General features: G+C 66.5%; 75 protein-coding genes and 2 pseudogenes (1 of these 77 cut by a window edge). 39 read left to right on the top strand and 38 right to left on the bottom strand.

Features of this window, described 5'->3' with window-relative positions; all coding sequences use genetic code 11:
- Positions 1–281: 281 nt before the first annotated feature.
- The 3 genes from ACW2Q0_RS20115 to hemE all read right to left on the bottom strand — a co-directional run bounded on the left by ACW2Q0_RS20115 (position 282) and on the right by hemE (position 3709).
- Positions 282–1643, bottom strand: a complete 1362-nt coding sequence (locus ACW2Q0_RS20115; RefSeq protein WP_457192360.1) for a protoporphyrinogen oxidase — start codon at positions 1641–1643, stop codon at positions 282–284.
- A gap of 420 nt (positions 1644–2063) precedes the next feature.
- Positions 2064–2582 carry a uridine kinase family protein gene (locus tag ACW2Q0_RS20110; RefSeq protein ID WP_457192328.1) on the bottom strand — a complete coding sequence of 173 codons (519 nt, stop codon included), beginning with the start codon at positions 2580–2582 and terminating at the stop codon, positions 2064–2066.
- Between the two features lie 71 nt (positions 2583–2653).
- A complete protein-coding gene (gene hemE, locus ACW2Q0_RS20105; protein WP_457192326.1) occupies positions 2654–3709 on the bottom strand; it encodes a uroporphyrinogen decarboxylase in 1056 nt (351 codons plus the stop codon).
- Between the two features lie 171 nt (positions 3710–3880).
- Between hemE and ACW2Q0_RS20100 the strand changes: the two genes are divergently transcribed.
- Positions 3881–4432, top strand: a complete 552-nt coding sequence (locus ACW2Q0_RS20100; protein WP_457192324.1) for a DUF3000 domain-containing protein — start codon at positions 3881–3883, stop codon at positions 4430–4432.
- A gap of 22 nt (positions 4433–4454) precedes the next feature.
- Positions 4455–5726: an HRDC domain-containing protein gene (locus ACW2Q0_RS20095; protein ID WP_457192322.1), complete on the top strand. Its 1272-nt coding sequence runs from the start codon at positions 4455–4457 to the stop codon at positions 5724–5726.
- Positions 5727–6131: 405 nt separating this feature from the next.
- Here the strand turns inward: ACW2Q0_RS20095 and dxs are convergent, their stop codons facing one another.
- Positions 6132–8030: a 1-deoxy-D-xylulose-5-phosphate synthase gene (gene dxs, locus ACW2Q0_RS20090; RefSeq protein WP_457192320.1), complete on the bottom strand. Its 1899-nt coding sequence runs from the start codon at positions 8028–8030 to the stop codon at positions 6132–6134.
- Between the two features lie 220 nt (positions 8031–8250).
- Between dxs and glsA the strand changes: the two genes are divergently transcribed.
- Both glsA and ACW2Q0_RS20080 read left to right on the top strand, forming a co-directional pair.
- Positions 8251–10098: a glutaminase A gene (gene glsA, locus ACW2Q0_RS20085; protein ID WP_457192358.1), complete on the top strand. Its 1848-nt coding sequence runs from the start codon at positions 8251–8253 to the stop codon at positions 10096–10098.
- Positions 10099–10176: 78 nt separating this feature from the next.
- A complete protein-coding gene (locus ACW2Q0_RS20080) occupies positions 10177–10875 on the top strand; it encodes an SIMPL domain-containing protein (protein ID WP_457192318.1) in 699 nt (232 codons plus the stop codon).
- 165 nt (positions 10876–11040) lie between these two features.
- On the opposite strand, the gene ACW2Q0_RS20075 is transcribed toward ACW2Q0_RS20080, so the two are convergent.
- Together ACW2Q0_RS20075 and ACW2Q0_RS20070 are read right to left on the bottom strand one after the other, a co-directional pair.
- A complete protein-coding gene (locus ACW2Q0_RS20075) occupies positions 11041–12525 on the bottom strand; it encodes a class I SAM-dependent RNA methyltransferase (RefSeq protein WP_457192316.1) in 1485 nt (494 codons plus the stop codon).
- Positions 12522–14510 carry an APC family permease gene (locus ACW2Q0_RS20070; RefSeq protein ID WP_457192314.1) on the bottom strand — a complete coding sequence of 663 codons (1989 nt, stop codon included), beginning with the start codon at positions 14508–14510 and terminating at the stop codon, positions 12522–12524. The genes ACW2Q0_RS20075 and ACW2Q0_RS20070 overlap by 4 nt, the downstream gene beginning before the upstream one ends.
- Positions 14511–14754: 244 nt before the next feature.
- Between ACW2Q0_RS20070 and ACW2Q0_RS20065 the strand changes: the two genes are divergently transcribed.
- Together ACW2Q0_RS20065 and ACW2Q0_RS20060 are read left to right on the top strand one after the other, a co-directional pair.
- Positions 14755–15420 carry a potassium channel family protein gene (locus ACW2Q0_RS20065; RefSeq protein WP_457192312.1) on the top strand — a complete coding sequence of 222 codons (666 nt, stop codon included), beginning with the start codon at positions 14755–14757 and terminating at the stop codon, positions 15418–15420.
- 1 nt (position 15421) lies between these two features.
- A complete protein-coding gene (locus ACW2Q0_RS20060) occupies positions 15422–16093 on the top strand; it encodes a potassium channel family protein (protein WP_457192310.1) in 672 nt (223 codons plus the stop codon).
- Between the two features lie 39 nt (positions 16094–16132).
- Here ACW2Q0_RS20060 and ACW2Q0_RS20055 read toward each other — a convergent pair whose 3' ends face one another.
- From ACW2Q0_RS20055 to ACW2Q0_RS20045, 3 genes are all read right to left on the bottom strand, one after another.
- The gene (locus ACW2Q0_RS20055) at positions 16133–16765 is read right to left on the bottom strand and encodes a sigma-70 family RNA polymerase sigma factor (protein ID WP_457192308.1); all 633 of its coding nucleotides are present in this window, start codon (positions 16763–16765) and stop codon (positions 16133–16135) included.
- A 150-nt stretch (positions 16766–16915) separates the two neighbouring features.
- Complete coding sequence (locus ACW2Q0_RS20050; RefSeq protein WP_457192306.1) at positions 16916–17644, bottom strand: DUF3159 domain-containing protein; 729 nt, start codon at positions 17642–17644, stop codon at positions 16916–16918.
- Between the two features lie 3 nt (positions 17645–17647).
- Positions 17648–18025 (bottom strand): OB-fold nucleic acid binding domain-containing protein, encoded by a 378-nt coding sequence (locus ACW2Q0_RS20045; RefSeq protein WP_457192304.1) that lies wholly within the window; start codon positions 18023–18025, stop codon positions 17648–17650.
- Between the two features lie 130 nt (positions 18026–18155).
- Here ACW2Q0_RS20045 and ACW2Q0_RS20040 point away from each other — a divergent pair, with 130 nt between their 5' ends.
- Positions 18156–18872, top strand: coding sequence for an alpha/beta fold hydrolase (locus ACW2Q0_RS20040; RefSeq protein WP_457192302.1), 717 nt, complete (start codon positions 18156–18158; stop codon positions 18870–18872).
- 2 nt (positions 18873–18874) lie between these two features.
- Here the strand turns inward: ACW2Q0_RS20040 and ACW2Q0_RS20035 are convergent, their stop codons facing one another.
- Complete coding sequence (locus ACW2Q0_RS20035; RefSeq protein WP_457192356.1) at positions 18875–19678, bottom strand: DUF3710 domain-containing protein; 804 nt, start codon at positions 19676–19678, stop codon at positions 18875–18877.
- Between the two features lie 226 nt (positions 19679–19904).
- The gene (gene dut, locus ACW2Q0_RS20030; RefSeq protein ID WP_457192300.1) at positions 19905–20402 is read right to left on the bottom strand and encodes a dUTP diphosphatase; all 498 of its coding nucleotides are present in this window, start codon (positions 20400–20402) and stop codon (positions 19905–19907) included.
- 159 nt (positions 20403–20561) lie between these two features.
- Here dut and ACW2Q0_RS20025 point away from each other — a divergent pair, with 159 nt between their 5' ends.
- Positions 20562–21041: a DUF3093 domain-containing protein gene (locus ACW2Q0_RS20025; RefSeq protein WP_457192354.1), complete on the top strand. Its 480-nt coding sequence runs from the start codon at positions 20562–20564 to the stop codon at positions 21039–21041.
- Positions 21042–21105: 64 nt separating this feature from the next.
- Here ACW2Q0_RS20025 and ACW2Q0_RS20020 read toward each other — a convergent pair whose 3' ends face one another.
- A complete protein-coding gene (locus ACW2Q0_RS20020; protein ID WP_040692543.1) occupies positions 21106–21408 on the bottom strand; it encodes a DUF4193 domain-containing protein in 303 nt (100 codons plus the stop codon).
- 418 nt (positions 21409–21826) lie between these two features.
- Here ACW2Q0_RS20020 and cei point away from each other — a divergent pair, with 418 nt between their 5' ends.
- Positions 21827–22507 (top strand): envelope integrity protein Cei, encoded by a 681-nt coding sequence (gene cei, locus ACW2Q0_RS20015; protein WP_457192297.1) that lies wholly within the window; start codon positions 21827–21829, stop codon positions 22505–22507.
- Positions 22508–22571: 64 nt separating this feature from the next.
- On the opposite strand, the gene ACW2Q0_RS20010 is transcribed toward cei, so the two are convergent.
- On the bottom strand, positions 22572–23477 hold the full coding sequence (locus ACW2Q0_RS20010) for an inositol monophosphatase family protein (RefSeq protein ID WP_457192295.1): 906 nt from the start codon (positions 23475–23477) through the stop codon (positions 22572–22574).
- A gap of 177 nt (positions 23478–23654) precedes the next feature.
- On the opposite strand from ACW2Q0_RS20010, the gene ppgK reads away from it, so the two are divergent.
- The 4 genes from ppgK to ACW2Q0_RS19990 all read left to right on the top strand — a co-directional run bounded on the left by ppgK (position 23655) and on the right by ACW2Q0_RS19990 (position 28400).
- Positions 23655–24413, top strand: a complete 759-nt coding sequence (ppgK, locus tag ACW2Q0_RS20005; protein ID WP_457192293.1) for a polyphosphate--glucose phosphotransferase — start codon at positions 23655–23657, stop codon at positions 24411–24413.
- Between the two features lie 196 nt (positions 24414–24609).
- Positions 24610–25977, top strand: coding sequence for an RNA polymerase sigma factor (locus tag ACW2Q0_RS20000; RefSeq protein ID WP_457192291.1), 1368 nt, complete (start codon positions 24610–24612; stop codon positions 25975–25977).
- A gap of 407 nt (positions 25978–26384) precedes the next feature.
- Positions 26385–27236 (top strand): MHYT domain-containing protein, encoded by an 852-nt coding sequence (locus tag ACW2Q0_RS19995; RefSeq protein ID WP_457192289.1) that lies wholly within the window; start codon positions 26385–26387, stop codon positions 27234–27236.
- 294 nt (positions 27237–27530) lie between these two features.
- The gene (locus ACW2Q0_RS19990; protein WP_457192287.1) at positions 27531–28400 is read left to right on the top strand and encodes a rhomboid-like protein; all 870 of its coding nucleotides are present in this window, start codon (positions 27531–27533) and stop codon (positions 28398–28400) included.
- Here the strand turns inward: ACW2Q0_RS19990 and ACW2Q0_RS19985 are convergent.
- Both ACW2Q0_RS19985 and ACW2Q0_RS19980 read right to left on the bottom strand, forming a co-directional pair.
- Positions 28302–29486, bottom strand: a complete 1185-nt coding sequence (locus ACW2Q0_RS19985) for a cation:proton antiporter (protein WP_457192285.1) — start codon at positions 29484–29486, stop codon at positions 28302–28304. The genes ACW2Q0_RS19990 and ACW2Q0_RS19985 overlap by 99 nt on opposite strands.
- Before the next feature lie 4 nt (positions 29487–29490).
- Positions 29491–29973: a cation:proton antiporter regulatory subunit gene (locus tag ACW2Q0_RS19980; RefSeq protein WP_457192283.1), complete on the bottom strand. Its 483-nt coding sequence runs from the start codon at positions 29971–29973 to the stop codon at positions 29491–29493.
- Between the two features lie 217 nt (positions 29974–30190).
- Here ACW2Q0_RS19980 and ACW2Q0_RS19975 point away from each other — a divergent pair, with 217 nt between their 5' ends.
- On the top strand, positions 30191–30496 hold the full coding sequence (locus tag ACW2Q0_RS19975; RefSeq protein ID WP_457192281.1) for a hypothetical protein: 306 nt from the start codon (positions 30191–30193) through the stop codon (positions 30494–30496).
- Between the two features lie 12 nt (positions 30497–30508).
- A complete protein-coding gene (locus ACW2Q0_RS19970) occupies positions 30509–30823 on the top strand; it encodes a histidine kinase (RefSeq protein ID WP_457192279.1) in 315 nt (104 codons plus the stop codon).
- A gap of 243 nt (positions 30824–31066) precedes the next feature.
- Here the strand turns inward: ACW2Q0_RS19970 and ACW2Q0_RS19965 are convergent, their stop codons facing one another.
- The gene (locus ACW2Q0_RS19965; RefSeq protein WP_457192277.1) at positions 31067–31441 is read right to left on the bottom strand and encodes a DUF952 domain-containing protein; all 375 of its coding nucleotides are present in this window, start codon (positions 31439–31441) and stop codon (positions 31067–31069) included.
- A gap of 273 nt (positions 31442–31714) precedes the next feature.
- On the opposite strand from ACW2Q0_RS19965, the gene ACW2Q0_RS19960 reads away from it, so the two are divergent.
- Positions 31715–31909 carry a DUF7455 domain-containing protein gene (locus ACW2Q0_RS19960; protein WP_433526366.1) on the top strand — a complete coding sequence of 65 codons (195 nt, stop codon included), beginning with the start codon at positions 31715–31717 and terminating at the stop codon, positions 31907–31909.
- A gap of 97 nt (positions 31910–32006) precedes the next feature.
- Here ACW2Q0_RS19960 and ACW2Q0_RS19955 read toward each other — a convergent pair whose 3' ends face one another.
- Entirely contained in the window at positions 32007–32741 is a 735-nt protein-coding gene (locus tag ACW2Q0_RS19955; protein WP_457192275.1) for a TetR/AcrR family transcriptional regulator C-terminal domain-containing protein, read from the bottom strand.
- A gap of 577 nt (positions 32742–33318) precedes the next feature.
- Between ACW2Q0_RS19955 and ACW2Q0_RS19950 the strand changes: the two genes are divergently transcribed.
- Positions 33319–34878, top strand: coding sequence for a DEAD/DEAH box helicase (locus ACW2Q0_RS19950; protein ID WP_457192352.1), 1560 nt, complete (start codon positions 33319–33321; stop codon positions 34876–34878).
- The gene (locus tag ACW2Q0_RS19945; RefSeq protein WP_457192273.1) at positions 34878–35441 is read left to right on the top strand and encodes a hypothetical protein; all 564 of its coding nucleotides are present in this window, start codon (positions 34878–34880) and stop codon (positions 35439–35441) included. The genes ACW2Q0_RS19950 and ACW2Q0_RS19945 overlap by 1 nt, the downstream gene beginning before the upstream one ends.
- A gap of 154 nt (positions 35442–35595) precedes the next feature.
- On the opposite strand, the pseudogene ACW2Q0_RS19940 reads toward ACW2Q0_RS19945, so the two are convergent.
- A pseudogene (locus ACW2Q0_RS19940) lies at positions 35596–35727 on the bottom strand (SDR family oxidoreductase); the annotation flags it as partial.
- Between the two features lie 77 nt (positions 35728–35804).
- Positions 35805–37463, bottom strand: a complete 1659-nt coding sequence (locus tag ACW2Q0_RS19935; protein ID WP_457192350.1) for a DEAD/DEAH box helicase — start codon at positions 37461–37463, stop codon at positions 35805–35807.
- A gap of 402 nt (positions 37464–37865) precedes the next feature.
- Between ACW2Q0_RS19935 and ACW2Q0_RS19930 the strand changes: the two genes are divergently transcribed.
- Positions 37866–38954, top strand: coding sequence for a YihY/virulence factor BrkB family protein (locus ACW2Q0_RS19930; protein WP_457192349.1), 1089 nt, complete (start codon positions 37866–37868; stop codon positions 38952–38954).
- Here ACW2Q0_RS19930 and ACW2Q0_RS19925 read toward each other — a convergent pair.
- Positions 38930–39163, bottom strand: a complete 234-nt coding sequence (locus ACW2Q0_RS19925; protein ID WP_364378876.1) for a DUF3039 domain-containing protein — start codon at positions 39161–39163, stop codon at positions 38930–38932. The genes ACW2Q0_RS19930 and ACW2Q0_RS19925 overlap by 25 nt on opposite strands.
- 169 nt (positions 39164–39332) lie before the next feature.
- Here ACW2Q0_RS19925 and ACW2Q0_RS19920 point away from each other — a divergent pair, with 169 nt between their 5' ends.
- A complete protein-coding gene (locus ACW2Q0_RS19920; RefSeq protein ID WP_457192346.1) occupies positions 39333–39686 on the top strand; it encodes a DUF3099 domain-containing protein in 354 nt (117 codons plus the stop codon).
- A gap of 168 nt (positions 39687–39854) precedes the next feature.
- On the opposite strand, the gene ACW2Q0_RS19915 is transcribed toward ACW2Q0_RS19920, so the two are convergent.
- Entirely contained in the window at positions 39855–41129 is a 1275-nt protein-coding gene (locus tag ACW2Q0_RS19915) for an MFS transporter (protein ID WP_457192271.1), read from the bottom strand.
- 274 nt (positions 41130–41403) lie between these two features.
- On the opposite strand from ACW2Q0_RS19915, the gene ACW2Q0_RS19910 reads away from it, so the two are divergent.
- From ACW2Q0_RS19910 to ACW2Q0_RS19895, 4 genes are all read left to right on the top strand, one after another.
- On the top strand, positions 41404–42144 hold the full coding sequence (locus tag ACW2Q0_RS19910; protein ID WP_457192269.1) for a VOC family protein: 741 nt from the start codon (positions 41404–41406) through the stop codon (positions 42142–42144).
- A gap of 76 nt (positions 42145–42220) precedes the next feature.
- Complete coding sequence (locus ACW2Q0_RS19905; protein ID WP_457192267.1) at positions 42221–43738, top strand: DUF7782 domain-containing protein; 1518 nt, start codon at positions 42221–42223, stop codon at positions 43736–43738.
- A gap of 194 nt (positions 43739–43932) precedes the next feature.
- Positions 43933–44901 carry a sigma-70 family RNA polymerase sigma factor gene (locus tag ACW2Q0_RS19900; protein ID WP_457192265.1) on the top strand — a complete coding sequence of 323 codons (969 nt, stop codon included), beginning with the start codon at positions 43933–43935 and terminating at the stop codon, positions 44899–44901.
- Between the two features lie 189 nt (positions 44902–45090).
- Positions 45091–45375 carry a hypothetical protein gene (locus ACW2Q0_RS19895; RefSeq protein WP_457192263.1) on the top strand — a complete coding sequence of 95 codons (285 nt, stop codon included), beginning with the start codon at positions 45091–45093 and terminating at the stop codon, positions 45373–45375.
- Positions 45376–45640: 265 nt separating this feature from the next.
- Here the strand turns inward: ACW2Q0_RS19895 and ACW2Q0_RS19890 are convergent, their stop codons facing one another.
- Positions 45641–48406 (bottom strand): bifunctional acetate--CoA ligase family protein/GNAT family N-acetyltransferase, encoded by a 2766-nt coding sequence (locus tag ACW2Q0_RS19890; protein WP_457192261.1) that lies wholly within the window; start codon positions 48404–48406, stop codon positions 45641–45643.
- On the bottom strand, positions 48399–49553 hold the full coding sequence (locus ACW2Q0_RS19885; protein WP_457192344.1) for an acetoin utilization protein AcuC: 1155 nt from the start codon (positions 49551–49553) through the stop codon (positions 48399–48401). The genes ACW2Q0_RS19890 and ACW2Q0_RS19885 overlap by 8 nt, the downstream gene beginning before the upstream one ends.
- A 320-nt stretch (positions 49554–49873) precedes the next feature.
- Between ACW2Q0_RS19885 and ACW2Q0_RS19880 the strand changes: the two genes are divergently transcribed.
- Positions 49874–50560, top strand: coding sequence for an iron dependent repressor, metal binding and dimerization domain protein (locus ACW2Q0_RS19880; RefSeq protein ID WP_457192259.1), 687 nt, complete (start codon positions 49874–49876; stop codon positions 50558–50560).
- A gap of 3 nt (positions 50561–50563) precedes the next feature.
- Positions 50564–51544 carry a UDP-glucose 4-epimerase GalE gene (gene galE, locus ACW2Q0_RS19875; RefSeq protein ID WP_457192257.1) on the top strand — a complete coding sequence of 327 codons (981 nt, stop codon included), beginning with the start codon at positions 50564–50566 and terminating at the stop codon, positions 51542–51544.
- 106 nt (positions 51545–51650) lie between these two features.
- Here the strand turns inward: galE and ACW2Q0_RS19870 are convergent, their stop codons facing one another.
- Positions 51651–53141 carry a DUF4192 domain-containing protein gene (locus ACW2Q0_RS19870; RefSeq protein ID WP_457192255.1) on the bottom strand — a complete coding sequence of 497 codons (1491 nt, stop codon included), beginning with the start codon at positions 53139–53141 and terminating at the stop codon, positions 51651–51653.
- 198 nt (positions 53142–53339) lie between these two features.
- The gene (locus tag ACW2Q0_RS19865; protein ID WP_457192252.1) at positions 53340–54056 is read right to left on the bottom strand and encodes a sensor domain-containing protein; all 717 of its coding nucleotides are present in this window, start codon (positions 54054–54056) and stop codon (positions 53340–53342) included.
- A 269-nt stretch (positions 54057–54325) separates the two neighbouring features.
- Between ACW2Q0_RS19865 and ACW2Q0_RS19860 the strand changes: the two genes are divergently transcribed.
- The 4 genes from ACW2Q0_RS19860 to speD all read left to right on the top strand — a co-directional run bounded on the left by ACW2Q0_RS19860 (position 54326) and on the right by speD (position 60257).
- Positions 54326–55270: a PAC2 family protein gene (locus tag ACW2Q0_RS19860; RefSeq protein WP_457192250.1), complete on the top strand. Its 945-nt coding sequence runs from the start codon at positions 54326–54328 to the stop codon at positions 55268–55270.
- A gap of 73 nt (positions 55271–55343) precedes the next feature.
- A complete protein-coding gene (locus ACW2Q0_RS19855) occupies positions 55344–57818 on the top strand; it encodes a DEAD/DEAH box helicase (RefSeq protein WP_457192342.1) in 2475 nt (824 codons plus the stop codon).
- 127 nt (positions 57819–57945) lie between these two features.
- Positions 57946–59046, top strand: coding sequence for a type III PLP-dependent enzyme (locus ACW2Q0_RS19850; protein WP_457192340.1), 1101 nt, complete (start codon positions 57946–57948; stop codon positions 59044–59046).
- 8 nt (positions 59047–59054) lie between these two features.
- Complete coding sequence (gene speD / locus ACW2Q0_RS19845; protein ID WP_457192248.1) at positions 59055–60257, top strand: adenosylmethionine decarboxylase; 1203 nt, start codon at positions 59055–59057, stop codon at positions 60255–60257.
- 235 nt (positions 60258–60492) lie between these two features.
- Here the strand turns inward: speD and ACW2Q0_RS19840 are convergent, their stop codons facing one another.
- Complete coding sequence (locus ACW2Q0_RS19840; protein WP_457192246.1) at positions 60493–60951, bottom strand: gamma-glutamylcyclotransferase family protein; 459 nt, start codon at positions 60949–60951, stop codon at positions 60493–60495.
- 174 nt (positions 60952–61125) lie between these two features.
- Between ACW2Q0_RS19840 and ACW2Q0_RS19835 the strand changes: the two genes are divergently transcribed.
- Positions 61126–62049, top strand: coding sequence for a hypothetical protein (locus ACW2Q0_RS19835; RefSeq protein ID WP_457192244.1), 924 nt, complete (start codon positions 61126–61128; stop codon positions 62047–62049).
- A gap of 180 nt (positions 62050–62229) precedes the next feature.
- Here ACW2Q0_RS19835 and ACW2Q0_RS19830 read toward each other — a convergent pair whose 3' ends face one another.
- Positions 62230–63138 (bottom strand): hydrogen peroxide-inducible genes activator, encoded by a 909-nt coding sequence (locus tag ACW2Q0_RS19830; protein ID WP_457192242.1) that lies wholly within the window; start codon positions 63136–63138, stop codon positions 62230–62232.
- Between the two features lie 119 nt (positions 63139–63257).
- Here ACW2Q0_RS19830 and ACW2Q0_RS19825 point away from each other — a divergent pair.
- The 3 genes and pseudogenes from ACW2Q0_RS19825 (at position 63258) to ACW2Q0_RS19815 (ending at position 65370) form a co-directional block, all read left to right on the top strand.
- Positions 63258–63837: pseudogene (locus tag ACW2Q0_RS19825) on the top strand (peroxiredoxin).
- A gap of 49 nt (positions 63838–63886) precedes the next feature.
- Complete coding sequence (locus ACW2Q0_RS19820) at positions 63887–64426, top strand: alkyl hydroperoxide reductase (RefSeq protein ID WP_457192240.1); 540 nt, start codon at positions 63887–63889, stop codon at positions 64424–64426.
- Between the two features lie 269 nt (positions 64427–64695).
- A complete protein-coding gene (locus ACW2Q0_RS19815) occupies positions 64696–65370 on the top strand; it encodes a PhzF family phenazine biosynthesis protein (protein WP_457192338.1) in 675 nt (224 codons plus the stop codon).
- Between the two features lie 363 nt (positions 65371–65733).
- Here ACW2Q0_RS19815 and ACW2Q0_RS19810 read toward each other — a convergent pair whose 3' ends face one another.
- From ACW2Q0_RS19810 to ACW2Q0_RS19790, 5 genes are all read right to left on the bottom strand, one after another.
- Positions 65734–66402, bottom strand: coding sequence for a DUF5134 domain-containing protein (locus ACW2Q0_RS19810; protein WP_457192238.1), 669 nt, complete (start codon positions 66400–66402; stop codon positions 65734–65736).
- A gap of 200 nt (positions 66403–66602) precedes the next feature.
- On the bottom strand, positions 66603–68246 hold the full coding sequence (locus ACW2Q0_RS19805) for an acyl-CoA synthetase (protein ID WP_457192236.1): 1644 nt from the start codon (positions 68244–68246) through the stop codon (positions 66603–66605).
- Between the two features lie 515 nt (positions 68247–68761).
- Positions 68762–69748 (bottom strand): hypothetical protein, encoded by a 987-nt coding sequence (locus ACW2Q0_RS19800; RefSeq protein WP_457192234.1) that lies wholly within the window; start codon positions 69746–69748, stop codon positions 68762–68764.
- A complete protein-coding gene (locus tag ACW2Q0_RS19795; protein WP_457192232.1) occupies positions 69735–71027 on the bottom strand; it encodes a hypothetical protein in 1293 nt (430 codons plus the stop codon). The genes ACW2Q0_RS19800 and ACW2Q0_RS19795 overlap by 14 nt, the downstream gene beginning before the upstream one ends.
- Positions 71024–71386: a hypothetical protein gene (locus ACW2Q0_RS19790; protein WP_457192230.1), complete on the bottom strand. Its 363-nt coding sequence runs from the start codon at positions 71384–71386 to the stop codon at positions 71024–71026. Before ACW2Q0_RS19790 ends, ACW2Q0_RS19795 begins: the two co-directional genes overlap by 4 nt.
- Before the next feature lie 248 nt (positions 71387–71634).
- Between ACW2Q0_RS19790 and ACW2Q0_RS19785 the strand changes: the two genes are divergently transcribed.
- On the top strand, positions 71635–72144 hold the full coding sequence (locus ACW2Q0_RS19785) for a L,D-transpeptidase (RefSeq protein WP_457192228.1): 510 nt from the start codon (positions 71635–71637) through the stop codon (positions 72142–72144).
- Between the two features lie 66 nt (positions 72145–72210).
- Here the strand turns inward: ACW2Q0_RS19785 and ACW2Q0_RS19780 are convergent, their stop codons facing one another.
- The gene (locus tag ACW2Q0_RS19780) at positions 72211–73806 is read right to left on the bottom strand and encodes an MDR family MFS transporter (protein WP_457192226.1); all 1596 of its coding nucleotides are present in this window, start codon (positions 73804–73806) and stop codon (positions 72211–72213) included.
- Entirely contained in the window at positions 73803–74435 is a 633-nt protein-coding gene (locus ACW2Q0_RS19775) for a TetR/AcrR family transcriptional regulator (RefSeq protein ID WP_457192224.1), read from the bottom strand. The genes ACW2Q0_RS19780 and ACW2Q0_RS19775 overlap by 4 nt, the downstream gene beginning before the upstream one ends.
- Positions 74436–74575: 140 nt before the next feature.
- On the opposite strand from ACW2Q0_RS19775, the gene ACW2Q0_RS19770 reads away from it, so the two are divergent.
- Both ACW2Q0_RS19770 and ACW2Q0_RS19765 read left to right on the top strand, forming a co-directional pair.
- Complete coding sequence (locus ACW2Q0_RS19770; RefSeq protein ID WP_457192222.1) at positions 74576–74740, top strand: hypothetical protein; 165 nt, start codon at positions 74576–74578, stop codon at positions 74738–74740.
- Positions 74741–74998: 258 nt separating this feature from the next.
- Entirely contained in the window at positions 74999–76432 is a 1434-nt protein-coding gene (locus ACW2Q0_RS19765; protein WP_457192220.1) for an aminobutyraldehyde dehydrogenase, read from the top strand.
- A gap of 3 nt (positions 76433–76435) precedes the next feature.
- Here ACW2Q0_RS19765 and ACW2Q0_RS19760 read toward each other — a convergent pair whose 3' ends face one another.
- On the bottom strand, positions 76436–77659 hold the full coding sequence (locus tag ACW2Q0_RS19760) for an aminotransferase family protein (protein WP_457192218.1): 1224 nt from the start codon (positions 77657–77659) through the stop codon (positions 76436–76438).
- 411 nt (positions 77660–78070) lie between these two features.
- On the opposite strand from ACW2Q0_RS19760, the gene hrpA reads away from it, so the two are divergent.
- Positions 78071–82297 carry an ATP-dependent RNA helicase HrpA gene (gene hrpA, locus ACW2Q0_RS19755; protein ID WP_457192216.1) on the top strand — a complete coding sequence of 1409 codons (4227 nt, stop codon included), beginning with the start codon at positions 78071–78073 and terminating at the stop codon, positions 82295–82297.
- 160 nt (positions 82298–82457) lie between these two features.
- Here hrpA and nrdR read toward each other — a convergent pair whose 3' ends face one another.
- On the bottom strand, positions 82458–82934 hold the full coding sequence (nrdR, locus tag ACW2Q0_RS19750) for a transcriptional regulator NrdR (RefSeq protein WP_457192214.1): 477 nt from the start codon (positions 82932–82934) through the stop codon (positions 82458–82460).
- A 258-nt stretch (positions 82935–83192) separates the two neighbouring features.
- Positions 83193–83633 carry a hypothetical protein gene (locus tag ACW2Q0_RS19745; RefSeq protein ID WP_457192212.1) on the bottom strand — a complete coding sequence of 147 codons (441 nt, stop codon included), beginning with the start codon at positions 83631–83633 and terminating at the stop codon, positions 83193–83195.
- A 227-nt stretch (positions 83634–83860) separates the two neighbouring features.
- On the opposite strand from ACW2Q0_RS19745, the gene lexA reads away from it, so the two are divergent.
- Complete coding sequence (gene lexA, locus ACW2Q0_RS19740) at positions 83861–84571, top strand: transcriptional repressor LexA (protein ID WP_457192210.1); 711 nt, start codon at positions 83861–83863, stop codon at positions 84569–84571.
- A gap of 27 nt (positions 84572–84598) precedes the next feature.
- On the opposite strand, the gene ACW2Q0_RS19735 is transcribed toward lexA, so the two are convergent.
- A protein-coding gene (locus tag ACW2Q0_RS19735) for a carboxylesterase/lipase family protein (protein ID WP_457192208.1) crosses the window boundary here: on the bottom strand, positions 84599–85479 show its 3' portion. Its footprint extends 751 nt past the window's final position; the window shows 881 of its 1632 coding nt (coding positions 752–1632); the start codon falls outside the window, past its right edge; its stop codon occupies positions 84599–84601.

The following is an 85479-nucleotide window of genomic DNA, read 5'->3' as shown; positions in this document are numbered from 1 at the left end:
CTGCATGAGCCCGACGCTACCGGCGAGCAACCAACCCCACATCCCCCGTCGGTGGTGTCCTTAATTACGTCGTACCGTGCGGTTTTTGGTGCAGCGACAATGCCGCGATGCCGGTCCGGTAACCCTTCGATGGGATGCATGTCACATGTCTGGCATCCCGAATGGGCGCGTGTGCCGACCCCAATCGCCACGGGACTCGCGGCCCAGGTCGCTCGATCGACACGCTGGCAGCCGCGTATCGCTTCCCGCGTGGCAGCAGCTCGCGGTCGCGCCGGACTCGATCAGGATGCGGCGGTGCGGGTCAGGGTCGCGGCTATGCGGTGGGCGGCGGCGGTGCCGGAGGCCACGCAGGCGGGGACGCCGACACCGTGGAGGTATGCACCTGCTATTGCGAGGCCGTCGTAATCGGCTGTGGTGGATTCGATTTCGGCTATGCGGTCGAGGTGGCCGGGGGCGTATTGGGCGAGGCCGCCCGGCCAGCGCTGCACCACGGCCGAGACCGGTTCGATGGAGGCGCCGGTGACGGTGGCGAGATCTTCGGTGGCGGCGGTGATCAGGTCCGCGTCGGACCAGGTCTGGGTGGAGTCGTCGCCGAATTTTCCGAATGAGGCTCGGACAGTGGCGGTTTCACGTTCGGCGAGGTGGGTCCACTTGCGGCTCGACAAGGTGAAGGCTTTGGCGCGCAAGGGTTCTCCGGTGGCGACCAGGATGCCGGAGTTCTGCGGCAGTGCGGTGTCACGCGGGAGGGCAAGGGCCACAACGACGGACGAGGACAGTTCGATGCCCGCGGCGGCCGATGCGGCGGCGGGCGCGAAGGGACGCAGCAGGTTCGCGGTCACCGGGGCGGGGGTCGCGAGCACCACCGCGTCCACCGCGCCGACCGGTTCGAGCACCCAACTGTTGGTCGCACGCACCAGGTGGGTGGCCGTGGTCGCGGTGACGAATTCTGCCTCGGATTTCGCGGCCAATGTGTCCAAGAGGACCCGGTAGCCCTCGCGCAGACCGCCGAAGACCGGCGCGCTCGAGGGCGGGGGCATGGCGGCGGCCACCGCCTGGGTGAGGCTCGAAGCACCGCTGTCGAGTGCGGCGGCCAGGGTCGGCAGCGCGGCGCGCACCCCGATCGAGCGTGAACTTCCCGCATAGACGCCACCGAGCAGCGGATCGACGCTGCGCTCGGCGACCTGCGCACCGAACCGGTCGGCGACCAGGCTGTAGACATCGATATCGGCATCTGGATACCAGGCCAGCGGACGACGTGGCTCGGCATTGATCCGCTCGAGCGTCTCGGCATCGACCAACCCGCGCATCGAGTCGGCATCCGACGGAATGCCCATCAATGTGCGTTCGGGCAGCGGATGCGCGCTCCCCTGCGCCCAGACCAGCGGCCGCAACCCCGCCGGCACCACCAACTGCGACTCCAATCCGAGCTCACGCAGCAACGCCGGCACCTCCGGCCGCCGCCCGACGAAGGCTTCCGCTCCGAGATCCAAAGGCTCCCCGGCCAGTTCGCCGGTATACAGAATCCCGCCCAGCCGCGCGCCCCGGTGGATGACCACGATCTCGGCCTTCGCCCCCAACAGCCCCCGTAACCGGTACGCCGCGACCAGCCCGCTGATCCCGCCACCGACCACCGCGATTCTCATGTCGCGACGGTAGCCCGCCGACGGATCCGCGCCGACCACACCCCCGCTATTCGTGACCGAGCCCACGATCGACACCAGATCGGCCGCCGCCGACCGTGCTCGGATCTCTGGTTCGAGCACTGACCGATCGTCGAGCGCGACAGATCGAGCGAGATCTCCTGCCGCGTAGGCCTTTGGTGTGCTCGCGCGGTCCTCCGGCCGCAGTGGGTGGCCGAGCTGCGATTGGCCGATAATGGATCGCTCGGCACATCTGGGCGGGGTCCTCGGCGGCAACGGGTGCGGCTGATGCTGTGCCTGCGATCTTCACTTCGACCACTCGAAGCGTCGCGAGAATCCAGCCGACAAGACCGCCGAATCGGGCGTGGCCTTCCCGGGATCTGCGCCGCGCCGGGCGGCGGCCCCGTCAGTCATCGCCGTCGGTCACGCGTCACCGGGAATGATCAGGTCCACATGGTCGCGGGTGCGGTCGGTGGCGAAGTGCTCATCTTCAGCGGCCATCCATCGCTCCCACAGGGGCCGGGTGTGGGCACCGTCGCGTTCGAGACCGCGCGCCAGACACACCGCGCGCGGGGTGTCGATCCAGACCGCTAGTGATAGACGTTCGCGCACGGCGGCCCGCGCCGAGGAAACACCTTCGAGAATGAGCACACCCCTGGGCGCGACATCGTGCCATTCGGCCAAAGCCCGCTCGTCCCAGTCATATCGCTGATAGCGACCGGTACGGCCCACGGCGATCGGCTCGAGCACCTGTTCCTCGAGCCGTGCCCACCACGGGAGTTCGTTGTTTCCGTGCGCGAAGTCGTCGGTGTGCACCACCTGCGCATCGCACAGCGCCGCCAAAGCCGCTGCGAATGTCGACTTTCCGGCCCCGCCCGGTCCGTCCACCGCCACCAGGCGAGCCGAACCGAGTCGCGGTGTGCTGGTAGCGACCAGTCCCACGATCGCCTCGATCGCCGGACTCCTATCCAGCGACACAGGTCGACCGCGGCGCGGCACCCACGACTACTCGATCACAGTTCGTGGACGAGTTGTACCAGCGCGGTCAGCACGCCCGGATCGGTATCGGGCAGCACACCGTGTCCGAGGTTGAAGATATGACCGGCCGCGCCCATGGTGATCGCCTCATCGGCCTCGTGTGCGATGCGCCGCGCCTCGGCTTCGATGGCGGCGGATCCGGCGAACAGCACGGCGGGATCCAGATTGCCCTGCAATGCTTTTCCGGGGCCGACCCGCCGCACCGCCTCGGTCAGCGGTACCCGCCAATCGACGCCGACGACATCGGCGCCCGCCTCGCCCATCGCGCCGAGCAATTCACCGGTCCCGACCCCGAAGTGGATCCGCGGCACCCCGGCCTCGGCGATCTCGGCGAATACCCGCTCCGAGTGCGGTAGCACGAATTCGCGATAGTCGGCCAGCGAGAGTGCACCGGCCCAGGAATCGAACAACTGCACCGCGTCCACACCGGCGGCCAACTGCGCCTGCAGGAATGCGATAGTGATGTCGCTCAGGACGCCGAGCAGCTCGTGCCAGGTCGTCGGGTCGGCGTGCATCATCGCCTTGGTGCGCTCGTGGTTCTTACTCGGCCCGCCCTCGACCAGGTATGACGCGAGCGTGAACGGAGCACCGGCGAATCCGATCAGCGGGGTGTTGCCGAGCGCGTCGGTCAGCAACTTCACCCCGTCGGTCACCGCGCCGACCTCTTCGGGTCGTAGCCGCGGCAGCGCGCGCACATCCGCGATGGTGCGTACCGGCGACGCGATCACCGGACCGACACCGGCGACGATATCGAGATCGATTCCGGCGGCCTTCAGCGGAACGACGATGTCGGAGAACAAGATCGCCGCATCGACTCCGTGGCGCCGGATCGGTTGCATGGTGATCTCACATACCAGCTCCGGATCGAAGCACGATTCCAACATACCGATGCCCTTGCGCAGCTCGCGATACTCGGGCAGCGACCGCCCTGCCTGCCGCATGAACCACACCGGACGACGGCTCGGTGCGGCGCCGGTGGCGGCGGCCAGAAACGGGGCATCGGTCAACCGGCGACGGGTATGAGTGCTCATCACTGCCTATCGTATGCGGCCCACAATGCCCGCTAGCGGCGCGCCTCCGACTGCGCCGGGCACGCAAGGTCTACCGTCGACTCCGTGACACCGCTCGACTTCCGCGACGGAGCCGCACCGACCGAAGGACCCCACGGCGAGCCAGCTCAATTTCGCGCCGCGGTCGATGCGATGGGTACCGCGACCGTGCACCCTCGAATCGAGCTGGCGCCGATCCGACCCCCACAACGCCTGGCACCCTTTTCGTACGCACTGGGCGCGGAAGTCAAACACCCCGAAACAAACGTGGTACCGGTCGATTCCGAGGGCGACGCCTTCGGCAGGCTGATCCTGCTGCACGATCCCGATGGCGCCGAGGCCTGGCACGGTATCTTCCGGTTGGTCGCCTACATCCAGGCCGATATCGATGCCGCACTGGCCACCGACCCGCTGCTGCCGGAGGTCGCCTGGAGCTGGCTGGTCGACGCGCTCGAATCCCGCGGCGAACCGTTCACCGCACTCGGTGGCACCGTCACCGCCACCAGTTCGGTGCGCTACGGCGATATCGCCGGACCACCGCGCGCCCACCAATTGGAGCTGCGCGCCTCTTGGACCGCGATGTCCACCGAGATGCGCCCGCACGTGGAAGGCTTCTGCGAAGTGCTGGCCTATGCGGCCGGTTTGCCACCCGCCGGAATCTCCCATCTGCGACCGGAGTCGTATACCAGCAACGACCACACCTGATCGCCACGTAAAGTTCAGGTTTATGTCGGTAGCAGACGAGTCCGAGCAAAGCAACACGCCACCAGAAAGCACAGCGGAGCCGCTGCTCGTGCCTGCCGACGGCGTGCCGCCCGTGCTCGTCACCGCCGGTGAGGTCGCCGATGCCGCCGCTCGACTCGCGGCAGGTACCGGTCCGCTGGCTGTCGATGCCGAACGCGCCTCCGGGTTCCGGTATTCGGCACGCGCATATCTGATCCAGTTGCGGCGCGCGGGTTCAGGCACCTTCCTGATCGATCCGATTCCGGTCGCCGGTGCGCTCGAACCGCTGGCCGCCGCGATCAACGACCTGGAGTGGGTGCTGCATTCGGCGGATCAGGATCTGCCCGGACTCGCCGAACTCGGTCTGCGTCCCGCGCGACTGTTCGACACCGAATTGGGTGGCCGACTGGCCGGTTTCGAGCGCGTCGGACTGGCGGCCATGGTGGAGCGACTGCTCGGCCGGGCGCTGCGCAAGGGTCACGGCGCCGCCGACTGGTCGACTCGGCCGCTACCCGACGACTGGCTGAACTACGCGGCGCTCGATGTCGAATTGCTGCTCGAGCTGCGCGACGAAGTGGCCACCTCGCTCGACGCCCAGCACAAGACCGACTGGGCCGCACAGGAATTCGAGCACATCCGGATCACCGAACCCGGTACGCCGAAGGCCGACCGCTGGCGGCGCACCTCCGGCATCCACACTTTGCGCCGTACCCGTCAACTGGCCATCGTGCGCGAATTGTGGAACACCAGGGATACCCTTGCCCGCACCCGCGATGTCGCCCCCGCCCGCATTCTCCCGGATGCCGCGATCGTCGCCGCCGCGAATGCCGAACCGCGCACGATCGCCCAGCTGCGCACACTGCCGGTCTTCGGTGGACCACGCCAACGCCGCTACTCCCGCGACTGGCTCGCCGCTGTCGACCGCGGGCGCACCCTCCCCGACACCGACCTACCGCCCCTGACCCAACCGTTCGAGGGACCGCCGCCGGTGAACCGCTGGGAGCGCCGCGATCCGGCCGCCGCGGCCCGGCTGGTTCGAGCGCGCGCGGCGATGGGCGAACTGTCCACCGAGTACGCGATTCCCGTGGAGAATCTGCTGTCCCCCGACCTGGTGCGCCGCCTGTGCTGGGACGGACTTCCCGATTACGACCGCGTCGGCGAACCGGACGACCTATCCGCCGCGATCGACGGATTCCTCAAGTCGGGCGGTGCCAGGCCTTGGCAGCGCGAACTCGCCGTTCCCCGGCTCACTGCGGCCCTGGCCCCCGACGAGTAGGCCGCGCCTCAGCAATCGGACTCGGTCGAGACGGCATTGCCGAACCCGTCACCAGCCCGCGCCCGGACGGCCTGAACCCGGCGGCCGGCGCCGAACCGGCCGCACTCACCACGGCGTTGTCCTGACTTGGACGTGACCGGCGCCCCGACCCGCTTGGTCCCGCACACCGACGACCCGGTCGACCACGCCCTGACCACCTGTACGCCGATAGCGCCACCACGGTCGCGGCGGCGGGCACTTGGTCACGCTCCGAGACCTGCCGAGAACCGAGCTGCCCGGGCCTTCCACGACCATACCCGCAACTGGGCCTGCACCCGGTACTCCATGGGCGTCTGCGGCGTGAAAGTCCGTGCCGCCCATCGTCGTAACGCCGCACGCTAGTTGGGCAGCGAGCGGCGTGTTCGCTCAGCGTGCGTCGAGCCAACCCGAGATGCGCCGGGCGATATCGGGGGCGGTCAGGCCGAGTTCCTCGTGCAGCTCATTGCGCGACGCGTGGTCCAGGAAGTGCTGCGGCACACCGAGATCGCGGGTCGGCACATCCAAGCCCGCGCCGCGCAACCGAGCCGAGACGGTGGAGCCGATGCCGCCGTGCAGACCGCCATCTTCCAGAGTCACTACGAGCCGGTAGTTTTCGGCGAGTTTGACGACGGTATCGGAAACCGGCAGCACCCAGCGCGGATCGATGACGGTGACCGAAATACCTTCCGGCTCCAGCAGATCCGCGACCGCGATCGCGGTCGACGCGAAAGGCCCCACCGCGACCAGCAAAACATCACCACGCTGGGCTCGAGCGGACCCGCCCTCACGCTCGGGCAGCCGCAGCACATCGACCCCGTCGAGCCGTTCGAGGGCCGAAATATCCTCGGCCACACTGCCCTTCGGGAAGCGAATGGCGGTTGGTCCGTCGCCGACCGCGAGCGCCTCGCCCAACTCCTCACGCAAGGTCGCCGCATCGCGCGGGGCCGCGACGCGTATACCGGGAATGATGCCGAGCACCGACAGATCCCACATGCCATTGTGCGACGCGCCGTCCGGACCGGTGATTCCGGCGCGATCCAGCACCACCGTCACCGGCTGCTTCAGCAGCGCGACATCCATCAGCAACTGGTCGAAGGCACGATTGAGGAACGTCGAGTAGATGGCCACCACCGGATGCATGCCGCCGAGGGCGAGTCCGGCGGCCGAGGCCATCGCATGCTGTTCGGCGATGCCGACATCGAACATCCGCTCAGGGAAGCGTTCCCCGAATGCGGCCAGACCGGTCGGACCGGGCATGGCCGCGGTGATCGCGACGATATCGTCGCGCTTCTCCGCATGCGCGATCAGCTCCTGGGAAAACACCGAGGTCCAGCCGAGCGCCTTCGGCCCGCCGAGCGGGCGGCCGGTGAGCGGGTCGATCGGATCGCAGGCGTGCATCTGGTCCGCGACATGGTTCTCGGCGTGTGAGTAGCCGCGTCCCTTCTGCGTCACCACATGCACGACCACCGGCCCGCCGAAATCCTTCGCCCGACGCAGCGCCGCCTCCAGCGCGACGGTGTCGTGACCGTCCACCGGTCCGACGTACTTCAGCCGGAGATCACTGAACAGCTCCTGCGGGCTCACCGCATCCTTGATCCCGGCCTTCACCGCATGGACCATCGAGTACGCGGATTCCCCGACGCGCGGAATGCTCTTGAGGATCCGCTTACCGGCGTCCAGCGCGTGCTCGTAGGCGGGCTGGGTGCGCAGCGCGGTCAACCGGTCGGCGAGGCCGCCGATGGTCGGCGCGTAGGAGCGGCCGTTGTCGTTGACCACCACGACGACGGGCCGCTCGGGTGCGGCCGCGATATTGTTCAGCGCCTCCCAGCACATGCCACCGGTGAGGGCACCGTCGCCGACGACCGCGACCACATGCCGGTTCTGCCCGGTCAGCGCGAAAGCCTTCGCCAGACCGTCGGCGTAGGACAGCGAAGCCGAGGCGTGCGAAGACTCGACCCAGTCGTGGGCGCTCTCGGACCGGCTCGGGTAGCCGGACAACCCACCCTGCTTGCGCAGCGTGTCGAACTGATCCTTGCGACCGGTGAGGATCTTGTGCACATAGGCCTGATGCCCGGTGTCGAAGATCAACGGATCGGCCGGCGAGTCGAAGATCCGGTGTAGTGCGATGGTCAGCTCGACCACGCCGAGATTCGGGCCGAGGTGCCCGCCGCTGACGGCGACCTTCTGCACGAGGAACTCACGGATCTCCTCCGCCAGTTCACCCAATTCGGCAACGGTCAGCCGTCGCAGGTCTTCGGGCGTATCGACCCGGGAAAGCACTCCCACCTGAACTCGCTCCCTCCGGATAGCAAATCTGATCCGATCAGTCTACGGAGCCGCGCCAGCGGCTCCGCACGACAATGCTCCGCCACCAGCCGACTTCGCGTGGAAGTGTGAGCCTCCACACGAATCGCCCGTCCATCCGAACACATGCTCGGGCGGACGAGTTCGCCGGTCCACCCAACGTTACCCAGCTTAGAGTGGAGCAGTGGCCCTGCCCGAGCAGATGGTTCCGCAAACGGTCGACCCCGGCGTCGTGGCACGCATCGTCACCGATGTCTACGAATTGTGCCGCGCCGACGATTCCGGGGAACTCGCCGACTACATTCCGGAACTGGCTGCCGTACAACCCGATTCGTTCGGACTGTGCCTGGCCACCGTGGACGGGCGCGTCTACGGAACTGGCGACGTCACCACCGAGTTCACCATCCAGTCGATCTCCAAGCCCTTCACCTACGCACTCGCGCTGGCCGATCGGGGCACCGCGAGTGTCGCCGAACACATCGATGTCGAACCCTCCGGCGAAGCGTTCAACGAGATCAGCCTGGACCCGGTGACCGAACGCCCACGCAATCCGATGATCAATGCCGGTGCCATCACCGCGGCCGCACTCATCATCGGCCGCGACCCGACCGACCGCTTCGAACGCATCCGACGGTGTTACTCCCGCTTCGCCGGACGCGAACTCACCATGAACGCGGCGGTCTACGCATCGGAGGCACGCACCGGATTCCGCAATCGCGCCATCGGCTACCTGCTGCGCTCCTGCGGCATCATCGAATCCGATCCGGACGAGGCGGTCGACCGGTATTTCCGGCAGTGCTCGGTCGATGTCACCTGCCGCGACCTCTCGCTGATGGCCGCGACATTGGCCAATAACGGACTCAACCCGCTGACCGGCGAACGTGCCCTGCCCGCAGCCCTTACCGAACGGGTGCTCAGCGTGATGACCACCTGCGGCATGTACAACGCCGCGGGCGACTGGGTGACCACCGTCGGCCTACCCGCCAAGAGCGGTATCGGCGGCGGCATCCTGGCCGTACTACCCGGCCAGATCGGCATCGCGGTCTACTCCCCTCGGCTGGATCCGCACGGCAACAGCGTGCGCGGTGTCGCGGCCTGCCGGGCACTGTCGCAGCGCCTCGAATTGCACTTCCTGCACGTCACCCGGTCCGCGTGCACCGCGATCCGCGCCGCCTACACGGTTGCCGAGGTGCCGTCACGGCTGCGGCGCACCACCGATGAGTTGGACGTACTGGCCGAATACGGGCACCGGGCCCGCGTCTACGAGCTGCACGGCGACCTCCACTTCGCGGGTGCGGAGCGTACGGTTCGCTCGATCGAGGAGCAAGCGCGCGAGTTGGAGGCACTGGTCGTGGACCTGCGACGGGTCGGTGAGATGAGCAAGATCTCGGTGCGGATGCTCGATGCGCTGCAGACCGAACTCGCCGCGACCGGATGCCGCGTCGCCATTGTCGACCCGGACGGCAAACTGGGTCATCTGGTCTCCACCCTTGATCCGGCCGATCCGCGTGGGCGGGTATTCATCGATCGCGATACGGCGACCGAATGGTGCGAGGACATCGTCCTCGAGCACCATCGGCCCGCCGACGAACCGGCGTGCACATCCCTACCGATCGAGGACCACCCCGCGCTGGCAGCACTCGCTGCGCACGATCGCGCCCGGCTGGCCAAGGATTTCGAGGTGCGCACCATTGCGCGCGGCGAGGTCATCGCCGCGCGCGGCGCTACCCGCTCCGGGTTGTATCTGATACTCGAGGGCCGGGTCCGGATCACCTTCGAGGGCGCCGATGCCCGGATCCATAGGCTGGTATCTCTTTCGGCGGGAATGTCGTTCGGCGAGATGCCAATGCTGGTCGGGACGCCGTTCGTCAACGAGGTACATGCGGAAAGCCCGGTGCGTGTCGCGGTTCTGCGTCCGGAGCGGTTCGACATGCTGACCGAGCAAGCACCGGGACTGAAGCTCGCACTGCTCGAGCGACTCGCCGCGGGCGCCTATGCGCAGATGGATGCGGCGGTGCGCGCGATCGCCGTACGCAGCGGCGACTATTGACCGTTTCGCGTCGGCCGCGCGGGACATTTCCGAAACGTCGACCACTGCATCCGAAACCGATGAAGTCAGGAGAGCGCCGTGAACAAGAAGAAGTCCGACGACACCGAGGGTAGGGTGACCACCTTCGGATCCGGCAGCGCCCGCGCCACACCGGATCTGATGCGCGTCACCATTTCCGTCGAAACCCGGGCCGGCAAGGTCGCGCTCGCCTACAGCCAGGCCGGTGAGCGCGTCGCGGCCGTCACCGATTCGCTGCGCTCCGACGGCGTTCTCGGCGCCGATATAACCACCAGCGGATTGTCGGTCCGCACTGAAACCGTCTGGTTGGAAGGCGGTGGCTCCAAGATCACCGGCTATGTCGCGACCACCGACCTCACGGTCGTGCTGCGCGATATCGGCGAAACGGCCGAGCCGGGCCCCGCCACGATCATCGCCAACTGTGTCGACGCCGGTGGTGACGATGTCCGCCTCGACGGCCTCGCGCTCGGATTCGCCGATCAGGAGGGCCTGCTCATCCGCGCCCGCGATGCCGCATGGGACAACGCGCTCGCCAAAGCCGAACAGTATGCGGTCCGTGCGCACCGCACCCTGGGTCCGGTCCTCGAAATCACCGAGAACGCCACTTCCGCCCCGCCTGCCACGCCCCGGCTCATGGCCATGTCGGCCCCGATGAACGGATCGCACGGCGGCGCGCCCGTTCCCGTCGAACTCGGCGAATCCGAAGTCTCGGCGACCATCCGCGCGACGTGGCAACTCGACCGAGTTAATTCGGCCTGACTTTGCTCGAGTAAAGTGACGGCCTCATCGTGTCCGACCAGGAGTCCAAGTGCTGTTCGTGTTCATCGAGAAACCGGAACTGGCGGCGGACACTTCTCGACGAATGCCGGCATGGATCTCACCTGATCGTGATCCAACCTGTGCTGCGCGCCACGGCGTTGCCGGTCAACGCTCGAGCAGCGCGAGGGATTCGACGTGGTGGGTGGCGGGGAAGGCATCGAAGGCGCGCAGGTCCGCGAGGTGGTAGCCCGCCGACTGGTAGAGACCGAGGTCGCGCGCGAAAGAAGCCGGATCGCAACCGATGTGGATGATACGGGACGGGCCGCTGGTGGTCACGGCGGTGACGACGTCCTTGCCCGCGCCCGCGCGGGGTGGGTCCAGGACGACAACATCCGGGGCGGCACTGCTGGCATGTTCGGCCAACCAGTGTTCGACGCGTTGGGCGCGCAGGTCCAGCCAGGGCAGATCGCGCAACGCGGCATTGCCGTCGGCGACCGCGAAGCGCGTCGATTCCACCGCGAGCACCGAACCGGTCGGACCGACCTGTCCGGCCAGTGCGGCCGCGAAAACCCCGACGCCGCTGTACAGATCCCACGCCCGCTGCCCGAGACCGAGCCCGGCCCATCCCGCGACCAAATCCGAATAACATTGCGCCGCAGCGCGATGCGCCTGCCAGAATCCGGTCGCCGCCAGCTCCCACCGCCGTCCGGCCACATATTCGACCGTCCGACCGCTACCACCCATCACCCACTCGTCGCGAGCCGCATGCGTCGCCGCCCGCCGCGCCACAGCCCGCCGCCGAACCCCCTCGCCCCCGACCGATCCGGGCTGATCACCGCGTCGCGAGCCTGCGCGGTCATCGGCACGACGACCTTCCTCGCCGTACCCGTGTGCGCCGGTGTGCGGCCACTCGGCACCACCGGGTCCCCGCTGCGCGCCACGCCGTTTTCCTGAGTGCCGGTCGGTCTCCCGCTTGCCGCGCCGATCCCCACCCCGCGCCGAGGGGCGCTCGCTCCCACGCTCGGCACGACCCGCGATCGCCGACGGGGCCAGCTCGACGATGTGCCGCATCCCATCGCCGTCCACCGCGATCACCAGATCCGCACCGGGCGTCCACAGCCGGTCCGCGATACCGTCCATCGCGCCGGGAACCGGCTGGGGGCAGCGCAGATCGGTGATGACGTCGGTGCTGCGGTACCCGTGCACTCCCGCGCGGCCCTCGGCATCGACGGCCAGCCGTACACGGGTGCGCCAGCCGTCGGTGGCGTCGTCCGGATATCCGGCGATCGGCTCCACGGTGATATCGCGTTCGATTCCGGCGATGCGACGCAACTGCTCCGCGACCACCGCCGCCTTCAGCGCCCGCTGCGCCGCCGGGGTGGCGAAGGAGAAATCACAGCAGCCCGCGCCACCGGGACCGGAGACAGGGCAGGAGGCGGGGACGCGATCCGGGGACGGCTCCAGAATCTCGATCGCATCGGCCCGGCAGAACGACCCCCCGCGATCCTCGGTGACCCGCACCCGGACCAGCTCATCAGGCAGCCCATGTCGCACGAAGACCACCCGGCCCTCGTGCCGCGCGACACAGAATCCGCCGTGCCCGGGCGGCCCGAGCCGCACCTCGAAAGTGTTCGAGCGCCAGTCGGTCACCCTTGGTCCTCGTACCCGCGCCGCACCGCGCCCGGCGCACTCACCACACCCGCCTGCCTGGCCTTCGTCGACGAGGTCAACTGCCACGGCACACTCGTCACCATGACACCCGGCTCGAACAGCAACCTGCCCTTGAGGCGCAGGGCACTCTGGTTGTGCAGAATCTGCTCCCACCAGTGTCCGACAACGTATTCCGGAATGAACACGGTCATCACATCGCGCGGCGAGTCGCGCTGCACCCGCTTCACGTAATCCAGTACCGGCTTGGTGATTTCGCGATAGGGCGATTCGATCACCTTGAGCGGCACGGTGATATCGCTGCGCTCCCACTCCCGCACCAGAGCCCTGGTATCGGCCTCGTCGACGTTCACCGTCACCGCCACCAGGGTATCGGGGCGGGTCGCGCGCGCGTATGCCAGCGCCCGGCGCGTCGGCAGGTGCAGTTTGGATACCAACACGATCGAATGCGACCGACTCGGTAGCACGCCGTCCCATTCGTGCTCATCGAGTTCGCGGGAAACCGAATCATAGTGCCGCCGAATGAGTTTCATCACGACGAAGATCGACACCATGGTGCAGATCGCGATCCAGGCACCGGCGAAGAACTTGGTGATCAGCACGATGATCAGCACCGTCCCGGTGGCACTGAGCCCGATCGCGTTGATCACCCGTGAACGCTTCATCCGCGCCCGCTGCGACGGATCGGTTTCGGTGCGCAACAACCGGGTCCAGTGCCGCAGCATGCCGGTCTGGCTGAGCACGAACGAGACGAACACCCCGACGATGTAGAGCTGGATGAGCTTTGTCACCTCGGCGCCGAACACCACGACGAACGCGACGGCCGCACCCGAGAGGAACAGAATCCCGTTGCTGAACGCCAACCGGTCGCCGCGAGTATGCAGCTGCCGCGGCAGGTAACGGTCCTGCGCCAGAATCGAGCCCAGCACCGGGAAACCGTTGAACGCGGTATTCGCCGCGAGCACCAGGATCAGCGCGGTCACCGTGGTGATGAAGAAGAAGCCGATCGGAAATCCGTGGAATACGGTCTCGGCCAGCTGCGCGATCAGTGTCTTCTGGTGGTAGTCCGCAGGCGCGCCGATCAAATCGGATTCGTTGTGCGCGTACACGATTCCGATCTTCTGAGCCAGGATGATGATGCCCATCAGCAGTGCGATCGCGATACTACCGAGCATCAGCAGCGTGGTGGCGGCATTGCGCGACTTGGGTTTCCGGAATGCGGGCACACCATTGCTGATCGCCTCGACACCGGTCAATGCGGCACAGCCGGAGGAGAACGCCCGCGCGATCAGGAAGGTGAACGCGAGTCCGTATAGGTGCTCCTCCTCGGCATTGAGCTGGAAGCCCGCCGATTCGGCGCGCAGATCGTCGCCGAGTACGAAGATGCGGAACAGTCCCCACCCCAGCATCGCGAACATGCCGAAGATGAAGGCGTAGGTCGGAATCGCGAATGCGACACCGGACTCCCGGATGCCGCGCAGATTGATCGATGTCAGCACGACGATGGCGACCACCGCGAACAACACCTTGTGCGTGGCGACGAACGGTATCGCGGACCCGATATTCGACGCTGCCGAGGAGATCGAGACCGCCACCGTGAGCACATAGTCGACCAGCAGGGCACTACCGACGGTGAGCCCGGCATTCGGCCCGAGATTCGTGGTGGCAACCTCATAGTCACCACCGCCGGAGGGGTAGGCGTGCACATTCTGCCGGTAACTGGCGACCACGACCGCCATCACGAACGCGACGGCCAGACCCACCCAGGGCGCATAGACATAGGCCGAGATGCCGGCCACCGAAAGGACGAGGAAGATTTCCTCCGGGGCGTATGCCACCGAGGACATCGCATCGGAGGCGAACACCGGGAGAGCGATTCGCTTCGGCAGCAGGGTATGGCCCAGCGCATCGCTGCGGAAAGGCCTGCCCAGCAGCACACGTTTGGCTGCCGTCGTCAACTTGGACACTGGAGCGAGCATAGATCCCCGCAGGATGGAGCGCTCCTTCGGCCGGTTCGCATCGTATGTTTGGTCTACCGGCGGAAGGGGAAGTTGGGCCATGGAAACATCTGGCGGGTACGGTTCGGATGCCGGAGATAGCAAACCGTACGCCCCGCGGCGTGAGCTCACGGCCCCGAGGAGGAAGCTTGCGTAACCCCGCAGGGTTCGCGAGCGCCGCCAATTGAACACAGTTTCCAGGAACGAGGTTGCGGTGTACGTAGTGATCATGGGTTGCGGACGGGTCGGCTCGTCGCTAGCACGCGCCCTGGTCCGGGTCGGCCATGAGGTCACCGTGATCGACCGGGATCACAGCGCGTTCCTGCGCCTCGGCGAGGATTTTCCCGGTGAGCGGGTGGTCGGCGTCGGTTTCGACCGGGATGTGCTGACCCGCGCGGGAATCGAGCGGGCCGACGCCTTCGCCGCGGTCTCCTCCGGTGACAACTCCAACATCATCTCCGCGCGGGTGGCCCGGGAGATGTTCGGTGTGCAGCGCGTGGTCGCGCGCATCTACGACGCCAAACGGGCCGCGGTCTACGAGCGCCTCGGCATTCCGACCATCGCCACCGTGCCGTGGACCACCGACCGCTTCCTGACCACGCTGATCGGGGACGGCGGCACCACCACGTGGCGCGATCCGACGGGCACGGTCGCGGTAGCCCAGTTGATATTGCACGAGGAGTGGTACGGGCGCACCGTGCGCGATCTGGAGCGCACTGTGGGCGCCAGGGTCGCATTCATCATCCGGTTCGGTCAGGGCTTGCTCCCCGAGAGCAAGACTGTGGTCCAAGCCGACGACATCGTCTATGTCGCAGCCACCTCCGGCTCCGTCGGCGAGGCCGTCGCCTTGGCCGGTAAGCCCCCAGCAAGCGAGGACTGACATGAAAGTGGCGATCGCCGGAGCCGGCGCCGTCGGCCGATCGATAGCCAGGGAGCTATTGCGTAGCGGCCATCGGGTGATGTTGCTCGAGCGCCAACTCGATCACATCGACCCCGCCGCCATCCCGGATGCCGTCTGGGTCCATGCGGACGCCTGCGAACTGGCGCTGCTGGAGGATGCGGGTCTGCAAACCTATGAGGTCGTCATCGCCGCCACCGGCGACGATAAGGCGAATCTGGTGCACAGCCTGCTCGCCAAGACCGAATTCGGCGTGCGCCGGGTGGTGGCGCGGGTCAACGACCCGCGCAATGAATGGCTCTTCGACGCGTCGTGGGGCGTGGATGTCGCGGTGTCGACGCCGCGGCTACTCGCCTCGCTGGTGGAAGAGGCGGTCTCGGTCGGCGATCTGGTCCGGTTGATGACGCTGCGGCAGGGACAGGCCAATCTGGTCGAGATCACCCTGCCCAGCGATACCGCGTTGGCGGGCAAGGCGGTCCGCACGCTCAGCCTGCCGCGCGACGCCGCCTTGGTGACGATCCTGCGCGGCGGCCGGGTGATCGTGCCACAGCCCGACGATCCCTTCGAGGGCGAGGACGAGCTGTTGTTCGTGACCTCCGTGGAGGCCGAAGAGGACCTGCGGGTGGCGCTGGCCACGCACGGCATCAAGCCCTGACTCCCCGACGGGGCTGATGCGGATCAGCGCCGGTCGACCTCAGGATGCGGCCGCGAGCTCCGCGCGCAGCTTGTTCAGCGCGCGATGCTGCATCACCCGAACGACGCCGGGACTGGTGCCGATGGCCTCGGCGGTCTGCGCCGCGGTCCAGCCGAGCACGATCCGCATCACGAGTACCTCGCGGTGGGCGGGTGCCAGGATCTTCATCAATTCCCGGGTGGCTTCGCGACGTTCCGCCGCGATCGCCCACTCCTCTGGACCGGCGGCGGTCGAGGCCGTATCGGGCACCTCATCGACCGGGTACATCGGGTGCAGCTGCGAACGGCGGAACGCGTCGGCCACCTTATTGGCCGCGATACCGTAGACGAAGGCCAGAAACGACTTGCCCTGATCGCGGTAGCGCGGAATGGCGTTGACGGTGGCCAGCAGGATCTCCTGCACCACATCGTCGGCCGTCACATGCAGATGTGCGGTATTGCCAAGGCGCGCACCGCAATACCGGCGCACGAGCGGGTGGACCAGCCGGATGATCTCGGTGACCGCCGCACGGTCGCCTCCGGCTGCCGGACCGATCAGCGTATCCAGTTCGGCCGATACCCGACGGCTCTCCGACAGGGCCGGGTTGTGGGCTTGTTTCTTCGACAGTGCCGCAATGTTGTGCTCGGTAGCCAACTTCCGAGTCCTTTCTCGCCGATCGTGCTTTTTGCTTGCACTGATCGTCTGACGAACTCGATTGCCCAACCAGGCACCCCAGGGTGGGTACTCACCCACCTCCGGCGGCGATTCGTTAACACCCCGACGAAGAATCGAGGCGCGAAATTCCTAGGCCGTTGGGGCGGGCGTCCCCCGGCGCGCCGGCAGATGTCCAGCCCGGCGCACCGCCCACACGGTGACAGCCAGCGCCACCGCGGTGAGCGGCCAACCCATCGCGATGCGCGCGAAGGCCAGCCACCCGGTGCGATCGGTGTCGTAGAGCTGTGACTGCACCAGATAGCGTGCGCCGAAGACGACCACCCAGGTGGCGGTCGCGAGGTCGTAGAGGCGCACGACGCGGCGGTCGGACCGCCATTCGGTGCCGTGGCCGTTGAGCACGCCCCAAATGACGCCCACCAGTGGCCAGCGCACCAGGATCGATACCAGGAACACCCCGGCGTACACCAGGCTGGTGTAGATGCCGAACAGGAAGAAGCCCTTCGCCTCACCCATCCGGTAGGCGATGAACGCGCAGATGCCCACCCCGAGGAAGCCGGAGATCGCGGGTTGGATGGGGCTGCGCCGCACCAGCCGCCACACCAGAATCGTGGCGGCAACGCCGAGCGCCGACCAGATCGCCGCGGTCAGCCCGGCAAAGGTGTTCACGGGCACGAAGACCAGCACCGGTAGGGTCGAGTAGATCAGGCCGCTGAAGCCGCCCAACTGTTCGAGCAGGGTTTGTTCGGCCTCTTCGGTTTCCGCGTCGACAGCGCGATCTACGACGCCGGACGGGCCCGCGTCGATCGGCTCACGGCGTCCGGTGTGGATCTCGGCGGCGTTCTCGTTGCTCGATGGCATACGTCAGCTGTTCTCACGCAATTCGTAGTAGGGGTTGTAGATCACCTTACGACCATCCCGGTCACCTACTCGACCGCGGACGAGGATCCGGCGTCCCGGCTCGATACCGGGAATGCGTCGGCGGCCGATCCACACCAGACTGATGGCATCGGTGCCGTCGAAGAATTCTGCCTGAACACTGGCACCGACGGACTTCGGACACGCCTCGACACTGCGTAGTCGGCCGAGCATGGTGGCCTCGTCACCGCGCTGACAGTCCGAGGCCCGGCAGGCACCCGACGCATCGACCGATTCGGCGAGCTCCTCGGCGTCCAACTGATCGATATCCTCGGTCAGCCTGCGGCCCAGACGGCGAAAATAACCTGAGGCGGCGGATGACATCTAACGCTCTCCTGCGTCGAGCATGACGACGTGGGTCACACGCCATCGTGGTTGTTCCGGTAACGACCGGCTGTTGGCCGTATACCCGCCACTGTAGATGTGCAACCCTCACCCCGCTACGCTCGGACCGGTGTTCGACTCCCCACATTTCGCGCCCGACCGCGGCGGCCGCGCCCCGATCGCCGTGGCGTTGCCAGGAACCGGATCGGATGCCGACTTCGCCCGTCGTGCCTTCGGACCGGCTTGTGCGGCACGTGGAATCGAATTCATCGCCGTCGAACCCGATCCGCGCGGCGTGGTTGCCAGCTACTGGGCCGCGCTCGACGCCGCCGCCCAGCGCGGGCCGGTCCTGGTCACGGGGATCTCTCTCGGCGCGGCGGTCGCGCTCGAATGGGTGGCTGAACATCCCGAGGCGACAACCGGCGTAGTGGCGGCGCTACCGGCATGGACCGGACCAGATACCGCCGCCTGCCCCGCCGCGCTCAGCGCCGCCGCCACCGCGGCCCAGTTGCGTGCGGACGGGCTCGACGCGGTCGTGGCACGGATGCGCGCGAGCAGCCCGCGCTGGCTCGCCGACGCGCTCACCCAGTCATGGCATTCGCAATGGCCGCGGCTGCCCGAGGCCCTGCAGGAGGCCGCCGACTACAAGTGGCCCGATGCCGAACGACTCGGCGCCGTCGAGGTGCCCGTCGCGATCGTCACCGCCGTCGACGATCCGGTGCATCCGCTCTCGGTCGCCGAGGAATGGGCCGAGCTGATCCCGCGCACCGAGCTGATCCGGATCAGCCTCGATGAACTCGGCGCGGATCCCGCGATTCTCGGAGCCGCGGGCCTCGCGGCGTTCTAGGCCTAGTTGAGCCCGAGTTGCTGCATGGCGGAGCCGTCCGCACCGCGACGCGGTTCATTCGGCATGGGCGGCGGGATCAGCGGCTGCGGTGTGGGCTGGACAGCGGCCTGCTGTGCGGCCATTGCCTGCTGCTGGGCCTGCACCTGCGCCTGATGCGCGGCGGCCAGCTGCTCGGCCAGCTCCGGTGGCAGTACGACGGCCAGCGGCTCGCGCACCGGCATCGGATCGTCGCCGCGCCGAATCACGGTCTCGGTCAGGATCGCCCGCGCGGCCCGCACCAGCGGACTGCCGTCATCGGCGGCACCCTGCGGACCCGCGGCCACCAGCCGCACCATCCAGCGCGGACCGTCCACCCCGATGAAGCGCAGATCCGCGCCCTCGGTGATGGCGAGCAGCTCCCGGCCCCACGGTCCGGTCTCCACCGCGACCCTGGCGCCGTCCTTGCGTAGCGATTCGGCGAGATCCGATGCCACCGAACGCCATTGCCCCGCCGACTTGGGCGCGGCATAGGCCGCGACGGTGATCCGACCGTTTTCGGTCGCCAAGTGCACCGCCTGCGGCGTGCCGTCCGGGGTCATCTCGACCTGCACTTGGCCACCCGGTGGCACCGGCAGGATCACCGAACCCAGATCCAGGCGCTGATCGGAGACATTGTCCAGCAGCTCGGCCACCTCGGCGTAGTCGTACGGGCCGGATTTGGGCATCTGCGCGACATCGTCATCGTCATCGTCATCGTCGTAGTCGTCGTCATCGTCGTACTCGGGTTCGTCGTCGTAGTGCGCGGCGATGTAATCGGCTGCGACGATCGGATTCTCGTCGGTGACCGGGTCGATGATGGGATTCTCGTCGGTGACCGGATCGATGATGGGATTCTCGTCGGTGACCGGATCGATGATGGGATTCTCGTCGGTGATCGGCTCATCGTCGTAATCCGCGTCGCCGTAGGTCCCGTACGCACCGTATTCGTCGTCGTAGTGGTCCTCGGCGTATTCGTCACGTCCGCCGGACTTGCGTCTCTTCCCGAACATTTCGTCATGCCTCCTTGCCGAGAGTGCCCGCCTCGTCGGCCGATGCGGCCAGACTCGCGTGGCCACCGCTCGACCCGTAGCCGCCCGCGCCCCGCGTGGTGTCGTCGAGGACGTCGACCTCCACGAAATCGACCAATTCCACCCGTTGCACCAGCAACTGCGCGATCCGATCGCCGCGGCGCAATTCGATCGGGGTGCGCGGATCGTGATTGATCAGGCACACCTTGATTTCGCCCCGATAGCCCGCATCGACGGTACCCGGCGTATTCACCACGGACAGACCGGTTTTCGCGGCCAGTCCGGACCGGGGGTGGATCAGCCCAACCGTGCCGACCGGCAATGCGACCGCGACGCCGGTGCCGACCAGCACTCGCTCCCCCGGTTCGATGATGACGTCCTCCGTAGTGCACAGGTCCACGCCCGCGTCGCCGTGGTGGGCACGCGTTGGCACGGGGATGCCGGGATCAAGCCGCAGCAGAGGTATGGGTGGAAGGGCGCTCATGACTGCGCCTCGCTGACGCTCGGCTCCATCATGACCGTCCAGGCGGCTGTGTTGAATAATCGCTCGCTCCGCTCCCTCACATTGCCCGAGCCTACGCGTACGCCCTCGACCTCAGTGAATTAGTGTTGAGTCGTGTCGGACCAGCCCAAGCCAGTGACGATGGACGAACAGCAGCGAAGCTTCGAGCCCTACCGAGAGCGCCTGTGGGTGCCACTGTGGTGGTGGCCGATCGCATTCGCCATCGCCGGGTTGCTGGCCGCCGAAATCCATATGGGCGCGCCTGGTCTACGCGCCTGGTTGCCCTACGCGTTGCTGTTTCCGGTGCCCGTGTGGGTGCTGTTGTGGCTCAGCCGCCATCGGGTGGAGGTCGCCCAGGATGGCTCCGGCATCCGCGAACTCCGGGCCGATCGCGCGCATCTGCCGATGAATTTCGTGGCCAGATCGGCCACGGTGGCCCCGACCGCCAAGAGCGCGGCCCTGGGCCGCCAACTCGACCCCGCCGCCTATGTCCAACATCGGCCATGGGTGGGGCCGATGGTGCTGCTTGTACTCGATGATCCGGACGATCCGACGCCGTACTGGTTGATCAGTACGCGACGGCCGGACCGGGTCTTGGCCGCGCTTGGCATACCTGGCTGAAGCCGGGCGTGCCGAGCGCGGGCTGACCGTTGATCCCGGCTGGAGATCAGATCTCCGCCGGAGATCAGGCTGCACAGTCCATGCAGATCAGCTGACCGCCACTCTCACTGGCCAGCCTGCTCCGGTGATGGACCAGGAAACAGCTGGAACAGGTGAACTCGTCGGCCTGCTTCGGGATCACCCGAACTGTCAGGACCTCCTCGGACAAGTCCGCGCCGGGAAGCTCGAACGACTCCGCGGTATCGGATTCGTCGATATCCACGACGGCGGACTGTGCCTCGTTGCGACGAGCCTTCAGCTCCTCCAGCGAATCTTCCGACACTTCGTCGGATTCAGTGCGCCTCGGTGCGTCATAGTCGGTTGCCATGTCGTCTTCCCCTCGTCCTTACTCCGTATATCCCGGACCGGGCCACTCATTCCGATTCGCTCGAAATCGGAATAACCAGCACCGCCCCGCCGGTGGTGCACGTCACACGTACACCGGTCCCCTATCAGGGCGGATCACGCGACCCACCTTCGATAGCGCTCGGTAAACGCAGGACATGCCCTTCTTGTTCCCGCGACCGACCACCGTTTTGGGCTGCGGTGATTCGATCTGGGCCGCCAGACAATAGCGGACGCCACGGCAAAAGTCGCAATCAAAACACAGATGATTCGAAATTGAGGGGTAATCGACACCAAGCGTGAACTCGCCGAGACCTTACGCACTGGTTTTTAACCCACCCCGGTCGGCTTCGCCGCCACGCCACCTCCCAGTCCCGGAAACACTTTCGTAGAGTGTGCACGTGGTTTCACTCATCACCGAAGGCAGTTCAACGGATCGAACGGGTCAACCCTTCGCCCGGCGACGCAACCAGCCATGGTTGATCTTGGTCGGCGTCCTACTCCTGATCTGCACCGTGGTGTGGATCAAGGCCCTGACCACCGAGGACAGCAGCGGAACCGCGATGGCATGCAATTCGCCGAGTCCGGCCACCGATGCGAAATCGCCGCAGCCTGCCCCGATGGGTCAGCGGGTCGGCCAGTCGCGGTTGACCGATGTCGAACCGGCGCCGCTGGCCTCGTCGAAGGTCCGTGTGCTGAACGCGAACAACAAGAGCGGTCAGGCCTCGCACATCGCATCGGCGCTCGGTGATCTGGGCTTCGCGAGCGCGCCTGGGCAGCAGTTCGGTAACGATACGGTCTACGTCAACGGTGACCTGAACTGCACCGGTCAGATCCGCTTCGGGGTGAACGGGCGACCGGCCGCCGCGTCGGTCCAGCTGGTCGCGCCGTGCGCCGAGCTGATCGAGGATCAGCGCAACGACGACACCGTAGACCTGGTGCTCGGTTCGGTATTCGGCGAATCGCTGCGGCCGAGCCCGGATGCCGAGGAAGTGCTGAAATCGCTGAAGAATCCGGCGCCGGGCGGATCCCCGTCCATCGACCCCAAACTGCTGTCCGCGGCGCGCACCGCGCGCTGCTGATCTCCCGAAACCCGACCTTCATCGCCCCGGTGTGCCGCTTCGGCAGATCGGGGCGATCCGTTATTCACGCGTCCGGAATCGCGGCGGTCGCACCGACCCGTTCGAACAGTTCGGTCAATTCGTTCGCAACGCCCGGTGCGGTGGCAAGGACCAATTCACCCGCCGCGCCCGGGCTGATCGCCTCGGGCAATCGCAGCTGCGCACCCGCCTCGGCGGCGATCAGCGCGCCGGCCGCCCAGTCCCACGCGTTGAGTCCGTGTTCGTAGTACGCGTCGATGCGACCCTCGGCGACGAAGCACAGATCCAGAGCCGCCGCGCCGAGACGCCGGATATCGCGGATCTCCGGCAGGATCCGGGCGACCAGCTCCGCCTGCCTGGCCCTGCGCTGCCTGCCGTACGCGAATCCGGTGGCCACCAAGGCCATCGAGGCCGATCGCACCCGTGTGCAGCGCAGATGTTCCACGGTGCCGTCACCGGTCACCTTCGTTGCTCCCATCCGCACCGCGGCGCTGTAGGTCGCCGCCCGCGCGACGTCGACCACGGCACCAGCGACAGGGTGTCCGTCGCGCATCGCGGCCACCGAAATCGCGTAGCCCGGAATGCCGTACAGGAAGTTCACGGTGCCATCGATCGGGTCCACCACCCAGTGCACGGTGTCCCGGTCACCACCAGCCAAGCTGCCGCCGCCCTCCTCACCGAGGATCGGATCGCCGGGGCGCACTTCGCCGAGCAGGCGCCGGATCAGATCCTCGGACTCGGTATCGACGATGGTCACCGGATCGGTGGGGTGACCCTTGGTCTGCACGGCGCCGTCGCGCGCACCCTCCGGACCGAATACCTCGGGTCGGCGCGAGCGCACATGCGCGGCCGCGGTTTCGGCGAGTTGGACCGCGATCCGACGCAATTCGGCGACATCCTCGGATGGCGTCACGGTCGGACGGGCGGTAATTGACGCTGTGGTCTCCGGCATGCACCCATGCCATCACAGATCCTCGGCGAACGGGAACCGATGCCCGCCCATTACTCTTGTCGTGCACGACACAACGCCGTCGTCGGGCACATCACCGCATGCTCCGCGACCAGCTGGTGGTGCTCCTGTGCAGCGGCGCATTCATCACATCGGACAGCACAGGAACGAGGGAAGGTCATGTCCGCTCGGGGGCACGCATTCGGTATCGATATCGGTGGCAGCGGCGTCAAGGGCGCCGCGGTGGATCTGGCCACCGGAGCATTGGTCCATGAGCGGATCAAGATTCCGACACCGCATCCCTCGACACCGCAGGCGGTCGGCGGTGCGGTGGCCGAGCTGCTCGCCCAAGCCGATTGGGACGGCCCGGTCGGCATCACGCTGCCCGCGGTCGTGCTGGAGGGTGTCGCGCGGACGGCCGCCAATATTGATAAGGCGTGGATCGGCACCGACGCGCGGGCGCTGTTCTCCGAGGCGCTCGACGGCCGCACCGTGACCGTGCTCAACGACGCCGACGCGGCCGGCCTGGCCGAAGATCGCTACGGCGCGGCAAAGGATTTCGACGGTCTGGTGCTGCTGCTGACCTTCGGCACCGGCATCGGCTCGGCACTGCTGTTCCACGGAACGCTGGTGCCCAATACCGAACTCGGCCATCTCGAGGTCGGCGGCATGGAGACCGAACACCGCGCTGCCGCCTCGATCAAGGATCGCGACGGCCTGACCTACGAGCAGTGGGCCGCCCAGGTCAGCATCGTGCTCGCCGGCCTGGAGAATTTGTTCTGGCCGAAGGTCTTCGTCGCAGGTGGCGGCATCAGCCGCGATGCCGCGCAATGGATTCCGTTGCTCACCAACCGTACCCCGGTGATTCCCGCCCGCCTGGAGAACACCGCGGGCATCGTCGGGGCGGCCATGGCGATCGATGCGGGCATCGCACCGTAGACGCGCGGAGGGTGCGGCATTAGCCGTTGCCGGGATCGTGCCGTAGGTACCCTGGTTCGATCGTTACAATGGAACGTACTCCGGCCGCGAGCCGGAAACCCCAGACCCGGCGCTCAGCCGGTAAAACCCGACAGACCGCTCCGCCGGAACACTACTCTGGCGTGACGCCGCACGAGACCGTCACGAAAGGGCGTACGTGGTAGCCACGACCCGTCAGACCGCCGAATCGGCCGATGCCGACTCCGCAGATGTAACCGAAGCACGGCCGGTCCGCAAGGCTGCCGCGAAGAAGGCTCCGGCCAAGAAGTCCGCCGCGAAGAAGGCTCCGGCCAAGAAGGCAGCCGCAAAGGCGACCAAGGGCCCGGCCAAGAAGGCCGGACCGAAGAAGGCCGGTCCGGACGGCGAGCCCGGCGACGAGAACCTCGAGACCGAGGATCTGGATCTGGAGGATCTCGGCGATCTCGAGGTTTCCGAGGACGACCTCGCCGACGAGGCCGAGGAACTGGTCGAGGACGTCGCCGAGGAGGTCGAGGAGGGCGAGGCCGACGAACCGTCCGCCGCGGACAAGGCCTCCGGCGACTTCGTCTGGGACGAGGAGGAATCCGAGGCGCTGCGCCAGGCCCGCAAAGATGCCGAGCTCACCGCATCGGCCGACTCGGTCCGTGCCTACCTCAAGCAGATCGGCAAGGTCGCACTGCTCAACGCCGAGGAGGAGGTCGAACTCGCCAAGCGGATCGAGGCCGGCCTCTACGCGGCGGAGAAGGTGCGCGAATTCGCCGAACAGGGTGAGAAGCTGCCGGTCGCGATGCGCCGCGACTACACGTGGATCGTGCGCGACGGCAACCGTGCCAAGAACCATCTGCTGGAAGCCAACCTGCGTCTGGTGGTCTCGCTGGCCAAGCGTTACACCGGTCGCGGTATGGCATTCCTGGACCTGATCCAGGAGGGGAACCTCGGTCTGATCCGCGCGGTGGAGAAGTTCGACTACACCAAGGGCTACAAGTTCTCCACGTACGCCACCTGGTGGATCCGGCAGGCTATCACCCGCGCTATGGCCGATCAGGCCCGCACCATTCGCATCCCGGTGCATATGGTCGAGGTCATCAACAAGCTCGGCCGCATCCAGCGCGAGCTGCTCCAGGATCTGGGCCGCGAGCCCACCCCGGAGGAGCTGGCCAAGGAAATGGATATCACGCCGGAGAAGGTTCTCGAGATCCAGCAATACGCGCGTGAGCCGATCTCACTGGACCAGACCATCGGCGATGAGGGCGACAGCCAGCTCGGCGACTTCATCGAGGACTCCGAGGCCGTTGTCGCGGTGGACGCGGTGAGCTTCACGCTGCTGCAGGATCAGTTGCAGTCGGTGCTGGAGACGCTGTCCGAGCGCGAGGCCGGCGTGGTCCGGCTGCGCTTCGGCCTCACCGACGGCCAGCCGCGCACTCTTGACGAGATCGGCCAGGTGTACGGGGTCACCCGTGAGCGCATTCGGCAGATCGAGTCGAAGACCATGAGCAAGCTGCGCCACCCGAGCCGCTCGCAGGTCCTGCGCGACTATCTCGACTGAGTTCGTTCAGATCGATTTTCGAAGCGCCCGCGCCCACAGCGCGGGCGCTCTTTGCGCGTGACTGCCCTGCTTGTTACCCCATCGGCCGGCAACTCCGTCCGCATTCGATCCGCCTGCGGTCTCGCTATCGTCGAATCCGGCCGCACCCATCGGCGTTTTCCCTTGCCCTGTGCCGAATCGCTTCTGCGACAGACTCTTTCGGGCGCCTACGCACAAGCGATCACGGGGGCGGCAACCGCGACAGCGTCCTAGCCCTTCACCAATTTGTTTCCATCAAACCTAAAAGTGACCTAAATCACTTATACGGGCCCAGATTTCGCCCCCTCACCCAGCCGCGACTGTCGTATCGTGTGACCCGCTGTTGTTTCAATCGCCGAATGCTCCAGCATCGGCAGTGGGGGCGTTGCATGCTCGACATCTACCATTTCAGTTACGGTCTGCTGACCCCGCTGCTGGCCTACACCGTGTCGGTCACCGGATGCCTGCTCGGATTGCAGTGCGCCGCGCGCGCTCGCACCGGCAAGAACCGGGTCGGCTGGCTGCTCGGCGCGGCCGTCGCCATCGGCGGCACCGGCATCTGGGTCATGCATTTCATTGCGATGCTCGGCTTTTCGATCCGCGGCTCGGAGATACGATTCGACATTCCGCTCACGCTGCTCAGCGCGATCACCGCGATCGCTGTGGTCGGTATCGGGCTATTCATCGTCGTCAAACCCGAGCCGTCACTGCTCGGCCTGCTGAGCGGGGGGACGATCACCGGACTCGGCGTCGGGGCGATGCATTACATGGGCATGTACGCGCTGAAGTCGAATGCGATGATCACCTTCGATGGGCTCCGCGTCGGGCTGTCGCTGGTCATCGCGGTGGCCGCGGCCACGGTTGCGCTCTGGTTCACGTTGCGGGTCAAGGGATTTGTGGCAACCGTCGGTGCCGGACTGATCATGGGCATTGCGGTCAGCGGTATGCACTACACCGGAATGTCGGCGATGCACGCGCACACCGGAGATACCCATACCCCCGAAGGGGCCGGTGCCATGGATCTGATCGGACCGCTGATCGTGGTGGTCAGTGTGGTGACCATGCTCCTGCTCATCAGCGTCAGCCTGACCGAGATCGAGCGCAATATCGAACTGCCGCCGCTGCGCATCACGCCGCGCGCCACACTCGATCCGCTACCGCCGCTGCCGCCGGTGGAGTCGGAGACGATGCCGCCCCCGACCGAGTACTGGCCAACGCGCACCGAGGTACCTCGTCCCTGAACCAACGAAATCCGCCTGCGACAGGCTCTGACTGGGCGCGATGCAGACTCGGGCCTGGTCGGCCAGAGTAGTGCGCCAGTCGCGGCCCGCGCGCACCGTCGTAGGCCGATCATTGCCGGATGTGAATCGACGGTACGTCGTAATGACCAGGTCAGGTGAACCAGGACACAGACCTGGCGGGTCTGCGGACAGAAGCGCTGGGAACCGGCAGACTTGTGCATTGTGGTTGCCCCCACTTTGCGCCGAATACGCTCGCCCTGGACGCAGACCGTCGACCTCGGTGACGAGCTCCGCGTGGTCTGGTCGTGGGTGCGTCGACCTCGGTTACTGTGCCGATTACTGCCCGAACTGCGCCAGCACCTGTCCGGTGCACCGGCCAGCACGGCCTATGCGTTCACCTTGTTCGTGACCTGGTGGACGCTGCGCGGGGTCGGCGATTCGGTGGAGCGCAGGCTGATCTTCTCGGCCTCCACCAACCTCTACAACATGCAGCACAATCCGATCCAGGTGCTGGTGGCGTCGGCGTTCTGGACCCAGGGACAATTTCCCTGGGTCACCATCGCGGAGATCCTGGTGATCATGGGCTTCGCCGAACGCTGGCTCGGCACCAGTCGCTGGATTTTACTGTTCGCGACCGGCCACATCGGCGCGACGCTGCTCACCGTCACCACGATCGACCACGGCATCGACCGCCACGTCATCCCGGTGCGCGTGCAGTATGCGGCCGATGTCGGCACCAGCTACGGGTTCACCGCGGTTTTGGCGGCCATGGCCTTCCACTTCCGCGGTGTGGTCCGCGTGTTGTGGGCAGGTGTCATCGTCGCGGTCCTGGCCTCGGCGCTATTGATCGGACCGACCTTCACCGACTACGGGCATATGTGCGCGGCCGTGATCGGTTTGGCGGTCGGATTCGTCGCGTCGACCTTCTGGCGGCGCATCGAACGCCTACGTGCCGAACGCGAGACGGCTTCCGCTGCGCCGACACCGGCGACGAATCCGCTTGCGACGCTTCCGATTCCCGCGGCCGACGCCGACGCTGGGCCGAGTTCTGTTGCACCGCGGCCGCTATCCACTGCTGACGGCGGGTCTGAAGCGACGCTGCACGATGGCGCTGATCGGTTCGACGACGCGGGCCGCGATCGGGCCGAGCACCGCCATCAGTAGCACATAGGCCGAGGCGAGCGCGGCGATTTCGCGGTCTACCGCACCGATGCTCACCGCCAAACCCGCGATGACAACCGAGAATTCTCCGCGCGCGACCAATGCCGCGCCCGCGCGCGCCCGTCCCATCCGGCGGATGCCCTGCCGACTCGCCGCCCACCAGCCGGTCGCGACCTTGGTCAGCGTGGTGACCACGGCGAGCAGGATCGCCCAGCCGAGCACGGGCGGAATGGCACTGGGATCGGTGTTGAACCCGAAGGCCACGAAGAATATGGCCGCGAATAGATCCCGAATCGGTTCCAGCAGTTTCGTCGCCTCATGGGCGGTCGAACCGGAGATCGCGATGCCGAGCAGGAATGCGCCGACGGCAGCCGAAACATTCAGCGCCGACGCCAGCCCGGCGACCAGCAGCGCCGCGCCGAGCAGCTTCAACAGGAATACCTCGCGGTCAGCGCTGTCCACGATCGCCGAGACGTACCGGCCGTACCGCAACGCGACGACCAGCACGATGGTGACGGAGGCCAGGGCCAGACCGACCACGGTCAGCCCGGCCAGGAAGCTGGTACCGGCCAGGATCGCGGTGAGGATCGGCAGATATATCGCCATCGCGAGATCCTCGAAGACCAGAATCGACAAGACCACCGGAGTTTCCCGGTTGCCGAGGCGCCCGAGGTCGTTGAGCACCTTGGCGACAATGCCCGAGGATGAGATGTAGGTGACCCCGGCCAGGGTGATGGCTCCGGTCATCCCCCAGCCCAGCAACAGGCCGACCGCCGCGCCGGGCGTCGCGTTCGCGACGATATCGACCACGCCCGCGGCCCAGGAGCGCCGCAGTCCGGTTACCAATTCGACCGCGGTGTACTCGAGGCCGAGCAATAGCAACAGCAGCACCACACCGATTTCGCCTGCGATATGGCCGAATTCGTTCGCGGCGCCCAGTTCGATGAATCCGCCCTGGCCGAAGGCCAGCCCGCCGAGCAGGTACAGCGGAATCGGGGACATACCAAATCGTGCCGCCACTCTTCCGAGCATGCCTAGGGCGAATAACACCGCCCCGAGCTCGACGAGGGCGAGCGCGGTTTCGTTCACGCTCTCACCCGTGCGTCAGGATCTTCGCGGCCGCGTCCAGACCGTCGGGAGTGCCGACGACGACGAGTATGTCATCGGCGGTGAAGGTGAAATCCGGTCCCGGCGAGGGATGCAACTGCCCGGCGCGCATCACCGCGACGATGGAAGCCTTGGTGCGCGTGCGCATCCCGGTCTCGCCGAGGGTGCGGCCCTCATACGGCGAATCCTCGCCGATGGGTAGCTGGCGGGTGGTGATCCCGGGTAGGTCGCGGTGATCCTCGCGTAACTTCGCCACCAGCTGCGGCGAGCCGAGCAGATTGGCGAGCACCGCGGCCTCGTCGGGAGTCAGCGGCACTTGGGCGGCACAGGAATCCGGGTCATCGGCTTTGGAGACGATCAGATCTATGCCGCCGTCGCGGTGATCGACCACACCGATCCGGCGGCCCGATCGTAGCTGGAAGTCTTTGCGTACCCCGATCCCGGGTAGGGCGGTGACATCGACATTCACACCTATACCCTAACCGGCAAAAAGGGCTAACCACCCATCAGGCCCACGAGACTCATTCCTTCGGCGGACCCGGGACGCCGGGGTATGTGCTGTGATGAGTCGATGCGGCGCAGGACGCGCTGGGCGTCGTCTTCGCGTTCGCACTCGGCGCCGCGCTCTATCTGAGCGGCCTGTCCGAGATGGCCGGTGACCTGAGTCGCCATCCGTCGCTATCGGGGTGCTCGCGCTGATCTGTGTGGCGACCTTCCTGCGGCGTGGTATGCCGGTGTCGGCGCTCGGTATCGGGTTGATCCCGTTTGCCATCGATTTCGCACTCGGTCCGACGGTGCCGGTCTGGCTCATCCACTCGGATCTCATCTATGCAGGCGGGCTCTATGCCGCGCCCGCGCGCGCACGCTTTCTGGTCGGGGTATGCGGGACGGTCTCGGCCGCACTGACCATGCTCGCACTGCTGCTCGGCGACTGGCGGGTCGCGGTGGTCACCATCGCCGCGCTGTTCGCCTTCGTCGCGACACCGCTGTGATGGGCGCTGTCGGTGCGCGGGCACAAGGAGATTGCCGAGGCCGAACGCAAACGCGCACAGGCGATGACGTTGGTCGCCGAATTGGATCGGCGCACCGCCATCGCCGACGGACGCAGGACGATGTCGCGCGATCTGCACGATGTGATCGCGGGACACCTGTCCGCCATCGCCATCCAGTCCGAAGCGGTGCTCGGCGTGCTGGGCCGGCAGGAAACCGATCCCACTGTCGCCGGGATCATTTCGTCGATCCGGTCCAATAGTGTCAGCGCGCTGCAGGAGATACGCACCATGATCGGTCTGCTGCCGCGACGACGACGCCGAGGATGATGTCGCCGCACCGCGCAAACTGGCCCAGCTGCCGATTCTCATCGATGCGGCCCGAGCGGCCGGAATCACCGTGCGCGTACGAGATTCGCGGAACGGGACGGCACTACCGAGCGCGGTCGACCAGGCCGCATATCGCATCGTCCAGCCAGTCGAAATCCACGTCTCGCGGGTGCTCACCAAAGTCGGTGTGGGGTCTCGGGTTCAGGCCGCCATCGCGGCGCGCGAGGCCAGAGACCGATAGGTTCACGACTCCGGAAAGTTCGGGTCGAGCGCGGCGAAAGCGCCGTCCGGACCGGGCTGATACTCGACCACAGCCGTGACCGCGCCGACCGGCAGCGGACCGTACAGATGTGGGAACAGCATCGATTCGGGATCGGTGGGCACGCCCGGTTCCCATTTCACCGGTGCGCCGACACGCGCCGGATCAATGCGCAGCAGCACCATATCGCGCCGTCCGGCGAATAGTCGGTTGGCGGGCAGATGCGCCTGCTGCGGCGTGGAGAGATGGATGAACCCGATCTCCTCGAACGATTCCGGGCGGTACTCGCCGGTTTGCCGCGCGGTCAGCCAATCGGCGAGCCTGCAAATGTGAACGAGAGTGTGAGTGTCATGGATCACGGGTAATCTCCCGGTAGACAACTGGATAGGCCTGTTCGTGATCGTGGTCGAGTGGAGTTCGATACATGACCAGTGATGTTCGCCAGTAGCGAAATCCCAGGTCGTGTTACCGAAAACACACTGAATCACTTCCGGGAACAAAGCCCCCGTCCCGAACGTCTGACAGAGTAGTCATACCCCTGCTGGGAAGTAGCGGTAGCGAGCCCGCGGAGTGACCACGGGCCCCACACCAGGTGAACGGACTGTAGTGCCGGGAGCCAGGACGGAGGAGTCATGCCAGGAACCCTGACAAGCACCCCACTGACCGCGGTCGATCGTTGCGACCGCTGCGGTGCTGCCGCACGAGTTCGTGCCGTATTGCCCGCAGGTGGCGAGTTGCTCTTCTGCCAGCACCACGCGAATGAACATATGGATCGCTTGCGTGAGCTCGAAGCCGTGATAGATACGGAATCGGCTCCCACGCTCTGAACCTTTCTCGCGTCCCGACACAACAGCATCGAACAACAGAACATCGCTGATAACGACAGCGGGCGACTTGCAAGTCGCCCGCTGTCGGCTTTTCCGGTCACGCTGCTCCGGACAGGATGCCGTCGAGCAGTTTCCCGAGACCGAAGGCGAAGTCGCCCAGCGGGTCCGACGGCGCTTGATAGCGTTCGCCTACCGCCGCACCGACCCGCGAGGCGATCGGGAACTCCTCGACCGAGATGACCTCGGTCAGCAGCGGGCCGTGCTGCTCCCACCATTGCGCGTCGGTCAACTCCGCTGTACTGCGGATTCCGGCGATCGCCATTCGCGCATTGCCGGTGGCGAATTCCGATAGCACCGCGATCACCCGATCCATAGCCAGGTCGGATAACCCGATCCCTTCGATCGCGGCCAGCTGCCGCTCATAGCGGCACATCCGTCCCGGACCGAGCACCAGCCGCCATGGTGGCACCTCGAGCAGCCACGGGTGCGCGATCAGTTCCGCACGGACCTGTTCGGCGATCGCGGACATACGGTCACGGACCGGGAGATCAGCTGGGATGGGGACGTCCTCCAGTGCGACCGCATCGACCATCAAAACCGTCAAAGCCTCCTTGCTCGGCACATAGGTATACAGGCTCATCGGGCGCAGCCCCAGTTCGGCGGCGACCGCGCGGATCGATACCTTTTCGTACCCGTCTCGATCGGCGAGGGCGATCGCGGCGGCGATGACCGCATCTACACTCACCGTCTGCTTCGGGCCGCGCCCGCCGGATCGCGGCGGCACTGCATGACGCCAGAGCAGGCTCATCAACTGTTTCGCCTGATCGGTCATAGGGTCCTCTCGGAATTAATCCAGTACGCCGTACGTTGTTGTAATATCCCGTACACCATACGACGATATAGGGGACCGTTCTGCCCAGCACACAGGCCACCTACCTACCCGACCGCCACATGTTCGCTCTGTGGACTTGGACCGGGTCCGCGCCCGGCCACGCGCCCGACGGCGATGCGGAATCGCTTCCTCTAGCCGTGCCGACGGGGCCGGACGGCGCCATCGAGGTCACCGATATCGATTGCGCACTCGTCGATCCGGACGAGCTGTTGAATCTGGATCTCGGTGATGCGTGCGCGTCCGTCCATGCTTGGCGCGCGGTACTGCTCGACGCAGCCGAACGGTGCGATGCGCAGACACTCAGCGAAACGGCATCTCCCGGCGCTCGCCGTGCTGGACACTCGGCCGGCACGCAGTTCGCCGATGACACGGCAGTGACAGCACGGACGCAGCCCTCCGACGCTTGGTTGCCGAGAGGCCATCCGGGCTCGACCACCTGGACACAGCCCTCCTCAGCACACGACCCATCTCGTCAGCGAGCTGACCACGAGACGGCGACTGATCATGCGGTCGACGTATCGCCGCCCCGTACACGGGCGCGGTCCGAGTGGATAATGGTCCGGGCGATGCAGTGCCGCTACCGATCTCGGCGCACGCACTCCCCGACGCCGCCGGGACGTCGATCGTATCCGCCGAACGTGCGGTGCGGGTATTGCGCGAAACACTGTGTATCGGTGCGGATTTGCGGGTAAGACTGAATGCGCGGTTGCGGCCCTACCAGATACGCGGCGTGGGGTGGTTGCACGAGACCGTCGCGGCGCACGGCGGGGCGGTACTGGCCGATGAGATGGGGCTCGGCAAGACGGTGCAGACCATTGGGTTTCTGCTCGGGCGGGCCGGAGATCGAGCGCAGCTCGTGGTTTGTCCGACCTCATTGGTCGGGAACTGGGCGCATGAGATCACGCGGTTCGCGCCGGGCCTGCGGCCGGTGATGTGGCGTGGGGGTGAGATCGCGGAAGAGCCGGGGACCGTAGTGGTGACCGGATACCCGATGCTGCGGTTACACGGTGGCATATTGGCCGATCGACCCTGGGCAACTGTCGTTTTCGATGAGGCGCAGGCGTTGAAGAATCCCCGCACCCAGGTGTCCAAGGCGGCTCGGGCGTTGACGGCGGAGGCGAATGTCGCGCTGACGGGTACGCCGGTCGAGAACCATCTCGAGGAGCTGTGGGCGCTGCTGAATCTGGTGGCGCCGCGTCTGTTCGGGCATCGCACCCAGTTCCGGCGTCGGTTCGTCCGGCCGATTAACGAGGGTTCGGCAGCCGCTGCGGCACGGCTGCGGGATTCACTCGAACCCGTGCTGTTGGCGCGCAAGAAGGCCCAAGTCGCCGCATCGTTGCCCGCGAAGATCCACAGCGATCTGCTCTGCGATCTGACCACCGAACAGCAACTACTCTACGATCAACTGCTCGACAACGCGATCGACGACGGCTTCGGCCATGGCGCGCAACGGCAGAGCCGGGTACTCGCCACCCTGACCGCCCTCGAGCAGGTCTGCAACCATCCTGGACTCATCAGCGGTGAGCTCGGCGAATTGGCGGGCCGGTCCGGAAAGTTGGACCTGTGCACCGATATCGTGGCCAATAACCTCGAAACCGGTGATCCGACACTGATATTCACCCAGTACCGCGCCACCGGCGACCTGCTGGTCCGTCACCTGCACGAGCAGTTCGGCGTGCGGGCCCCCTTCTTCCACGGTGGCCTGAATCAAGCCGAGCGCGCCGAGATCGTTTCGGGCTTCCAAGCCGAGGACGGTTCGCCCGTGTTGATCCTAAGTCTGCGCGCCGCGGGCACCGGGCTGACCCTGACACGTGCCGCCGATGTCATCCATTTCGACCGGTGGTGGAATCCGGCCGTGGAAGCCCAGGCTTCCGACCGGGTACACCGCATCGGCCAGACCCGTACCGTCACCATCACCACCCTGACCTCGGGTACCACCGTCGAGGAGCACATCGCGGGCATGCACGCCCGCAAGGCCGCGCTCGCGGACCTCGACGATTCGGCGGGTATCGCCGCACTAGCCCGCCTCGACGACGACCAGCTCATCGAGATCCTGCGCCGCAAGAGGGACAACTGATGGCGGATAACGAATTCGGCTACACGGCATGGGATATGGACTGGGTCCGGCTCGCCGAGCCCCTGCGCCAGGCCCGTCACGACCCACAGCTCCCCCGAGCCCGCAGTATTGCCCGCAACAATGGCGTCCAGGCAACCATCGAAGGGCGCATCCTGCGGGCCACCATCCACCGCGGTGGGCAGGCCTCGGTGACCCACCTCGAAGTCGCGCCACTGCCCCGCTCGGCCATCACGGCGATCGCCGAAATCATTCCGGATACAACAGTTCTCACCGACGAGATGCACCGAGCGCTGGTCAGCGCTGGCGTCAGTCCGGCGCCGAACCCGGCCGGTACGGACTGCACCTGCTCAGCCCGCACCACCCGCTGCGCGCATGTCCTCGCGGTGTACTACGACATGGCGCGTCGCGTAGACGAGAACCCGCGCCTGGCTCTGGAGATCCAGGGCTATTTCCAAGCGGCACCAGAGGATTCGACAGGTCCGGTCGAGTCGACCCGCTGGACACCGATCAACGCCCTCGATCCCGCGGACTACTTCGAGGTCGCCGCATCAGCGGTGCGCTGAAATGATCGCCCGCATCGCGGGCCGTGTACCGCGCAAGAAGGTGAGCACCACGCGGGAGTTGGCGCGTATGTGCGGCGCTCACTGAGTCTGCGAGGACACTGCACGAAGTCAGCGTCGACAACGGTCACGCGCCGCGGACCGAGCGGCAGCGGGATCAGGCGTTGATACCACCGTCGACGGTGAAGGTCGCACCGGTGCTGCTGCGGCCCGAGGGGCCCGCGAGGAAAGTTACGGTGGCGGCGATGTCGTCGGTGGTGCCGAAGCGGCCAGCGCACGCTGATCGGCGGCAGGCCGCTTCCGGCCCTGCGGCTACTTCCGGCCCTGCGGCTACTTCCGGCCCAGCGGCTACTTCCGGCCCAGCGGCTACTTCCGACGCAGGGCGGCGATGCGCTCACCGAGCTGGTCCGCGGTGGCCAATGCCGTTGGCGGACCACCGCATTCGCGGCGCAACTCACCGTGAATCACACCATGCGGTTTGCCAGTGCGATGGTGGTGCATGGCGACCAGGCTGTTCAGCTCGCGACGCAGTTCACCGAGCTTATCCGCGGTCGCGACCCGCTCGGCGGCCGAGGCGACCTGCGGACCGGGATCGGGCGTCGCGGTGGCACCGCGTTCGGCGAGTTGCCTCGACTGACGCTCCCGCAGCAGCGCCCGCATCTGCTCCGCATCCAAAAGTCCCGGAATCCCCAGGTAATCCGCCTCCTCGGCACTGCCCGCGATAGTAGCCGTGCCGAAGGAGGATCCGTCGTAGATGACCTGGTCGAGTTCGGCGTCGGCGGCGAGTGCGACGAAAGGCTTCTCGTCCTCGCCCGGTTCGTCCTTCTGCTTGTTCGCATCTATCAGCAGCGCGTCCTCGAGGCCGTTCTGCTCCCGATGCGGCTTGCCGATGACGTGATCGCGCTGCAGCTCGAGCTGGGCGGCCAGATCCAGCAGCACCGGCACCGACGGCAGGAATACGCTGGCGGTCTCGCCGGGCTTGCGCGCACGCACGAACCGGCCGATGGCCTGGGCGAAGTACAGCGGCGTCGAGGCGCTGGTCGCGTAGACACCGACCGCGAGGCGCGGTACGTCGACGCCCTCGGACACCATACGCACCGCGACCATCCACGGCTGGGTGTTCTTGCTGAATTCGGCGATTCGGTCCGAGGAGGACGGATCATCCGACAACACCACCGCGGGCCGCTCGCCCGAAATGTGTTCCAGCAGTTCGGCGTAGTCGCGGGCTCGCTCCTGGTCGGTGGCGATCACCAGGCCACCGGCATCGGGCATACCGGTCGCACGCAACTGGCGCAGCCGGGTGTCCGCGGCGACCAGCACCTTGGACATCCAGTCGCCGGCCGGATCGAGGGCGGTCCGCCACGCTCGGGCGGTGTGCTCGGCGCTCAGCGGCTCACCGAGGCGCGCCGAATACTCTTCGCCGGCGCTGTCGCGCCAGTGCGCCTCACCGGAATATGCCAGGAAGACGACGGGGCGGACCACGCCGTCGGCCAATGCCTCCGCGTAGCCGTAGGTGTGGTCGGCGCGCGAGCGCGGGAACCCGGCCTCGTCGGGTTCATAGGTGACGAATGGGATCTGGCTGTCGTCGCTGCGGAACGGGGTTCCGGTCAGCGCGAGCCGACGAGTGGCGTCACCGAATGCCTCGGCGGTCGCCTCACCCCAGGACTTCGCATCGCCCGCATGGTGGATCTCGTCGAGAATCACCAGCGTTCTGCGTCTTTCGGTGCGGACGCGGTGGCGCGCGGGATGCGAGGCGATCTGTGCGTAGGTGACCACGACGCCGTGATAGTCACCAGAGGTCGCGCCGGTCGCGTTGGAGAAGCGCGAATCCAGCTGAATGCCCACGCGGGCCGCGGATTGGGCCCACTGATGCTTGAGGTGTTCGGTCGGGGCGACCACGGTGACCTGGTCGACGGTGCGGTCGGCCAGCAGTTCGGCCGCGACCCGCAGCGCGAAGGTCGTCTTACCCGCACCGGGCGTGGCCACCGCGAGGAAGTCCCTCGGCTTGGTCGACAAGTACTTCATCAGGGCCCGGCGCTGCCAAGCACGTAGCGAACCACCTGTGGAACCCGCGGCGCTCGATATTTGCGAATCGCCCGGTGTTTCCGCTTCTCCCGCCACAGCGGCGCCACCCGACACAGTCACGAAGACGACCCTAGCTGTCCCCCATGGCGTGTCGCCAAACCGACGCGGCGTGGGCGACGGGCATCACACGCCGAACCGTACGCCACACCGTGTTCATCTGGTCCCCATCGACTCGATGCCATGGCAAACCGGAACAATATGCTCGGATACGCGATGCTGTTAGGCATCATGACCGACGAAAGTGCCCCACGGCGCAAGACCCCGGGGACCGGCGACCAGCCGATCCACCGCGGCGGAGGCGGCGCGGAGTACACCGTGGCGACCTTCGCGCGCACCGCCGTGATGCGGGTCGCACACAACACGCGCCACGGCGGCAAACTCGTCGTGCGGGTGACGGTGAAGTCGTGGAACGATTCGATATTCACCAAATCCGCGGCCGCGGCGTTCTGGCAGACGATGTCGCTGGCGCCACTGCTGCTCGGAGTCCTCGGCAGCCTCGGTTATGTCGGGGAATGGTTCGGGCCCGACACCGTGCAGATCGTCGAGCAGAAGATCATCGCGTTCAGCCGGGACCTGTTCAGCCCTAGTGTGGTGAGCGATCTGATCGAACCGACCGTCAAAGATGTACTCGGTCGCGGACGCGCCGCCTTCGTCTCGGTGGGTTTCGTCATGTCGCTGTGGGCCGGATCCTCGGCGATGTCGACCTTCGTGGATTCGATCGTCGAGGCGCACGGGCAACAGGATGCCCGGCATCCGGTGTGGCAACGCATCTTCGCCTTGCTGCTGTATGTGCTGTTCCTGGTGGTCGCGGTATTCCTGCTGCCGGTGATCGCGCTCGGTCCGACCTTGATCGGCCGGGTACTACCGGATTCGTGGCGCGAACCCGGGTTGCGGTTGATCGACTCGTTCTATTACCCCGGTGTCGGCCTGCTGCTGATTATCGGGCTCACCACGCTGTACAAGCTGGCACTGCACAAATCGCTGCCGTGGCACCGCTTGTTCGGTGGGGCGCTCGTCGCCGGCGTGTTCTTCATGGCCGCGAGCGAGGCGCTGCGCCGCTATCTGGCCTGGGTCACCAGGACCGGCGTCAGCTACGGCGCGCTCGCGACGCCGATCGCATTCCTGTTGTTCACGTACTTCCTGGGCTTCGCGGTCATCCTCGGCGCGGAATTCAATGCCGCGGTGCAGGAGTTCTGGCCCGCCCGCAGCACCCGCATCGACCAGGTGAAGGAATGGTTGTCCAATCAGTTGAGCGGGGACGACGCCGACACCGACCAGCATGATCCAGGCACAGCGAAGCCCCCGAACCCACCGGAGGCTCAGGGGCAGGTCGAGCGGACAGACGACATCGACGGCGCCCGGACACGCCCTAGCGGGCCGGGCGGTTCGTCACCGGAGCCGCGGCCTCAGCCCTTACGCAAGCCGTCGTAGACCTTCTTGCACTCCGGGCAGACCGGAGAACCGGGCTTCGGCGAGCGCGTCACCGGGAAGACCTCACCGCAGAGGGCGACCACATGGGTGCCCATGACAGCGCTCTCGGCGATCTTGTCCTTCTTCACGTAGTGGAAGAACTTCGGGGTGTCGTCGCCCGTCGTCTCGTCGGTGGTCGTATCCGGGCGAACCAGAGTGTCGGTACTCACGGAATCCATGATGCCGCATCCGCGCGAGCGCGGCTGATGACGGTCGGTATTCGTCCAGCTGACCAGGCCATGTGCGGCGCGCCCGCGACAGTGGAAGACTCGAGGTATGCAGCAGCACGGCGACACCCCCGACGCCGACGACATCGGCAGCGGTGATCGCCCGGACATGATGCCGACGCCACCCCGCAAGTCCACCGGCTATTTCCCCGGCAATGACGAGAAGCACCCGGTGCTGATCACCGAGGCCGCGCCGTCGCTGGAGGATCAGCACCGCGCCAGGGTTCGCCGGTACACCGTCATCATGGCGTTCCGCATTCCCTGCCTGATCCTCGCCGCGGTCGCCTACAGCGTGTTCAGCAACGCCCTGCTCTCGATCCTGATCATCGCCGCGTCGATCCCATTGCCCTGGATCGCGGTCCTCATCGCCAATGACCGCCCGCCGCGCCGCAAGGACGAACCCAGCCGCTGGGACCACCCGCGCACCGCTATCGAGTCCCGCCCCCACCGCGCTATCGACTCCTGAAGGGCTCCGCCTCCTCATCCTGGGTCCAGGTCCAGCCAGGAAATGACGCCCGCGCCCACCACGCGGGCGCGGCGACACGACGATTCCGAGCTGGCCAAGCGATCACCGTGCAACGGTTGAGGTAACCCTCGCCAGCGCCCCGCCGTCAGCGGATCCTCGGCCCTGAGTTCAGGGGTGGCGGATGGCGGCGGACATCAGTGCCGCGACGGCACAGAGGGCGCCGGCGATGTACCAGGCGAGGTTGTAGGAGCCTTGGACGTCGCGGATGACGCCGGCGCCGGTGGCGGCTATGGCTGATCCGATCTGGTGCGACGCGAAGACCCAGCCGAAGGCGACGGGGCCATCCGCGTCGAAGAGCTCGCGGCAGAGCATGACCGTCGGTGGGACGGTGGCGATCCAGTCCAGGCCGTAGAAGATGATGAAAACCCACATGCTCGGCTGGGTCTCCGGTGCGAACAGCGACGGCAGGATCAGCAGCGAGAGCCCGCGCAGCGTGTAGTAGCCGACCAGGAGATAGCGGGGGTCGGCCCGGTCGGTGAGCCAGCCGGAGAAGACGGTGCCGGCCACATCGAAGACACCGACCAGTGCCAGCAGGCCGGCGGCGTTGGTCGGCGGCATGCCGTGGTCATGCGCGGCGCTGACGAAATGGGTGCCGACCAAGCCGTTCGTCGATACGCCGCAGATCGCGAATCCGCCTGCGAGCAGCCAGAATCCGGGACTGCGCGCAGCCGTTGCCAAGACCTTCATGGCCCGGGTCGCACCGCCGCTCGCCTGCACGCGCAGCCCAACTACGCTGCCCGGTTCCGCACCGTACGCGCAAACGCCTGCGTCACTGGGAAAGTCTCGGATGAACAGCAGGACCAGCGGCACGACCGCCAGCGCGGCACCCGCGACGATCAGTGAGGGCACCCGCCAGCCGTGTGCGTGCGCCACCGCGGACACCAGCGGCAGGAAGATCAGCTGCCCGGTCGCGCCCGCGGCGGTGAGCACGCCGGTCACCAGTCCACGCTGACGGACGAACCAGCGGCCGGTGATCGTCGCCACGAACGGCATGGACATCGATCCGACGCCGATCCCGACCATGAGCCCCCAGGTCGCTACCAAATGCCAAGGCTGGGTCATGAATACGGTGAGCCCGCTGCCCGCCGCGACGAGCACTAGCGCGCACGCCACCACCCGGCGGATACCGAATCGGTCCATCAGCGCCGCGGCGAACGGCGAAATCAGTCCGTACAACAGCAGATTCAGCGAGACCGCGGCCCCGATGGTGCCGTGCGACCAGCCGAACTCCTCGTGCAGCGGATCCAGCAGCACACTCGGGACCGATCGGAATGCCGCCGCGCCCAATAGCGCGACGAATCCCACACCAGCGACGATCCAGGCGGGATGCAGCCGCCTCGGCACGGAGTCAACAGGTACCGGAGGCGTCCGCAGTTCAGTCACCCGCTGAGCGTGCCGGAATTTCGCCCGTCGAACGAGTGGCCGGAATGCCATTAACCGCCAAGATCGTGCCAGTTACGGCCGATTCGAAACCGGCTCGACACCATCGCGGGCGACACCTACTGTGTGGCGGGGGCAAGAGACGGGAACTCCCTCAGCGGCAGTGATGTGCGACACATCTGTGCCAACCGGGCGCGGGCGCCGCCGAATCACCGGAAGATGCGACAACCGCGCACCGGTAGCGGCGCGGGAACTCCCGCGGGAAACAGGAGAAAACATGATTCGGTGGGTCTGGGCCTTCCTCGACCGCCCGACGCAACGTTTCGACGAATGCGCGACTTTCTGGTCGACGATCACCGATACCCAACTCTCGCCGCGACGCGGTGAGAACGACGAATTCCTCACGCTCCTACCGGATCCCGCACTCTTCGCCGATGCGGGGGTCAAGATGCAAGCGGTGACCGGGCTCGGCCGGGTACACCTCGATATCGACGTCGACGACGTCACCGCGGCGGTCCGCGTCGCACTCGACCTCGACGCCGAGCTGGTCGCCAACCACAAGAGCTACGCGGTACTGCGCTCACCTGGCGGTCAGATCTTCTGCTTCACCCCCGGCGGCCGTGCGAAGGGCACGCCCGCCCCGGCCGTGCGCGCTCCGGACGGCACCCTCACCCGCCTCGACCAGGTCTGCCTCGATATCGGCCCGACCGACCACGCCGCCGAAACCCATTTCTGGACGACTCTCACCAACTGGGACCTGACTCAGGGCCGCCTGCCCGAATTCGCCCGCCTGCGCGCGAAGGAACCGATGCCCGTACAACTGTTGCTTCAGCGCCTCGGCGAGGACCGCCTCGCCGCCGCGCACATCGACCTCGCCTCCGCCGATATCGACGCCACCGCCGCCTGGCACCAGTCCCTCGGCGCGACCCTGGTCGAACGCCACGAGCACTGGATCGTCATGTCCGATCCGGCCGATGCGCCCTACTGCATCACCGGCCGCGATCCGAACGGCGTCTGAGATCGGCCGAGCCCTGTCGGTGTGACACGACGAACACGTTTCGGTTGCTGGCGTGTCGCGGTGGCAGAGTACCGGTGTGCCTATCAATCAGACGACCACCGGATCGCTGCTCACGGCGTTGTGCCCCGATCTGCGGGTCGCGCTGACCCGCGTCGGCTATGACGCCGATACGCTGCTGGAAGTGCTCGGCGCCGATGCGCACGCCGCATTGGGCCGGTCCGAACCGGTACCGGTCCGACGGGCTGCCCGCCAGGCGGGCGCACTAGGCACCCTGATCCGCCTGTTGCTGCTCGGTGACGCACTGCCCGCACGCGAGGTCGCGGCCGCACTCGCGCCGGTAGATATCGACCGCGCGGTGGCGGCGGGGCTGCTCAGCCGGGCCGGAGACGAGGTCCGCGCGGCTCTCGACCTGCGCCCGCTCGACGCGGGCGATGGCACCCGCTGGGTTCTGTCCGACCTCGACGATTCCATGTCCCGACGCACTCTGACCGAAGATCATGTGCTCGGTGTCGGCCACGCGTCCCTCTCGCTGCTGCGGGCCACTCCCACACGACGCGTCGGATCGGTCCTGGACCTCGGCACCGGCTGCGGTGTCCAGGCCGTCCACGCCGCCGCCTACGCGGATCGGGTGACCGCGACCGACGTGAACCCACGCGCCCTGTGGCTGGCCGAGGCGACGGCCGCACTCAATGGACTCGATATCGAACTCCTTGCCGGTTCCTGGTTCGAGCCGGTAGCCGGTCGCCGGTTCGACCAGGTAGTCGCCAATCCGCCGTTCGTCGTCGGCCCCGCCCGCATCGAACATACCTACCGCGACTCCGGCCTCGCCCTCGACGGCGCGAGCGAATTGGTGATCTCGCAGGCCCCCGACATGCTCACCCCCGGTGGCACCGCCGCGATGCTGGCCGCGTGGGTGCATGTGGACGGCCAGGATTGGCGCCAACGCGTCTCGTCCTGGCTGCCCGCGCACGGCGTCGATGCATGGGTGGTCCAGCGCGATGTCGCCGATCCGGCCCTGTATGTCGGAACATGGCTGCGTGACGCGGGTTTGGATCCGCGCGATCCGGCCGCGCAGGTCCGCGCCGAACAGTGGCTCGACGCCTTCGTCGCCGCAGATGTCGCGGGCATCGGCTTCGGCTTCGTCTATCTGCGCGCCATCGACGGTCCGACCGAACTGCTCGCCGAGGACCTGGCACACGGCTTCGACGATCCGCTCGGCGCCGAGGCCACCGCGTATTTCGCGCGCTCGGCCTGGTTACGCCGCGCCGCCGCCGACGAAAACCTTCCCTGGTCAACACGTTTCGTGGTCGATTCGGCGACCGCGCTGGAACGGGTCTACCTGCACGGCGAATTCGGTTGGGACCAACAGGTCGCGCGGCTGCACCGCGGCGACGGTCCGCGCTGGCAGCACGAGGTGGACGAGTCCACCATCGCCCTGGTCGCCGGAATGCATCCCAACGGTTTGCCGTTACAAGAGCTGGTAGAACTGCTCGCGCTCGCCGACGGATCGGGCGAAGTCACCGAGGAGTTCGCAGCCGATGCATTATCCGTGGTCGCCGGATTGGTTCGGCACGGTTTGGTGCGGCCCGTGTAACGAAGCGGCAACCGCTCGCCACCCACCGGATGCTTCGCACACAGGCTGTTCCGACAGGGTGGGGTTCTCAGGAACTTCTCAGATGCGAGTGACGGAAACCGCAGTTCAGAGCGGTTTATCGGAGCAGTAGCGGGGAACTTTCTACCTGTCGGGTCCGTTGTTCGGAGTGAGACACCACCGACAGGAGGCAAGTCATGACAAGCCCCGCCACCACTCGTGTGCGCACCAGCGATTCGGACCTCGACGCCCAGAGCCCTGCCGCCGACCTGGTACGTGTGTACCTGAACGGGATCGGCCGTACCGCACTGCTCACGGCGGCCGACGAGGTCGAGCTGGCCAAGCGCATCGAGGCGGGCCTCTATGCGCAGCATCTGCTGGAAACCGGCAAGCGACTGTCGGCCACCCGCAAGCACGATCTGGCCGCGATCGTTCGTGAAGGCCAGGCCGCTCGCTCGCATCTGCTCGAAGCCAACCTCCGGCTCGTGGTCTCCCTCGCCAAGCGCTACACGGGCCGCGGTATGCCGCTACTGGACCTGATCCAGGAAGGCAACCTCGGCTTGATCAGGGCAATGGAGAAGTTCGACTACGCCAAGGGATTCAAGTTCTCCACCTATGCCACCTGGTGGATTCGCCAGGCCATCACGCGCGGTATGGCTGATCAGAGCCGCACCATCCGGCTCCCCGTGCATCTGGTCGAGCAGGTCAACAAGCTGGCCAGGATCAAGCGCGAACTGCATCAGCAGCTCGGTCGCGAGGCCACCGATGCGGAACTCGCCAACGAGTCCGGCATTCCGGTGGACAAGATCTCCGATCTGCTGGATCACAGCCGCGACCCGGTAAGCCTGGATATGCCGGTCGGCAATGACGAAGAGGCTCCGCTGGGCGATTTCATCGAGGATTCCGAGGCTACCTCGGCCGAATCCGCAGTGATCGCTGGACTGTTGCACCACGATGTGCGCAGCGTGCTCGCCACTCTGGACGAGCGGGAGCAACAGGTCATCCGGCTGCGCTTCGGCCTGGACGACGGTCAGCCGCGCACGCTCGATCAGATCGGCAAGCTCTTCGGACTCTCCCGCGAGCGGGTTCGTCAGATAGAGCGTGAGGTCATGTCGAAGCTGCGCAAGGGTGAGCGGGCTGACCGCCTGCGCGCCTACGCCAGCTGATCCCAATGACTCGTGCCGGTGATCCCGGCACGCGCCCATGACGCCGGGCCACCCCGAGGCCGGTCCGGCGTCCGGCTTGGTGACCCATCGACGGTCAGCGCGAAACGCCGTCCGGTGACCGCGCGTCCCGCCCCCTCCGGGCTCGCGCGAGCCGGTCGGCGAACCTCATTCAATTCCGTCGGGTCCGTCGTGGACCATGACGTTCTCCGGTTTCGGTTCGAGTGCGGAGTTCTCGGCCTGCCGATCGAGCAGGATCGCAAAATCCTCCTGCACTCGGCCGCTGCCGACGCTGACCTGCACCAAAACCGGCCGGATCGCGAGCAGGCGCGGATCACCTCGCTGCGCTCGCGTCAGTCCGAAGGTCTGATCATCGCCACCGCCCTACTCGAACACCCGCTACTGCGACAGTTGCATGAGCAGCGCGGACCTATGGTGCTGGCTGGCCAAACCGCGCCGGGGTACGTCCGCGCGTAGATGAGTTCCTTACCCGCCGCTAACGGTCCACGCACAACCCGGTCGCGATTCGAACCACGGCCTGGAACCCACCAGGCCGATCTACATGCGCAATGCCACTGATGCCGCCGGGCACGGCCCGGTCTCTGCGCATCGCTCACCACCGATCGAACCGGTCCAAGCGCTACCTCGCGATGATTCGCGGCAGCCGATGCGGGAGTGCGACTCAGACGAGTGCGGCAGATCGATACGTTGAGCAGCCGCGGCCTGGAGACGGGTGTGGGGGTCAGCCGAGGCGGCGGGGGCCGGTGTCGAAGCGGCTGGGTTGCGGGCCGAAGCGGGCTCGGGCGTAGAGGATCGCGGCGGCGTGGGCGGAGGCGAGGACGGGGTCGAAGGATAGTTCGCGGATTTCGGGGAGGTCGTCGAAGAGGGCCGAGACGCGTTGGACGAGCTCGACCAGGGCAGGTTTGTCGACGCGGGGGCTGGCGGGGGTGCCGGACAGCAATGGGGCGGCGCGAGGGGCGTCGATGAGGGCGGTCGCTTCATCGGCGGTGAGTGGGAGCGCGCGGTAGGCACGGTCGCCGAGGAGTTCGATGATCATGCCGGAGAGGCCGAATCCGATGACCGAGCCGAAGGACGGGTCGTCCTGCACCCGCAGCACACAGCCGACACCGGGCGCAGCCATCTGCTGGATGTGCACGGCGGGATCGCCGCATAGTTCCACCAGATGCGCGTAGGCCTGGCGCACAGCCTCCGGACGCCACAGGTCCAGTCGCACACCGCTGAGATCCGGTCGGCGCCGCCACATTTCGCCGGTCGCCTTGGCCGCCACCGGATAGCCGAGTTCCTCGGCCGCCGCAGCCGCCTCATCAGCGTTGCGCACCTCACGGAATTCGACGACATGAATTCCGTAGCACTCCAGCAGATCCACGGCTTCCAGATCGGTGAGCCAGCGGCCGTCGGATTCGCGCGTCCATCCTGCGACAAGCCGCTTGGCCCGGTCCGCATCGATACCCGCGGGACGAACCACCGTCGACACCGCTCTGGTGCGCCACTGCGCGTACCGGTGCGCCCTGGCCAGCGCCCTTGCGGCACGCTCTGGATCCGGGTAGGACGGTATCGAGCCACGCGCCGCCGTACCGCCCGGACCGCGCACCGCCAGCAGGTTCGGAATCCCTTGCTCGGCAACGAAAGTGGTGAGAATGGGTTTATCCGCATCGGGTACCGCCGCCGCGGCCTCGCGAAGGGATTCCGCGAATCCGGCCATCGGCAGCGGCACCGGTGGCGCGAAAACCACGACCACCGCGTCGATCTCGTCCGAGCGCAACGCGGCGACCACCGCGTCCAGATAGGCACCCGGCGTCGCGTCGGGCCCCAGGTTCACCGGATCGCCGATCGACTCCTCCGCCACCACACGCTCGGTCGGGCGTGGGCGCCGAATACCATCGGAGGGCACCGTGGCGGGCCGCCGGACCTCGAGCCCCTCACCGCGCGCCGCATCGACAGCCAGCCAGTTCAACGCCGCGCTATTGCCGATCACGGCGACCCGCGGACCTGCGGGCAGCGGCTGATAGCCCAGCAGCGCCGCACAGTCGAACAGCTCCGAAATCGAGTCCACCTGTACGATTCCCGATTGTGCGAATAGGTCCCGCACGATGGATCGGTCCATATCGCCGGTCGGCTGGGCGCGCGCGGCCAATCGCCCAGTGCTCACCGCGACGATCGGTTTACTCCGCCCGACCCGCCGTGCGATACGGGAGAATTTGCGCGGGTTGCCGAAGCTCTCCAGATACAGCAGGATCACATCGGTGGCGGAGTCGGTGTCCCAATACTGCAGCAGGTCGTTGCCGGACACATCCGCGCGATTGCCCGCGGAAACGAAGGTCGACAATCCGAGGTTGCGCGCGGCGGCCTCACCGAGGATAGCCGCACCCAATGGCCCGGACTGACAGAAGAATCCGATGTGCCCGCGCCCGGGCAATACCGAGGCAAGGGTCGCGTTCAAGGAAACCGCGCCATCGGTGTTGGCGATGCCGAGCGCACTCGGTCCGACCACTCGCATCCCGTGCCCGCGGGCCGCGGCGACCAACTCGTGTTCGGCGAAACCGCCCGCACCGGTCTCCCCGAAGCCCGCGGTGAGCACGACCAATCCTTTGACGCCTTTGGCCATACAGTCGTCCAGTACCGAGCTGATCGCCTCCGGCGGCACGGCGACCACCGCGAGATCCACCTCATCGGGAATATCGCGCACGGTCGGGTAGGCCCGCACCCCACGCACCGAGCGCCGATTCGGATTAACCGGGAACACCGGCCCCTGGAAAACCCCGGACAGCAGATTGGCCAAGATCACTCCGCCGACCCGGGCCGGGCCGATTGTGGCACCGATCACCGCGACCGAACGCGGTGCGAGCAGATTGCCGACACTACGCGCCTCCGACGCGCGCTCACGCGAATCCCGTACCGAGAGCAGTGCTTCGGTGGGATCGATGGCGAATTCCAGATGCAGCACCGAACCGTCTCTGGCTCGCTCCACCTGATAGCCCGCGTCACGGAATACGGTGACCATCACGGTGTTCTCGGCGAGCACCTCCGCGACGAATGTCTCGATCTTGTTCTCGGCGGCCGCACCCGCCAGATGTTCGAGCAGAATCGAGCCGAGTCCGCGTCCTTGATGTTCGTCGGCCACCACGAACGCGACCTCGGCGGCGCGCGGTCCGGTGCGGTCGGTCAGCAGTTCGTAGCGGCCGACGGCGATGATCGCCTCACCCAGTACCAACAGCAGACCGACCCGATCGTGATGGTCGACATGGGTGGAGCGGTACAGATCCTTGGGCGAAATGCGCGGGTACGGACCGAAGTAGCGCAGATACCGGGAGCGATCCGACAGTGCCGTGTGGAACTCCTGGAGCCGCTCGGCGTCGTCGGGCGTGGTCGGGCGCAGTCGCACCACCCCGCCATCGGAGGCGAGGACATCGGCGAACCAGTGCTGCGGCGGAGGGGGCGGTTCGGCGGGGGTGCTCGGGGAATCCGGGACGGGCGGGGTCTCAGTCACGGGGGTCCTCCGGATCCAGGCCGAGCAGCCCGAAGGTGGCTCGGCGCGTAGCCAATATGGCCGTATCGATAGACCGTTGCGCACGGTCGGTGCGCGCGTCACCAGTCTCCCCGGTGCCGCCGGGACCATCCCACGAGTGGTAGTCGGTGTCACCACCGTCACCCATCGTGCGCGGTGGGTCGACGGTCGGTGCCGCGGAGCGGATCATATCGATCCAGTCCTGCGGCACCGCGGTTTCCGGTGCGATGGTGCGGTCCAGCGCGGTCGCCAACAGATGCGTCCACGCGCGCGGCACCACGCGCACCAAGCCGTAACCGCCGCCACCGACGGCGAGCCAACGACCTTCGGCGTATTCGTCGGCCAAATCGCGCATGGCGAGGAAGGCGGCGCGTTGACCGTCGACGGTCAGTTCCATATCGGCCAGTGGGTCCTCGCGATGGGTGTCGACACCGCACTGGCTGACCACGATCTGCGGCCGGAACGACGCCAGCGCACCGGGCACAATCGCGTGAAAGCCGCGCAGCCACTGCGGATCCCGAGTGCCCGGCAGGACCGCCAGATTGATCGCGGTGCCTTCCGCGCCGCCGTGACCCACTTCCTCCGGCCACCCGGTATTGGGCCACAGAGTGGCCGGATGCTGATGGATCGAAATCGTCAGCACCCGGGGGTCGCCGTAGAAGGCGCGCTGCACACCGTCGCCGTGATGCACGTCGACATCGATGTAGGCGATCCGATCGAAGCCGTTGTCCAGCAGCCAGGAGATGGCCACGGCCGCATCGTTGTAGATGCAGAATCCGGCCGCCGAATCCGGCATCGCGTGGTGCATGCCGCCGCCGATGCTCACCGCGCGCCTGGTCCGCCCCTCGGCGATCTCGCGTGCGGCGGTCAAGGTGCCGCCGACGATCACCGAGGCTGCCTGATGCATCCGCGGGAACACCGGATTATCCGGTGAGCCGAGTCCGTGCGGCGGCGCGAGTGACGCGCTGGCGGGCGGCGTGGCATGTTCGACGGCCTCGATGTAGTCGGCGGTGTGGATGCGCAGCAAATCGGACACTTCGGCCCGCTCGGGTACCAATCGCTCGACACCGTCGAGTAATCCGAGACTTTCCGCCAGGGCCATGGTGAACTTCAGGCGCGCCGGTTTCATGGGGTGCTCCGGCGTCCACGCGTAGTCGAGGAAGCGGTCGGTCCAGACAACGGTCCCGGATCTCGCCTCGAGATCACCTTCGTCAGGCGGCGCGGACTGTTCGCCGCGCGGTGCAGTGGCCATGCTCGCAACGCTACGCGGGAAGGCAACAGCACCGTTGAACGTTCGTATGCAGTAGAAATACAAGCGAGAGCGAACACGGTGACAGGCCGTGCGCCGACAGAATTCCCACCGCACAGCTACGGGTGTAGCGCGAAACCACGCGCTACACGGGGTACCGACGTGCGTGGGTAGAATTCGTGCCGACGAAGGGGTAACAGGTGAAGGATCTGGTCGACACCACGGAGATGTACCTCCGTACCATCTACGACCTCGAGGAAGAGGGCGTGGTGCCCCTGCGTGCGCGTATTGCCGAGCGCCTCGAACAGAGCGGCCCGACGGTCAGCCAGACCGTCGCCCGGATGGAACGCGATGGTCTGCTGCTGGTCGCCGGCGATCGCCATCTCGAACTGACCGACAAGGGCCGCAGCATGGCGGTCGCGGTCATGCGCAAACATCGCCTCGCCGAGCGGCTGCTCGTGGACGTCATCGGGCTCGATTGGCAGAACGTACACGCCGAGGCGTGCCGCTGGGAACACGTCATGAGCGAGGATGTCGAGCGGCGGCTGGTCGAGGTGCTCAATCACCCGACCACGTCTCCCTACGGCAACCCGATTCCGGGCCTGGACGAGCTGGGCATCGCACCGCCGAACGCTGCCGACGAGACGCTGGTTCGGCTGTCGGATCTGCCGCACGGCCAAGTGCACGCGGTCGTGGTGCGTCGCCTCGCCGAGCACATCCAGACCGAGCCCGAGGTCATCGGCCAGTTGCGGGAGGCAGGCGTGGTGCCCGACGCCCGCGTGACGGTCGAGACCAAGCCGGGTTCGGTGGTCATCACGGTGCCCGGCCACGAAGGTTTCGAGCTCCCGGACGAAATGGCCCATGCGGTCCAGGTGAAGTTGGTCTGAGGCATGAAACTTCTGGTCACAGGTGGCGCGGGCTATGTCGGTGGTGTCTGCGCGCAGGTTCTGCTCGAATCGGGGCACGAGGTCGTGGTGGTCGACGATCTGTCGACCGGCAATGCCGAGGGCGTGCCCACCGAGGCGCGGTTCGTCGAGGGTGATGTCGCGGTCGCCGCGCCGGCACTGCTCGAGGCCGAATCCTTCGACGGTGTCCTGCATTTCGCGGCGCAGTCGCTGGTCGGCGAGTCGGTACAGCAGCCGGAGAAGTACTGGCACGGCAATGTGGTGAAAACGCTCGAACTGCTGGAGGCGATGCGCCGCACCGACACGCCGAGGTTGGTCTTCTCCTCGACCGCGGCCGTGTACGGCGAACCCGAACGGGTGCCGATCACCGAGGACGCGCCGACCCGGCCGACCAATCCCTACGGTGCCTCCAAGCTGGCCATCGATCACGCCATTGCCTCCTACTCGATCGCTCACGGCTTGGCCGCGACCAGCCTGCGCTACTTCAACGTCGCGGGCGCCTACGGCGGCCTCGGCGAAAACCGGGTGGTGGAAACCCATGTCATCCCCCTCGTGCTCCAGGTCGCCCTCGGTCATCGCAAGGCGATCTCGGTCTTCGGTACCGACTGGCCCACACCCGACGGCACCGCGGTTCGCGATTACATCCACATCCGCGACCTCGCCGACGCCCACCTGCTGGCGCTCGACTCCGCGAAATCCGGTATTCATCGCATCTTCAATCTCGGCAGCGGCACCGGTTTCTCGGTCCGCGAGGTGATTTCGGCCTGCGAGCGCGTCACCGGACTGCCCATCGCCGCCGAGGACGCGCCGCGCCGCGCCGGCGACCCGGCCACGCTGATCGCCTCCAGCGACCGCGCCATCACCGACCTCGGCTGGCAGCCCAAGCACAACAACCTCGACGAAATCGTCGCCGATGCGTGGGAGTTCCTGCGCGACCTCGGTCCGCTGGCACACAGCGCCAAATAGGTCGGTTTCCCGCCATCGAACCGCGGTCACATGGTGGTGCTGCCCTTGCCGCGACCACCATGTGACTCGCCAACTCACCCTTGACCACCGGAGAACGCGAACAGGCTCACCGGACAACCGGTCCGAGATCGATGCCGAGGTCCGCGGCGATGCCGAGCCCACAGTAGGCAAGGCGGCGCAGCGTATCCGGGCGCATCCCGGTGCGCAGGGAGATCTCGAGCAGACTCGCCATGGAATGGGCGGGATCCGCGGCCAAAGCCGCTTGCAGTGCGATGCCGGCGAGCGGCCCGTCACCGCGGATGTAGGCGCTGTAGCCGAGAAGTGTCGCGGCATCAGCGCGGTCGCTGCCCGACAGTGCGTGTGTCAGTGCCACCCACAGCATTTCCGCGGGGGCGGCGTGGTCTCCGACTGCCAGCCCGAACAGTGCGTCACGCACCGTCCGATCTCGCAGCGCCGCGGCCAGTTCCGCGTATTCCTGGGTGGTGAGGGCCACACCGGAGTCGATATTGGCGATCTGCGACAGCACATGTTCGAGTGCCTGCCGGTGATATCCGTCGGTATCACCGCGCCGGACAGCCGCCGCGTACCGTTCGTGCGCGAGTGCGCGGGCGCTGTCGAGATACACCGCGACCTGTTGTGCCAGTTCCGCATCCGGTGCGACCAGATCGGTCAGCTCCGAACGGGTGCCACGGATCGGGCGCCCCTCGAGCACATGCGCCACCGTCACCATCGATGTCGCCGGATCCGGCAGCGTCCCACGATGATTCGCATCGAGCAGGCTCCACCACCGCTGCTCCGCTTCGATCTTGCACACCGCCCAGGCGCCCTCGAGGTACACCTCGACCCGCGCCAGCCGCCGCTCGAACGCCGCTATGAGCATGCCCCACGGTCCCGTACTGCCCGTGCCGTTTCGGCGTGTGCGCCGCGGTTCGCGCGCACGGTCGTCGACGATCACCGCGAGCACTTCTTTCGCTCCCTCCGCGGCGCAGATCTGCGAAACACATTCCGCATACGCCGCCGCGAGCCCGCGGCGGCTCCCACCCTCCTGGTCCAGATCGAACCGCACCACCGCATCGATGATCGGACTCTGCTCCGCATCGGTCGTGCCGCGCAAAACGGCCACCACCAGCGACCGTTCCGGCACGAATCCGACCATGGCGGGCACCGCCACGATCAATTCACCAGGATCGTCGACATGTAGCGAATCCCCCGGAATCCGATCTCCGAATTCCGGCGGCGGTTCCGCACACCGCCCCGGGCGCGGCACTTTCCCGAAACCCCGTGTGCACTCCCCTGATTCGTCATCGACGTCAGGGGCGAAGAAGGATACGGAATCTATTCGGGCGGCGACCTTGTCGGCGGGCCACGTTCGATACGTATGCGCCCCGACGTTATCGCCTTCGAATCGCACCGCGCCGCCGGTATCCGCGCCATCACATGGGTGCTCGGCCTCGCGCTGGTCCGAGTTGCCGACACGCGCCGGATGGGCGGCGGATTTACGGAGGTGAACAGCGGGGCTCGGGCAGAAACCGGCGCGCGGCGACGCGCCGTCACCTGGATCTCCGAGAGCGGGAGCGGGGTTCGTGGAAGTCGTCATGCATCGAGCATGCGCGGCCCCATCCCTATGTCCGGGACGCTGAACTGGGGATATCTGAAAACCGAATTGCCCTGTGGAAAACATTTCGCCTGTGGACGAACCCGGAACCGAAGACGAAAACGGCGGCGACTATGTCGGTGTCGCCTGCTACCGTCCAGCGGCGAGCTCCCAGCCGCCGATCGGCGGAACCCGTGGCATTCATCCCTTCTGGACCTTCTGCACCGCCATCGTGAACAGCTCGTCCAACGCCACCGTATCCGGCTTCGCATCGCCGAACGTCATGTACGTCACCGTGATTCGCACATCGGCGACCTGGCCTGTCATCGTCTGCATGGATTGCGTCAACCCGGGCGCGCTCACCTGCGGCGCCACCGTGCGCCGCAGTGCGAGTGTGTCGTCGGCATCGATCGGCGGCGGCGCTTGCAGTTCGGTGGTCACCGTCGTCGTCGCACCCCCCCGGCTCACCTGCACCTGCCGACACCGTTGCAACTGCTCACGCAAGGCCGACAGCGGCTGTCCGGTCCTGGTCAGCTCCACGGTTATGGTGGCGCGTGTCCGGTTGTCCGTGCCTACCGCGACGGCCGTCTGATTCGGACCGAATTGCTGAGTGGGCGGGACACATCCGCCGGGCTGTACTGTCGAACCGCGTCCGACCCCGGTCAGATCTCCCGCCGCCTGCTCGGCCGCCTCCGATGGCAGCACCACGGCCTCGTATTCGGCCGGGAACTGTGTGACATCGGGCAGCAGTGTCGAAAGCTGTGCCGCGACGTGCTGGGTTCCGGTATTCGGCCCGGAGCCGACCGGATGGCCGGTAACCGTCGACGCGCAGCCAACGAGCAGCACCGCACTGGCGGCGAGGGGCACCCCACCCGATACCCCGAATCCGCGTGGCCCCTTGCGCGTCGAATTCGGCATAGTCACCGCTCCACTGTGCCAAACTCCCCGTGCCCGCCCGCGATGCCACGCCGTTTCTCGGCGTGAGCCGCACACGGCAACCAGCGGTGACCGGGCCGGGAATGTGCGGGGCACCGCCGATGTTGCCCTGTCTTATGGGTCGGTGTCGCCCATGGCGCCGTATGTCGGAGCCGTGGGGGACAATGGACAGTGGTTGACCGCTGCGAATTGCCCGACAGGCCGATGAACCTGAAAGCTCGCATCGGTGAACCGCGCAGGAAGGAGACGCGATGGACCACGAGTCGCGAATGTACGAGTTGGAGTTCCCGGCACCGCAGTTGTCGAACGACGATGGCTTGGGTCCGGTCCTGGTACACGGACTGGAGGGCTTCACCGATGCCGGGCATGCGGTGCGGCTGGCCACGACGCACCTGCGTGAGAGTCTCGAGAGCGAGCTGGTCGCCTCGTTCGATGTCGACGAGTTGCTCGACTACCGCTCGCGTCGTCCGCTGATGACGTTCAGGACCGACCACTTCTCGGATTACGCCGAACCCGAATTGAACCTCTGGGCGCTGCGCGACACCTCGGGCACCCCGTTCCTGCTGCTGTCCGGCCTGGAACCGGATCTGCGCTGGGAGAAATTCACCACCGCGGTTCGTCTGCTCGCCGAACAACTCGGTGTGCGGCGCAGCATCGGACTGAGTGCCATCCCGATGGCGATTCCACATACCCGCCCGCTCGGCATCACCGCGCACTCCTCCGATCGCGACCTCATCGCCGACCATCAGCGCTGGCCGGGCGAACTGCAGGTGCCGGGCAGCGCGTCCTCGCTGCTGGAGTACCGGATGGCCCAGCACGGCCACGAATCGGTCGGCTTCTCTGTGCATGTGCCGCACTACCTCGCGCAGACCGCCTACCCGGAGGCCGCGCAGACTCTGCTCGAGCACGTCGCCGACAACGCGGGCCTGGAATTCCCGCTGGCCGCGCTCGGTGAGGCCGCCGCGCGGGTACGCGAACAGGTCAACGACCACATCGCGGGCAATTCCGAGGTCGAGACGGTAGTGCACGCGCTCGAGCGCCAATACGACAGCTTCGTCACCTCCCAGGAGCGTCAGTCGAGCTTGCTTGTCGGCGACGGTGAATTACCCAGCGGCGACGAATTGGGCGCTGAATTCGAGCGCTTCCTGGCCGAGCAGGGCGGCTACGACGGTAATGAGGGCGAACGGTCGAGCTGACCCGATCACCCTGAAGGAGCCGTAGACGACTGCCCGTAGGGTGGTCGGAGTGGATCTGACCGAACTGTTCGAGATACCGGGAACCGACGCCGACGCACTCTATGAATCCTTCGGGGCGTGGGCGGCTGAGCAGGGCACCCCGCTGTATCCGGCGCAGGACGAGGCGCTGTTGGAATTGGCTTCCGGATCCAATGTCATCCTGGCTACCCCTACCGGGTCCGGTAAATCCCTTGTCGCGGTCGGCGCGCATCTGTTCGCGCTGACTCGCGGCCTGCGCACCTATTACACCGCACCCATCAAAGCCCTGGTCAGCGAGAAATTCTTCGCCTTGTGCGATGTCTTCGGCGCGGACCGTGTCGGCATGGTCACCGGTGACGCGGCGGTGAATCCAGAAGCGCCGATCATCTGTGCCACCGCCGAGATCCTGGCGAATATGGCACTGCGGGAGGGCGCGGCCGCCGATGTCGGCCAGGTCGTGATGGACGAATTCCACTTCTACGCCGATCCAGACCGCGGTTGGGCTTGGCAGGTGCCGCTGATCGAACTTCCGCGCGCCCAATTCCTGCTCATGTCGGCCACGCTGGGCGAAGTCGACTTCTTCGCCGCCGATCTGGAACGCCGCACCGGCAATCCGACCGCCATTGTCGCGGGCACCGAACGTCCTGTCCCGCTGAGCTTTTCCTACGCGCGCACCCCGATCACCGAAACACTGGAAGATCTCGTCACGACCAACCAGTCGCCGGTGTATGTCGTGCATTTCACCCAGGCCGCCGCATTGGAACGTGCCCAGGCACTGACCAGCGTCAACTTCGCCACCCGCGCCGAGAAGGACGCCATCGCAACGGCACTGGGCGATTTCCGCTTTTCCTCCGGCTTCGGCAAGACCCTTTCCCGGCTGATCCGCCACGGTATCGGCGTCCATCACGCGGGCATGCTGCCCAAATACCGCCGCCTGGTGGAGCGCCTGGCGCAGGACGGTCTGCTGAAGGTGGTGTGCGGCACCGACACCCTCGGTGTCGGTATCAACGTGCCGATCCGCACGGTCCTGCTCACCGGCCTCACCAAATTCGACGGTGTGCGCACCCGCAGGCTCAAGGCCCGCGAATTCCATCAGATCGCGGGCCGCGCGGGCCGGGCGGGCTACGACACCATGGGCACCGTCGTCGTGCAGGCTCCCGACCACGAGGTGGAGAACACCCGGCTGCTGGCGAAGGCGGGCGACGATCCGAAGAAACAGCGCAAGGTGGTGCGCCGCAAACCGCCGGAGGGTTTCGTCTCCTGGAGCGAGGAGACCTTCGACCGGCTTGTCGCCGCCAGCCCCGAACCGATGGTGTCGCGGTTCAATGTGACGAACTCGATGCTACTGAACGTGATCGCCCGCCCGGGCAATTGCTTCGACGCCATGCGTCACCTGCTCGAGGACAACCACGAGCCTCGCCCCGCGCAGCGCCGCCACATCCTGCGCGCCATCCGCCTGTATCGCGCCCTGCGCGATGCCGGTGTGGTGCAGCAACTTCCGGAACCCGACGCACAGGGCCGCCGCGCCCGCCTCACTGTGGACCTGCAGCGCGATTTCGCCCTCGACCAGCCCCTGTCACCCTTCGCCCTCGCCGCCTTGGAACTGCTCGACAAGGACGCCCCCGGCTACACCTTCGACGTCATCTCTCTCATCGAATCGACGCTCGAGGATCCGCGCCAAGTGCTCATGGCCCAGCAGCACAAGGCGCGCGGCCAGGCGATCAACGAGATGAAGGCCGATGGCATCGAATACGACGAACGCATGGAGCTACTCGAAGAGGTCACCTGGCCCAAACCGCTGGCCGAGCTGATCGAACCCGCATTCGAGACCTATCGCGCCGGCCACCCCTGGATGTCGGAATTCGCCCCGTCCCCCAAATCGGTCGTCCGGGACATGATCGAACGCTCGATGACCTTCGCCGAGCTGATCTCGCATTACGAACTGGCCCGCTCCGAGGGTGTCGTCCTGCGCTATCTCGCCGACGCCTATCGCGCGCTGCGGCGCACCGTCCCCGATGCCGCGCGCACCGAGGATCTCGACGATATGACCGAATGGCTGGGCGAGCTCGTGCGCCAAGTGGATTCGAGTCTGCTCGACGAATGGGAGCAGCTCACCAATCCGGGCGCGGAGACCGATGCCGATCAGCTCGCCTTCGGCGCGGAATCGGTACGCCCGATCTCGGCCAACGAACGCGCGTTCAAAGTGATGGTCCGCAATGCCATGTTCCGGCGCGTCGAACTCGCCGCGCTGCGCCGCTGGGAGGCGCTCGCCGAGCTGGGCACCGGGCCGGACTGGGCGGTCGAGCTGACCCCCTACTTCGACGAGTACGAGAGCATCGGAACGGGCCCGGACGCCCGGGGTCCGCAGCTGTTCCGAGTGGAACAACGCCCCGGTTTCTGGCAGGTACGACAGGTGCTCGACGACCCCGCCGGGGACCACGGCTGGGCGCTGGCGGCGGTGGTCGATCTCGCCGAGTCCGATGCTGCGGGTGAGGTCGTATTCGACGAGGTCACGGTAGTCGCGGGGTGATCATGATCAAGGTGTCGTCAACGAGTTGGTGACCGGGGGCATCGCGCTGATACTCTCTCGCGCGGTGCCCGAACGACGGCCGACCCCCAAAAAGACGGAGAGTTCCCTTAGATTGACCGGTCCAAACCTGCCCGAATCGCCCTATCTGGTCATTCACCCAGAGCGGGTGCGCGAGAATTATCGCGCACTCCAGACCGCGGTACCCGGAGCCCGAATTCGCTTCGCGGTCAAGGCGAGTCCGGTGCCGGAACTCATCGGTCTGCTCGACCTTCTCGGCGCGGAGTTCGATGTCGCCAGCGTCGGTGAGATCGAACTGTGCCTAAGCCAAGGCGTCGACCCGGCCCGCATGTGCTACGGCAACCCGATCAAGAAGGCCGCCCATATCGCCACCGCTCATGCCGCGGGCGTGCGCCGCTACGCCTTCGACACCGAGGACGATCTGCTGCGCATCGCCGAGCATGCGTCCGGCTCGGAGGTCGAGTGCCGGTTCCTGTCCTCGGCACCGCAGTCGACGACGCCCTTCGGCACCAAATTCGGCTGCTCCCCCACCGAGGCGCTGCGCCTGCTGGTGCGCGCCCGCGATCTCGGCCTGATCATCGGCGGTCCGTACTTCCACGTCGGCTCCCAGCAGACCGACCCGCGAGCCTGGCGCATCGGTATCGAACAGGCCGGGCGCATCGTGACAGCGTTGGCGGACAAGGACATTCGGGTGTGTTCGGTGAATATCGGTGGCGGGCTGCCCATTTCATACCTCGAGGCGGCACCCGCACTCGACGATATCGGCGCCGTCATCGCGGCCGCCACCGCCGAATTCCTACCCGAGACCGCCGGACTCGTCGTCGAGCCCGGCCGGGCGCTCGTAGGTTCGGCGGGCACCATTCACGCCGAGGTCATCGGCGTGCGCATCGCGCCGGACGGACGGCGCTGGGTGTATCTCGACATCGGCCGCTACAACGGTATGGCCGAGACCGAGAACGAGTACATCGCATACCGCTTCGTCACCGAACGTGACGGAGATCCCGTGGACGAGGCGGTGGTGGCCGGACCGACCTGTGATGGCGACGATGTACTGTATCAACGCACGAAGGTCCTTCTTCCGGCCTCGTTGCGAGCCGGTGATCGCATCCAGATCCTCGATACCGGCGCCTATACCGCGAGCTATTCGTCGGTGTCCTTCAATGGTTTTCCGCCCTTGACCGTTCATGTCTCGGGCGCTGAGCGAGAGTGAGTTTGCCTATGACGGCGGAATTCACCGGCTGGCATGTGCTGGCCGAGTTCGGTGGTGTCGACGCAGATCTCTGCGACGATCTCGAACGACTCGAATCGGCGTTGCGTGAGTCTCTGATCGCGGCGGGCGTCACCATCTGCGATGTCGTACACAAGAAGTTCGATCCGCAGGGGGTGACCGTCCTCGCGCTGTTGTCGGAGTCCCACGCCTCGATTCACACTTATCCGGAGTCCGGCGACATCTTTGTCGACGTATTCACCTGCGGAAGCATCGGCGCCGGCGCGTCGCAGGCCGTCGAACTGCTGCGCGACAAGTTGTCTCCCAAGGACGTTCGCATGCAGGTCATCCAGCGCGGGCACGGCTCGACCAGGATCGAGGAGCCGGTCGGCAATGGGCTGACCCGTATCTGGGATCTGCACGAGGTCATCGTCGACACCCATACCCCGTTCCAGCACATGGTGATAGCGCGCACCGAACAGGGCATCAGCCTGTTCTCCGACGACGATCGCCAGTCCACGGAGTTCTCGCAGCTGACCTATCACGAGGCGATGATGGTCCCCGCCTTCGCGCTGGCCGCGAAGCTGGACAAGGTCCTCATCATCGGTTCGGGTGAGGGTGTGGCCAGCCAGATGTCGGTTGCCGCGGGCGCGACGCTGGTGGATCACGTCGATATCGACCAGCGTGAGGTCGAGTTGTGCGCCGAGCACCTGCCCTACGGCTACACCAGCGCTGAGCTGGCCGCCGCGGTCGCGGATGTGGGCCCGGTCAAGGTGCACTACGCCGACGGCTGGGACTTCTTGGCCAACGCGTCCGAGGCGGGTACCCGCTACGACGTGATCGTCATCGATCTGCCCGACGAGCGGGTCGAGGACGCGCAACACAACCGTCTCTACGAGTCGGAGTTCCTGTCGCGATGTCGGGCACTGCTGGCACCCGGCGGGGTGCTCAGCGCGCAGGCCGGATGCGCGACGATGTGGCGCAACGAGACGTTGAAGCGTTCCTGGAAGCGCTTCCACGAGCAGTTCGACACGGTGGTGCAGTACGGCAGCGATGAGCACGAATGGACATTCCTGTTCGGGTTGAACGAGCGCATCGACGACCCGGTGCAGGCGATGACCGAGCGGCTGGGCACGCTGCCCTATCGCGCTGAGACGATCGACGCGCGGGCGCTGGTGCGCGGCGCGATCGAACCGCACGCGCTGCGCGTTTAGCAGCACTCTCGAATCGCACCGGCCGCCAAGGGATTTCCCTTGGCGGCCGGTGCGATTCCGCGTTTACCCGCGTGCTCGACCGGACTCGGTACGCAGTACGGCCCTGCCGACCCGTGTGACGACGCATCCAGAGCTGGCGATCGAATTCGGCGTGGCAGCCGACCGCGGACGCCGTTCGATCAACACATCACCGGTCGTCCCGGGATGGCGAATCCAACCCGCGACGAGACCCGTTTCAGAGCGACCTTCGCCATGCGGCGCAATGAGTCACAAACGCGCCCAGATGCTCGGCGGCGAACTGCTCGGCAAACCAATCATCCTGTGTAACAACGGAAGTCCACACATACGTCCACGCCGACGGCATCGTGGCGGGCCGCACCCGCCGCAACTCGTACTCGTCGTCCTCGAACGCATCCAGCACCGCCCAGTCCGCCGCACCGAGCCCCGACAGCACCACACCCCGGGCAACCCCGGCCGCGACGGGCACCAGCCCCGGATACACCCGCCCCGGCAGTACCGCCGCACGCCACCCGGTCAGCTCTGCCGCTATCAATTCCGGACACCGCCCGATCAGCTCGACCAATACCTCCGGAAACTGCAAGGTCCCGTAGACGAACAGCCGATCACCGTTCGTGATCGGGCGACCGATCCGCCATCCAGGCTCGATCGACCGATTGGCACCCAACTCGTCCACCGCGCCCCCTTTCCAACTGCCCACCAGCGGACATTACGCCCAACCAGCACACCCGAACCGCCCGACACCGACGCCTGCTACAAGGAAATCGGTGCCCGAACGCGTACCCTGCCACGGGAGCCGACACGCCCGCCCGGGCCGCGACCGCCCGCAATCCGCTACAGGAAGGCACCCATGATCCGGCGTATGCTCGCGGCGGGGATCGCCCTCGCTATCGTTTCGGTCCCGCTGACCGGATGCACCGACGCGTCCGACCGCCGCCCGCAGGTGGATCGGCTGCGGGCCGAGGTCGGCGCCATGCCGGGCGTGGAAAGCATCTCGGTCGACTATTCCAATGACTTCACCCGGGGCACCTACCTCGACCTGGACCTATCGATGCGGGCGGCCTCCGAGGCGCAGATCGCCGAGGTCGTCGACCGGATCAATACCATCAAGCGACACGACTTCGACTCCCACCAGCAGTCGACCGACTTCGCCCTCGGCGACCGGCTGGAACTGAAGCTGGGCGCGAACTTGGACCCGAATCGAATCGCCGCTCGCGCCCGCGAGCTACGCCAACTCGGCACCAGCCTGCCAGGAGCCGCCATCACCGGGACCAACTCCGGTATCGAAATCGAAAAGTCGCCGCCCACAACGGACTCCCTGGCAGCCGTACGCACGGTCCTCGGCGACGATCCGGCCCAAGTGACCATCCGGCCCGTGGACCGGCAGCCGGTCTGGACCGTCGACCTCCCGTTCGGTACCCAGCAGGAGCAGGACATCCAGACCCTATTGGCCGCGCTTCCCGTCCCCGTCGCCTTCGTCCGCATCAATGACGGACATCTCGCGAATCTCTCTGTCGGGGTATCAAGCCCGGAGACCGCCTACCAGGATCTCACCGCCGTCATCGCCACGGCCCGACCGGCATCCGACCATCCGTTGGACCTGCGCTGGAACTGGGGCGGCTATTCGCCCGACAAACAATTCACCGGAAGCGTCGAGGTAGCCGGATGCTCGGACCGCAACACCGCCGCCGACGCCCACCCCGAGCACTACCTCACCCCCGACGCCATCGACCTGCAGCGCCGACTCCGCAGCGAATTCGAAACCTGCCGATAGCGTCTGCACACGAACGCGTCGACGTCGCGTACACACCACTCGGCGAACGTCGGCGGACTGCTGCCGAGCAACCCACACACGTCGGTTCGCAACCCCACCGTATCGGCGCCCTGCGCAAGATCCATCACACCGCGACCCAACCTCCTCGGCGACACCGCACCCTGATCGCTCGGACTCGGTTCACCGCGGCCGCTGCGACCGAATGATCTGCGCCAGCCGTTCGTAATCGTCCGCGCGCGCCGTCGACGCGCGAAACGCCAGACCGAGGGTGCGTCCCGGCGCGGGGGCGGTGAAATGCGCGGTTTCCAATGTGCCGCGCGCGGTTTCGGCCGCCACCGCCATCTCCGGAATCAAGGTCACCCCGAGACCGCCCGCGACGCACTGGACCACAGTCGCCAGCGACGCGGCGCGGGTATCCCCGACCGCCCTCGGATGCGTATCGGCGGAGCGGCAAAATTCCAGGGTCTGATCACGCAGACAGTGGCCCTCGTCGAGCAGCAGCAGCGGCAGCGCGCCCAGGGTGGCGGGTGCGATATCGGTGCGACCGGCCAGTTCGTGCCCGCGCGGAGTCACCAGCACGAATTCCTCGGTATACAGCGGGATCTCGACCAGACCGGGCGTCTCGGTCGGCAGCGCGAGCAGTGCCACATCCAGGACGCCGGTGCGCAATCCCTCCAGCAGCCGGGCGGTTCGGTCCTCGATCACCTGAGGATTCAAGGCGGGCAATACCTTGCGTAATTCGGGCAGCAGGTCCGGCAGCACATATGGGGCAACCGTCGGAATGATGCCGATCCGCAGGGTGCCACCCAGGCTGTCACCGGTCGCCGAGGCGACGAACCGATCGGCGGCCTCGAGGGTCGCCGTCGCCTGTGGCAGCAGCCGTGTACCCGCGGCGGTGACGAGCACCCGCCGGGTGCTGCGCTCGATCAGTTGCAGCCCGAGCCCGTGTTCCAATGCGGCGAGTGCCTGCGATAACGTGGGTTGGCTCACATTGAGCCGCGCGGCCGCGGTGCCGAAGTGGCGGTACTCCGCGACCGCCACGAACGCACGCAGCTGCGACAGGGTCGGCTGATAAGTCTGATCAGTCATGCCTATCAGTGTAGTGCGACTGATCACGTTTACCTTTCACCAGCGTTTGGGCAACATCATCGTGAGCTTTTCGATCCACTCGCTCCAGCAAACCGACTGACGAGGAGACAAGCACGGCTTTGCTGACCATCGGCGACCAATTCCCGGCGTACAACCTCACCGCGGTGATCGGCGGTGACCTGTCGAAGGTCGACGCTCAGCAGCCTGACGACTATTTCACTCGGATCACCTCCGACGACCACTCCGGTAAGTGGCGCATCGTCTTCTTCTGGCCCAAGGACTTCACCTTCGTGTGCCCGACCGAGATCGCCGCCTTCGGCAAGCTCAACGAGGAGTTCTAGGACCGCGACGCGCAGGTGCTCGGCGCTTCGGTCGACAACGAGTTCGTGCACTTCCAGTGGCGCGCCCAGCACGAGGATCTCAAGACCCTCCCGTTCCCGATGCTGAGCGACCTCAAGCATGAATTGGCAACCGCCACCGGTGTTCTCAATGCCGACCGTCGCCGACCGCGCCACCTTCATCATCGACCCGAACAACGAGATCCAGTTCGCCTCGGTGACCGCGGGTTCGGTCGGCCGCAATGTCGACGAGGTACTGCGTGTACTCGACGCACTGCAGTCCGACGAGCTGTGCGCCTGCAACTGGAAGAAGGGCGACCCGACCATCAACGCGGGCGAACTGCTCGCCGCGAGCGTCTGAGCATTATCGAAATACCTGAAAACCACCGAACGAGAAGAGGATTCGCCGAATGAGCATTGAGACCCTGAAGAACTCCCTGCCCGAGTACGCCAAGGACCTCAAGCTCAACCTGTCGTCCATCGCACGCACCACCGTGCTGAACGAACAGCAGCTGTGGGGCACGCTGCTCGCATCGGCGGCCGCGACCCGGTCGGCGACGACCCTGCGTGAAATCGCCGAGGAAGCCGCGAACAACTTGTCCGCGGAGGCCTACAACGCCGCACTCGGCGCCGCCTCGATCATGGGCATGAACAATGTGTTCTACCGGGGTAAAGGGTTTCTGGAAGGCCGCTACGACGATCTGCGTGCCGGTCTGCGGATGAACATCATCGGCAATCCGGGTGTCGAGAAGGCCGATTTCGAGCTGTGGTCGTTCGCGGTCTCCTCGATCAACGGCTGCGGACACTGCTTGGAGGCGCATGAGAAGACCTTGCGTGAGGCGGGCGTCTGGCGTGAGGTGATCTTCGAATCGCTGCGGGCGGCCGCCATCGTCGCCGGTGTCGGCCAGGCGGTGCAAGCCACCGAGACGCTGACCACCGCCGCGGTCTGATATCTCGCCGAAAACACGGCAACTGCCAAGTTCCTTGGGGCGGGGCAGTTGCCGTTTCCCGGGTAGGCACGTGTCGGAGCGGCTCGCTACCAACTGTCCGCGTTACGCACGTCGTGCACAGGGGAGCGGTGACCGAGCTTGCCGGAACGGGCACAACGCAAATCGGCAATGGAGGTTTGTCCTGGACGGAAATTCCACGGCAGCGCATTAACCATCTCTGGGGGGCCGGTAGGCTCGCGGACATGGGCACACAGGGTGAACCAGAGGCCATGGGAACACGGGTCGAGGTTGTGCGCGTTTTCACGGACCCGACGGGGCGAGGCGGTAACGAACTCGGCATCGCTCGCGCCGCCGATGTCGCCGAGGTAGATCACCAGACGCTGGCGGCGAAGGCGGGGTATAGCGAAACCGTCGTTGTCGAGGATCCGGTCGACGAGATCGCCAAGATCAGGATCTACACCCCTGCGGTCGAGTTGCCCTTCGCCGGGCATCCGTCGGTGGGTACCGCGTGGTGGTTCGCCGAGCAGGGCCAGCCGGTGCGGATTCTGCAGGTGTCGGCCGGTCCGGTCGCCGTCGAACTCACCGACGGGCTCGTCTGGATCACCGCGCGCGGGGAATGGGCCCCGGAATTCACCTTCCATCAGCTCGACGACCTCGACGAACTGGCGAATCTGCGCGCAGACGATTTCGACAGCGGCTCGCACTACCTCTGGTCCTGGACCGATGAGCATCGCGGTGCCCTGCGCTCGCGCATGTTCTCCCCCGCCATGGGCGTCCCCGAGGACGAAGCGACCGGGGCCGCCGCCGTCGCCCTCACCGCGCGACTCCGGCGCGGCTTGATCATCACCCAGGGCACAGGCTCACAGCTGTTCACCGAATGGGACTCCGATGGTTGGGTCCGACTCGGCGGCCGCGTCGTCGCCGACTCGGTCATCAATCTGTAGGTCGCGATTTTCGACAGTAGGTCCCGCTCGGGCGAACCAGTCGCTGACCGGGTTCGACCTGGGACTGGGCTCGGCCACCCGATGGTCGACCGCGATTGGTCAGGCGCTGTCGGCCCCGACAGCCGTGGACCGGTGTCGGCGTTCCGTAGCGGTTTGCACTGATGGCACGCAACAGCGTGATGAGCCGTCATACCCGGATGACGGTGATGATCATCTCGCACGCGGGCGCCTTCCTGCCCTACGCCGCCCGGCGGTTCGCCGGAGGCGACCAGATCAACCCGGCACCCCCATGGGCATTTCTGGCCGAGCCCTCTCCCCCGTCTCGCGGTAGCCGATCGGCAAACTGCAGCCGTTGGCGATTTATCAAAAGACGGCAGCGATCAGCATGTAGGCCGTGCCCAGGTCCATGACAAAGTGGGGCACGATTGCGGAGGTCAGTGCGCGACCGAGGAAGGAAGCCGAGCGCCCGGAGTCGGTTCGGATGCCGATCGGGTGGCCGAGCCAGCGCCGGAAACGGCCGGTACTCACCGCGACGATCAAGGCGAGCGCGTCGGTGCTGAACAGCGCGGCCACGCTCAGCGCCGGTCCGGGTGCGGGCCCGTCGGCGTGCGCGCCCGCATGGTGTCCCGCGATCGCGTACAGCATGGCGGCAGAGACCGCGATGTGATATCCGAGCGCGATGATTCGATCATCAGGTCGCGCGCGAGTCACCTTGCGCCACTGCGTGATTCGATCTGCCAGCAAGGCCACCATGACGATGATGAGGGCGATCAGCACCCCGCGCATCGCTGCCGGATCCGCTCCCATCGGAAAGACCAGCATCGCAAGCATCACCATGCACATGATCAGATGGGCGGCATCGGACTCGTGACATGGCGCCGCACCAGGCGAATTCACTTGCAGATGAACGGGTTCGGCCCCGCCGACGCCATTCGATACTGCCAACCGCCCGAGCACCACCGCGGCCGCGATCAGAAAGGCCACCACCACCGACCACCGCAGGGCGGCATACTCCTGCGCGAACTCCACCACACCCACACCTCCCGACCCAGTTCCTCCCCTCCATGCTCGCACCCCGGAACCGACCCCGCCGCCCTTTCCCACAGCCACGCCCATCTCGACGTCCCAGCCCCACAACCCGTCGCCACCAGCTGGACAAATGATCACGCGGAAACCATGGCGGCACACCGTTGCGTCATACGATGCGGCGAGTGCCGCGAGGATGTGAGCCCTCAGGCCGAGAGCTCACGCAGGACCCGCTTAAGTACTTTTCCGGCGGGGTTGCGCGGCAGCTCGTCGACGAACAACACCTCACGCGGGACCTTGAAGCGGGCCAGATGCGTCCTGACATACTCGCGCACCTCGTCTGCGGTGAGCGAATACCCTTCGCGGACAACGACTACCGCACGCAGGCGCTGACCGTACCGCTCGTCCGGCACCCCGAAGGCGCTGACCTCCGCCACCGCGGGGTGCGCGGCGAGCAGCTCCTCCACCTCACCCGGAAAGACGTTCTCGCCGCCGGAGACGATCATATCGTCATCGCGGCCATCGATGAAAAGCCTTCCGGCACTGTCGAAATGACCGACATCGCCGGTGGACATCAACCCTCCGATGCGCGCCTTGTCACCACCACCGGTATAGCCCTCGAATTGGTAGTTATTGCCGACGAAGATGCGTCCGCTGGTGCCCGGCGGCACTTCCCGGTCGTCGTCGTCGAATATCTTCACGACGGTGCTCGGCACGGGAGAGCCGACGCAGCCGGGCTCGACGGCCAGATCCGCAGGCGTGGCGATGGTCGCGTAGCCCGCTTCGGTGGACCCGTACACGTTATACACCACCGGTCCGAATGCCTCGCTCACCCGGATGCACAGATCGGCGCCGAGCTGTGAACCCGCTACGAAGATGATCCTTAGCCGCAAAAGATCATGTCCGGCAAAGGCTTTCGGGCCCGCATCGACGATTCGCCGCAGCATGACCGGCACCGCGATCATGGCCGTGGCCCCGTGCCGGTCCAGACTGTCCAGCACCGCCTGAGGATCGAAGCGGCGCCGGATCACCAGCGTGGATCCGAAGCCGACCGCGAGGACTGCGTGCGCGAAACCGAGCGCATGGAATAGCGGCGCTGGGCATTCGGTGATTTCGCGGGCACGCAACGGCACCTTGCCGAGAATCGCGCCCAGCGGTGCCAGGGAGGCCGGTTCGCTGCCGCGCGGCGCACCTTTCGGAGTGCCGGTCGTCCCGCTGGTCAGCAGGTTGATGCGGGCGGCAGTGCGCGGCTTGCGCGGTGGTGTGCGCGCCGCGCCCGCGATCAGATTGTCGATGGTGTCGACACCCGGTTTATCGGCCCAGGCGCGGTAGCGGCCCCGGCGCGGGGTGAAATCGCCGAGCACACTTGCGTATTCGTCATCGAAAATCAGCAGATCGGCGCCCTCACGGGTCATTACCTCGCGCAACTGCGGCGCCGCGAAATCGGTATTGAGCAGGATGATTCGAGCACCGCATTTCGCCGCGGCGAAGACCGCGTAGTGGAAGCCACGGTGGTTGCGCACCAGAATGGCCACTCCTTCGCCGTCGCGCAGTCCGCGCGACCGCCAGGCATTCGCCAGCGCGGTGCTACGCTCATCGAGTTCACGGAAGCTGACGCGGCCGAGCTCATCGATGATGGCGGTGCGGTCGCGATAGCGCAGGGCGGCAACGGTTGTCAGCCCGCCGAGCAGTCCTGAGCGCAACACCGCGGCACCCATGCGGGCGAGCCGATCCGGGCGTTCGGGGGTCGCGAGTCCGGCACGCACCGTCAGCGCGGCGTAGTAGGTCTCATCAGCGGCCCGACGCGCCGCGGCCGTGGCCAGCACCCCGACCCGGTTCGCAAACTTCATGGCCCGATCCTGACGCCAATCACCCCTGATCGCGCATCGACCCGAATCCCTTCGGCCGCAGCCGATTCGGATACCGTACAGCCGATTCCACCGAATGCGCCGACAATCGGCACCACTGTGCCGACGCCGGTGCACAGTGATACCGGCAGGCGGCGCGGTTCGATCAGCGCACGATTCGTGCGCGGCGCGTACTTCTCGGATATCGGCATTGTTATCCACCTCGATGAGGGCAAGTGCCCTCACAGTAAGCGTCGCCGGAGGATTCGTCGAGTACCGACCCAGACAGCAGGGCCGATGCAGGCATCGATCCATGATGGACGGATGCCCAGCGATATCGGGGCGTAGCGTCTGCATGGCGCGTAACCTCTGACACCCTACCCCCGGCGAGGGTGAGCGACCTTCAGCGCATGGCCGGTCCGATTCGTGACGCGCACCCTCCGACGCAACGCAACCAGCGCGTATCGCTGCCCCGCAGCGCGCACAGCCATGCGGATCCACGACGCCTGCGGGAGCACTCAGTCCGCGTTGATCGCGGTGATCAGCGTGCGGTTGCCCGCCGTCCGCGTCGTGATGATCTGTGTGAAGGTCTGTGGCTGCTCGCCCGGACGCTGCTGGGTCAGCCGTACCTCCCAGTGCGCCTCCCCCGCATCGCTGCCCCCGCGAGTGATCTGCACGCAATAGCGGGTGCCGATCGGTACCTGGTTGATTCCGCGCTGGATCTGGTCGGCGGTGGGCACATTCGCATCGTTGGTGACTACCCCGCGCGCGGCGAATCCGGAACGCTGCACATAGTAGGCGCGTTCGAATGCGAGGATCGCCGAGGGCCCATCGCTGGTGCCACCGGGATCGGTGCCGGAGATGACATCACCGGTGCGCCGCTGTTCACAGCCCGCAGTGGCGACCGCGGAGGGTTGGTCAGCGGGTGCCGTGGTCGCCGGGGCGCGCCCGCCGGTCCCCTGGGCGAGCGCCGGCGTCGGCGCCGCGGCTGGTCGCTTCTGCTTGCCTGAACCGCCGAACACGAACATCAGCACCGAGACCACCGCCAACACCACACCGAGCACGATCAGCACCGCGACCACTCGGTTGCCACCACCGGTCGGTTGCGGATCGCGGCGACGCGGCGGATGCCGCAGTGCCGGACCGGGATTGCCGCCGGACCGATCGATGATCGTCGGTACGACCGTATTGGCCTGCGCCGGTAGCTCGACCTCGGCCGCGACCGCGCGGGTCCGAGCGCGACTGGGCTCCGTCGCCGGTGGCGCTGGCGCGGGACGCCGTGGTTCGAGCCACTCCTGCCAATCCCCGGCCGGCCGAGGACGGCGCGGCCGCTCGGGTGGATCGAGCGCCTCGGTCAGCGGTGTCCGGTACTGACCGGCCCCACGGCGTGTGCTCGGACGCCGGCGCCGCTTCGGAGTCGGAGCAGCGGGCCGGACCATGGGCAGCCCGGTGTCGAACGGATTGCCCTGGTTCTGGCTCGAAGAACCGGAATCAGAGCTCGTCATCGTCGAACTCGCCGATCACCGCCGGCGGCACGGTCGCCAATACGGTCGGCACGGTAACGCCGAGTTGGCCATCGCGCGGTCGGCGGTCCTCATCCGATTGCGACGACGGCGGCAATGCCAGACCACCGGCGGTGCCGGGCTGATTCGCCGGTTCCGGCCCGGACGGACGCGGCGGCGGCGTATCCGTGCCGGCGGCTGGTGCCTGTGGCGCCGGGGTCGGCGCGGGCGCGGGTTTCGTCACCGCCGAACCGCCCATATTCGGCGGAATCACCGAGTTGGTCCCAGTACTCGGCGCGGGCTTGGACGACGGTGCCGATCCGCCGCCGAAGTCGATGATGTTCGAGGACTTGCTCGCGCTGTCACCACCGGTAGGAGAATTCGTGGTGCTGCCCGGATGGATGAGTTCGGGAATCGCCTTGTCGATGGCCTTATCCGCGGACGCGGCCACGGTATCCATGGCATGTGTGCCGACTTCGGCGATCTTGTCGATCAGGTGGGTGCCGATATTGACCCCGGCGTCGATCGCGGCGGTGCCGACCGAGACACCCGCGTTGATCAGATACTGCTGCAACTGGAGCTGGGCCGCCTGCACCGGATCCAGTGGCGTCGTCGTCACGCCCGCGGTGGTCGTGTCGTTCGTCGTGCCGGGCACGACCGTCGGCTGGGCGGTGCCGATACCCTGCGGCGTGCTGACGGTGAGTGGTCCCATCGCATCCAGCCGCGCGGTGTGGCCGTCCATCTCCGACTGGGCCGTGCTGACCGCGGTGACCGCGTCGCGCAGCGCCTGGGTGGCCCGTGCGATCACCGCGTCGGTATCCGAGGACGCGCTCGCGGTGCTCATGATCTGCTTGGCGTCGCGGCGGAAATCCGCGATGATCTGGTCCACCTTCTGCGCGGCGCGGGCGCTGGTGGCATGGGCAGCGCCGAGCACCGACAGGTACTCGGGTCCGCGGTCGGTGATATCACCGATCTGAGTTTGCGTGGTACGTAGTGCCGGGACGGCATCGTCGGCGGCGCGGGAGGTCCAGGTCGATTCGAGGGCGTGCAGCCCCTCGCGGTGCGGGCCCTCGGTATCGGCCGCCTGCGTAGACGCTGCGGACAACGCGTTGACGACGGACGGGTCCGGCGTCGCGACACCACTGCCGAGTGAGGCACGCAATCGCAGCATCGGTTCGACCAGCGCCGCCACGATCGGCGGATCCATGTCGGGATCGACCGGTGTACTCGCGGGAGTATCGGAGGCGTTGTTCACGGGCCGACGTCGAAGCAGTCGTCTCATGGCAGTGCCTCTCCTTGCCGGGCGAGCGCGCCCGCGGAATCGACATCGATGCCCCGCATGTCGGCGCTGTAGTCGCGCAGCACCTGCCCGTAGGCGGCGACGAGTTGCCCTGCGGTCGAGAGCGCCTGCACGTGTTCGTTCACCTTCTCGGTGAACCGGGCCACGAATCCGGCACCGACCTGACCGAGGTCGGCGACCAGCCGCTCGGGATCGACCGCGCCACTCACGACCGCCGACGCCGAGGCCAGCTGTTGCGACACTGTATTCGCGATCGTGGTGTAGGCGGCCATCGCCGCCGGGTCGAGCTTCAGCGCGTCCACCGTTCCCCCTTGATTACGGAAACCAATCTGTCGCGTCATATTTCGACACTCCGAGGGTACTTGGGACCCCGGCAATGTGCGCGGGGATCCTTTCCTTTCGGTGGAGTCTATGCCGCCGGACTCGTCCCTTATGCGACACCGGTCCAGTTACCCGGACATCGAAGTCGAATGCGGAAATGATCACTTTCAATCGCGCCGGTTCTATGCTTGTCGCGACGAAGTTGGTCCCATCATCATCCTGGCGATCCATGCTCAGGGTGCCCGCACAGGTTGGAGGGGTCACAAGCGTGAAGAACAACAAGCGTTTTCGAAACTGTTCGGTCAGATCCGCAATGCTGGTCGGTGCCGTTTCCGCAGGACTGCTGATGGCGGGCACGGCACAGGCCGAACCGTTGTGGCCCGGTGGGCCGGATATCGGCATACCGGCGATCATTCCACCGGCTCCGGTATCCGCACCATGCGGCGAAGCCGCGCGGATGTGCATGCGGCTGTCGACAAACGAGGCATGGCTCATGGACAACGGCAGGGTCACCTACGGCCCGACCCCGATCTCGCACGGGCGGCCCGGATACGAGACACCACCCGGCGTCTTCAAGGTCGCCTTCAAGCGCGAAGACTTCTGGAGCACCATGCACAACGCGCCGATGAAGTGGGCGGTCTTCTTCAATGGCGATATCGCCACCCATATCGGCCCCATCGAGGAGCAGTCGCACGGGTGCATCCGAATGACTCCCGACGGCGCCGAAGCGACCTACCGCTACCTCAATCCCGGTGACGTCGTCGAAGTCGTCCGCTGACACCGGATTTGCGCACGTCAAGGGCCCGAGCGGATTCCGCCCGGGCCCTTCGACATATCCGCCGCCTCAGCGTTCGCCGACGAGCTGCGGATCCGCGTCTTCCGCCATGACCGCCTCACCGCGAGCGACCATGCCCGCCTCATCGGCGAGTTTCATATGGGGAATGAACAGGGCGAGTACGAAGGCGATTACCACGCCGGGGATCAGGTACCAGAAGCCCGGAACCAAGGCATCGACATACGCGCCGACAATGCCATCGTGCAGGCCATCGGGTAGATGCTTGACCACCGAGGGCACCAACCCACCCGGATCCAGTCCGGCGGCCGCGGCTTCGGGACCGTGGGCGCCGAAGACATCGGTGAGCCCCTCGGTCAAACGGTTGGTGAAGATGGAGCCGAAAATCGCTACGCCCAGTGCGCCGCCCATTTCCCGGAAGTAGTTGTTGGCACTGGTCGCGGTGCCGATTTGGTCGGGGGCCACGGCGTTCTGGACGACCAGCACGATGATCTGCATGATCAGGCCGAGGCCCGCACCCATGACGAACAGCATGGCGGAGACCACCCACATCGGGGTGTCCGCATCCAGGCGGGTCAACCACAGCATGTCCGCGAACATCAAAACCGCGCCGAGGGGTGGATAGACCTTGTAGCGGCCGGTTTTGGTGACCATCGTCATCGAAGCGACCAACGCGATCATCAGGCCGACCATCATCGGAATCAGCAGCAGGCCCGACACCGAAGCCGAAGCGCCCGTTGCCATTTGCAGATAGGTCGGGATGAAGGCCAGGGCGGCGAACATCACCAGGCCGACCAGGAAGCCGATCGCGGAGGTCAGCACGAAGGTGCGGTTGCGGAACAACCACAGCGGCAGCATCGGCTCCTCGGCGCGCGCCTCCACGAGGACGAAGGCCGCGACCACCACGACGAACGCCGCGATCATGGTGACCATAACCGTTGAGCCCCAAGCGTATTGCTTACCGCCCCAGTCGGTGATCAGGATCAGCAGCGTGGTCGCGGCCGACATCAACACCACACCGAGATAGTCGGGCCGGGTCTTGGGCCGGTGGCTCGGGATGCTCAGGTAGCGCAAGGCGATGAACAGTGCGGCGATGCCGATCGGCACATTGACCCAGAAGCACCAGCGCCAGCCCAGGTGATCGGCGAAGAAGCCGCCGAGCAGCGGACCCGCGACCGAGGTGATGCCGAAGACCGCGCCCATCGGGGCCATATATTTGCCGCGATCCTTGGCCGGCACCACATCGGCGATGATCGCCTGCGCCAGAATCATCAGACCACCGCCGCCGACGCCCTGCAGGCCGCGGAAGGTGATGAACTCCCAGAAGCTCGTCGACGCCGCGGCGCCGATGGAGGCCACCGTGAAGATCGTGATGGCGAACAGGAATGGCCAGCGCCGTCCGAACAAATCACCGAACTTGCCGTAGATCGGCATCATGATGGTGGTCGCGAGCAGATATGACGTTGCAGTCCAAGCCATATGGGAGATGCCGCCGAGATCGCCGACAATGGTCGGCATCGCGGTGCCGACGATGGTCTGGTCCAGGCTGGCCAGGAACATCCCCGCGATCAGCGCGCCGAAGATGAGCCAGATCCGCTTCTGGGTCAGGACAATCGGCTCGGGTGGCGATTCAGCCGTGATGGTCATCTGGTGCGTCTGCCTTTCTTGCCGTCATGCTGTTCGAACAACCGCGCGGCCATCGCACAGTGTTCGTGTACTGCCGCCGCCAGCGATACGGCCGGATCCTCGGCCGAGGACATCGCCGCCCGCGTGGTGATGGTTGTCATGAATCCCGCTGCCAGACCGGCGAAGTCGGGCGAGACCGCAGTGCCGAGCCGAGCCGAGAGCAGGTCGGAGATCACGCTGTCCAAGCGGGCGCCGGAGGCGACGAAGGCCGCAAGCACCCGTGGCTCGGTCCTGATGACCTCGGTAACCAGCGCGATGCCCTCGCGCACCGCGCTTTCGGATTCGAAGCCGTGCGCGAACAACCAGGTGAGATCGTCCATCAGCGCACCGCTGGGCCCGCCCGCGATGAACCGTTGGCGCAGCTCCGGTGTGCCGATCTCGCTGATCGGCCCCACTATCGCGGCCATTTTCGTCTCGTAGTAATTGAAAAACGTGCGGGGCGAGACCCCGACCGCTCTCGCGATGTCCTCGACGGTCGTCGCATCCAGCCCGCGCTCGACCGCAAGCCGTCGCGCGGCAAGACAGAGATCGAACTCGGTCTGACGCTTCTTCTGCTCTCGCAACCCGATCGGGCGCGCATCTTTGGACACGTCCGCCAAAGTAGCACAAACTGCAATTTTTCAGAAACTGCAAGTTCAGGCTGTGGTGATGAACGAGCCGCCAGCGCCGAGTTCCCGGACACGCATACTGTCGAGCCGGGTCCGCCGTCACTGGCACGCTGGGCGCCACCATGGCGAATATCGAGGTGCAGGTGGTCTTCTCGGCGTCGCCGTGCGGTACGGACCGGGGTAGCACCCGCCGCCAGCAGGATCAGCCACGCGGACCAGTGCGCGCCGAACCACGGCAACGCAATCAGGTGGTCGCGGCCGGTGCGGCCGGCACCGGTACGGCGTAACGTGGCGCGGTTTCATGAAAAATTTGAGCGAGCCGAAATTCTTTGCAATAGAAGGCGAAACAATGGTTTTCACCGCCGATAATTATGGCTGCGAATGCGTCGTACTCAGCAGTAATAAAGGCGTAAGCTCATTCCATTCGGTGTCGATAACATCGAAATCTTGATGAACAGGTAGAGGCGACGGCGAAAAGATGCCGAGTCGGCCGAACGGTCCACGCGCGAGAATTGTCGACTCGGCAGCGCGACCGAGGAGGCAGCATGACAGTGGTCCAGAACTTCATCGACGGCAAGCTCGTCGACTCGGTCGGTGGCGCGAGGACGACGCTCGTCGACCCTGCCACCGGTGATCAATACGGCACCGCCTCGGCGTCCAACGAACAAGACATCGACAATGCGTACGCAGCCGCGGCCAGGGCGTTCGAGGACTGGAAGCGCACGACGCCCGCGCACCGCCAGAAGGCGCTGTTGGATTTCGCCGACGAGTTGGAGACGGCCGCCGACGCGCTTGTCGCGGCCGAGGGTCGCAACACCGGCAAACCGAACCACGTCACCTCGGCCGCGGAGATCCCACAGATGCTGGACCAGACCCGATTCTTCGCGGGGGCGGCACGGGTACTCGAGGGCAAGTCGGCCTGCGAATATCTGGCGGGCCACACATCCTGGATCCGCCGGGAGCCGATCGGCGTCATCGGGCAGGTGACGCCATGGAATTACCCGATGATGATGGCAATCTGGAAATTCGTTCCCGCGATCGCGGCGGGCAATACCGTGGTGATCAAGCCGAGCGACACCACCCCGGTGACAACGGTGATGCTGGCCGAACTGGCCGCCGAACACCTGCCGCCAGGCGTGCTCAATGTGGTGACCGGTGACCGGGTGACCGGTGCGGCGGTGGTGGCGCATCCGACCCCGCGGATGGTGTCGATCACCGGTTCGGTGGCGGCGGGCCGTGCGGTCGCGGAGTCGGCCGGCGCCCACCCGAAGCGCACGCATCTGGAGTTGGGCGGTAAAGCGCCGGTAATCGTGTTCCCCGACGCCGATATCGCTGCCGCCGCCAAGGGCATCGCGGCCTCGGGTTATTTCAACGCCGGACAGGATTGCACGGCGGCCACCCGGGTGCTCGGTCACGCGTCGGTGGCCGATGATTTGACCGCAGCGCTGGCCGAGCAGGCAGACAGTGCCACAACGACATTCGGTAAAGCCACCGATGACGAAGACGCCTGGGTGCCACCGGTCAACAACGCCGAACAGCTACAGCGGGTGCTCGGCTTCCTCGATGATGTGCCCGATCACGCTTCGGTCGTGGTCGGCGGGCACCGACAGGGCGAGCGCGGATACTACGTCGAGCCGACGGTCATCGGCGGACTGCTCCAGCAAGACCGGCTGAGCCGGCGCGAGATCTTCGGCCCGGTGATCACCGTGCAGTCGTTCACCGACGAAGACGACGCGATCCGGTGGGCCAATGGCGTCGAGTACGGGCTGGCGTCCTCGTTGTGGACCAAGGATGTGTCGAGGGCGCTGCGCGTATCGGCCGCGCTCGACTTCGGCTGCGTGTGGATCAACACCCACACCGCGCTGATCGCCGAGATGCCGCATGGCGGGTTCAAGTCTTCCGGACACGGTAAGGACCTGTCGATGTACGGGCTGGAGGACTACACCCGCGTCAAGCATGTGATGGCCAAGATCGACTAGGGCTCAGCCCAGAGCGCGGGTGAATCCCTCGACGAGTTCGTCCACCTGGTCGTCGGTCATCACGAACGACGGCGAGATCTGCATTGCGCCCTGGCCCGCCGCACGTCCTGAGATGCCGTGCTCCCGTAAGGTTTTCACGAACGGTAGCCCCTCGGAAGGATCGGCGAGCTGGATCGCGGCGACCGCGCCGAGACCGCTGCGGACCTCGGCCACTCGCGGGTGGTCCGCGAGCGAGGCGAGTTTGTCGTGCAGGGTGGATTCCAGGCGCTTCGCCTCGTCGAGTAAGCCCTCGCGTTCGACAATGGCGAGGTTGGCGAGGGCTGCGGCGGCGGCTCCGGCGTGGCCGCCGTAGGTGTAGCCGTGCCGCCACCAAACGCCCCCGCTGAAGAAGGGGGCGGCGATGTGGGGGGCGATGAAGACCGCGCCCATCGGGACGTAGCCGGAGGTCAGGCCCTTGGCAGTGGTCATGAGATCGGGTTGGAGGTCGAAGCGGCTTGCGGCGAACCACGATCCGCCGATGCGGCCGAATCCGGTGACGACCTCGTCGATCACGAAGAGGATGTCGTGGTCGCGGCAGATGCGCCGTACCTCGGCCAGGTAGCCCTCTGGCGGCAGGTACACCCCGCCCGCGCCGATAATGGGTTCGCAGAAGAAGGCGGCGATGCGCTGCGCGCCGATCTCCTCGATGAGCGCCAGCAACGCCTTCGCATCGTCCCATGCGACGGTGCGGGCATCGGACATCAACTCGCCATAGCCCTCCCGGTTGCCCGGGATACCCGCCAAAGCCGTTCCTGCGATATGCATTCCGTGATACGCGCGCTGACGTCCGACGACAATCGTCTTATCCGGATGCCCCAGCTCATGCCAGTAGCGGCGGGCGAGTTTCGCCGCGGTGTCCACCGAGTCCGAGCCGCCGGAGGTGAAGAAGATCTTACTGTCGGGCACCGGGGCGATGCTCGCCAACTTCTCCGCCAATTCCTGGGTGGCGGGTTCGGCGAAATCACCGAAGTTCGAATAGTGCGCGACCGTACGCAGCTGCGCGGCGACCGCATCGGCGATCTCCGCGCGACCGTGCCCGACATTGGTGAACCACAGACCGGCCGTCGCGTCCAGATACCTGGTACCCGCCTGGTCATAGACGTAAGCACCGTCGCCACGCGCCACGACGAAGGCACCATCGCGTTCGACGGCACCCATATCGGCGAACCCGTGCCATAGCGCACCCATATCAACCACCTCTACCTCGACAACTCCATCACGTCGTCCGCACCGCACCAGCCGTTGCCCGATTCGCGACCATCACGATAGGCATGATCCGACGCGCGACGTAACCCACCCACCCCTGTTCGTCCCAGCGGTAGACCGCGCGCCGCCGGATCCCGCTTGTCTCCCCGACGAGCGATCCTTCGAAGCCGACTGCACGACCGCGCACACTGCATATCCGCGATCGCGGCGAAGCGCGGGATGCGGATCCACAGGGGCGCGGCACCGCCTGTCAGCATCGGATCTTCCCACATCAGGACCGCCGCGAGCGGTGGACCGAGCCCGCGCGAGCAGCGCGGTGTCGCCGGTGTGCGCACCGGATGCCCACGCCCGACTCGGATTCGACGCACCGGTTTCGCTACCCTGGTGAACGCAATGACCAGGACAGCCGACGCGAATCTCCGCGAGCTTCGGACCCGCCTGGCCGCCGTAACCCTCCGCGATGAACACCGGTTGCGCCGCAACCTGGACCGGGCCCGCGGCGGCGATCTCACCGACATCACGGCCGAGATCGCGGCGGCCGAGCAGCGCGTCGAGGCCCGCCGTGCGGCAGTACCCGAAATCCGCTATCCGGAACAGCTACCGGTCTCCGCGCGCCGCGAGGAGATCGCCAAGGCGATCATGGAGAACCAGGTCGTCATCGTTGCGGGCGAGACCGGATCCGGCAAGACCACCCAGATTCCCAAGATCTGCCTGGAACTCGGCCGAGGCATTCGCGGCACCATCGGGCACACCCAGCCCCGGCGGCTGGCCGCGCGCACCGTCGCCGAGCGTATCGCGGAGGAATTGGGCACCGAGCTGGGTGATGTCGTCGGCTACACCGTGCGTTTCACCGATCAGGCCTCCGATCGCACGCTCGTCAAGCTGATGACCGACGGCATCCTGCTCGCCGAAATCCAGCGCGACCGGCTGCTGCGCCGCTACGACACGATCATCATCGACGAAGCGCACGAACGCAGCCTCAATATCGACTTCCTGCTCGGTTACCTGAAGCAATTGCTGCCGCGCCGACCAGATCTCAAGGTGATCATCACCTCGGCGACGATCGATCCGGAGTTGTTCGCACGCCACTTCGCGACGCCGACCGATGCTCCGAATACCGACGAATCCGATACTGCCGCACCGATTGTCGAGGTGTCCGGCCGTTCCTATCCGGTCGAAATCCGGTACCGGCCACTATCGCTGGAACTACCCGGCGCCAGCGATGACGACGACGAGGACACCCGGATCGTGGACCGCGACCCGGTCGACGCCATCGGTGACGCGGTACGCGAACTCTTCGCCGACGGCGACGGTGACGTGCTGGTCTTCCTCTCCGGCGAGCGCGAGATCCGCGACACCGCGGACGCGTTGCGCGACTTACAGCTTCCCCGCACCGAGATCCTGCCGCTCTACGCCCGTCTGTCCGCGGCCGAACAGCATCGCGTATTCGCCCCACATCCAGGACGACGAGTTGTGCTGGCCACCAATGTCGCCGAGACCTCGCTGACCGTCCCCGGCATCCGCTACGTCATCGATCCCGGCACCGCGCGCATCTCCCGCTATTCGATGCGCACCAAGGTGCAGCGCCTTCCCATCGAAGAGGTCTCGCAGGCCTCGGCGCGCCAGCGCGCGGGACGCTGTGGCCGCGTGGCCGACGGCATCTGCATCCGCCTGTATTCCGAGCAAGATTTCGAATCCCGGCCCGCGTTCACCGAACCGGAAATCCTGCGGACCAATCTGGCCGCCGTCATCCTGCAGATGACCGCGCTGGGGCTCGGCGATATCGAGAAGTTCCCGTTCGTGGAGGCACCCGACCGCAGGGCCATTCGTGACGGTATCGCGCTGCTGGAGGAATTGGGCGCGCTCGCCCCACGCGCATCCGCGAAATCGGTTCGGCAGCAGGCCGATTCGACGACGAAGGTCGAGGCGAGTACCAGCCGGAGCGCCGCGGAGGAACGGATACCGGCGCAGCCGGTGTCCGATGCGGCGCTGACGCTCACTGCGACCGGGCGCGAAATGGCTCAGCTACCGGTGGATCCGCGAATGGCGCGCATGCTGGTCGAGGCCCATCGCGACGGTGTGCTCGCGGATGTGCTGATCATCGTCGCGGCGCTGTCCATTCAGGATGTACGCGAACGTCCCGCGGACCATCAGCAGGCCGCCGACACCAAGCACTCCCGCTTTGTGGTCGAGGGCTCGGATTTCCTGGCATATCTGCGGTTGTGGGAGTACCTGACCGAGCAGCGGAAGTCACTGTCGTCCAATCAGTTCCGGCGCATGTGCCGTGACGAGTTCCTGCACTATCTGCGGATCCGGGAGTGGCAGGACCTACACGGGCAGTTACGGACGATCACCCGAGGCCTCGGGTGGTCAGCGCACGGCGACGGTTCGGATGGCGCCGAAAGTGGTTCGCGCCGTATGCGATCCGGCGGCGATGGCGGCGACTCGGACAGTGGACAGCGGCGGGACACGGACCGGTCTCGCACGAGAACGAACCGCCGCGGCCGGGCCGACGCTGCCGCTTCGAAACCACAGGCCGCCGAGACACCCGAAAATGATGGCGCCCCATGGAATTCGACGGCCATCCACCAGGCATTGCTGGCAGGTATGCTCTCCCACATCGGTGTCCGTGAGGCCGAGACCCGCGAATTCCTCGGTGCCCGCAATGCCAAATTCATGATCTTCCCCGGATCCTCGCTGGCGAAGAAGCCACCCCGCTGGGTGATGGCGGCCGAACTCGTCGAAACCTCCCGGCTCTGGGGCCGGATGGCGGCACGGGTGGAGCCGGAGTGGGCCGAACGCCTGGCCGGGGATCTGGCCAAACGCACCTACTCCGAACCGCATTGGTCGGCCAAGCGCGGCGCGGCGCGCGCCTACGAGCGGGTCACGTTATACGGTGTGCCGCTGGTGGTGAACCGCGCTGTGGATTACGGCCGGATCGATCCGGAATTTTCGCGCGAACTGTTCATCCGGCATGCCCTCGTCCAGGGTGAGTGGCAGACCCGCCACGAGTTCTTCCACCGCAATCGCGAACTCCTCGACGATGTCGCCGATCTGGAGCACCGCGCCCGCCGCCGCGACATCCTCGTCGATGACGAGGTGCTGTTCGAGTTCTACGACCAGCGCATACCGGCCGATATCGTTTCGGTGCGGCACTTCGACGGCTGGTGGCGCACGGCGAAGCGTAAAAATCCCGCGCTGCTGGATTTCTCGACGGATACGGTAGTCAACGAAGCCGCGGCGGCGCTCGACCCGGCCGACTTCCCGGACGCCTGGCGCCAGGGTGAGTTGAGCTTTCCGCTCACCTACCAATTCGAGCCCGGCAATGACGATGACGGTGTCACCGTGCGGATCCCGGTCGAGCAACTGGCGCATGTGCGCGCCGTCGGCTTCGACTGGCTGGTGCCCGGTATGCGCGACGAGTTGGCGACCGCGCTGATCAAGACACTGCCCAAGGCCCTTCGCCGCACGGTCGTACCGGCACCGGACTTCGCCGCGGCCGCCCTCGCCGCACTCACACCGCGCGCCGAACCGCTGCGTACCGGCTTGGCCAGGGAATTGTCGCGACTCGGTGCGGTCACCATCGCGCCGAGCGATCTCGACCCCGCCGCACTACCGGACCATCTGCGCATGACCTTCGCCGCGATCGATACCCGCGGCCAGGCGCTGGCGCGCGGGAAGAACCTCATGCAGTTGAAAACCCATCTTTCCGAACAGGTTTCGGCCTCGGTCGCCCGCGCTACGGCGGGGGCGGAGCGCGCCCCCGCCACCGTGTGGACCTCGGAATCGCTGGGAACGGTCGAGTCGACGGTGCGCAGCGAGGTGGCCGGACAGACGGTCACCGGCTATCCCGCGCTGGTCCCCGAGGGTGCAGGTGTCGCGGTGCGCGTCCTGAACTCCCCCGCTGAGCAGGCCGCCGCCATGCGAGCGGGCACGCGTGCGCTGGTGCTCGGCGCGATTCCCACCTCGGTCCGCACCGTCACTGCGAGTCTGCCACCACGAGATCGGCTTGCGCTGAGCCAGAATCCGTACGGTTCGCTCGACGCGCTCATCGAGGACTGTCGTGCCGCCGCCGCGGACGAACTGATCGCCGCCGCCGGTGGACCGGTGCGCAGTCCGAATCAGTTCGACGCTCTGGTCGCGAAGATCCGGCCGGACTTCGTATCCGCCGTGGCCCATATCGTGCGGCTGGTGGTGCCGGTGCTGGCCGGAGCGCACCAGGTTTCGTCCGCACTCGCCGATACTTCCGAACCCGATATCGCCGAGGATATCCGCCACCAACTCGACGACCTGATCTTCCCCGGTTTCATCTCGGAATGGGGCAGCACTCGGCTGCGCGATGTCCCCCGCTACCTGGACGCCGCCCGCATCCGGCTGGAGTCGCTACCCGGATCCGCGATCCGCGACCGCCAGGGCATGGTCGAAATCGACCGCGCCCTCGCCGCCTACGACCGCCTCGTCAATGCCCTGTCCGAAACCCGTAGGCACGCCCACGATGTCACCGAAATCTGGTGGATGATCGAGGAATTCCGCGTCAGCCTCTTCGCCCAGAAATTGGGCACGCCCTACCCCGTCTCCGCCAAGCGCATCGAAAAGGCCATCGCCGCCATCGGGCGCTGATGCCCGCCGCGGCGCAGCCACCGATACCCAGGCCGATAGCGACCTGCCGCGGCTGCTGGTTCGGCTGCTCGACATCGGATCGGTCACCAACTGCCCCGAGCAGGCGGTCGGCAGTTTCGGCTGCTCGTGCCCACCGGGCATCTGCCCGTGACCGCGGTGATCAGTCCGCGCCGGTCGCGACCGTCGCTTCCGCGCGATGCTTGCGCAGATCCGCGATTTCGCGTTCGAAATCGTCGGCCGAGGTGAAGGAGCGGTAGACCGAGGCGAACCGCAGGTAGGCGACCTCGTCCAGATCGCGCAGCGGGCCGAGGATGGCCAGGCCGACCTCGTGGCTGGCGACCTCGGGAGACCCCTTCGCGCGCACCGCGTCCTCCACCTGCTGGGCCAGCAGGTTCAGGGCGTCTTCGGCGACCTCGCGGCCCTGGCAGGCGCGGCGCACACCGCGGATGACCTTTTCCCGACTGAACGGTTCGGTAACTCCGCTGCGTTTGACCACGGATAGGATCGCGGTCTCGACGGTGGTGAATCGTCTCCCACACTGCGGGCAGGAACGCCGGCGGCGGATGGCCGCGCCTTCCTCGGCTTCACGCGAGTCGACGACCCGTGAGTCTGGGTGTCGGCAGTAGGGGCAATGCATCCGAGAGATCCTTCGTCGATGCGCGCGCCCGCGTCCGAATCGGCTCCGGTTCGCCAGTCCCGATCCGGCGAGCACGTGTACAGGGGTCTAGACAGATAGGTCCATATCGCGTCCAGAATACCCGGGAGGGGCCACCAACCGTCTCACACGTCCCAACTACCCCGCCGACCGACAGCCTGTTCTAGGTTGCAATCGACAATCTCGCCCCCTTCGTAGCCGATCGACCGGTCCCCCTCCGCCACACCGGCTCTCGACAACCTACTGCGGCACACCGCCTCCCACACCGTCCGGAACCGACTGCCGCTCGACCACGGCGGGCGCCGTCGCGGGGGCTTCACCACCGAAAGTTCCGGCGCGCCAATGCGCCAACCCGATCAAAGCCGTCACCACCAGCGCACTCAACAGTGCGGCCATCGCGAGCACCGCGTAGCCGACCTGCGCCTGCTCGACCCGCGCCATCGGATGCGGTCCTTGCGCCCGACCTAGCGCGCGCGTTCGAACCGGCCCGCGGCCATACGGCGCCACCACACCGCCGGGCCGACCATCGCGCGGGCGCTGATCCGTCGCGGCGCGCGCGGCGTTCAGGGCACGGACGCCACCGCGATGCCGGCGCCGCATGCGCGGAACGGATTCGAAGCCGTGATCGATGTCGGCCTCATCCTCGAGGTCGACACTCGGGGCGCTGATCGCTGTGCTCATCGGACAAACCTCCGTGAAGGGGTGTGGGTGGGTGCTCAGGTATGTCGCGAGACGATGGGGTAGCTGTTCGATCAAGTGTTCGAATAACCTGCGTTCGATTTCTACCACGCCCCGCCGACAAAGTCAGCAGAAAACGCCGACATGCCTCGAACAGATGTTTGATACATCGGCGTGACCGGACTAGATTCGTGTAGACGAAATTCCATGGGTACAGAAGGGCGGTTGCGGTGAGCCACACAGACGACACGGGTGACGAGAGCGGAGTCGGCACCGACCCGTCCGGTACCGGGGCGGATCTCACCGTGCGTCAGCGCAAGGTTCTCGAGGTCATCCGCACCTCGGTGAGCGAGCGCGGCTACCCGCCGAGCATTCGCGAGATCGGCGATGCGGTCGGACTCACCTCCACCTCGTCGGTCGCCCATCAGCTGCGCACCCTCGAGCGCAAGGGCTATCTGCGCCGCGATCCGAATCGCCCACGCGCCGTTGACGTTCGCGGTTTCGACGAGGCGGTACGCGCGGTGACCAGCCTGCCGACCACCGAGGATGTCGAGACCGGCAGGCCGGTCCCGACCTTCGTGCCCGTACTCGGCCGGATCGCCGCCGGTGGCCCGATCCTGGCCGAGCAGGCGGTGGAGGATGTCTTCCCGCTGCCGCGCGAACTGGTCGGCGACGGATCGCTGTTCCTGCTCAAGGTCGTCGGTGAATCGATGGTCGACGCGGCGATCTGCGATGGCGACTGGGTGGTCGTGCGCCAGCAGAATGTCGCGGATAACGGCGATATCGTGGCCGCGATGATCGAGGGCGAGGCGACGGTGAAGACGTTCAAGCGCACCGGTAAGGATGTCTGGCTCATGCCGCACAATCCGCTGTTCGAACCCATTCCGGGCAATGACGCGCAGATCCTCGGGAAGGTCGTCACGGTCATCCGCAAGATCTGACCGCGATTCAGCGCGAGCCGCCCCGGCTCAGCGCGGCAGCATCGGCTTCCAGAAGTCGGCACGGTGATCGGCGGCGTAGGAGTCGATGAGCCGATTTCCGCTGGGGCGGAAGGACATCACGAGCGGTGTGGCGGGGTCGTAGGCCGGGATCGGCTCGAGACCTGCCGGATCCGGGCGCGCATCGATGGTGAATCGGGTCCAGTACCGTCGCATTTCGGTGGCGAGGCGCTGTTGGTCCGGTGACATGACGGCGCCGTAGAGCCAGCCGAGGTCGCGCAGGCTCCACAGCGATGCCAGTTCGCTGGCGTGGAATGCGCCCAGCGGGAAGCTATTCGGTGGGCCGAGCGGCGCCGGGTCGTCGAATGAGTAGGTGTAGGTGGGGGTGCGCGGGCCGAGCGCGTCGTACTCGACGATCAGTTGGGTGAGGACGCGGTCGGTCCAGGCACGCGAGAGTGCGAGCGCGGGCTCGGGATAGGCGGCGGGCGGGTAGGCCTGTTCGACGCGATCGAGCTGCTCAGGTGTCAGGTCGGGCATGGCGGCGGCCAGTGCGTCGCGGTATCCGGCGGCGGTCAGTGGCCTACCGAAGGGCACACCGTAGCTCCGGTACACGAACAGCGACATCTCGTCGTTGTTCGCCCCGATGAGGATGGGCATATCGGCCAAAGTGCCGTCGCGCAGCACCGCTTGTGGCCCGGACGGCAGGAACCGGCCCCCGAATACCGTCGCCGTGAAGGAATCGTTCACCAATGTATCGACCGGCAGCGCACGCAGGCACGCGGCGGTGTCGGGTCCGGTGCACCCGAGACGTGCGGCGTATGCGTCGCTATCGGCCGTCGCCTTCGCGATGGGGACACCGGTGCTGCACGGTCCGCTCTCCATGATCGCGGCCCGGAACAGTCCCCGCGAAC

This window comes from Nocardia citri (assembly GCF_054065835.1).
Note: the sequence above shows the minus strand (reverse complement) of the source record. Positions and strands in the feature narration are given on the sequence as shown.

Coding starts and splice junctions, on each gene's coding strand:
- ACW2Q0_RS19745 (WP_457192212.1), bottom strand. CDS start 83,633: ATGAGCACAGCGATCAGCGCCCCGAGTGTCGACCTCGAGGATGAGGCC.
- ACW2Q0_RS19920 (WP_457192346.1), top strand. CDS start 39,333: ATGCCGACGCCACCCCGCAAGTCCACCGGCTATTTCCCCGGCAATGAC.
- ACW2Q0_RS20050 (WP_457192306.1), bottom strand. CDS start 17,644: ATGCCATCGAGCAACGAGAACGCCGCCGAGATCCACACCGGACGCCGT.
- ACW2Q0_RS19795 (WP_457192232.1), bottom strand. CDS start 71,027: ATGAGACGACTGCTTCGACGTCGGCCCGTGAACAACGCCTCCGATACT.
- ACW2Q0_RS20100 (WP_457192324.1), top strand. CDS start 3,881: ATGGGTACCGCGACCGTGCACCCTCGAATCGAGCTGGCGCCGATCCGA.
- hrpA (WP_457192216.1), top strand. CDS start 78,071: ATGACCAGGACAGCCGACGCGAATCTCCGCGAGCTTCGGACCCGCCTG.
- ACW2Q0_RS20010 (WP_457192295.1), bottom strand. CDS start 23,477: ATGCCGGAGACCACAGCGTCAATTACCGCCCGTCCGACCGTGACGCCA.
- ACW2Q0_RS19935 (WP_457192350.1), bottom strand. CDS start 37,463: ATGAAGTACTTGTCGACCAAGCCGAGGGACTTCCTCGCGGTGGCCACG.
- ACW2Q0_RS19860 (WP_457192250.1), top strand. CDS start 54,326: ATGGACCACGAGTCGCGAATGTACGAGTTGGAGTTCCCGGCACCGCAG.
- ACW2Q0_RS19805 (WP_457192236.1), bottom strand. CDS start 68,246: ATGAAGTTTGCGAACCGGGTCGGGGTGCTGGCCACGGCCGCGGCGCGT.
- ACW2Q0_RS19790 (WP_457192230.1), bottom strand. CDS start 71,386: ATGACGCGACAGATTGGTTTCCGTAATCAAGGGGGAACGGTGGACGCG.
- ACW2Q0_RS19945 (WP_457192273.1), top strand. CDS start 34,878: ATGGCGGATAACGAATTCGGCTACACGGCATGGGATATGGACTGGGTC.
- ACW2Q0_RS19770 (WP_457192222.1), top strand. CDS start 74,576: ATGGCGAATATCGAGGTGCAGGTGGTCTTCTCGGCGTCGCCGTGCGGT.
- ACW2Q0_RS19780 (WP_457192226.1), bottom strand. CDS start 73,806: ATGACCATCACGGCTGAATCGCCACCCGAGCCGATTGTCCTGACCCAG.
- ACW2Q0_RS20025 (WP_457192354.1), top strand. CDS start 20,562: ATGGACGAACAGCAGCGAAGCTTCGAGCCCTACCGAGAGCGCCTGTGG.
- ACW2Q0_RS19830 (WP_457192242.1), bottom strand. CDS start 63,138: ATGACTGATCAGACTTATCAGCCGACCCTGTCGCAGCTGCGTGCGTTC.
- ACW2Q0_RS19760 (WP_457192218.1), bottom strand. CDS start 77,659: ATGGGTGCGCTATGGCACGGGTTCGCCGATATGGGTGCCGTCGAACGC.
- ACW2Q0_RS19815 (WP_457192338.1), top strand. CDS start 64,696: ATGGGAACACGGGTCGAGGTTGTGCGCGTTTTCACGGACCCGACGGGG.
- ACW2Q0_RS19910 (WP_457192269.1), top strand. CDS start 41,404: ATGATTCGGTGGGTCTGGGCCTTCCTCGACCGCCCGACGCAACGTTTC.
- ACW2Q0_RS19955 (WP_457192275.1), bottom strand. CDS start 32,741: ATGACCGATCAGGCGAAACAGTTGATGAGCCTGCTCTGGCGTCATGCA.
- ACW2Q0_RS20020 (WP_040692543.1), bottom strand. CDS start 21,408: ATGGCAACCGACTATGACGCACCGAGGCGCACTGAATCCGACGAAGTG.
- ACW2Q0_RS19995 (WP_457192289.1), top strand. CDS start 26,385: ATGCTCGACATCTACCATTTCAGTTACGGTCTGCTGACCCCGCTGCTG.
- ACW2Q0_RS19870 (WP_457192255.1), bottom strand. CDS start 53,141: ATGACGACTTCCACGAACCCCGCTCCCGCTCTCGGAGATCCAGGTGAC.
- ppgK (WP_457192293.1), top strand. CDS start 23,655: ATGTCCGCTCGGGGGCACGCATTCGGTATCGATATCGGTGGCAGCGGC.
- ACW2Q0_RS19800 (WP_457192234.1), bottom strand. CDS start 69,748: ATGACGAGCTCTGATTCCGGTTCTTCGAGCCAGAACCAGGGCAATCCG.
- ACW2Q0_RS19930 (WP_457192349.1), top strand. CDS start 37,866: ATGCGGGTCGCACACAACACGCGCCACGGCGGCAAACTCGTCGTGCGG.
- ACW2Q0_RS20095 (WP_457192322.1), top strand. CDS start 4,455: ATGTCGGTAGCAGACGAGTCCGAGCAAAGCAACACGCCACCAGAAAGC.
- ACW2Q0_RS19960 (WP_433526366.1), top strand. CDS start 31,715: ATGCCAGGAACCCTGACAAGCACCCCACTGACCGCGGTCGATCGTTGC.
- ACW2Q0_RS19820 (WP_457192240.1), top strand. CDS start 63,887: ATGAGCATTGAGACCCTGAAGAACTCCCTGCCCGAGTACGCCAAGGAC.
- dut (WP_457192300.1), bottom strand. CDS start 20,402: ATGAGCGCCCTTCCACCCATACCTCTGCTGCGGCTTGATCCCGGCATC.
- ACW2Q0_RS19835 (WP_457192244.1), top strand. CDS start 61,126: ATGATCCGGCGTATGCTCGCGGCGGGGATCGCCCTCGCTATCGTTTCG.
- ACW2Q0_RS20060 (WP_457192310.1), top strand. CDS start 15,422: ATGAAAGTGGCGATCGCCGGAGCCGGCGCCGTCGGCCGATCGATAGCC.
- ACW2Q0_RS20045 (WP_457192304.1), bottom strand. CDS start 18,025: ATGTCATCCGCCGCCTCAGGTTATTTTCGCCGTCTGGGCCGCAGGCTG.
- nrdR (WP_457192214.1), bottom strand. CDS start 82,934: ATGCATTGCCCCTACTGCCGACACCCAGACTCACGGGTCGTCGACTCG.
- galE (WP_457192257.1), top strand. CDS start 50,564: ATGAAACTTCTGGTCACAGGTGGCGCGGGCTATGTCGGTGGTGTCTGC.
- ACW2Q0_RS19900 (WP_457192265.1), top strand. CDS start 43,933: ATGACAAGCCCCGCCACCACTCGTGTGCGCACCAGCGATTCGGACCTC.
- hemE (WP_457192326.1), bottom strand. CDS start 3,709: ATGAGCACTCATACCCGTCGCCGGTTGACCGATGCCCCGTTTCTGGCC.
- ACW2Q0_RS19885 (WP_457192344.1), bottom strand. CDS start 49,553: ATGAAACCGGCGCGCCTGAAGTTCACCATGGCCCTGGCGGAAAGTCTC.
- speD (WP_457192248.1), top strand. CDS start 59,055: ATGACGGCGGAATTCACCGGCTGGCATGTGCTGGCCGAGTTCGGTGGT.
- ACW2Q0_RS19865 (WP_457192252.1), bottom strand. CDS start 54,056: ATGCCGAATTCGACGCGCAAGGGGCCACGCGGATTCGGGGTATCGGGT.
- glsA (WP_457192358.1), top strand. CDS start 8,251: ATGGTTCCGCAAACGGTCGACCCCGGCGTCGTGGCACGCATCGTCACC.
- ACW2Q0_RS19765 (WP_457192220.1), top strand. CDS start 74,999: ATGACAGTGGTCCAGAACTTCATCGACGGCAAGCTCGTCGACTCGGTC.
- ACW2Q0_RS20115 (WP_457192360.1), bottom strand. CDS start 1,643: ATGAGAATCGCGGTGGTCGGTGGCGGGATCAGCGGGCTGGTCGCGGCG.